The sequence below is a fragment of the Actinomadura sp. 3N407 genome (assembly GCF_052245875.1).
Taxonomy (GTDB): Bacteria; Actinomycetota; Actinomycetes; order Streptosporangiales; family Streptosporangiaceae; genus Spirillospora.
In genome coordinates, this window is record NZ_JBQQBP010000003.1 from 453,876 (window position 1) to 566,340 (window position 112,465).

The window sequence follows — 112,465 nt, forward strand, 5'->3', positions numbered from 1 at the left end:
GACGACGCAGGCGACGCCCTCGCCGGGCGCGATGCCGTCCGCGGAAGCGTCGAAGGCGGCGCAGCGGCCGGACGGGGACAGCGCGCCCGCCGAGGCGAGCAGCAGATAGTCCCCGATGCCGTTGCCCAGGTCGGCGCCGCCGCAGAGCACCATGTCGCTGGCGCCCGCGACAAGGTCCTTGCATGCGGCGTCGAGCGCGGCGAGGGACGCGGCGCCGGCGGCGTCCACGGTGCAGCCGGCGCCGCGGAGTCCGAGGGCACCGGCGATCCGTCCGGCGATCACGTTGGTGAGGACACCGGGGAGGGAGTCCTCGGTGGGGCGCGGGAGCCGCTCGTCCAGGGCGGCCGGGACCTCGCCGAGGTAGGACGGGAGTGTCGCGCGCACGCCGTAGGCGGTACCGAGGTCGCCGCCGCCCCCTGCGCCGAAGAACACCGACGTGCTGGAGCGGTCGAACGGCCGGTCGGCGTATCCGGCGTCCCGGAGCGCACGCGACGCGATCTCCAGGGCGAGGAGCTGGATCGGGTCGATGGCGCCCAGCGCGTGGGGCGGGATGCCGTGCGCGTGGGCGTCGAACGGGATGTCGGGGATGAAGCCGCCCCATTTGGACGGTGTCTTGTCTTCGGCGGACGGGTCGTAGTGGACCTCGGGGTCCCAGCGCGTGACCGCCGTGACGGAGTCCGCGCCCGCGACGATGTTCGCCCAGTAGCCGTCGGCGTCGCGGGCGCCCGGGAAGACGCAGCCGATGCCGATGATCGCGATGTCGGCCGGGCGCGCGGCGTCCGGCGCGGCGGGACGCGTCGCGGCGACGCCGACCTCGGCGGCGCGCGCGGCGAGAAAGGCGGTCGCACCCGCCGTGACCTGCTCGTGCAGGGCGGCGATGCCGGTCGTGGCCGAGCGCAGCGCCGCGACCTGGCCGAGCGTGTACAGGCCGTCGGCCCGCTGCTCGGCGACGTCGACCGGGTTGGCGCGGCGCAGGCCCTTGGCGGCGACCCGCAGGCGCGCGAGGTTCAGCTTCTCGAGACGGCGCCCCACCTCCTGCCGCGGTGTCCCGACCTGTTCCAGCTCACGGCGGGTCTCCGCGAACGTCTCCACGTACGGTGTGCGGGCGCAGCGGGTCACGTGCTCGGGGGACGACTCCAGCAGCGCCGTCCCGTCGCAGGTGAGCGCGGTCTCCTGGTAGCCCGGCAGGATCGCGCCCGTCGCGACCGCCTCGGACGTGAACAGGTACGCGGTGCCCATCACGACACGGACGTCGGCGCCCCGCTCCGCCAGCGGCCCCGCCAGAGCGGCCACCATCGCGGCGGACCGTTCGTCATGGATGCCGCCCGCGAACATCACCGACAGCTCGCCGGCGTCGACGCCGCACTCCATCAATCGTTCGACCTGCGCGTCCCAGAGCGGGAAGCTCGCGCGCGGCCCGACATGGCCGCCGCATTCCCGGCCCTCGAAGACGAACTTCCGCGCGCCCTCGTCCAGGAACCGTCCCAGCAGATCGGGCGACGGGACGTGCAGGTACGTCGCGATCCCGGCGGCCTCCAGCGGCTCGGCCTCCGCCGGGGACCCCCCGGCGATCAGCGCGTACGGGGGCCCGGCCGCGCGGACGGCGGCGAGCTGCGCCGCGCGGACGCCCGGCGGCGTGACCCCGGCGACGCCGACGCCCCAGGGCCGCCCGCCGAGCCGGTCTGCGGTCTCGCGCAGCAGCGTCCGCACCCGGTCGCCGTCCATCGCGGCGAGCGCGAGGAACGGCAGGCCGCCCTCCTGCGCGACCGCGCCCGCGAAGGCCGAACAGTCGCTCACCCGCGTCATCGGCCCCTGCACGACCGGATACACGCCGCCGGACGCGGCGCCATGCGGCGCCAGCGGCTCGGCCCGGACCGCGGCCCGCAGGTGCGCGGCGATCTCCCGGCGGATCGCCTGGACCACTCCCCCGGCGGTCTTGTGGCGGTCGGCGAGCGCCGCCGCGAGCGGCCCGTCCCGGACGATCCCGGTCCCGCCGCCGTCCATCGCCGCCAGCGCGGTCACGGCCTCGGCGGGCAGGTCCGTCTCCCGGACGAGCGCGAGCTGCACGTCGAGGACGACACCGGCCGCGCCGCCCGCCACCGCCGCCGCGGCCGAGTGCGGCCCGATGCCGCCCGCCGAGTACACCGGGACGTCCACGGACGGGTCCGCCGCCAGCCGCTGAAGCAGCACGAACGCGGTGAGGTCGCCGACCCGGCCGCCCGCCTCGCAGCCGCGCGCGATGAGGCCCACGTCGCCGGTGAACCCGCGGGCGACGGGGATGACGGCGGCGGCCTCGTCCGGTCCCGCGACCTCGACCAGGAGCCGGCGCCCGCGCGCGAACCCGGCGACGTCCAGCGAGTCGTCCGACCGCAGCGCCGGGGCGTCCACCAGGACGGTGTCGGCGGCGGCCGGGATCTCGGCCGGCCGGACGCGGCACCCGGCGGGGACGCGGACGCCGAACGGGCCCGCCCACCAGCGGCGCACGTCCGCGAGGGCGGCGAGCCCGGACGCCCGGTCGGCGCCGAGGTCGAGCACGCCCGTCCCGCCCGCGCGCGCGACGGCCACGGCGAGCTGGGGTGCGGGACGGCCGAACGGGGTGACCCCGATGATCTCGGTCCGGAGACGGTCCCCCGGCCCCCGCCCGTACTCGCCCGTGTCCGCCGCCATGCGCTGCCCCCCGACGTCCCGCCCGGCCCGGCCCCCCGGCCCGGCGCGGCTCGCAACAACGGTGCGCCACACTACGGTCGGCGACCCGCCCGTTACCGGGACGACACACCCGAGTGCGCGCCGATGGCGGCACCGCAAAGAAGTTTGGAACGTCCCTTGACGTGCCGGAGACCCTCGGAGGCCGGACGGGCGGGCCGGGAAGGCGGGTCAGACGGGGACGGTGGACCGGTGCGGGCGGATGCCGTGCCGGACGATGCCCTCGTCGAGCCAGCGGTCCAGATGCCGCCACGTGGTCGCCCTGGCCGAACGTCCGGTCAGCACGCCCAGGTGGCCGCCGGACGCGACCTCGAAGCGCACCTGCGGCGCCCCGCCCAGCAGCCGGACGAGGGGCAGGACGGCCCGGACCGGCGCGTGGGCGTCGCCGCGCCCCGCGATGGCCAGTACCGGCACGGCGACCCGGCCGAGATCCACCCGGCGGCCGCCGATTTCGACGGCGCCGCGCATCAGCGCGTTGTCCCGCAAAAGGGTCCGGTAAATCTGCCGTGCGGCACATCCCGGGTAGGCGGACATCGTATCCGTTAAATGATCGACGGCCTCGGCGTGCGCCAGCAAATCGGCGTTGTCGAGGTTGGCCAGCATCCTGCCGGGACGGAGAACGCATTTGTCTATTCCGGTGACCCGGCATGCCCGTTTCCCCAGTGGCCGGGGAAGGCCGCCGAACATCTGCCCCAGCATGTCCGCCTCCGCCCCGCGGGTGAGGCCGAGCAGCGTCCGCAGCGGCGCCGCGCGCCGCACCGCGTCCGCGTCGACCGGCGCGGCGATCACCGCGACGGACGCGATCGGCAGGCCCGGGCCGCCGGCGGCGGCCAGCAGCGAGCCGATGCCGCCGAGGCACCAGCCGACGAGCTGGACGGGCTGCCCGCCCGCGTCCCGGCTGACGGACCGGATCGCGCCCGGCAGCACGTCCCCGACCCACTCGTCGAGGCCCAGGTCACGGTCGCCGCACCGGACCGGCCCCTGGTCGAGCAGGTAGCTGCGCCGCCCGGCCCGGACGAGGTGCTCGGCGAGGCTGCATCCCCGGCGCAGGTCGTAGCAGCGCGCCGGCGCCGCCGGCGGCGGGACCAGCAGCACCGGCGGCCCCGCCGGGACCACCCCCTGCGGCGGCCGGTAGCGGCGCACCGACCGGTGCGGCCCGTCGTCGATCGTCTCCGCCGGCATCGGACGCAGATCGGCGACATGCCCGTACAGCGCCAGCTGGAGGAGATTGGACGTTGCGGCTCGCAGGCCTCGCGGGGAGTGGATCATTTCGTCATTATCCATCCGTGTTCGGCGGACACGCCGGGCGCGCATTGACCAAAGGCGGCCGTGCCTCCGTAACGGCCCGTTCAAGGCATTAGTACACTGGTCAGAGCCCGGCCGATATCTCCCACTGTGAATCCTTCGTTAATTCGGATTGACAGCGCGGAAATTCTGCGCGCGAGAGCCGCGCGGCCGCCATGCGGGAGACCACCGCGGAGGGCGCCGCGGGGATCGGCCGCGAGATGGAGGGCGCCGGGGACGCGATGAGATCCGGCACGCGTTCGTCACCGAGCGGGGCGACCCGGCCCGCTGTCGATCATCGTCTGCCGCGTCTGAACGGGGCGTCCCACGAGGACGGCCGCGACCCCGCCACCACGGCCGACAACAGCACCACCACGGCCGTCCCCCCGACCAGGTTGATACCGGACGTCACGAGCGCCGCGTCGAGCGGGCCCTTCAGCGTCAGCGGCAGGATCGTCAGCAGCGCCACCGCGATCCCGCCGATCCACGCGAAGGCCCGGACCGGACGCGCCGACGCCGCCAGCAGCAGATGCATCAGCGCGGTCGCCTGGATCGTCGCCGCCATCGCGCACAGCGCGTAACTCGCCGCGGCGGGCTCCGCGGCGGTGTGCTCGCCCGCGAACACCGGGACCTCCACACCGGCCATCGTGCGCAGCCCGAGGGCCCCGGCGAAGGCCAGGACGCCCGCCGCCAGTGCGGCGAACCCCCCGGTCCACCACAGCGGACGCAGCGGCGGGCCGGACCTGGCGGAGATCTCCTCGTGCAGCGCGACGAAGTCCTCGTACCGTTTCGGCGGGGCCTCCACCGGGCGCCGCCGCGCCGTGGAGGGACACCGGAACGATCGTTCCCAGGGCCGTGGCGCAGGGCGGCCGGCGTGCCTGCCGGGCAGGCCGCCGGAGTACCGCCCGAATGACGAATCGGGCATGTTCCCTCCCCCGGTGCGAACGTAGAAGTGCTACCCGGTGGCGAAGGGTGGAACTCCCCCAAGCTCACATTTTGCCGATGTTTGGCCGGGTTGCCCGGCCTGGCCGCCGGGGGGCCGAGGCGGCCGGCGATCGGGCGGTTGCCCGTCCCGGACGGGCGCAGGCCCGAAACGCGGCGGTCCCCGGGGAGACGGGCTCCCCGGGGACCGTGACCACGTCCGGTCAGACCTGGCCGGCCTTCTCCAGCGCCGCGCAGCAGGTGCCCGTGATCAGGCGGGCCACCACATACGGGTCGACGTTGGCGTTCGGGCGGCGGTCCTCGATGTAGCCCTGCTTGTCGACCTCGACCTGCCACGGGATCCGCACCGACGCCCCCCGGTCCGACACGCCGTAGCTGAACTCGCTCCACGGCGCCGTCTCGTGCATGCCGGTCAGCCGCCGCTCGATGTCGGCGCCGTAGCCCGCCACGTGCTCCTGCGCCTTCTCGGCGAGCGCCTCGCACGCCGTGATGATCGCGTCGTACCCCTCGCGCATCGCCTTGGTCGAGAAGTTCGTGTGCGCCCCCGCGCCGTTCCAGTCGCCCTCGACCGGCTTCGGGTCGAGGGTCGCGGAGACGTCGTGGTTCTCGGCGATGCGGTAGAGCAGCCACCGGGCGACCCACATGTGGTCACCGACCTCCAGCGGCCCCGCCGGGCCGATCTGGAACTCCCACTGGCCCGGCATGACCTCGGCGTTGATGCCCGAGAGCTTCAGGCCGGCGGCCAGGCACGCGTCCATGTGCGCTTCGACGATGTCGCGCCCGAACACCTCGTCGGCGCCCACACCGCAGTAGTAGAAGCCCTGCGGGGCCGGGTAGCCGCGCTCGGGGAAGCCCAGCGGCCGCCCGTCCTTGAAGAACGTGTACTCCTGCTCGATCCCGTACCAGGAGTCCTGCGCCTCGTACTGCTCGGCGACCGGACGCAGCTGGGCCCGCGTGTTGGTCTCGTGCGGCGTGCCGTCCACGAGGAACACCTCGCAGAGCACCAGCCTGTCGCCGCCGCCGCGGATGGGGTCGGGGCACGAGAACACCGGCTTGAGCACACAGTCGGAGCGGTCACCGGGCGCCTGGTTGGTGCTGGACCCGTCGAAGCCCCAGTCCGGCAGTTCGGCGCCGTCGGCCAGGATCCTCGTCTTCGACCGCAGCCGCGCGGTCGGCTCGGTGCCGTCGATCCAGATGTACTCGGCCTTGTAGCTCAAGGTGGGTCCCTTCGAGACGTGTCCCAGGACGCTCAACCTGCCAACTGGGCATTTCGGACCTGTTGCCCATTTGTGAACGCAATGTAAACCCCCACGCGGGCCGGGGCGAGCTCCCGTTGCGGTCCGGCCCGGACGTCAGTCAGCCCTGGCCGGATGCGGGCTGGTCGCCGAGGATCTGCGCGCGGACGCCGGCGAAGAACGCGACGAGGACTTCCACGCACTCCTCGATGTCGGGGTAACGGCCGTCGAGGTGGCCGATCGCCATCGCCTCCGTCAGGGACGTGACACCGTCGGCGACCATCTCCACCCGCAGCGCGCGTTCCGGCGTGTCCGCCGGGAGACCGGCGGCGACGAGGTCCTCGACCAGGTGGGCGCGGGTGGCGGCGGCGCGGCGGCGGGCGGCTTCGCCCAGCGGGGTGGCGCGGTCGAAACGGGCGCGGACGCTGAGCCGGAAGAACTCGGGGTGCGCGCACATCTTCTCGAGCGGGACGCGGAACGCGTCGCGGAGCCGCTCGGCGCTGCGGGGCGCGTCGCTGGAGCGCTGCCGGGCCTCCCGGATCACCGGTCCGACCTGCCGGGCGGCCTCCTCGCCGAGCGCTTCGAGCAGGTCCTGCATGTTGCGGAAGTGGACGTAGAACGTGGACTGGGCGATGCCCGCCCTGCGGCAGACGTTCCCCGTCGAAAGCCCCGCCTCGCCCTCGGTGTCGAGGATGCGCAGCGCGGCCCCGAGCAGCCGGCGCCGGGTCAGGTCCTTGGCCTCGCGCCGGCTCAGTGTCACATCGGGCATCGATCCCCCTGAACGGTCAACCCAACGATAGCCATACCGGCCTCTGAATCAACCATGGTTCCTGTACATGGCGCAGATATCGGCCGCTGTCAACCCATTGAAATTCGATTCGGTGATAGTACTATCGGCGAAAAGTCTGTGACCTCGGTCACGGAGAGGGGTTGTCGTGGGACTTGTGACGACACAGCGGCGCCGGCGGCGCGCGGCGGCCGCCGCCGCACTGGCTCTCACCACGTGCGCGGCGCTGGCGACGGCGTGCTCGGGCACCGGAACGTCCGGCACGGACTCCGGCCCGGAGGGAACGCCCGTACGAGGCGGAACCCTCGTCTACGGCCTCGGCGCGGACGCCAACGGCTTCAACCCGATCACCGACTCGTTCGCCGCGCAGACCTACGCGATGGCCGGCACCATCATCGAGACGCTCACCACCGTCGACGCCACCGGGCGGTGGCGCCCCCTGCTGGCCGAGTCCGTCGAGCCGAGCGAGAACGCCGCCCGATGGACGATCAAGCTCCGCGAGGGCGTCACGTTCTCCAACGAGCAACCCGTCGACGCCGAGATCGTCAAGGGCAACCTGGACGCGCAGAAGTCATCACCGCTGACGGCGGCGGTCCTCGCGCCGGTCCGTGAGATCAAGGTCGTCGACGCCAGAACCGTGCAGATCGACCTCATCAGCCCGTGGGTGAGCTTCCCCTACACGCTGGCCACCCAGATCGGCATGATCGTCCCGCAGCTGTCGCTCACCGACTCCGACAAGGCCGGCCGGGAGCCCGTCGGCACCGGGCCGTTCATGTTCCAGGGCTACACCCCCGACAACCGCTTCATCGTGAAGAAGAACCCGAACTACTGGCGTGACGGGCTGCCCTACCTCGACCGCGTCGAATTCCGGATCCTGCCGGACTTCCAGACCCGGGCGCAGACCCTGGAGTCGGGCGGCCTCACCGCCATGGCAACCCAGCGCGACAACGACATCGTCAAGTTCGGGAAGCTCGCCGAGCAGGGCGCGTACAAGCTGTACCGGGCCGCCGGCATGTCGGTCCCCGAGATGGCCTTCATGCTCAACACCGCCGCCGGCCCGACGAAGGACCTGCGGGTCCGGCAGGCGATGGCCCACGCCACCGACCGCGGCGCGTTCATCAAGACGCTGCGCTCCGGCCTCACCGAACCCGCCGACGGCCCCTGGTCACCGGACTCCGAGTGGTACGCCCCCGGCGGCTACCCCGCGTTCGACGTGAACAAGGCCAAGGCGCTGATCGCCGAATACGAGCGTGAGGAGGGGCCGGTCAGCATCGAACTGCTGAGCGTCCCCGACCAGTCGGCGATGCAGAACGCCGAACTCGTCCAGGACATGTGGAAGAAGGCCGGCATGGACGTCACCGTCCGCCAAGCCGACCAGGCCGACATCATCCAGCGCGCCCTCATGGGGAACTACAGCGCGATCGTCTGGGAGCAGTTCAACCGTCCCGACCCCGACGGCCCGTACTCCTACCTGCACTCCAGGTTCGCCCAGCCGGTCGGGTCCATCTCCATCAACATGAGCCGGATCAAGGACGAGCAGCTGAGCGCCGCCCTGGACGCCGGCCGCGCCGGCCCCGACGAGGCGGCGCGGAAGAAGGCGTACGCGACCGTGCAGAAGCGCCTCCGGGCGGTCCTGCCGTTCATCTGGGTCGACCACCTCTCGACCAACGCGGTGGTCACCAAGTCGAACGTGCACGGCCTGGCGCAGTACAAGCTGCCCGACGGGTCGACCGCCAAGCCGCTCATCGGCTCGCCGACGCACGGGTTCGGCCAGATCTGGATCGGCAGGTGACCGCCGATGGCCGCGATCGCGCTGCGGCGGGGCGCGCAACTGCTGCTCGTCCTGCTCGTCGTGACCCTGCTCGCCTTCTGGATGATCACGCTGCTGCCCGGCGACCCCGCCACGCAGATCCTCGGCTACTCCGGGGACCGGGCCGCGCTGACCGCGGTACGGCAGGACCTCGGCCTGGACGAACCGTTCTGGCGCCGCTACCTCGGCTGGCTGGGCGGCGTCGTCACCGGTGACCTCGGCACCTCCTACATCACCAGCACCCCCGTGAGCGAATCCCTCGCCCAGCGGCTGCCGGTCACCCTGGAGCTCCTGCTCCTCTCCCAGGTGATCTCGCTGGGCCTCGCGGTGCCCGCCGGCGCGGCGGCCGCCCGCCGCGCCGGCGGCCTCCTCGACCGGACGCTCACCACCGTGAGCTTCGGGCTGCTGTCCACCCCCGTGTTCGTGTCCGGCGTCGTCCTGATCATGGTCTTCGCGGTGCGGTGGCCGCTGCTCCCGGCCACCGGGTACACGCCCTTCACCGTGGACCCGGCCGGGAACCTCCGGTCGATGCTGCTCCCGGCGGTGACGCTCGCCGCCGCGCAACTCGCCGTCTACGCCCGGCTCCTGCGCTCCGACCTGATCGCGACCCTGCGGGAGGACTACATCACGCTCGCCCGTGCCCGGGGCCTGTCGCCCAGGCGCGTCCTGTGGCGGCACGCCCTGCGCCCGTCGGCGATCTCACTGGTCACCGTCGTCGGGCTCAACCTCGGAGCACTGATCGGAGGCGCGGTCATCATCGAGACCCTGTTCGGGCTGCCCGGCGTCGGCCGGCTCATCGTCGACTCGATCCTGTCCCGCGACTACCTGGTCGTCCAGGGCGGGGTGCTCGTCGTCGCCGTCGGCTACGTCCTGGTCAACTTCGGCATCGACCTGCTCTACGGAATTCTCGACCCGAGGATCCGCCATGCGTCCTGAAACCGTCCCGGGCAAGAAGCCGGACGACACACCGGCGAAACGGCGCGAGCGGCTCGGCTGGGGCTTCCGGCTCGCCGCCCTGTGGATCGTCCTCGTCGTCGCCGCGGCCCTCACCGCCGACCTGCTGCCCCTGCCGGACCACGACGCGACGCTCAGCGGCGACCCCCGGGCCGCGCCCGGCCTCGATCATCCGCTCGGCACCGACGGGCTCGGCCGCGACATGCTCAGCCGCGTCGTCCACGGCGCCCGCGTGTCGCTGGGCGTCGGCGTCGGCGCCGTCGTCCTCGGCCTGCTGATCGGCGGCCCGCTCGGCCTCCTCGCCGGCTACCGCCGCGGCCTGGCCGACCGGATCATCATGACGGGCAACGACATCATGCTCGCCTTCCCCGCGCTGGTCCTCGCGCTGGCGGTGGTGGCCTTCGCCGGCCCGAGCGTCCGCAACGTCCTGATCGTGCTCGGGCTGCTCGGGGTGCCCGCCTGGGTCCGGCTGATCCGCGGCGTGACGCTCTCCTTCGCCCGGCGCGAGTTCGTCACAGCCGCGCGTGCCCTGGGCGCCCGCGGCGCCACCGTGATGTGGCGGGAGATCGCCCCGAACGTCGTCCTGCCCGCCCTCTCCTACGCGTTCACCGTGATGGCCGTCGTCGTGATCGCCGAGGGCAGCCTGGCGTTCCTCGGCCTGTCGGTACGCCCGCCGACGCCCACCTGGGGCGGCATGATCAACGAGGGCCGCAGCACGCTGGACACGGCCGTGCACATCGTCCTCGTGCCGTCCGCCGTGATGTTCCTGACCGTCCTCGCGTTCAACCTCGTCGGCGACCGGCTCCAGGAACTCACCGGCTACCGGGAGAGCGGCCTGGAACCCGCACGCGCCCGCCGCCGGGCGGCCGCGCCGTCCACTCCGCCCGCCCCCCGGCCGGAAGGCACGCCGCCGCTGCTCGAAGTGACCGGCCTGCACACCGCCTTCCCCACGCCCCGCGGGACGCTCCGGGCCGTCGACGGGGTGTCGTTCACCCTCGAACGCGGACGCACCCTCGCCATCGTCGGCGAGTCGGGCAGCGGGAAGTCCGTGCTCATCCGCTCCATCCTCGGGCTCCTCCCGGACGCCGCCGCCCGCTCCGGACGGGTGCACCTCGCCGACCGGGACCTCACCGACGCCGGACCGGACGGCATGCGCGACGTCCTCGGCACACGCATGGCCACCGTCTTCCAGGACCCCATGACCGCCCTCAATCCGGTCCGCACGATCGGCACGCAGGTGACCGAACCGCTCCGCGTCCACCTGGGAATGAGCCGCGGGCGGGCACGCGAGACCGCCGAACGGCTGCTCGCCTCCGTCGGCATCCCCGAGCCGCGCCGCGTGCTGCGCGGCTACCCGCACCAGCTGTCCGGCGGCATGCGCCAGCGGATCACGATCGCGATGGCCCTGTCGTGCGACCCCGAGGTGCTCTTCGCCGACGAGCCCACCACCGCGCTCGACGTCACCGTCCAGAAACAGATCATGCGGCTCCTGCACCGGCAGCGCGACGAACGCGACATGGCGATGGTGCTGGTCAGCCACGACCTCACCGTGGTCGCCGAACACGCGGACGAGGTGATCGTCATGTACGCGGGCAAGATCGTCGAACAGGGCCCGGCCGAGGACGTGTTCACCGCCCCCCGCATGCGCTACACCGAGGCGCTCCTGCGCGCCGCCCCCGACCTCAACGCCCCGAGCCACACCAGGCTCACGGTCATCGACGGCCGCCCGCCCGACCTCGCCGCCCCGCCGGCCGGCTGCCGGTTCCACCCCCGCTGCCCGTTCGCCCGGGAGCGGTGCACGACAGAGGAACCGCCGCTGATGTCCGGCGGGGACCACCGGTCCCACGCCTGCTGGTACCCGGCGGACGGAACCGAGACGCGGCCGGCCGCCGCGGAGAGGAGCGTGCGGCATGGCGGGTAGCGGAACCGCGCACCTGCGCGACGACGACGAGATCCTCCGCGTCCAGGACCTCACGGTCACGTACCCGGCCGGGCGCCGCACCGTGCGCGCCGTGTCGGGCGTGAGCTTCGACGTGGCCAGGGGCGAGACCCTCGGCATCGTCGGCGAATCCGGCTGCGGCAAGTCGTCCGCCGCGCGGGCGATCATGCAACTGCCCCGTCCCGCCTCCGGATCGGTGCGCCTGGCCGGTCTGGAACTGACCGCCCTGCGCGGCGAGGCCCTCCGCCGGACCCGGCAGCGGCTCCAGATGATCTTCCAGGACCCGATCTCGTCGCTCAACCCCCGCCGCCGCGTACGCGACATCGTCGCCGAAGGCCCCCGCGTCTGGGGCACAGCGTCCCGGATCGACGAGGCCCTCGAAGCGGTCGGCCTCGACCCGGCCACCACCGCCGGGCGGCGCCCGCACGAGTTCTCCGGCGGCCAGTGCCAGCGCATCAGCATCGCCCGCGCCCTGGCCCTCGAACCCGAAGTGATCATCTGCGACGAGCCCGTGTCCGCCCTCGACGTCTCGGTGCAGGCGCAGATCCTCAACCTGCTCGAAGACCTCAAGGCCCGCTACGGGCTCACCCTCGTGTTCATCGCACACGACCTGGCGGTCATCAAGAACATCAGCGACCGCGTCCTGGTCATGTACCTCGGCAAGACTTGCGAACTCGCGGCCGGCGCGGACCTCGTCGACCGCCCCGCCCACCCGTACACCCGCGCGCTCCTGGCGTCCGTCCCCCGCGGCCCGCTCCGCCTCGCCCCGGACGAGGAGACCGGCACCGGCGAACCCCCCTCGCCCATGGCGCCCCCCAGCGGCTGCCGCTTCCGCACCCGCTGCCCCCGCGCCGACGCCCGCTGCGCGTCCGAGGAACCCCTCATGCGCCCGCTCGCCCCCGGCCACTGGGTCGCCTGCCACCACCCGGACCTCTGACCGCGTCTGCACGGTGCAGAACCCCTTCGGCCCCCTCCCGGAAAGCGCACTGACCGACCGTTGCCTCCGGCTCGTCACGACGCGGGGATGGGCACCTCGACGTCCGGCAGGTCGACCGGTTCGGGCTCGCGCCAGGCGCCGGACAGCAGGACGCTCAGGGTGAGCAGGTTCCAGCTCTGCCCGGGGCGGCGCGGCGGCACCTCGGCCAACCGCCGCTCCACCGCGCTGCGGTCCAGGATGGAGAACAGCTCGGGCGGCCCGTCCAGGATGTGCTCGCGGAACACCCCGGCCAGCTCCGGGCCGTACGACTTGCGCCAGTTGAACCCGGCGGCGCCCGTGCTCGGCGGGGTGGCGCGGCGCCGCCGGCCCCGCCAGTTGCGCAGCGAGCGGGCGCGTTCGAACCGCCAGCGCCTCCCGTCGAACGGCACGTCGCGCAACTGGGGCGCGAACGTCCCCATGACCAGCGCGACCGGCTCCTCGCTCAGCCGCCACCGCACGGGCAGCGCCAGCGCCGCGCGCACCACCCGGTTGTCGAGAAAGGGATGGTAGTAGGCCCAGTTCATGAGGGTCGCGGTGTGCGAGCCCGCCAACCAGCGGCCCGTCTTAAAGAACATGTGCAGCTTGTCGAGCACATCGATGCCGTCGCGCTCGTATCGGGCGGCCCACTGGTCGTAGTAGCGCTCGGCGTAGGCGTTGGCGTCCTCACTGAGAAACTCGCGCTGAGCCAGGAAGATGGTCCTGAGCCGACGGTGGACGCCGTCACGGGTCAGGTCGGGCTGATCGGTCAGGAAACCGCCGCGCAACCGCTCCCCGCCGGACCCGGAGCTGCGCGGCTCGGCGTCATAGGCCGCCCACCGGTTGACGCCCTCGTACGCGGAGTTCATGCCCTCGCACATGCGGACCAGGGCGTGGGCGCGCCGCAGCGGGTGCCGGACGACGACCGCACCGGACTTCTGCCTGTCGACCGTGACCTGGCACTCCACGCCCAGCGCCTCGGCCACCCGCTGCGCCAGCACCACGTCGGGACTGTCGGCGAGGCCGTGGGTGGCGCCGAAGAACGGGACCCCTGCGGCGTGGCACGCGGCGGCGATCAGGCGGCTGTCGCGTCCACCGGAGAGGGCCAGCCGCATCGGCCGAGCGTGCCGTTTGAACGGCTCAACGGCCGCCAGCAGCGCCTCGGCCAGCGGCTCCACCCGCTCGCGGGCCTCCTTGCGCCCGCGCGGCTCGGTCCCCTGTTCGGGCAGCGGCCGCGAGGCGACGGCGACGGCGCGGCCACGCCGCGCGACGAGCGTGGCCGCATTCGGAACCGCCTGCACACCCTCGAACGGCGTCTCGTCGGAGACGAAGAACCCGTGCCGCACCATCGACTGCAGCGCCATCAGGTCGTAGACGGGCGCCGGGCGGCTCAGCCCGGTCGCCGCAGCCCGTGCCGCCAGATGCGCCAGCAGGGCCCGGGACGCGGCGAACCGCAGACCGCCCCCCTCGGCGTGGTAGACGGGGCAGGCACGGGTGATGGACGTGGCGGCCTCGAAGCCGTCCGGCCCGGCGCGGAACACCGAGAAGCAGCCGCCGATGTCGTCCAGGTCGTCGCCGAGGGCGTCGGCGCCGAGCAGCAGGTCTGCGTCACCCTTGTCGCCCAGATAGCCGCAGTAGCTGAGGGCACGGTCACCGGAGGTGAGGATCGGCTCCGGGAACGGCGCCTCGCAGGGCTCGTTGGACCAGGCCAGCAGCGCCGTACCCCGGTCGGGCGAGATCCACTCGGCGGTACGCCAGCCGTCGGCGGGCGCGGGCACCGCCTCGGCGATGGCACGCCGGGCCGCCACCAGCACCGCGTGTGTGATCTGCTCTTTGGGCTGCCGCACGGTGACGGCCAGGCAAGCGCGCATGCGCGGCACCCAACCACCACCCGGCCAACACAGCATGAACACCGGACGACGTGAGCGCGCGCCCTCCAACGAACGGCCGAATCCGGCCAAGCACCGGGACCGGTGTCACGTGGACAGATGAGTTTGGCGAACGGGCATGGTCTACACGTTCAGACCACAATCCGTGAACTCCGGAGGAGCCCATGACCGCCAAGGCACTGCCGCCCGTCGTCGACACCGAGACCTGGCAACACCACCTCGCCGACTTGCGTGCCCGGGAGAAGGCCGCGACCCGGGAACTCGACGCGATCGCCGCCCAGCGCCGCCGAATGCCGATGGTCGAGATGCCCGAGTACACCCTGGAGGGCGAGGAAGGACCGACGCGGCTGGCCGACATCTTCGCCGGCAAGTCCCAACTGATCGTCTACAACCACATGTGGTTCCCCGGCGAGAAATGGCAGTGCCCGGGCTGCACGGGGTTCACGTCGCAGTACACACGGTTGGAGTTCCTGGAGGCCTACGACGCCAGGTTCGTCATCGTCACCCAGGGCCCGATCGATGAGGCCCTCGCGTACAAACGGCGGGTCGGGAACAAGATGACCTGGTACTCCACCGCGAACAGCCCGTTCGGCACCGACGTGGGCGCACCGCCCGGCGGCGGCTTCGCGGTGAACGTCTTCCTACGCGACGGCGACACCGTCTACCGCACCTGGCACACCAACGGCCGGGGCACCGAGCAGCTCAGCCACACCTTCCCGCTGATCGACCTACTGCCGTACGGGCGGCAGGAAGAGTGGCAGGACTCGCCCAACGGCTGGCCGCAGTCCCCCACCTACAGCCGATGGACCGGCTCCGAGGGAATCGCCGCGCTCTACGGCCCGGACGCGTGACCGCGGATCATGATCGTGCAGGGCCTGGGCCAAGGGGAGGCCGGCCGCAGACCCCGCGATCGCCGGCTCCCTGCGGTCGAGGGCGATCGGTGAGCTGACCCATCCCATGGTCGATCTTGGCCATTCCACCGACCCTCGGCTACCCGCGAAACGTCTGGGCCTTATCGCCCCGAACCTTAACCTTATCAAGTCGCGCAAATTGCCTTTTTTAGGTCGACCTCAGTTAGATGAGCGAATACGATCGAGGCTCCTGCACCATGCAGGTCGGCGACTGTAGTTTTGCCTGAAGCGATGGATATTGCTTGTGCTCCACCTTTCAGGGCGGCTTCTACGTCGCTTACTGTGTCGCCGATTATGTAGGTGGTTTCTCGGGTGTAGGTGTGGCCTGTGCGGGTTGCGGCTCGGTGTTGGGCTATGGGGACTAGGTTGGGGCGTACTGAGTCGTCGGTGCCGTAGGCGCCTATGTCTAGGTCTAGGTAGCGGGCTAGGTCGAAGGTTTCTAGTTTGGCGATGGCTGAGGGCTTGGGGTTGCCGGTTAGGCCGCTGCGGATCGCGGGGGCGCACTGGAACCTCGGTCACATCCTGATCGCGCAGAATGAGGCGGAGGCGGCCGAGGAAACGGCTGTCCATGCGATCGAGGAACTCAGGCCGCATCTCGATGACGGCGGCGACTGGGTGGCGATGTCGGGGGCGTTGTGGCTTGTGGCGTCGGTCGCTTCGGTGCGTCAGGGGGACGCGTGGGCGGCTCGGGATCGGCTGCGGGAACATGCGTTGCCGGCGGCCGAGTCGAATGGTGAGGGCAACGTGTTGTGGACGGTGTTCGGGCCGACGAACGTCCATCTCCATGCGATGAGTGTCGAGATGGAGGCGGGCGAATCGGCGGAGGGGCTGAGCATCGCCGATCGGATCGATGTGACCTCGTCGCCGTCGCTGGAGCGGCAGACCACGTTCTATCTGGTCGACCCGAACTGAGAGTTCGGGGTTGTGGGCTTGATTCGCTCTTAACGTCGTGGCGCGACGTTCCGAGAGCGGTCAAGGAGTCCCCACCTTTCAGAACACCACGGCGAACCCCTCGTCTGTCGAACCCTGCGTTTCGTGCGGCGGCCGGAAACGCAAGTTCGTCCTTCCCCGGCGGCGGCTGGTGATCGTGCCTGCTGATGCGGCGGCGGTCGCTGCGCCTGCGCGGGTTCCGGAGGTATGCCCGCGTTGCGCCGGTACCGGAATCGAGGCGGCGTGATGCAGTCGCGTGACGTGGAACTTGTGCTTCTGGGGTGAGCTGTATGTCGCGCTGGCCAAGCTCGGGGTAGACGTCCAGCTTCGGGACGCGATTCCGGGGCTCACCGTCCGCGTGTACCGGGAGGGTGACCGGCCGATTTCCGGCTACGTCGTCCTCCACGGATTCCACTTCACCTGGTGGCGCGTCGACAACAATCACCCGGCCACCGATGTGGCGGGCGCGGCCGAGCGGATCGTTGATTACCTGCGGTCTGATCTGTGGCGCGGTGCAGGCTCGTGAGTGCGGTGGTGAACGGGCGTGAGGTCGACGCTGCGGCGCTGTGCAAGGAGATCGAGCGGCGGTGTCCTGGCGTGATGGCGTGGTTCGGTACGCACACCTTCCGGTGGTGGGCGCTGATGTGGTGGGGATCGTGGCGGCTCGTGGAGGCGTCCACGCCCAAGGATCTGCTGACCGCTATCGAGTCGGCGCGGTCTCGACGTCCGGCCGGTTGGTAAAGCCGCGGGATCGGCGACGTGTGCCCCGTGGGGACGGTAGCTAGGCCGTCGCCGATCCCGCCTCCAACCTCGTGAGCTAGGCAACGGTGTGACAAGCGGGGGGCGTCGTGGCGGGCGAACCTCCGGGCGGGCCTGACACCCCGTCCGAGCCCGGCCTCATCTTCTGAACGCATTACAACCTCCCTCTGTCGGCCGCTAACGTGCGGCGCAACTTCCGCAAAGGTGCTCGACAAGGCCGAGCTGGTCGGTGCCGAGTGGGCGCTGCGGGAGATGAGGCACAGCTTCGTGTCGGTGCTGTCCGATCACGGCATCCCCATCGAGGACATCTCACGGCTGGTCGGCCACCGGAGCACGACGGTCACCGAGACCGTCTACCGGCTGCAGATCCGGCCGGTGATGGAGAAGGGCGCTACCACGATGCACGGCATCTTCGGCTAGGCCGGCGACGCAAGAGGTCAGGACCCGGAGTCCCTCAGTTAGTCACTCACAAGATCAAAGGCCATGGTCCGCGAGAGCGGACCATGGCCTTGACGTGGGTGGGCGCGGACGGTTTCGAACCGCCGACTCCTCGCTTGTAAGGCGAGTGCTCTACCCCTGAGCTACGCGCCCGCGTGCTCGTTGCCGGGAAAGCGTACCTGGTCGGGCCGGGCTACCGCGAAACGGTCAGGAGGCCGGGGGGCGGCGCCGTGGATGTGAGGGGCGTCTTCCTCAGATGAGGTGTCAGAGGTACCGGTTGAACCAGTCGGCTGCCTGGGTGGTGACCTCTTCCAGGGCTCCGGGCTCCTCGAAGAGGTGGGTGGCGCCTGAGATGACGTGGACTTCCGAGATGTCGAGGCTCTTTTTCGCCTGTTCGTTGAGGTGACGGACCTCGGGGGCGCGGCCGCCGACGATGAGGAGGACGGGGGCCCGTACGCGGGGGAGGGACGGGCCCGCCAGGTCGGGGCGTCCTCCGCGGGAGACGACGGCGGCGATCCGGGGGCGGGCCGCGGCGGCGGCCAGGGCCGCGGCGGCGCTGGTGCCGGCGCTGAACAGGCCGATGGGGAGGCCGGCCGTGTGGGGGGCGGATTCGAGGCCCTCCGTCAGCTGGTCGATCGCGCCGATGAGGCGGAGCGTCAGGAGTTCGATGTCGAAGCGGAGGGCGGCGGTCACGCGGTCGAGCTGGTCCTCGCGTTCGGTGAGCAGGTCGATGAGGAGCGTCCCGAGCCCGGCGGCGTTGAGGCCGTCGGCCACGGTGCGGTTGCGGGGGCCGCCGCCGCCGTGCGTGATCAGGACGACGCCGGTGGCGCCGTCCGGTATCGCGAGGTCGCCGGGCAGCTCGGCGTCCTCCAGTTTCAGTGTGATCACGTGTTCGGCGGTTCGGCGCTGATGTCGGCGAGGGCCGAGCGCTCGTCGCGCTGGACGGCGAGGTCGCCGATGGACACCATGCCGATCGGGCGGTCGCCGTCCACGACGGGGATGCGGCGGACGGCGTGCTGCCGCATCAGGCGGACGGCGGCGTCGGCGTCCTCCGCGGGCCCGACTGTGATCATGTTGGTGCTGCAGATCTCGGCGACGGTCGTGCCGGACATGTCCTTGTGGACGGCGACGGCGCGGACGACGATGTCGCGGTCGGTGACCAGGCCGCGGAGCCGTCCCTCGTGGACGACGAGGACGTCGCCGATGCCGTGCTGCCGCATGAGGTCCCCGACCTCGGCCAGGGAGGTGTCCGGGGACACCGCCACGGGCACCGGCGTCATCACTTCGTTCACCTTCTGGGCCATGAGCGAGCCTCCCCTCTCGGGGCCTCGCGTACCCAGCGCCCGCCGGGATATGTCTAGGACGGCGAGTCGGGCCCGTCCTGCTCGGCGAGGAAGCGTTCGAACTGGGCGCCGAGTTCGTCGGCGGTGGGCATGTCCGCCGATTCGGGGAGGAGGTCGTCGCGTTCGGCGGCCCCGGCGAACGCGTCGTACTGCTGTTCCAGGGCCCGGACGACCTTCTCCACCTCGTCGTTGCCGTCGACCTGCTCGGCGATGTCGGCGTCGGTGGCGGCGGCGGCCTCGCGGAGCCGTTCGACGGGCAGCGCGAGCCCCGTGGCGTCGGCGACGGCGTCGAGCGCGGCGACGGCGGCGGCAGGGTAGGCGGACTGGGCGAGGTAGTGCGGGACGTGCACGGCGAACCCGATGGCGTCGTGGCCCGCCTCACCGAGCCGCAGTTCGAGGAGCCCGGCGGCGCTGCCGGGGACCTGGACCTTGTCGAACCACGAGTTGCGGGTGATCAGCTCGGGCCGGGTGGCGTGCGAGGTGATGCCGACGGGACGGGTGTGCGGGACGCCCATGGGGATGCCGTGGAAGCCGACGACGAGCCCGACGCCGAGGCGCTTGACGAGGTCCAGGACGGCGGCGGTGAAGCCCTCCCAGAGCCGGTCGGGTTCGGGCCCCGACAGCATCAGGAACGGGCTGCCGGCGTCGTCGCGGAGCATCCGGACGACGAGTTCGGGCGTCTCGTAGGAGGCCCAGTGGTCGCGGTCGAACGTCATCGGCGGGCGGCGCGCCCGGTAGTCGATCAGCGAGTCGACGTCGAAACGGGCGATGACGCGGTGCTCCAGGGCCTCCAGGAGGTGCTCGCGGACGAGCTGCCCGGTGGATCCGGCGTCCACGAAGCCGTCGAGGCTGTGCAGCAGCACCGGACCCGTCATTTCCGGCAGGTCGGCGTCAAGCTCGTACAGATCCTCAGGGTTAAGCAACTTCTCCCCCACCTCTACATGTCGTCGGTCCCAACATTAGGACATGCGGAGGCTCATCCCCGGATCGGACGTGACGCCGGTCACCTGAAGACGCGGCTGGACAGGAAATCTTCGGGGTGAAGGGTGGTGAGATCTTCGCGGCCGACGTCGCCGCCCCGGGCGAGGAGGCGGTTGGCGTGGCGGAGGCGGGCGCGTTCGATGGCGTTGCGGACGGAGCGCGCGTTGGCGAAGCGGGGCTGGGCGCGGCGGCGGGACAGGTAGTCGCGGAAGACCGGCTCGGTTTCGGGGGCCAGGCCGTAGCCTTCGCGTTCCATCATCAGGCGGCCGATGGCCTCCAGTTCGTCCGGGTCGTAGTCGGGGAAGTCGATGTGGTGGGCGATGCGGGAGCTCATGCCCGGGTTGGACGCGAAGAAGGAGTCCATGCGGTCCTTGTAGCCGGCGAGCACGACGACGAGGTCGTCCCGCTGGTTCTCCATGACCTGGAGGAGGATCTCGATGGCCTCCTGCCCGTAGTCGCGTTCGTTCTCGGCGCGGTACAGGTAGTACGCCTCGTCGATGAACAGGACGCCGCCCATGGCCCTTTTGAGGACTTCCTTCGTCTTGGGGGCGGTGTGGCCGACGTACTGGCCGACGAGGTCGTCGCGGGTGACGGAGACGAGGTGGCCGCGGCGGATGTAGCCGAGGCGGTGCAGGAGTTCGGCGAGCCGCAGCGCGACGGACGTCTTGCCCGTCCCGGGGCTGCCGGTGAAGCACATGTGCAGGTTGGGACGCCCGGAGTCGATGCCGAAGCGGGCGCGGACGCGGTCGACGAGGAGGAGCGCGGCGATCTCCCGGATGCGGGTCTTGACGGGGGCGAGGCCGACGAGTTCGAGGTCGAGGGCGTCCAGGACGCTGTCGGCCTGGGAGTCGGCGCGTTCCTTGGCGAGGTCGACGCGGGCACCGGGAGGGAGCGGCTCCCCGGCGGGGGGAGAGAGGGAAGGGGCCGCCGGGGAGCCGTTCTGGCGCATCCCGAATCCGGGGCGTTCGCTCAACGTCCTGCCCCGTAGCGGTCGCCCTCGGGCCGGTCGAGGGCATAGGGGTGGAGGGTGTAGCGGATGCGCCGGTCGGACGTCTCCTCGCGGTCGAGCCGGAAGCCGGGTTCCTCCGCGGGGCGCTGGACGATGAACTGCAGGGCCGTCGTCTGCCTCCCGTAGGCGGCGTCGTAGGCGTTCAGGCGGATGTAGTGGTCCGGGTACGCCTTGCGGCATTCGTTGATCTCGTAGAGGACGCCGGCCGGGTCGGCGAGGTCGAACATCGGCAGGCCCCACATCTCCCAGTAGGAGTTGCGCGGGTGCGGGTCGTCGGTGAACTCGACCGAGCAGGGCCAGCCCTGGCCGAGGGCGTAGGCGACCTGCTTGGTGATCTCCTCGTCGGTCAGGTCGGGGAGGTGGGAGAAGGTTCCCTGGGTGATCCGCATCAGATGCTCACAGGTGTTTCGACGACGTCGGGGGTGTCGGTGGATTCGTAGGTGAAGGTGATGTCGCCCCAGGTGGACAGGGCGATGTCCAGTTCGCGGCTCTTCTTGGCGGCGGCGCGCAGGATGTCGGGGCCTTCGGCGAGGTAGTCGCGGCCCTCGTTCCGCGCCTTGATCATGGCCTCGAGCGCCACCCGGTTGGCGGTGGCGCCGGCGGCGATGCCCATCGGGTGGCCGATCGTCCCGCCGCCGAACTGCAGGATGGAGTCCTCGCCGAGGTAGTGCAGGAGCTGGTGCATCTGCCCGGCGTGGATGCCGCCGGACGCGACGGGCATCGTGCCGGGCATCGACGCCCATTCCTGGTCGAAGTAGAGGCCCTTCAGCGGGTCGGCGGCGACCTTGTCCAGGCGCAGGGTGTCGTAGTAGCCGCGGACGCTGTTCGGGTCGCCCTCCAGCTTCCCGACGACCGTCCCCGCGTGGATGTGGTCGACGCCCGCCAGCCGCATCCATTTGGCGATGACGCGGAAGTTGACGCCGTGGGATTTCTGCCGCGTGTACGTGGAGTGCCCGGCGCGGTGCAGGTGCAGCAGGACGCCGTTGGCGCGCGCCCACTTGGCCATCGACTGGATCGCCGTGTACCCGATGGTGAGGTCGATCATCACGATGACGCTGCCGAGTTCCTTGGCGAACTCCGCGCGCTCGTACATGTCCTCCATCGTCCCGGCGGTGACGTTGAGGTAGTGGCCCTTCACTTCGCCGGTGGCGGCCTGCGCCCGGTTCACGCCCTCCATGCAGTAGAGGAAGCGGTCGCGCCAGCGCATGAACGGCTGGGAGTTGATGTTCTCGTCGTCCTTGGTGAAGTCCAGGCCGCCGCGGCAGGCCTCGTACACGACGCGGCCGTAGTTGCGCGCCGACAGCCCGAGCTTGGGTTTGACGGTCGCGCCCAGCAGCGGACGGCCGAACTTGCCGAGGTACTCGCGTTCCATGACGATGCCGTGCGCGGGCCCCTGGAACGTCTTCACGTAGTGGGTGGGGATGCGCATGTCCTCAAGGCGCAGGGCCTTCAGCGCCTTGAACCCGAAGACGTTCCCGATGATGGACGACGTCAGGTTCGCGATCGACCCTTCCTCGAACAGGTCGAGGTCGTAGGCGATGTAGGCGATGAACTGCCCCTCCTGGCCGGGGACGGGCTCCACCTTGTAGCACTTGCCCTGGTAGTTCTCGTAGGACGTGAGCCTGTCGGTCCACACCACCGTCCAGGTGGCGGTGGACGACTCGCCCGCGACGGCCGCGCCGGCCTCCTCCGGCGGCACGCCCTGCTGCGGCGTGATCCGGAAGGCGGCGAGGATGTCGCTGTCCTTCGGCTGGTAGTCCGGACGCCAGTAGCCCATCTCCGCGTAGGGGATCACGCCCGCCGACCATCTGCCCGAGCTCATCGCCGCTCTCCTTCAGCCTGAAGCCTGGATGCGGGACGCGGCGACTCCCCCCGGTGAAGGACGGCATGTCCCAGGGGATCGGGTGAGGCGCCGCGTCCCGGCCACGTGGAACCGTGAACGGGTCGAGCTTCGCCCCCCGACAGTTGCGATGTCCATCAAGTGTTCTACGGTGACCATCAACCATTCGCTTGAGCAGGGAGGCCGGAGGTGACGGAGGCGCGGCTGCGGACGTTCGTCGCCCTCGCCGACACCGGGTCGGTGCGGGCGGCGGCGCGGCGGCTGTACGTGACGGAGTCGGCGGTGTCGGCGGCGGTCGCGGCGCTGACCCGGGACCTCGGCGTGCCGCTCGTCCGGAGGGAGGGGCGCGGGCTCGCGCTGACCGCCGCCGGGACCGTCTACGCCGGGTACGCGCGGCAGGTGCTCGGGCTGATGGAGGAGGGGCGGGCGGCGGCGCGCGGCGCGGCCGATCCGGGGCGCGGCCCGCTGCGGCTGGCGGCGGTGACGACGGCCGCCGACCAGATCCTCCCGGAGCTGCTCGCCTCGTTCCGGGCGCGCTGGCCCGACGTGGAGCTGACGCTGGAGGTGGGGCCGAGGCGCCAGGTGTGGAGCAGCCTCGCCGCGCACGAGGCCGATCTGGTGCTGGCGGGCCGTCCGCCGGGCGAGGCCGCCGCGACCGTGCTGGCGCGGCGTCCGAACGAGCTGGTCGTCGTGGGCGCGCCGGGCCTGGCGGACGGGTTCGCGCTGGCCGGCACGCCGTGGGTGATGCGCGAGCCCGGCTCGGGGACGCGGGCGAGCGCGGACGCCTACCTGGCGGAGCGGGACGTGTCGCCGCCCCGCCTCGTCCTCGGTTCGAACGGCGCGGTGATCGCGGGCGCGGCGGCGGGGCTGGGGGTCGCGCTGGTGTCGCGGGACGCGGTCGGGGCGGAGCTGGACGCGGGCCGCCTCGTCGTCGTCGACGCGCCGGGGATGCCGCTCGACCGGCCGTGGCACGCGGTCGCCGGGACGGCGCCGACCGCGACGACGCTGCTGTTCGTCCGGCATCTGCTGGACGCCCCGGGCTGGAGCGCCGCGGACGCTAGGGCAGGCTCCACAGCGACACCGACAGCAGGCCGAGGCTGACGGCGATCAGGATCATCGCGACGGTCCGTCCGCCTTCGTCGGCCGGCACGGTCTTCCTGCGGGTGACCAGAACCAGGAAGTGGACGAAGAAGCCCAGGGCGACGACGTCCATCGCCACGGCGAGCCCGGTCACGACCGCGTCCTCCTCGTCCTCATCCCAGCAACACTAGAGGAGTGCGGTCGCTCACATTGCCGTACCAGCGTGCATGATCGGCCGCAGACGCGACAGAATCAGGTTCGGATCCGTGAAAGGGGCTTCGATGACCGCCGACCGCCACTACGACGTCGTCCTGTTCGGCGCCACCGGCTTCACCGGCGCCCTGACCGCCGAGTATCTGGCCGAGCACGCCGAGCCCGGCACGCGCTGGGCCCTCGCCGGACGCAACCGGGGCAAGCTGACGGCCGTCCGTGACCGCCTGGCGAAGCTGAACCCGGCGTGCGCCGATCTGCCGCTGCTGCACGCGGACACCAACGACACCGCCTCGATCGAGGACATCGCGAATTCAGCACGGGTCGTCATCACCACGGTCGGCCCCTACGTCAAGTACGGCGAGCCGCTGGTCGCGGCGTGCGCGCGCGCCGGGACCGATTACGTCGACCTCACCGGCGAACCAACCTTCGTCGACCGGATGTACGTGAAGTACCACGACGCGGCCATGCGCAGCGGAGCCCGGATCGTGCACGCCTGCGGGTTCGACTCGATCCCCCACGACCTCGGCGCCTACTTCACGGTGAAGCAGCTTCCGGAGGGCGTCCCGATCCACGTCGAGGGATTCCTGCGCATCCGCGGGGACGCGTCCGGCGGCACCCTGCACTCGGCGATCGGCATCTTCGGCGACCCCGCCGGCATGATGCGCGCCGAGCGTGAGCGGCGCCGCGTGGAGGACCGGCCCGCCGGCCGCACGGTGCGCGTTTCGCGCCGCGCCACGCCGAAGGCCCGTGTCGGGGACGGCTGGACCCTGCCGCTGCCCACCATCGACCCGCAGATCGTCGTCCGTTCGGCGGCGGCGCTCGACCGCTACGGCCCGGACTTCTCCTACGGCCACTACATCGCCGTCAAGCGGCTGCACACCGCCGCCGGGATGGCGGCGGGCTCCGGCGCCCTGCTCGCCCTGTCCGCGCTCCCGCCGACACGCAACCTGCTGCTGCGGCTCCGCACGCCGGGCGAAGGCCCGTCGGAGGAGCAGCGCGCCGGGCACTGGTTCAGCGTGAAGTTCGTCGGCGAGGGCGGCGGCGAGCGCGTCGTCACCGAGGTCGCGGGCGGCGACCCCGGCTACGGCGAGACCGCCAAGATGCTCGCCGAGTCGGCGCTGTGCCTGGCCCACGACGACCTGCCGGAGACCGCCGGGCAGGTCACGACCGCGACCGCGATGGGCGACGCCCTGATCGACCGGCTGAACGGGGCGGGGATCGTCTTCCGGGTCCTCAGGACGGGCTGACCGCGCCCCGGCGGCGGCCCGGGATGGGGATGACGGCCTCCACGGTCGTCCCGGCCCCCGGCCTGCTCGTCACGGACACCCGCCCCCCGAGCAGCTCGGCGCGTTCCCGCATGCCGCGCAGCCCGTAGGAGTCGGGACGGCGGCCGCGGCCCCCCTGCGCGACCACGTCCCTGACCGCGAACCCGGTCCCGTCGTCGGTGACCTTCAGCCGGACGCGATCATGGGAGTGCTCCAGCAGCAGGTCGACGCACGTCGCGGACGCGTGCCGCAGGCAGTTGCCGACCGCCTCCTGCGCGATCCGGTACAGCGCGGTCTGCACATGGTCGGGCAGCGCGTCCTCCAGCTCGCCCTCGACGGTCACCGTCACGTCGAGCGGGCCGGACGGGCCGGGACCGTCCCCGGCCTCACGGGCGAGGGTGGCCAGGGCCGCCGACAGACCCAGATCGTCCAGGACGGGCGGCCGCAGCCCGCCGATCGCGGCGCGAGTCTCGGCTGCCGCCAGCTCGCACAGCCGCCGTGCCATCATGATCTGCGCCAGCCCCTCGGGATGGTGCTCGGGCAGGGCCCGCTCGGCCGCCGACAGGTGGAAGCCGAGGCTGGCGAGGCGCTGCGCGATGCCGTCGTGGATCTCCCGGCTGAGCCGTGACCGCTCGGCCTCCTGCGCCTCCACCGCCCGTTCGGCGAACCGCTCGGCGGCGTGCTCGCGCTCGCGCGCGGTGCGCAGCCGGCGGCACGAGGACAGCACCGGCGCGAACAGCCCGGCGAGCGCGGTGACGAGGACCAGATCCTCGGCCGGGGCCGGGCCTGCGGACCGGACGTCCACGACCGCGATCACGGTTCCCTCGCTGTGCACGGGGACCGCGGCGCCCCTTCCGTCCCGGTGCGGGCGTGCCCGGCCGTGCGCGGCGGCGCGTCCGACGTCTCCCTCCCCCAGCGGGACCGGCGGCCCCGACCATTCCAGGACGCGCTCGTCCTCGGCCAGGACGTACACGTCGCAGAACGTCAGCGCCCGCGCCGACCGGACGACGAGCCCGGCCAGCTCCTCGGCCATCCGGGGCAGCTCGCGGTCGGAGCAGGCCACGGCCACGATGCGGACGAGCAGGTCGTTCCCGCGTCCGGCGAGGAGCTCCAGCGGAGCCGTCACCGGAACAGTCCCTCGCGCAGAGCGACCGCTATCGCGGCGGACCGGTCGGTCACCTCCAGCTTGCGGTAGAGCGCGCGGAGGTGGCTCTTGACCGTCTCCTCGCTCAGCACGAGCCGCGCCGCGATCGCCTTGTTGGACAGGCCGCTCACCAGCAGCGACAGCACCTCGCTCTCGCGCTGCGTGAGACCGCGGTTGGCGCCCGGCCAGAACTCTCCGCGGGTCAGCCGGGCCGCGGTGACCGCCATCCGCCCGGCGAGCGTCGGGTCCACGACCGTCTCCCCCTGCGCGACCTCCTCCAGGCGGCGGACGAGTTCGGGGCCGTCCACCCGCTTGAGCAGGTACCCGCCCGCCCCGGCCCGCAGCGCCTCGAAGACGTACTGCTCGTCGTCGTACACCGACAGGAACACCACGCGCGCCTCCGGGACCCGCCCGGTGAGGAGGCGGCACAGGTCGAGGCCGCTCTCCGGGCCGAGCCGCACGTCGAGCAGGACGACGTCGGGGCGGAGCGTGGTGACCAGCCGGGCCGCCTCGTCTCCCGTCCCCGCCTGCCCCACGACGCGCACACGCCCGGAGAACCCGGCCAGCATCGCCTGAAGTCCGGCGAGGATCATTTCGTGGTCGTCGACCAGGACGACACGTACGGGGACACCCATTCCGGCACGATAACAACCAGAAGCTACTCACCAGTAGCTCAGGGGCGGAGGGAGCCTCCGCGGTTTCACCCCCGCTCTCCCCTGATTGGGGGACGAACCGCCCGCCGCACCGCCGTACTCTCCTAGACGAAAACTGAATTCCGCAGGACGGAGGAGCAGAAGGTGCCCCATCGGATCGTGCATATGCTCCGGGCGCGCGGGTCGGGCCGCCGCCCCGTCATGCTCGCCATCGCCGGGGACAGCGCGGCGGGCAAGACCACACTGACCAGGGGGCTTGTGCGGTGTCTTGGGGCCGACCGGATGACGGCGGTCTGCGTGGACGACTACCACCGCTACGACCGCGCCGAACGGGCCGGCAAGCCGTTCACGGCGCTGCACCCCGACTGCAACCACATCGACATCATGGAGCAGCACCTGCAACTCCTGTCGATGGGCGAACCGATCCTCAAACCCGTCTACGACCACGCCACAGGCGAGCTCGTCCGCCCCGAACTGGTCGAACCCCGCGACTTCGTGATCGTCGAGGGCCTGCTCCCCCTCCACACCCGGCTGGCACGCGCCTGCTTCGACATCACCGTCTACCTCGACCCGCCCGAGCCGCTGCGGCACTCCTGGAAGGTGCGCCGCGACTGCGACAAACGCGGCTACACCCCCGAGCAGGTCATGGCGGAACTCGACCGCCGCGAACCCGAGAGCGCCGCCTACATCCGCCCCCAGCGCAAGCACGCCGACATCGTCGTCCGCTTCGCCCCCGTCGCCGGACGGCTCGACCCGCCCGGCACCCCGCTGTCCGCCGAACTGCTCCTCCGCCCCACGATCGACCACCCCGAACTGGCGGACGTCCTCGACAGCGGCTCCGGCGACACCGAGACGGCCATGCACCTGCGCCTGCACCGCGACACCGACGGACGCCCCGTCGACGCCCTGCACGTCCACGGATACGTCTCCCCCGGGGAATCACAGGTCGTCAAGAAGGCCATCCTGGAACGCCTCGGCCCCCGCGCCGGCACGGCCCTGCCCGACCCCGGCGTCCTCGGCCACCTCGGCGACGCCGGCACCAGCGACCCCCTCGCCATCACCCAGCTGCTCCTGCTCTACCACCTGCTGGACGCCGACCACCGGCAGGCCGCCTAGAAACTCCGCGGGCGCGCGGGGAGGCCCCGGGGCTCTTGGACCTGTAGCCCCGGGCCGCGCGCCGGCGGCTGCCGGGAGGGCGCCCCCAGCGGGCGCGAGGGGCGCCCTCCCGGCCTCTGCTCAGAGCTCCTGCCACGGGATCTCCGGGCGGGCCGGCGCCACCACGGCGAGGGACTGGCCGCCCCGGATCCTCTCGTCCGGGGTGGAGGTGAGGCGGAAGTTCGCGTTGGGACGGTGCGACTCGCCGACCGCCAGGAGTGTGCTGCCCCGGCGCAGAAGGAAGATCGCGACGTCGACGCGGGACCGCTCGCCGACGTCTTCCGGGACGTCCACCCGGTACAGAGTGCCGTCGGTGTCGAGCGTGCTGGCCAGATTGTGGTAGATCGCGGCCACACCGGGGTTGCGGACCGAGACCGCGACCACGGCCGGGTCATCGATGTCGACCGTCTCGATGTCCGGGGTGATCAGGGTCAGCGCCTCCATGATCTCCACGCGGCGGTGGCCGTCGTGCAGGCCGGCCAGCAGGTGGACGGGCGGTTCGCCGTGCCGCCGCAGATAGGCCGCCACGCCGAGCATCACCCGGACGGTCTCGTCGTCGGTGCGCCCGACTACGACGGCGGCGCGGGCTTGCTCCAGGCATGCGCGTTCGTAGGCGGTCTCGTCGAACGCGACCACGTCGTAGAGGTCGGGATCGGGGTTCTCACCCGTCAGCTCCTCCGGCCAGAAGATCGTGACCACGGGCGTCTTGGCGAAATCGGGGTCGGCGCGCAGCTCGCCGATGATGGCGCGCAGGCCGTCCCGCTCGTAGCCGACGATCACGACGTGGCGCCGGTGGCTCAGCCGCGCCCGGCCGTTGGCCTTCATGGTCCTCCCCTTGGCCATCCACAGCGTCACCTCGGCGAACAGCATCAGGCCCGCGGTGAGCCCGGACGCGATGGCGATCATGCCGCCGATCCGCCCGCCGATCGTCGCCGGCGCCAGATCGCCGTAACCGGTGGTGGTGCCGCTGACGATGAAGTACCAGATGTACTCGTGCGGCTTCTTGATGTCGGCGCCGGGCTCCTCGAACACCGCGATCAGCAGCCAGCCGGTCAGGAAGGCGGCGAGGAGCACGAGTGCGGGCATCCGCATCGAACGCCCGGCGATCCGGTCGACCAGGCGCATCAGAACAAACGGCACCCGCGAAGAGTGGCAGCAGGAAAAAACCCACGTCAAGTAGCGGCGTATCCGGTCAGCTGGAGCGGAACGAGACCGGACGGTCGCCGCCATGGATCACGGCGAGGCCCCTCAGAGGGCCGGCCCCTTCTTCAGGACGCGGGTCAGCGCCGCGGCCACTTCCGCCGACAGGTCGCCGTCGGCGGAACCGCCCGGCGGAGCGCCCGAATGCACCAGGTCGGCCGGAACGGCGTCGCGGGTGTGGCCGCAGTCGCGGCACTCGACCTCGCCGAGGCGGCACACCAGCACGGCCGATCCGCAGCCCGAGCAGCGGTCGAGATCGTCCGCCCAGTCGCGGGCGGTCTGGCAGCCGGGGCAGATCAGCACCTGGCGGTCCGCCCGGACCCCGCGCTTCCACGGGCTCGCGCCCCGCACGGGGTCGGTCTGCCGCGCCCCGCATCGGTAGCAGGGCATCACACCTCCAGAGGTGCGGGGACCGGTTCCGGCCACCTGGCCGGAGCCCGGTCCGGTTCACTCAGAGCCCGGCGAGCGCCTTGCGGTACTCGTCGATGTCGCGTGCGTCCGGGATCGCGTTCACGACCTTCCAGCGGACCACGCCCTCGGTGTCGATGATGAAGGTTCCGCGCACGGCGAGCCCCTTACCCTCGTCGAACACGCCGTAACGCTGTGCCGTCCCGCCGTGCGGCCAGAAGTCCGACAGCAGCGGGAACCGGTACTTCTCCTGGTCGGCCCAGGCGCGCAGCGCGAACATGGAGTCGACCGAGACCGCGAGCACCTGCACGTCGTCGCCGCCCAGAGTGGGCAGCTCGTCCCGGATCTGGCACAGCTCGCCGGTGCAGACGCCGCTGAACGCCAAGGGATAGAACACCAGGACGACGTTCTTCTCACCACGGAAGTCCGACAGCTTCACCGGTGTACCGTGCTGGTCCTTCAGCTCGAAGTCCGGTGCGCCGTCGCCTACCTCAACCGCCAAAGTCACTCCCGCGATTCGTCCCCGCCCGTGGCGGGTCATGCCCCGTCCCCCACGGGCGTGAGGGACGGGACCAGTCTGTCACCCCGCATGGCCCGCGGACCGGTACCGGGGCTACTTGTGGACCTTGGGCGCGACCAGCCGCGTTCCCGACCACTCCTTGGCGGCGCTGACGCTGCTGGTCTGCGAGAGCCCGGCCGTCTGCGCGGCCTCGCCGATGTCGCTCGGCTCCACGTGCCCGTCCCTGCCCGCCTTGGGCGTCAGCAGCCAGATGTTGCCGCCGCCGGTGAGCGGGATCATCGCGTCGGTCAGGCCCTCGAACAGGTCGCCGTCCTCCTCGCGCCACCACAGCAGCACGATGTCGACCACGTCCTCGTAGTCCTCGTCGACCAGCTCGTTCCCCGTGACGGCCTCGACGGACTCGCGAAGCTCCTCGTCGACGTCGTCGTCATAGCCGATCTCCTGCACCACCTGGCCCGCCTTCAGGCCGAGCCGTTCGGCCAGGCTGCGCTCAGACTGCGCCTGACCCGCGGTCGCGCTCACGAAAGTCCTCCCATTGTCGTCAGTCCGCACGGTGCCGTGCTCATGTCTTCTCGGCCCCCTGGACGGGTGGCCCGCCCGCACCTGTGCGGTGTTTGCGGGACAGTCCACACAAGTGAGGGCCCCTAGCGCAAGTGTCTTCCCGGCTTTTGGTGGCCTCATTGGTCCGATTACGTAGATCGGCGTAACAGGGCCTCCACGGAGCGTGACAGGCGGCCGTCATCCCCGCACCCCTGTGCGGGGACGCCCCCGTACTCCCCGGCCCGCTTCGCTCATCCCGTGAGGAAGGACAACCGGATCTGGCGGTCCGGGTTGTCCACGTTGAGGTCGACCAGGGCCACCGACTGCCACGTCCCGAGCGCCAGTCTCCCGCCGACGACGGGAAGCGTCGCGAACGGCGGGACGAGCGCGGGCATCACGTGCGAGCGCCCGTGGCCCGGTGACCCGTGCGCGTGCCGCCAGCGGTCGTCCGCGGGAAGCAGGTCGCCGAGGGCCGCCAGGAGGTCGTCGTCGCTCCCGGCCCCCAGCTCGATGATCGCCACGCCGGCGGTGGCGTGCGGGACGAAGACGTGCAGCAGCCCGTCGCCGCCCGCCGACGCGGCGAACCGCTCGCACTCGGCGGTGATGTCGTGCACGGTCTCGCGCGCACCGGTCGCCACCCGGACCACGGTGCTCTCCATGATCCCGGATGTACCCGGTCTGCGGCCCCGGACGCCTCCGGGACCGCATCGATCCGCGCGTCAACGGGATATCTGCTCCTTGGGCTCGATGACCGCGTCCGGCCCCGGGTAGACCAGGGTCTCGTGGCCGTCGTCGAACCGGACCAGGAACGGCGGGCCGCCGTCCTCGCCCCGTACCTCGATGATCTCGCCCTGCCGGTCGGCCTGCCCCACGATGTTGCCGTGGACAAGCAGCCGGTCTCCGATCCGCCCGTGCATGGCTCCTCCGATCTCGTCGGGAAAATGGCTCTCTCCAGGGTGCGTACCCCGGTTGACCGGGGAGAATGGTTACCGGTTGGTAGAGATGCGTTAGGCGTCATAAACGACGACGATGGATCTCGAGACGAGCGACGAACAGTCTGCCGGGGACCGGTGGCCACCCGCGGGCGGCCCCCCGGTCTCACCCGCAAAGACGTAAGGACAGAGGGGACCCCGTGGCTTCCGGACGTCAACGCTTTTCGATCATCAGCGACGGCCTGCCGAGCCAGCTGCCCGACATCAACCCGGACGAGACCCGGGAGTGGCTGGAGTCGCTGGACACGGTCATCAAGACCGCGGGCCGCGGCAGGGCACGGTATGTGATGCTCCGGCTCCTGGAAAGGGCCCGGGAGCTTCAGGTCGGGGTGCCCGGCCTGCGCAGCACCGACTTCATCAACACGATCCCGCCGGAGTCGGAGCCCTGGTTCCCCGGCGACGAGCACGTGGAACGGCGCATCCGCGCCTACATCCGCTGGAACGCCGCGATCATGGTGTCGCGTGCGAACCGGCCCGAGATCGGCGTCGGCGGCCACATCGCCACCTACGCCTCCGCCGCCTCGCTGTACGAGATCGGCTTCAACCACTTCTTCCGCGGCAAGGACCACGGCGAGTCGGGCGACCAGGTCTTCATCCAGGGGCACGCGTCGCCGGGCATCTACGCCCGCGCCTACCTGGAGGGGCGGCTGCCCGAGGACAAGCTCGACGGGTTCCGCCAGGAGCACTCGCACCCGGGCGGCGGCCTCTCGTCCTACCCGCACCCGCGGCTCATGCCGGACTTCTGGGAGTTCCCCACCGTGTCCATGGGCCTGACCGGGATCAACTCGGTGTACCAGGCGCGGTTCAACCGCTACCTGTACAACCGGAAGATCAAGGACACGTCCCGCTCGCACGTGTGGGCGTTCCTCGGCGACGGCGAGATGGCCGAGCCCGAGTCGCTCGGCGCGATCGGCCTGGCCGCCCGCGAGGAACTCGACAACCTGACCTTCGTCGTCAACTGCAACCTCCAGCAGCTCGACGGCCCCGTCCGCGGCAACGGCAAGATCATCCAGGAGCTGGAGTCGTTCTTCCGCGGCGCCGGCTGGAACGTCATCAAGGTCATCTGGGGCCGCGACTGGGACCCGCTGCTCGCGCAGGACGTCGACGGCGTGCTGGTCAACCAGATGAACACCACCCCCGACGGGCAGTTCCAGACGTTCACCGTCGAGTCCGGCGAGTACATCCGGGAGAAGTTCTTCGGCGCCGACCCGCGGCTGCGCAGGATCGTCCAGCACCTGTCGGACGACGAGCTGCGCAAGCTGTCGCGCGGCGGGCACGACTACCGCAAGGTGTACGCGGCGTTCAAGGCGGCCCGCGAGCACGTCGGGCAGCCGACCGTGATCCTCGCGCACACCATCAAGGGCTGGACGCTCGGCTCCGACTTCGAGGCCCGCAACGCCACCCACCAGATGAAGAAGCTCACCAAGGCGGAGCTGAAGGAGTTCCGGGACCGCCTCTACCTGGACATCCCGGACTCGGCGCTCGAGGCGCCGCTCCCGCCCTACTACCACCCGGGCGAGGACTCCGACGAGATCCAATACATGCGCGAGCGCCGCGCCGCCCTCGGCGGGTTCCTGCCGAAACGGGTCGTGCGGGCCAAGCCGCTCAAGCTGCCCGGCGACCCCGTCTACAGCGAGCTGAAGAAGGGCTCCGGCAAGCAGAACGTCGCGACGACGATGGCGTTCGTCCGGCTGCTCAAGGACCTGATCAAGGACGAGAACATCGGCGCCCGGTTCGTGCCGATCGCCCCGGACGAGTACCGCACGTTCGGCATGGACTCGCTGTTCCCCACGTCCAAGATCTACTCTCCGCACGGGCAGACCTACGACGCGGTGGACCGCAAGCTCCTGCTGTCGTACAAGGAGTCCGAGAGCGGACAGATGCTGCACGAGGGCATCAGCGAGGCCGGGTCGATGGCGTCCGCGATCGCCGCGGGCACCACGTACGCCACGCACGGCGAGCACATGATCCCGGTGTACATCTTCTACTCGATGTTCGGGTTCCAGCGGACCGGCGACCAGATGTGGGCGCTCGGCGACCAGATGGGCCGCGGGTTCCTCCTCGGCGCCACCGCCGGCCGCACCACCCTCACCGGTGAGGGCCTCCAGCACGCCGACGGCCACTCCCCGCTGCTCGCGGCGTCGAACCCCGCGTGCGTCCACTACGACCCGACGTGGGCGTTCGAGCTGGCCCACATCGTCCAGGACGCGCTGAGCCGCATGTACGGCTCGTCCGACGAGCATCCGTCCGGCGAGGACGTCTTCTACTACCTGACCGTCTACAACGAGCCGTACCAGCAGCCCGTCGAGCCCGACGACGTTGACGTCGACGGCCTCCTCAAGGGCCTGTACCGGTTCAAGACCGCACCGGACGTCACGTCCGGGAACGGCGGGGCGCCGCGGGCACAGATCCTGGCGTCCGGTGTCGGCGGCCGGTGGGCGCTGGAGGCGCAGCGGCTGCTCGCCGAGGACTGGGGCGTCGCCGCCGACGTGTGGTCGGCGACCTCGTGGAACGAGCTGGCCCGCGAGGCCCGCGCGTGCGACGAGTGGAACCTGCTGAACCCCGACGCCGAGCAGCGCGTCCCGTACGTCACCCGGAGGCTCGACAACGTCGCCGGGCCGATCGTCGCGGTATCGGACTTCACCCGCGCCGTACCCGACCAGATCGCCCCGTGGGTGCACGCGGACTTCAGCTCCCTCGGCACCGACGGCTTCGGGTTCTCCGACACCCGCGCCGCCGCCCGCCGGTTCTTCCACGTGGACGCCGCGTCGCTCGTCCTCGCGGTGCTGACCCGGCTCGCCCGGCACGGCGAGATCAAGCCGGAGACGCTGCAGCAGGCGATCCAGCGCTACCGGCTGGACGCCGAGGTCAGCGACGTCTTCGCCAACGGCGTCGGCAGCGCGGAGAGCAACACCGGCGGCGAAAGCTGAGGTGATTGCGGAGGTGTAGGCCGCAATCACCGGTTCCCGGCATGGCGAAGGGGCCCCGAGCGAGCGCTCGGGGCCCCTTCGCGTGCCCGGGTCAGGGCGCGGGCGGCTTGAAGACGCCGAAGCGGTTGCCGGCCGGGTCCTCCAGGTAGGCGAACGCAAGGCCGTTGCCCGTGGTCACGGTGGGCATCGCGACCTTGCCGCCGTGCTTCTCCGTCTCGGCGCAGGCCGCGTCGACGTCCTCGACCAGCACCAGGAACATCGCGTGGTTGCGGGACGCGTCGGGCTCGTAGGAGATGCCGCCGCCCGGGACGTCGGACCCGGGGTAGCTGACCAGGTCGTAGCCGTCGCCGTCGGGGTCGATCGCGAACTTCCAGCCGAACATGTCGCCGTAGAAGCGGCGGGCCTCCTCCGGTGCGTCGGTACCGACCTGGAACCACGCGACGGTGTTGAACGCGGGGACTGTCATGGCCCTCTCCTCTGCCTTCTCAAATGGGACGGCACCAGCATGGGAGGGGCACGCGACAACCCTGTGTCGGGATTTACGGGGTTTCTCGGAGGGATCTGGTTTCTCAGACGAATTCGAGCGGGCGGACGACGTAGTCGGACGGGGCGGTGGTCGTCAGGTCGTCGAAGCTGCGTTCCGGGGCGGCCTCGTCCAGCAGCGCGGCGCGGCGGACCCGGTCGATGCGGAAGACGCGGGCCTCGCCGCGCAGGCGGCACCAGCCGATCAGGTACCAGCGCAGCGAGACGGCGGTGAACGCGACCGGTTCGACGTCGCGTTCGGTCTCGCTGCCGACCGCGTCGACGTAGCCGAGCCGGACGACGCGGCGCGCGGACACCGCCTCCTCCAGGACGGCGGGCACCGAGGCGGGCTCGTCCGCGTCCGGCGGCGTCAGGATGCGGACGCGTTCGGCCAGTTCGCGGGCCGAGGCGCTGTCGGCCCCCGACATCGCCGCGACGATCTTGTGGAGGGCGGTGCGGGCGGACCGGGAGAACGGCGAGCCGCCCGCCCCGGCCAGGGTGATGGCGACCGCGACGGCCTCGGCGGGGGTGAAGTTCAGCGGCGGCAGCGTGCGGCTCTTGTCGAGGGTGTAGCCGCCGCCCCGGCCCACGTCCGCGAAGATCGGCACTCCCGCCTGCTGGAGGGCGCCGATGTCGCGTTCGATCGTCCGGACGCTCACCTCGTACCGCGCGGCCAGCTCGCGCGCGCTGACCCGGCGCGGCACGCGGGCGCGCAGTTCCTCCACCAGGGCGTACAAGCGGTCGGTGCGGTTCACCCGACGACCGTACGTCCCGCCTCCGACATTCCCGGGCCGCGGCCGGGCGGGCTCACAGGCCGCGGAGGAACCCGATCACGGCCTCGTTGACCTCGGCCGGGCGTTCCTGCTGCGTCCAGTGGCCGCAACCGGACAGCCAGACGGTGTCGCGGAGGTTCGGCACGAAGTCGGTCATGGAGTCGATCGCGCCGCGCGCGCCGACCGCGACGATGTCGCGGTCACCGGCGATGTACAGCGCGGGCGGGCCGATCGGGGCGCGGTGCCAGGCGGCGGTCAGCTCCCAGTTGCGGTCGAGGTTGCGGTACCAGTTGACCGGTCCGGTGAAGCCGCTGCCGGCGTACTCCTCGACGTAGGCGGCGATGTCGGCGTCGGTGAGCCACCCGGGCAGCTTCTCGGGGTCCGGGAGGACGTCGAGGATCCCGCCGCCGCCGGGCGCGATCAGCGGCGGGCACGGGCCGTCGCCGGACATCCCGTACAGCATGCGGCGGAACGTGCCGGCCCGGTCGCGGTCGAAGGCCGCCTCCGGGACGTCCGGCTCCTGGAAGCGGACCATGTAGAAGCCGTCGCCGAACAGGCGGCGCATGGACTCGACGGGCGGGGTGCTGCCGCGCGGACGGTGCGGGACCGACATCCCGATCACCCCGCGCACCTTGTCAGGGCGCATCTGCGCGGTGGCCCACGCGACGGGTGCGCCCCAGTCGTGTCCGGCGACGACGGCGCGGTCCGCGCCGAGGGCGTCGATGAGCCCGATCACGTCCCCCGCCAGGTGCAGGATCGTGTACTGGCCGGCGTCCGCGGGACCGCCCGTCCGGGCGTACCCGCGCTGGTCGGGGGCGACGGCGTGGTAGCCGGCCTCGGCGAGCGCGGTGAGCTGGTGGCGCCAGGAGTACCAGCACTCCGGGAAGCCGTGCAGGAGCAGCACGAGCGGGCCCTCGCCCGCCTCGGCGACGTGCATGCGCGGCCCGCTCTTCAGCTGGACGAAGCGATGCGTGATCTCGGTCATCGAGACCCCTCCCGGCTTGGGCGGACCGTGCGTGCCCCAACCGTAGCCCCACGGAATCTCGTTCGGGACGCGGGATGCGGAACTCAGGGTGAATACGCCCTGGCCATACCGTCCGCCATCGGATTGTGTGGTCGCGCCACATGGGAGCCCGGAGCCGCGCTTCATAGGTTCTGCGCATGACGAGCGTGACGCCGCGGCCGGCCGCGGGCACTTCGGGGACGCTGGATCTGTCGGGCCGGCGCGCCCTTGTCACCGGCGGCGCGGGCGGCATCGGCCGCGCGTGCGCGCGGCGGCTGGCGGCGGCGGGCGCCAGGGTGGTGGTGGCCGACATCGACGGGGAGGCGGCGGAGCGGACGGCGGCCGAGATCGGCGGGATCCCGCTGCTCGCCGACCTGGCCGACACCGAGGCGCTCGGGGGGCTGGCGACCGGCGTCGACATCCTGGTCAACAACGCGGGCATCCAGCATGTGGCCCCGGTCCACGACTTCCCGCCCGAGACGTTCGCGCGGATCATGCGGCTGATGGTGGAGGCCCCGTTCCGTCTCGTCCGGGACGCGCTGCCAGGCATGTACGAGCGGGGCTGGGGACGCGTCGTCAACATCTCGTCCGTCCATGGGCTGCGCGCGTCGCCGTTCAAGGCCGCTTATGTGACCGCCAAACACGGTCTGGAGGGGCTGTCCAAGGTGATCGCGCTGGAAGGAGCCCCGCACGGCGTGACGTCCAACTGCGTCAACCCCGCGTATGTCCGGACCCCACTGGTGGAGCGGCAGATCGCCGACCAGGCGCGCGCACACGGAATGCCGCCGGACGAGGTCATCGAGCGCGTCATGCTTGAACATGCGGCAGTGAAACGGCTGATCGAGCCGGACGAAGTAGCGGAACTCGTCGCGTATCTGTGCTCGCCGCCCGCGTCGATGATGACCGGCGCGTCTCTCGGCCTCGACGGCGGCTGGACGGCGCACTGACAATGGCCCGTATGACCTGCGGCGTCTTCCTCGAACTCCTGGCCCGTGAGGCCTCACCGGTCGAGTTCGAGGGTCCCCTCGTCCAGGCGCGGGCCGAGGGCGCGCCGCCCGCCGTCCTGGCGGAACTGGAGACGGCCAAGGTGGCGGCGCTGCGGGTCCGGGCGGTGATGCGGCGGCACGCCCGGCGGGAGGCCGAGCTGGAGGCGCTGTTCGACACCGCCGGCGACCTCGCGGGGCTCCGCGACCTGGACGCCGTGCTGGAGGCGATCACCCGCCGCGCCCGGCGGCTCCTGAACGCCGACATCGCCTACCTGACGCTGAACGACGACGAACGCGGCGAGACCTACATGCGGGTCACGGACGGCTCGGTGTCGGCGGCGTTCCGGAGGCTGAGGCTGCCGATGGGCACCGGGCTCGTCGGCCTGGTCGCGCAGACCGCGATGCCCTACACCAGCGCGCACTATCTCGGGGACGAGCAGTTCCAGCATCGCGGTTTCATCGACGACGCGGTCGCCGAGGAGGGCATCGTCGCGATCCTGGGCGTCCCCATGCGGCTGGGCAGCCGCGTGATCGGCGTTCTGACCGCCGCGCACCGCAGCGAGCGCCCGTTCGAACCGGAGGAGGTGGCGCTGCTCGGGTCGCTGGCCGCGCACGCCGCGGTGGCGATCGACAACGCCCGGCTTCTGGAGGAGACCCGCACCGCGTTGGAGGAGCTGAGCGCGGCCAACGAGGAGGTCAAGGCGCGCAGTGCGGCCGTCGAGAGAGCGGCGCGCGCGCACGACCGCATGACCGCCGTGGTCGTTCGCGGTGGCGGCGTGGAAGACGTCGGCGCCGTCGTGACCGAGTTGCTGGGCGGCACCCTGCACGTCCTGGACGCCGATGGCCGCCAGCTCGCCACGACGGGCGCCGTGTCGGCTCCGCTCAGCGCCGACGAACTCGTCGGGGTCTCGGCATCGGCGCACTCCGCACGCGCGCAAGGCCGGACGGTCAGGCGCGGCGATCTGTGGATCGCGTCCGTGTCCACGGGCGACGAGATGCTGGGGACGCTGGTTCTGCGCACGGCGGACGAGCTGTCCAACGCCGACCAGCGGATCCTGGAACCGGCCGCGCTCGTCACCGCGCTGCTGCTGCTGTTCCGGCGGAGTGTGACCGAGGCCGAAGGCCGGGTGCGCGGGGAGCTCCTCGACGACCTGCTCTCCGGCCGCCAGGCCGGGGTGGAGTCGCTCACGGCCCGCGCGCGGCGCGTGAACGTCGACCTGAGCACCCCCCATGTGGTGCTGTGCGCGAAGTACGGGCCGCAGGAGTTCCGGCAGCGGGCCGCGTTCTGGGCGTCGTCCTACGCGGCCGTGGAGCGCGGACTGGCCGCCTCCCGCGCCGAGGAGATCGTCCTGCTGCTGCCGGGCGACCGCCCGGGAGAGGCGGCCCGCCGGGTCGCCAAGGAGCTGGGCGCCTCCCTCGGCGGCCCCGCCACGATCGGCGCCGCCGGCCCGGTGCTCGGGCCGGCCGATGTCGCGTCCGCCCACCGGGAGGCGCAGCGCTGCGCGGACGCCCTGCGGTCCCTCGGACGCCTCGGCGACGGAGCCGACGCGACCGAACTCGGCTTCGTCGGCCTGCTCATCGGGGACGACCGGGACGTGCCGGGCTTCCTCTCCAGCGCTCTCGGTTCCGTCCTCGACTACGACGAGCGGCGCGGCACGGCGCTCGTCCAGACGTTGGAGGCCTACTTCGGGAGCGGTGGCAGCCTGTCGAGGACGGCAGGGCTCCTGCACATCCACGTCAACACCGTCAGCCAGCGCCTGGACCGCATCGGCCGCCTCCTCGGCGAGGACTGGCAGACCCCCGAACGCGCCCTGGAACTCCAGCTGGCCCTCCGCCTCCACCGCCTGTCCCGTTGACGCGATGGAGGAGCGGGGTCCCCGCTCCTCCATCGCGTCAATGTGTTCAGACCGGGGCACCGATCTTGCTGTCGGTGGTTTCGGAAGTGGTGGGGTCGCGGTTCGCGCGGGCGGCGATCAGGTCGCGGGCGGTGCCCCAGAGACCGCGGCGGAACAGCAGGACGACGAGGATGAAGATGGAGCCGGTGATGATCCCGGTCTCCTCGAACCCGGCCGTGGCCAGATAGTCGTGCAGCTGCACGACGAGGGCCGCGCCGATGGCGCCGCCCCACAGGGTGCCGATGCCGCCGAGGACGACCATCATCACGGCCTGCCCGGAGGTCGTCCAGTAGACGCCCTGCAGGGACGCGAAGCCGTGGCTGATGGTGAACACACCGCCGGCGAGGCCGGACAGGCCCGCCGAAAGGACGAACGCGAGCAGCTTGTACCGGTCGATGCTGTATCCGAGTGCCCGCGCCCTGGCCGGGTTGTCGCGGATGGACATCAGCACTCGTCCGAACGGGGAACGGACGATCCGCCACGCGGCGAACAGTCCGGCCAGGATGAAGGGGAGCCCCGCGTAGTAGAAGAAGAACGGGTCGGACAGGTCCAGCCCGAACAGCTCCTTGGGGATGCCTTGCAGGCCGTTCTCCCCACCGGTCGCGTCCCGCCACTGGTTGGCGACGAAGTAGACCATCTGGGCGAAGGCCAGGGTGACCATCGCGAAGTAGATGCCGCGCAGCCGGACGGACAGGAAACCGATCGGAACGGCGAGAACGGCCGCGAAGACCGCTCCGCCCAGTACGGCGACGGGGAACGGCAGACCGGAGTGCAGCGCGATCAGTCCGGTGACGTACGCGGAACCGCCCCAGAAGGCGGCGTGCCCGAACGACAGCAGCCCGGTGAAGCCGAGCAGCAGGTCGACGGCGGCGGCGAACAGCGCCCAGCAGACGATGTCCATGGCGACCGGCGGGTAGACGAACCAGGGCAGGCCGAGCGCCACCAGCAGCCCGGCGGTCAGCAGGAACGGCCGTCCGGCCAGTTTGGAGAGGATCACTGCGTCTCCTCGACGATCACGGCGCCGGTGGTCACGGAGGGGGTCATATCGTCGCCTCCTCGCGGCCGAACAGGCCGGCGGGGCGCCACAGCAGCACGGCGGCCATCATGATGAACACCAGGGTCTGCGAGAGCGACGGGACGTAGTAGTTGCCGAGCGCCGACACGAGCCCGACCGCGAACCCGGCGGCGACCGACCCGAACACCGAGCCGAGGCCGCCGATCACCACCACGGCGAACACCGTGATGATCAGGTCGGAGCCCATCAGCGGGTTGACCGCCCGCATCGGCGCGGCGAGGACGCCGGCGAACCCGGCCAGCGCGACACCGAACCCGAAGACGGGCGTCACCCAGCGGGCGACGTCGATGCCGAGTGCGCGGGTCAGCTCGGGCCGCTCGGTGGACGCCCGGACGATCATGCCGACGCGGGTCCGGGTGAGCACCACCCACACCGTCCCGCACACCACCAAGGACAACGCGAGCACGAACACCTGGTAGGCCGGGTACGTGAACAGGCCCAGGTCGATCGAGCCGCGCAGCGCGGACGGACGCGGGTACGGCTGCGACTGCACGCCGTACTGCCGCTTGACCAGGTCCTGCAGGATCAGCGCGAGGCCGAAGGTGAACAGGAAGTTGTAGAGCGGGTCCAGGGGCGCCAGGCGGTGGATGAACAGCCGTTCCAGCGCCACGCCCACCACCCCCAGCACGACGGGGACGAGCGGCAGCGCGAGCCAGAAGCTCACGCCGAACGAGTCGAGCAGCACGTAGGAGCCGAACGCGCCGAGCATGTAGAACGCTCCGTGCGCGAAGTTGACCACGTGCAGCATCCCGAAGATGACGGACAGGCCGAGGGCGAGCAGGGCGTAGAACGCCCCGCCCACCAGGCCGTTGAACGCCTGCTGAAGCACGTCGCGGCCCGCCTCAGAGCTTGCAGGCCGGGTCGGGCTGCTGGAACGCCTCGGCCGCCGGGATCGTCTTGACGATCTTCTCGTAGTCCCACGGCTCCTTGACCTCGCTGGACGGCTTCACCTCGGCGATGTAGGCGTCGTGGGTGAGGAGATGGTCCGCGGCCCGGACGGTGCCGGTGGAGGTGAAGATGTCGTCGACCTTGTGGCCTTCGAGCTGCTCGACCACGTCGTCGGACTTGTCGGTGCCGCCGCGCTGCACGGCCTCCAGGTACTGCAGCGCCGCCGAGTAGTCGGCCGCGTGGACGGCTGTCGGCCGCGTCCCCGTCTTGGCCTTGAACTTGTCGGCCCACGCGCGGTTGCCCTCGTCGGCGTTCCAGTACCAGAAGTCGGTGAAGCGCGTCCCCGCCAGGGCGTCCGGGGTGAGGGAGTGGATGTCGGTCAGGAACATCAGCCCCACCGCGAGGTCCACGCCCTTGTCGCGCAGCTTGTACTCGTTGTACTGCTTCACCAGGTTGACCAGGTCACCGCCCGCCTGCATGGCGCCGAGCACCTGCGGCTTGGGGTCGAGGTTCGGTGCCTTCAGCAGGAACGTGGAGAAGTTGTCGTTCGGGAACGGCGTCGGGTCGCTCTTCACCACCGTGCCGCCGGCCGCCTTCACGGCCTCCCCGAAGGTCTTCTCCATGTCCTGCCCGAACGCGTAGTCCGGGTAGACGATGTACCAGTTCTTGGCGCCGTCCTGGGTCACTCCGGTGCCGGTGCCGTGGGCCAGCATGTAGCTGTTGTAGCCGTAGTGGAAGGTGTACTTGTTGCACTGCTCGCCTTCCAGCTCCGTCGTGGCGGCGCCGACGTCGATGAACACCTTCTTCTTCGTCTTGGCGACGTTGGCGACGGCGAGCGCGGCCGACGAGGTCGGCACGTCCACGATCAGGTCGGCCTGCCGCCGGTCGTAGAGCTCCTGCGCCTTGGAGTTGGCGATCTCGGGCTTGTTCTGGTGGTCGGCGGAGATGACCTCGATCTCGTCGGTCACGGCCTTGTCGCCGTACTTGGCCTTGAAGTCGGCGACGGCCATCTTCACCGCCTCGACGGCGTTCTTGCCCGACAGGTCGGCGTACACGCCCGACTGGTCGGTCAGCACCGCGAGGACGACCTTGTCGTCGCTGATCTTGCCGCCGCCCCCGCCGGGCCCGCCCCCGCAGGCGGCCAGCATCACTCCGGCGGTCGCGAGCGCGGCCGAACGTCCGAGAAGTCTCATCAGGGCTCTCCTAGATTCCGAGGTACTGCAGGAGTTCGTTCTCGCGGGCGAGGACCTCGTCGTTGTCCATGGACTCGACGATCCGGCCCTCGGCGAGCAGGTGGTGGCGGTCGGCGACGGTGGCGGCGAAGTGCACGTTCTGCTCGATGAGCAGGACGGTGACCCCGGCGGCCTTGACCTCGCGGAGGATGTCGCCGATCTGGGCGATGATCAGGGGCGACAGGCCCTCGGTGGGCTCGTCGCACAGCAGCAGCCGGGCCCCCGTCCGCAGCACCCGGGCCAGCGCGAGCATCTGCTGCTCGCCGCCCGACAACCTCGTCCCGGGGAACCTGCGCCGCTCACGCAGCTTCGGGAACGTCTCGTACACCCGCTCCAGCGGCCACGGGTCCTTCCCCGTGACCGGCGGCAACGTGAGGTTCTCCTCCACCGACAGCGTGGCGAAGACGCCGCGGTCGTCCGGGACGTAGCCAAGGCCGCGACGGCTGCGTTTGTGCGGGCTCAGTGCGGTGATGTCCTCGTCCAGGAACCGCACCGTCCCGGACACTCCTTGGTGGAGCCCCATCAGGCTGCGCAGCAGAGTGGTCTTGCCGGCCCCGTTGCGTCCGACGAGAGTGACGATTTCGCCTTCGCCCACCTGCAGCGACACATCACGCAGGGCCTGCGCCTCGCCGTACCAGGCGGACAGTCCGTCAACGCTCAGCATTGGAGTCTCCGAGGTAAGCGGTGACGACTCGGGGGTCGTGACGGATCTCGGCGTAGGGGCCTTCGACCAGGACCTGTCCGTGCTGAAGCACCGTGACCTGGTCGGCGAGGCTGGAGACGACGCTCATGTTGTGCTCGACCAGCACCACGGTGCGGCCCTCCTTCACCCGCTGGATGAGCGCGACGGTGCGGTCGACGTCCTCCACGCCCATGCCGGCGGTCGGCTCGTCGAGCAGCAGCACCTTCGGGTCGAGCGCGAGGGCCAGAGCCAGTTCGAGCGCCCGTTTGCGCCCGTACGCCAGGGAGCCCGCGGGAATCTCGCCGTGCCCGCCCAGGCCGACCTGCTCGAGCAGTTCGGCCGCGCGGCCGGAGAAGCGTCCGAGCGCGCCGTCCGAGCGCCAGAACCGCCAGCCGAGCCCGGTACGTCCCGCCAGGGCCAGTTCGACGTGCTGCCTGGGCGTCAGCTCGGCGAACAGGCTCGTGATCTGGAACGACCTGGCGAGCCCGAGCCGCGCGATCCGTTCCGGTCTCCGCCCGGCCAGCTCATGATCGCCGAGCCGGACGCTGCCCGCCGTCGGCTTCAGGAACCCGGTGAGCAGGTTGAACAGCGTGGTCTTGCCGGCACCGTTCGGGCCCACCAGCGCGTGGACGGAGCCCTCGGCGACATCGAGGTCCACGCCGTCGACGGCCCTGAAGCCGCGGAACTCCCTGACCAGCCCGCGCGCCGCCAGAACCGGGCCCTTCGGGACGGGGTCGCCCATTCGCCCTCCTAGCGCTCGTCTAAGGTGACCCGAGCCACACTCGGGCCGCCGTGACCGGGAACGCTAGGTGGCACCCGAACACCGGACCATGTGAGCGGCACCCACATTGCGACCGCTGAACACGGGCGTGACCCACATCACCAGCAGGTCGCGACCACGGGCACATGCCGGGCGTCACCGATATGTGGACCGCGCACGTGGCCGCGACCGCAACGTCGCCGAACCATGCCGCCCGCACCGCCCAGGGACCGCCAAGAAGACCGCGGCCCACCACGACAGGACATTCCCAGCGGACGCCCCCCACGGCGACCATCCACTGGAGAACCACCATGAATGCAGAAGGCACTCGAACGGCCTGGAGGCATTCATTTACCGCAGGCTCGTCCTCGGCGGACACCCGCCCTACGGCGCCGGAGGCCCGCCCATCCACAAGGCACACCGAAAGCCAGGCCTGGCCCACGGCTCAGAAACTCCTCAGGCCATTCCATGACCAGAGCGGCCGGGTACTCACCCCGGCGAATGGCGGCGGCTCAGAGGTCGAGGTCGCCGCGTTTTACGCGGGTGAGGAAGGCGGCGAACTCCTCGTTGCCGAACCGGAACACGGGCCCGCGGGGGGCCTTGGAGTCGCGGACGAGGATCCCGGGGTCACCCGGGAGAGCGGCGGCGAGCTCGACACAGTCATCGCCGGCACTGCTACGGGTGCTCTTGCGCCACGAAACGGCGGCACCACTAGACGTCGTCGTCATTCAGGGATAGTCGCTTCTACTAGAAATCTTCCGCGATGCGGGAGATCAGTTCACGAGATTCTGCTTCATTCAGCGCGAGGCCGCAGATATTCTCGAATGCACTGGAATATTTGAATACCTGGCCCTCGTTTTCGACGATGAGGCTACCAGCCATCTGTTCGATGTACACGATCTCCGGATACTCCGGTTCCCGGAACCTCAGAAGGTTGAAGTCGGTCAGTCCCCGGGGGTAGCCGCGCTCCAGCGGAATGACGTGGATATGCACATTCGGCAGGGTTCCCACGTCCAGGAGATGGTCCAGCTGGCCGCGCATCACCCCGACGTCCGCGATGCGCCGGCGGAGCACGCCCTCGTCCAGGACGACGACGAGTTCGATCGCGTCGAACGAGCGGAGGCGGGCCTGCCGCTTCAGCCGGATCTCCACGAGCCGGTCGATCTCGCCGGGCGGCAGCGCGGGAATGGCGGAGCTGACGGTGGCCCGGGCGTAGTCGGGCGTCTGCAGCAGCCCGTGAATGATCGCGATGCTGTAGCAGTGCATCGCCTGGGCGTCGGCCTCCAGGCCGATGAAGGCGGCGTACCGTTCCCCCAGGGTGCCGCTGTAGGTCTCCCACCAGCCACGTTCGCGGGCCGCGCGCGCCAGTCTGATGTAGCGCTCGGCGGCCTCCTTGTCCACCCCGTAGAACTCCAGGAGCCGGTGCAGGTCGGGGACGGTGATCAAGGTGTAGGCGGTCTCGATCCGGGAGACCTTGGCCATCGACCAGTTCAGCCCCGCCGCGACCTGGTCGATCGTCACGTCCGCGCGTGTGCGCAGGCCGCGGAGTTCGCGGGCGAGCTGCCGCGCCCGCACCGATGGCGACTGCCGGCCGGCCATCCCACCCTCCCCGAAAGATCTCGTGCACTGATGCACGAAATTCTACATGCAAACTTGCATCCACGCGGAAGAGGACGGAAGATGCTGGAAGGGGGAGCTCGGTCACGGCCACGAGGGAAAGCAGAGGTGCCATGCCGGCTGGGGTAACACGATCGCCGGGTTCCGACTCGGGGTAGCGCATGAGCAGCGCAGCGACGAACTTCACAGGGACGGGCCCATCGGACACGCCGTTCACCGTACCGCTGACCGACCGGCTGACGTATCACTTTCTCATCGCCGTCGACATCGAGGGTTTCAGCAGGCTGAGCGCTGCGCAGCAGAAGCGGATGCAACTGGATCTGCACGCGGTCCTGGAGACCGCGGCGGCCGCGGCGGGCCTCGACCGGGACGGCTGGCTGCGGCAGGTCGGCGGCGACGGCGAGATGGCGATCCTGCCTTCGGAGACCGACGGGCTGCGCGTCCTCGTCCGCTATCCGCGCGAGCTGGCCGCCGCGATCGCGGAGGTCAACCGGAAACGGACACCGCCGATCAGGCTGCGGGTGTCCATGCACCACGGGCCCCTGTCCGGCGGGCTGTTCGGCGCGGTCGGACGGGCGCCGATCGTCGTCGCCCGGCTCCTGGATTCGCAGGAGCTCCGGGACGAACTACGCGGAAATCCCGGCCGTGACATGGCCCTGATCGTGTCGTCCTCCCTCTACGAGGACCTCGTCGAGACGGAGTTCGACGGGCTGGACCCGAAGGAGTTCCACCCGGTGGAGATCACCGCAAAGGGTGCCGTCTTCCCCGCGTACATCCATCGCGAGACCCGCTGAGGAGCTCACGGCCCCGAGCGCGTCCAGGCGACCAGGTCTGCGGCCGGAAGGGTGTTGACGACCTGGGACGCGGGGACGGCGCAGCGGGCGGCCCGTTCACAGCCGAACGGCTGCCAGTCGAGCTGGCCGGGGGCGTGGGCGTCGGAGTCGATGGAGAAGCGGCAGCCCGCCTCGACGGCGAGGCGGAGGAGGTGTTTGGGCGGGTCGAGGCGTTCCGGCCGGGAGTTGATCTCGACGGCGACGTCGTAGGCGGCGCAGGCGTCGAAGACGAGGGCGGCGTCGAACTCCGATTCGGGCCGCAGCCCGCCGCGTTTGCCGCCGGCTTTGACGATGCGTCCGGTGCAGTGGCCGAGGACGTTCACACGGGGATTCGCGATCGCCGTCACCATGCGTTTGGTCATGGCGACGCGGTCCATGCGGAGTTTCGAATGGACGCTGGCGACGACGACGTCCAGCCGGTCGAGGAGGGCGGGCTCCTGGTCGAGGGTCCCGTCCTCCAGGATGTCGACCTCGATGCCGGTGAGGATGCGGAACGGGGAGAGTTCCTCATTGAGTTCGGCCACGACGTCGAGCTGGCGGCGGAGGCGGTCGGCGGACAGGCCGTTGGCGACCTTGAGGCGCGGCGAATGGTCGGTCAGGGCGAGGTACTCGTGGCCGAGTGAGCGGGCCGTTTCGGCCATCTCCCGGATCGGGGAGCCGCCGTCCGACCAGTCGCTGTGGGTGTGCAGGTCGCCCTTCAGCGCGGAGCGCAGGGCGGCGGTGGCCTCGTCCAGCGGCTCCCCTTCGGTGGCCTCCAGGCGGCGCAGGTAGACGGGCGTCTCGCCGCGCAGCGCCTCCTCGATCACCAGGGCGGTGACCTTGCCGATGCCGGGGAGGGCGGTCAGCGAGCCTTCGCGGGCGCGAGCGGCCAGTTCCTCCGAGGGCGTTTGCCCGGCGAGGTCGGCGGCGGCGCGGAACGCCCGCACGCGGTAGGTCGGCTCATGTGCGCGCTCCAGCAGGAACGCGATGCGGCGCAGCGCTTCGACGGGCTCCACGCACCGCACCGTACCCGGGTATGACGGACGTGTCCCACCACGGTGTCATCCCGAGGTGGTCGTCCAGTCTCTAGCCTGGTCGTCATGGCCGGGGACGAGTCCGAGGACGAGCCGAACCTCCTGCGCACCGCGCTGCGGAACGGGGTTCTGGCCGCCGCGGTGACCGGACGGGCCGAGCCCGCGCCGCCGCTCGACCGGCCCTGGCCGGCGGGGCTGCGGTGGACCCGGTTCCTCGGCGTCGGGCGGCTGCCGTTCGGGCTGGTGACGAACCTTTTCTGGCTCGTCCTCACCGCCCTGATCATCGGCGGGACGAACTCCACGCTGCAGGAGCCCGTGCGCTCCGACGCGGCGGGCTACCCGGGGGACGGCACCGCCCTGCTGATCGCGGTCATCCTGACCGCGCCGCTGGCCCTGCGCGACCGGCATCCGCTGGCCGCCTGGCGGATGAGCTTCGCGGCGATGGCGGTGGTCGCCCTGAGCCCGTGGCCGCCGGGCATCGAGTACACCGAGGGCGGGGCCTTCGCCGCGCTCATGTGCGTCTACACGGTGACGGTGCGCTGCTCGCGGGACATCACGCTGGGCGTCGCGATCCTCTCGTTCGCCGGTGTGTGGATCAAGGACGCGGACACGGCGCCCGGGGCGTCGGTGCTGCTCCTGCTGCCGCTGGCGGTGGGCTACGCCGTCCGGCTCCGGCGGACGTCCCGCCGGCAGCTGGCCGAGCAGGAACGGCGGCACCAGGACGCCGAGGCCGTGCTGACCGAGCGGCAGCGCATCGCGCGGGAGATGCACGACGTCGTCGCCCACCACATGTCGATGATCGCGATCCAGGCGGAGGCGGCGCCCTACAAGGTCGAGGCGGTGCCGGACGAGACGCGCCGCGACCTCGCCGAGATCCGCGCGACGGCGCTGGACGCGCTGACCGAGATGCGCCGCATCCTGGGCGTCCTGCGTTCCGAGGACGGCGCCGACACCGCCCCGCAGCCGAGCCTGGACCGGCTGGACGAGCTGATCGGCAACGCGCGGGCGGCGGGCCTGCAGGTGGAGATGCTCCTGGACGGCGACCTCGCCGGGCTCCCGCCGGGCGTGGGGCTCACCGCGTTCCGGATCCTGCAGGAGGCGCTGAGCAACGCGATGCGGCACGCGCCGGGCTCGCGGGTGCACGTCGAGGTGTCCCGCGACGACGCAATAGTGTGGCTCGGCGTCGTCAACGGCCCGCCCGCCGACGGACAGGCGCCCGGACCGCCGCTGCCGGGCGGCGGCCACGGGCTGGTCGGGATGCGGGAGCGGGCCGCCGCGCTCGGCGGCGAGCTGACCGCCCGGCCGACGCCAGAGGGAGGATTCGCCGTGACCGCCAACCTGCCGGAGAAGACGCGGGACCGGTCGTGACGATACGGGTCGTGATCGTCGACGATCAGGGCATGGTGCGCGCCGGGTTCGGCGTGCTGCTGAACGCCCAGCCCGACATCGAGGTCGTCGGCGAGGCCGTCAACGGCGAGGAGGGCCTGCGCCGCGTCGCCGAACTGCGTCCCGAGGTGGTGCTGATGGACGTCCGGATGCCGGTGATGGACGGGCTGGAGGCGACCCGCCGGATCCTCGGGGGCACCGACGGCGACGCACCGAAGATCCTCATGCTCACCACGTTCGGCCTGGACGACTACGTCTACGAGGCGCTGCGGGCGGGGGCCAGCGGGTTCCTGCTGAAGGACGCGTCCGCGACGGAGTTGGCGGACGCGGTGCGGGTCGTGGCGGCGGGCGACGCGCTGCTGTCACCGTCGATCACCCGGCGGCTCATCGCGGAGTTCTCCCGGCTCGGCGGGCGGAGGGCGCCGTCCCGCAAGCGGCTGGACGAGCTGACGGAGCGGGAGACCGAGGTGCTGACGCTGGTGGCGCGGGGGCTGTCCAACGGCGAGATCGCCGGGGAGCTCGTCGTCGCCGAACAGACCGTCAAGACGCATTTCGGGCGGATCCTGATGAAGCTCGGGCTGCGTGACCGGCCGCAGGCGATCGTCTACGCCTACGAGGTGGGGCTGGTCCGTCCCGGCGACTGATACTCAGGTCGCATCCGTGGCACCGGGGTCGTATCGCGCAGGACCACACCGCCGGTTGTTCCGCGTTACGGCGTCCGGTTTCTAGCTTCCTGGTCAGTGCTTCAACTCACTGACCAGGAGGACGTCTCGGATGCCCAGCGTTCGCAAGGCCGTGGCCGTCGTCTCGGTCCTGGCGGCGGCCGGCTCGACGACCGCGTCGGCGCGGAACGCCGAGGTGTACGCCGCCCCGGGCCCGGCGCCGGAACTGTCGGCGGCCACCCTTGACGCCCGTTTCCAGGCCACCCGGCGGGACATCGCGCGGGCCCTGGCCACCGCGGAACGCTTTCGCGACGACGACCGGACGCGCACCCTGTCGGCGTTCCTCGCCGGGGACCGGCGCTTCCTGTCCTTCGACCCGCGAGGCGACGGACGGGCCGTCGAAGTCATCGGCGACCTACGGCACGCCGACCGGATCGCGGTCGTCGTGCCCGGCGCGGACAACACGCTGACCAACTACAACGATCCCAAGTTCGTCGGCGGCGACAGCCGCGCGCTCTACCGGGAGGCCCGCGCCCACGCACCCGGTGCGCGGCTCGCCGTGATCGCCTGGCTCGGTTACGACTCGCCTTCCATGCTGAGCACCGACATCCTGACGGCCGACCGCGCCGAGGACGGTGCGCGCGGTCTCGAACGTCTCCTCACCGGCGTCCACCGCGTGAACGGGCACGCGCGGCTCGCGCTCCTCTGCCACAGCTACGGCTCGGTGGTGTGCGGCAAGGCCGCGCGGCCGCTCGCGTCCCTGCCGGTGGACGAGATCGCCCTGTACGGCAGCCCCGGCACCACGGCGGACGACGCCGCCGACCTCGGCACGTCCGCCCATGTCTGGGCGGGCCGCGCGAAGGGCGACTGGACGCGGTACGTCCCGAACTTCCGCTTCGCCGGTCTGGGGCTCGGCGTGGACCCCGTCTCGTCCGGCTTCGGCGCCCTGCGCTTCGACGCCGGAACGGGCCCGCACAGCGGCTACCTGAAGCCCGGCTCCCTCGCGCTCCGCAACCTCGCCCTGATCGCCCTCGGCCGCGACGCGGAGGTCACCCGTGCTTGAGACCGGAACAAGGCCGGCCGCCCCCGGCACCGCCCCGCGGGCCGGACGCGACCCGGCCATCGACGCCCTGCGCGCCTTCGCGATCCTCGGCGTCGTGCTCGGCCACTGGCTGGTCACCGCGTTCGTCGCGGACGGTTCCGGCGGGGAGCTGCGGGTCACCAGCCCGCTGCGGACGATGCCGGAGCTGGCCCCGATCTCCTGGGTGCTGCAAACACTCGCCGTGTTCTTCCTGGTGGGCGGGTACTCCGCGGCGAAGGGCCTGCGCCCCGGCGAGCCGTGGGGGGCCGGTCTGCGGCAACGCCTGGTCCGCTTCGCGCGGCCCCTGCCCGTCCTCCTGGCCGCATGGTTCCCCGCCGCGGCCGCCCTGTCCTGGGCCGGGCTCTCGCCGGACACCCTGCGCACACTGATCGAACTGGTGCTCAGCCCGCTGTGGTTCCTGGCCGTCTACGTCGTCCTGACAGCGGCGACCCCGGTGGTCACGGCCGTCTGGAACCGGCTCGGCCTCTGGGGCGCCGCCCTCCTCGTCGCCGCGACCGCCGCGATCGACCTCGGCCGCTTCGCCCTCGACACGCCCGGGTGGACGGGCTGGGCCACCGTCCTCACCGGCTGGCTCGTGCCGTTCTACCTCGGCGTCGGCTGGGCGGACGGGGCGCTCGGCTCGCGCCGGGCCGGGTTCGCCCTGCTGGCCGGGGGCGGCGCGGCGACCGCGCTGCTGATCCTGTTCGCGGGGTATCCGGCGAGCATGGTCGGCGTGCCGGGCGCGGCGGTGTCCAACCTCAGCCCGCCCACACTGGCGGCGGTCGCCTTCGGCCTCGCCCAGACCGGCCTGGCCCTGCTGCTCCACGGGCCGCTGACCCGCTGGACGGGACACGCCCGGACACGCTCGCTGGTCTCCGCGGCCAACCGCTCCGCCATGACGATCTTCCTGTGGCACCAGACGGCGCTGCTGACCGTCACCGTGGGAACGCTGCTCGCGTTCGGTAGCCTGCCAGGGTTGCACACCGCACCCGACCGGCCCGCATGGATCGCGGAACGGCTGCCCTGGCTGGCGGTCTGCGCCGGCGCGCTCGCCGCGATCCGGCCCCTGGTCCACGGATTCGAACGCCCGCGCCGCCCGTCCGTGACGCGGACCGCACCACGAACATGATCCCGGGCTCGTACGTCTCATGAAGAGTCCCCCGCGGCCGGGCACCCGCCGCGACCGGCCAGACGATCTTGGATGGTAGAAAGACGAGGATGCCGCCGCCACGCAAGACGACCTCGCCGCGCGCCCGACGGCTCCGAAGGGTCCTGGCCTGCGCCGTCTCCATCTCGGGCGTGATGCTGACGACCGCCGGGACCGGTCACGCCGACCCCTACGCCCCGCCCGTCGCCGTCCCCGAGATGGCGCCCTCGACACTGGACGTCCGGTACACCGCCGAACGCCGGTCCATCGAGAGGGCGCTCGAAACGGCACAGGAGATAGGCGACGCGGACCGCATGCGGGCGCTCGGCGCGTTCCTCCGGCCGGGACGCCGCTTCCTCTACTTCGACCCGCGCGGCGGCGGACGGGCCATCGAGGTCATCGGCGACCTCACCAGGGCACGGCGGGTCGCGATACTCGTCCCCGGCGCCGACACCACACTGGCGGCCTTCGACGAGCGCGGCGACAAACCGTGGTCGACCCCGGGCGGAGGGGCACGCGCCGTCTACGCGCAGGCCGTCTCCGAGTCACCGCATCCGGACCTGGCCGTCGTGGCGTGGCTCGGATACGCGGCGCCCAGAACGTTCAGCAGCGACGTCCTCACGGGAGAGCGGGCCGAAGAGGGAGCCGTGCAGTTGCGGCGCTTCCTGAAGGGCGTGCACAAGGTCAACCCGCGCGCCGGGGTCGGCCTGCTCTGCCACAGCTACGGTTCAGTGGTCTGCGGCCGCGCGGCACTGGACGGCCCAGCCGGGCCCGCCTGGCGGCAGGTCACGGACATCGCCCTCTACGGCAGTCCCGGCACGACGGCATGGTCGGCCTCGAACCTGAGCGGCACCGCGCGCATCTGGGCGGGTCGGGGAGCGTCCGACTGGACGGAGGACGTCCCGCACGTCCGCATCCTCGGCCTCGGTCTCGGCCCCGACCCGGTCTCGTCCTCGTTCGGCGCCCGGGTCTTCGACTCCGGAACCGGCGGCCACAGCGACTACCTCGAACCGGGGTCGACGTCGCTGCGAAATCTCACCGGCATCGCGCTCGGGGAGGTCTCCGATGTCACTCCCGGCTGACACCGGTTACTTACTTTGGGACGGTTCACCGGCGGGGTGGTGGCACTCTGGGGTTGTGGACACCGCGAGCGAGGCCGAGATCCGGGATCAGACCACCCAGCGCCTGGAGAAGGCGATGGGGACGTTCGGCACCGCGGCCCTGAACAGCATGGAGGAGCATCTTCCCTGGTTCCGGCGCATGCCCGCCGACCAGCGCTCCTGGATCGGTCTCGTCGCCCAGGCCGGCATCGCGGCGTTCGTCGAATGGTTCAAGAACAACGAGCAGACCCGGCCGGCCATCGCCGGTGAGGTGTTCGGCACCGCGCCGCGCGAGCTGCTCCGCGCCATCAAGCTCCATCACACGATCGACATGATCCGCGTCATCATCGACGTGGTGGAGACCCGGCTGAGCGAGCTGGCGGCGCCCGGCGGGGAGGCCCAGCTACGCGAGGCCATCCTGCGTTACACCCGGGACGTGGCGTTCGGCGCCGCCCAGGTGTACGCGCGCGCCGCCGAGACACGCGCCGCCTGGGACGCGCGGCTGGAGGCCCTCGTCGTCAACGCGGTGCTGCGCGGCGAGGTCGACGACGGCATGCACTCCTGGGCCGCCGCCCTCGGCTGGACGTCCAAGCCCGTCACCGTCATCGCCGGGTTCACGCCGGAGGACGAAGAACCCGAGGTCACCATCGACCAGATGCAGCTGGCCGCGCGCCGCGCGCGCGCCGACGTCCTGGCAGGAGTCCAAGGGCGCCGGGTCATCGTCATCGTGGGCGGCGACACCGACCCCTTGGAGGCGGCGCGTCCCATCGCCGCCAAGTGCGGTCCGGGTCCGGTCGTCGTCGGCCCCCAGGTCGGCGACCTGTACGACTCCACCCGCTCCGCGCAGGCCGCCGTGGCGGGGCTCCGCGCCGCCGCCGGCTGGCCGGACGCGCCCCGTCCCGTCCAGGCGACGGAGCTGCTGCCCGAACGCGCGCTGGACGGCGACGACGAAGCGCGCCGCCACCTGGTGGAGAACGTCTACAACCCGATGCTCGCCGCGGGCGCACCGCTCCTCGACACGCTCACCACCTACCTGGAACAGGGCTCGTCGCTGGAGGCCACCGCGCGCCTCCTGTTCGTCCACCCCAACACGGTCCGCTACCGCCTCCGCCGCGTCACCGAACTGACCGGCCTGGCCCCCACCGACGGCCGCAACGCCTTCACCCTCCGCATCGCCCTGGTCCTGGGCCGCTTCCAAACCCGCTGGTAAGCGCGAGCTTGTAGGTGTCGTACAAAGCGCCTCGACCAAAGTTCGTGCTGATCCGCATCGTGGACAGAGGGGCCTTACGGGCAGGCTGGTCGCTGTGATTCTCCTCGCATCGCCCGGCCAGGGCGCCCAAACCCCCGGCTTTCTGCAGCCATGGCTTGAGATACCCGGAGTCGCCGACCGTCTCGCCTGGTGGTCGGCCGTCACCGGGCTCGACCTGGTCCGGTACGGGACGGAGGCCGACGCCGAGGAGATCCGGGACACCGCCGTCGCCCAGCCGCTGCTGGTCGCCGCCGCGCTCGCCGCCTACGAGGTCCTCTACGAAGACCGGGTGCCGGACGCCGTCGCCGGGCACAGCGTCGGGGAGCTCGCCGCCGCCGCGATCGCCGGGGTGCTGAGCCCCGAGGCCGCGCTGGTCCTCGTCCGGGAGCGGGGGCGGGCGATGGCCGAAGCCGCCGCCGTCACCGAGACCGGGATGACCGCCGTGCTCGGCGGCGACACCGACGAGGTCCTCGCCTCCATCGACAAGCACGGGCTCACCCCCGCCAACGTCAACGGCGCCGGGCAGATCGTCGCCGCCGGGACGATGGACCGCCTCGCCGAGTTCGCGAACGAGCCGCCCGCCAAGGCGCGGCTCCGTGCGCTGTCGGTCGCCGGGGCGTTCCACACCGAGCACATGGCGCCCGCCGTCGACGCGCTCCGCCGCCTCGCGCCCGGCGCGCCCGTCGCCGACCCGCGGACGACACTGCTGCAGAACCGCGACGGCGCCGTCGTCGAGTCCGGGACCGGCTTCGTGGAGCGGCTCGTCGAGCAGGTCAGCGCGCCCGTCCGCTGGGACGCCTGCATGGACGCCATGCGGGAGCTCGGCATCACCGCGATCATCGAGCTGCCGCCCGCCGGGACGCTGACCGGGCTCGCCCGGCGCGAGCTGAAGGGAATCGACCTCGTCGCCCTCAAGACCCCCGGGGACCTGGACAAGGCCCGCGAGCTGATCAGTGCGGACGCGGCATGAGCGCGCTGAGCATCCCCGCGGCGACGCCCGGCGCCCGCATCCTGGCCTTCGGCGACTACCGGCCCGCCCGGATCGTCACCAACGACGAGATCGCGCAGACCGTCGACACCGACGACGAGTGGATCCGCAGCCGCGTCGGCATCGCCGAGCGCCGCATCGCCGGCGACGACGAGGGCATCGTCGAGCTGGGCGTGCACGCGGGCGGCAAGGCCCTGGCGGGCAGCGGCCTCGCCCCGTCCGACATCGACCTCGTGATCCTGGCGACGTGCTCGGCGGAGTCGCCGATGCCGGGCCACGCCCCGCAGGTCGCGCACCGCCTCGGCATCGACGCGCCGGGCGCGTTCGACATCAACGCCGCCTGCGCCGGCTTCTGCTACGCCCTCGCCACCGCGAGCGCCGCGGTGCAGGCCGGCAGCGCGCGCAACGTGCTCGTCGTCGGCTCGGAGAAGATGTCCCAGTGGATCGACTGGACCGACCGCTCCACCTGCATCATCTTCGCGGACGGGGCGGGCGCGGCGGTCGTGACCGGCAGCGACTCCCCCGGCATCGGCCCGGTCGTGTGGGGCAGCGCCGGCGACAAGTACGACAAGATCATCATCGAGGACCGGCACTCGTTCATCCGGCAGGAGGGGCAGGCCGTGTTCCGCTGGGCGACCACGGCCATCGCCCCCGTCGCGGCCGAGGCCTGCGAACGCGCCGGGATCAAGCCGGCGGACCTCGTCGCCGTCGTCCCGCACCAGGCCAACCTGCGGATCATCGAGGCGATCGCCCGCAAGGTGAAGGCCACCAACGCCGTCGTGGCCGACGACATCGTCCAGTCCGGCAACACCTCGGGGGCCTCCATACCGCTGGCCCTGTCCCGCATGATCGAACGCGGCGACGTGCCGTCCGGCGCCCCGGCCCTGCTGGTCGGGTTCGGCGCCGGACTGTCCTACGCTGCCCAAGTCATCCAGATCCCGTAGGCCGTCACGCCTGCTCGCAGGCTCTGGACCAACCCACCGAAGGAGAACGCAGAACCATGGCAGTCGCCACCGAACAGCAGATCCTGGACGGCCTCGCCGAGATCATCGACGACATCGTCGGCATCGACAAGTCCGAGGTGACCCCGGACAAGAACTTCATCGACGACCTCGACATCGACTCGCTGTCGATGGTGGAGATCGCCGTGGCCGCGCAGGACCAGTTCGGCGTCGAGATCCCCGACGACGAGCTGCGCAACCTGAAGACGGTCAAGGACGTCATCAACTTCGTCCAGAACCTCCAGACCTCGACCAAGAGCTAAGACGCGGGGACGGCGCGTCGCCGCACCGGCCGGTCCGGGCGGCGGCGCGCCCGGCCCTTTCCCCCCACAGTCCGCAAGGAGCACCTGCCATGAGCAAGAGCCAGACCAGAGTCGTCGTGACGGGTCTCGGTGCAACGACCCCACTCGGCGGAGACGTGCCGTCGACCTGGTCCGCCCTGCTCGCCGGAGAGTCCGGGGTCCGCAACCTGGAATGGGAGGGCGTCGAGGACCTGCCGGTCCGGTTCGCCGCGACGCTGAAGGTCGACCCGTCCGAGGTCATGCCGAAGCAGACGCTGCGCCGGCTCGACCGCAACCAGTCGATCGCGCTGATCGCCGCCCGCGAGGCGTGGACGAACGCCGGGTTCGCCCCGCCCGCCTCGCGCAAGACCAAGAAGCCGGAGGAGCAGTCCGGTGTCGAGGGCGGCTTCGCCGTGGACGGTGAGCGTCTCGGCGTCGTGTTCTCCAGCGGCATCGGGGGCCTGCACACCGCGCTCAACAGCTACGACGTCTTCCGGGAGAAGGGCTGGTCGCGCGTCTCGCCCTTCACCGTCCCGATGCTGATGCCGAACGGCGCCTCCGGGCACGTCGGCATCGAGTTCGGCGCGATGGCCGGCTCCCACGCCCTGGTCAGCGCCTGCGCGTCCAGCGGCGAGGCCGTCGGCTACGCCATCGACATGATCCGCGCGGGCCGCGCCGACGTGGTGATCTGCGGCGGCACCGAGTCGTGCATCCACCCACTGCAGATGGCCTCGTTCGGCGCCATGCGCGCGATGTCGACCCGCAACGAGGAGCCGGAGCGCGCGTCCCGGCCCTACGACAAGAACCGCGACGGGTTCGTGCTCGGCGAGGGCGCCGCCGTCCTGATCCTGGAGTCGGAGGAGCACGCCCGCGCCCGCGGCGCGCAGATCAACGGCATCGCGGCCGGCTGCGGGTACTCCGGCGACGCCTACGACATCGTGCTGCCCGACCCGAGCGGTTCCGGGCAGGCCAAGGCGATGCAGCGCGCCCTCAAGGACGCCGGACTGGACGCCGCCGACATCGTGCACATCAACGCGCACGCCACCTCGACGCCCGCGGGCGACGTCGCGGAACTCGCCTCCATCAAGGCGGGGCTCGGCGAGGACGCCGCCGCCCAGGTGGTCGTCACCGCCACCAAGTCGATGACCGGGCACCTGCTCGGCGGCGCCGGCGCGCTGGAGTCGCTGTTCACGGTCCTCGCGCTGAAGGAGGGGCTCATCCCGTTCGTCGCCAACCTGGAGGACGTCGACGACGACGTCGACCTGGACATCGTGCGCGACGAGCCGCGCAAGATCCCGGGCGGTCCCGCCGCGGCGCTCAACAACTCGTTCGGGTTCGGCGGCCACAACGTGTCGGTCGCCTTCCAGCGCTGTGTCTAACTGCAGTTCCCTTGGCGTCGGGCCCTGGGGGCCCTCCTTCGGCGGGCCCTGCGGTGCGATCGCTGCATCGCTCCGGCTCGCCTAGCGGCTCGCTGCGCGATCAGGTTTCTCGCTTCACTCGAAACCTGCCTTCGGACGCGATCGCGACTGTTCAGGTTGTTGCGGGGCTGCGGTGTGGGCTGGGGCTAGGGCGTATGGGAGAGACGGCGACCGCACGCGACCACCGAAGTATGGGCCCCAGGGCCCGACGCCGAGGGAACTGCAAAACTACACAGCGGCATGGAGCCAGCGGACGGGGGCGCCGTCGCCGGCCCGGCGGAAGGGCTCCAGCTCGTTGTCCCACGGCGTGCCGAGGAGACGCTCCAGCTCGTTCTCCAGGGTGATCTTGCCGACGGCGGCGTTCGCCATGACGGAGCGGAGCCGGTCCTCGGGGATCATGATGTCGCCGCTGGCCCCGATGACGCCGGTGAACACCCCCAGGGACGGGGTGAAGCTGAAGCGGACGCCGTCGCTGCCGGGTGTGGGGTCCTCGGTGGCCTCGAAGCGCACCAGCTTCCAATTTCGCAGCGCCGAGGTGATGCCCGCGGCGGTGCCGGGGCTGCCCTCCCAATGCAACTCGGCGCGCAGCGTTCCCGGCGCGGCCGCCTGATCTGCCCATTCAAGGGAAACGGGCACACCGAGAACACCTGCGGCGGCCCACTCGATGTGCGGGCTCAGCGCAGGCGGCGCGGAGTGGACGTAGAAGACGCCACGTGCGGTCACCGGACCTCCTGGATCTGTACCGAGGCTCGTCTTCCCCTACGGCCTCGTACGTCCCAAGTCGGCGTCCGCGTCCCTCATTGTGCATCATCGGCACGTGTCGCACCACCGTGAGTTCGGCGTTTATTGAACGCTTGACCGCAGTATGCGCAACATTCACGGGCGCTGCCGGACAAGGTTAGCCCGTGCCGGGCCACCGGGAGGCGGAAGCGCGCAACGCGGTGAGGCCGCGTCCGGCCGCGGTTTCCCGTGCCGTCGTCCATCACTCCGCGTGTGCGTTCCGGCACTATGAGTGCACAGGTCATGATGCGGTGAGAGTGAGGGCCGATGTTCGATCAGCAGGCGCGGCTGGAGCGGGTCCTGGCGCGGCATCCGGACGCGGTGGTGGTGGAGCCGGTGCCGGGACGTCCGGCGCTGATCCGCCGGAACGAGATCCTGGTCGCCGGGCGGGACGCCGGCGCCGCCGAGACTCTGGTGCGGCGCTGGTGCGACTCGCGTCACGACGAACGCGCCGTCACGCGGCTGCGGCTGCGTCCCGCGGCGAAGGTGGACGTGTGCGAACTCGCCGCGCAGCTGAGCACGGACGGGCCGGGCACGGGCGGGCCTGGCACGAGCGGGCGGCGTCGCCGGCTCGGCGTGTCGCCGAACCATCTCGTCCACGGGCAGCCGATGTGGTGGAGCGGGCCCGCGGACCTGCCGCGTCCCGCCGCGCCCGTGCCCGCACCGGAGGCCGCCGCGGCGCGCAGGGACGTGACGGTCGCGATCCTGGACACCGGCCTGTCGCCGCATCCGTGGTACGAGGACGCCGAGTGGTACCGGGAGCAGCGCGACGAGGTCCGGGAGGTCCTGGACGCCGACCTGGACTTCGAACTGGACGCGCAGGCCGGGCACGGCACGTTCGTCGCGGGCGTGGTGCTCAGGCACGCGCCCACCGCCCGGCTGCGGGCCCGGCGCGTCATCGGCGGCGACGGGGTCGGCGACGAACTGGACGTGATCCGGGCGCTGGAGTGGCTGGCGGAGTGGGGTCGGGCCGACGTCCTCAACATCTCGCTCGGCTGCCACACCTACGACGACCGTCCCTCACCGGTGCTGGCGCGCGCAGTCGCCGCGCTCGGCCGCCGGACGGTCGTCGTGGCGTGTGCGGGGAACGCGGCCGGGGACCGGCCCTTCTGGCCCGCCGCGATGAAGCCGGTGATCGGTGTCGCGGCCCTGGACGGCGGTGACCGGGCCTGGTTCTCCAACTACGGCTGGTGGGTGGACGCCTGCGCGGAGGGCGTGGACGTGACCAGCGCGTTCGTGCGGTTCGACGGGACGCGGCCGCCCGTGGACGGCATCGATCCCGACCGCTTCGACGGCTTCGCGACGTGGAGCGGGACGTCGTTCGCCGCGCCCGTGGTGGCGGGGCGGATCGCCGGGCTCGCGGCGGCGGAGGGCCTCGACGCGGTCGACGCGGCGGACCGCGTCCTCGATCCGGTGGCGCACCCCGCCCTCCCGGGCCTCGGCGTCCTCGTCGGGTCCGGGAACGGCGCGATCGCTAAGCGTTGATTTCCAACACAGAGTCACCTGTGCATGCCATAGAGTCAACGCCAGCGGGGGGCCTCGGGAGGAGACTTCGGTGGCCCATTGGGACGATGGCACGGATGAGCTGGTGGTCCGGGCACGCGACGGCGACGGTGCCGCGTGGGCCCGGCTTGTCGAGCGGCACAGCGGGCTGCTGTGGTCGATCGCCCGCTCGCACGGGCTGAACGACGCCGATTCCGGTGACGTGGTGCAGACGACGTGGCTGCGGCTGGTGGAGCGGATCGACGGGCTGCGCGATCCGTCCGCGACGGGTTGCTGGCTGGCGACGACCGCGCGGCGCGAGAGCCTGCGCCTGGTGCGCCGGCGGGGACGCGACCTGCCTGTCGTGCCGGCGCCGCGCGCACCGGAGCCGCGGGCACCGGAGCCGGGACCCGACCGGGTAGTGCTGGGACGCGAGCGCCTGGGCCGGGTCGGTGCGGCGCTGGAGTCGCTTCCGCGGCGCTGCCGGACGCTGCTGCGGCTGTTCGCGCTCGCGTCGAGTCAGGCCGAACTGGCCGCCGCCCTCGGGATTCCCGTCGGCAGCGTCGCGCCGACCCGGGCGCGCTGCCTGGACGCGCTGCGGAGGCTCGTCCGGTGAACGACGACGAGTTGATGGCGGGCGTCCGCCACGCGTTCGACGTCCTCGATCCCGTTCCGGAGAGCGTTCTGGCCGCGGCGCGCGCGGCGATCGCGTGGCGGACGCCGTCCGCGGTGCTGGCCGAGCCGGCGCAGGACCGGCCCGCGCGGACGGCGGCCGGGGTCCGCGGCGGGACGGGCCGCGTGCTGACCTTCACGTGCCCCGGGTCGACGGTGGAGATCGAGGTGTCGGAGAACGGCCGTGAACGCGAGATCAACGGCCGGCTCGTCCCGTCGTCGTCCGGCCTCGTCCAGGTGCGGCACCGGGACCTGCCGCCGGACGGGATCACCACGCGTGCGGAGTCCGCCGGGCTCTTCTGCGTGCCGGGCGTGCCGGAGGGCCTGGTGAGCCTCGTGTTCCGGCTGGACGACGGCACGACCATCGTCACGAGCTGGATCCGCCTGTGACGGGGCCGGGCGAGCGCGCGCTCCTCCGGCTGACGGCGATGGACCCGGCGGCCGCCTTCGCGCGAGCGCTGGCCCTGCTCGACCAGGGCGGCGGGGTGCTCGCGCTGCGGGTCGCCGGGCTGGCCGCCAAGGAGCTGGGGCGGCTGGACGAGGGGATCGCGTTCCTCCACCGGGCCTTGGAGGCGGCCGGCGACGCCGATGACGCGTACTCGGCGGCGCAGGTGCGGATGAACCTCGTCGGCCTGCTCACGGCACGCGGTGACGTCCCTGGGGCGCTCGCTCACGCGCATGGGGCGGAGATCGTCCTGCAGGGGCCGGACGCAGACCGTCTGGCCGCCAACAAGGCGTGCGCTTTGGCGAGGGCCGGGCGGCTGGACGAAGCGCGTGAGGTCGCCGCGCAAGCCCTTCCTCGCCTACGAGAGGGGCATGATCCGGCTGTGCTCAACGGCCTGCTCACCAACCTTGGGCTAGCACTGGCGTTCCGTGGCGATTTCGAGGGCGCGGAGACGGCTTTGGCTGAGGCGGCCGCCGTCGGTGAGGCCGCCGGGTTGCGTCACCAGACTGCGATGTCCAAGGGAAATCTCGCTTTCGCAGTGTCGCGACGTGGGGACGTCCCGCGCGCGCTCCGGCTCTTCGCCGAGGCCGAACCCCACCTGACCGGTGAACGTCTGGCGCAATGCCGGTTCGACCAGGCGGAGACCCTCATCATGGCGGGACTGCCGGGTGAGGCCCGTCCCATCCTCATCGCGGCCCTCGACGCCGCCACGGTGAACGGCTACGGATGCGACATCGCGGACGGGTTCCTCCTTCTCGCCCACGCCGAACTGTCCGACGGGAACCCCGAGCGGTGCACGGACGCGGCCGAACGAGCGCGCGCCATGTTCGCCGAACAGGAACGCCCGGGATGGATGCTTCTGGCCGAGCACGTGTTGCTCAGGGCACGGTGGGCGTCCGGTGAACGTTCGGCCGTCCTGCTCCGCTCGGCGGAGGCCACGGCCGAGCGGCTGGAAGGCGGCGGCTGGGCCGACGCCGCCGACGAGGCCCGTATCGTCGCCGCGCGCGTGGCGCTGGCGCTGGGGAGGCCCGCCGGCCACCTGCTCTCGCCGGTCGGGTGTCCGCGCGGCTCTGCGTCCGCCCAGATCGCCGCCTGGCACGCCGTCGCCCTCGAACGCGCCGCTCGCGCCGACCACGGGGGCGCGGTAGACGCGGTCAGGGCCGGGCTCCAGGTGACCGAAGACCACGCAGAGGCGCTCGGTGCGCTGGACCTGCGGGCCCGCGCGATGGGATTCGCCACCGAGCTGTCCGAACTCGGCCTCGGCCTGGCGCGCTCGGCACCGGAACTGCTCGCCGTCGAGGAACGGCGGCGGGCGATCGCGCGTCCGGCCCGGGTCCGTCCTCCCCGGGACTCCGAGCGGGCCGCGGCGCTGACCACGCTGCGCGCCCTCAGCGTCGAGCACACCGCGGGCATGGCCCGCGGCGACGTCCCGCCGGCGCTGTCGGAGGACATGGCGAACCTGGAGGCGGTGGTCCGCGCACGGACGCGGCGCCGCCCGTCGGGGGCGTCCCCGCCGCGCTCCCCCGGCACCACCGAGATCGCCGCCGCGCTCGGCGACCGCGCCCTCATCGAGGTGGTCTCGATCGGGTCCGAGCTGCACGCGGTGACCGTCGCCGGCGGCCGGGTCCGCCGCCATCACCTCGGGACGTGCGGCGACGCCGTCCGGGAGACCGGCCTGATCCGCTTCGCCGTCCGCCGCCTCGCCGCCGACGACGACCCGGAGGCGCTCTCCGCTCTCACCGGCGCCGCCAGGCGGCTCGACCGGCAGCTGCTCGACCCGCTGAGACGCGACCTCGGCGACCGGGAACTCGTCATCGCCCCCACCGGCGCGCTGCACAGTCTCCCCTGGGCGGTGCTCCCGTCCCTGGCCGGACGTCCGTTCACGGTCGTTCCGTCCGCCGACGCCTGGCTGCACGCCCGCGAACCCGGCCGCACCGATGGGCATGTCGTCCTCGTGGCGGGGCCCGGCCTCCACCACGCCGAACATGAGGTCGCCGCCCTGCGACGCCTCCACCCGCGAGCGATCGTCCTAGACGGCCCCGACGCACGCGCGGAACCGGTCAGGGACGCCCTGGACGGCGCCCTCATCGCCCACATCGCCGCCCACGGCGAGTTCCGGGAGGGCAACCCGCTGTTCTCGCGGATGCGTCTCGCCGACGGTCCGCTGATCGTCCACGACCTGGACGAGCTGACCGTCCCGCCAGGCATGATCGTCCTGTCGGCGTGCGACATCGGCCGCGCCGGCGAAGGCGACGCCGTGCTCGGCATGGCGGGCGCTCTGCTCGCCCTCGGCACCACCACGGTCATCGCCAGCGTCACGCCGGTCCGTGACGCGGCGACCCCGGAGTTCATGTCCGCCTTCCACACCGCGGTGGCCGGCGGCCACGCCCCGGCGCACGCCCTCGCGGCGGTCCCGCGCACCCCGGGAGTGGCCGGCTTCCTGTGCCTGGGCGCCGGCTGACACCTGCCGGAGACGGCCGGCCGGTCGCCCGGTCAGCCGTCTCCGGTGGCGACCGGGTTGGACGGGTCCCTCACCCAGTCGGACCAGGACCCCACGTAGAGGGCGGCGGGGATGCCGGCGAGGTTGAGCGCGAGGATCTCGTGCGCGGCCGTCACCCCGGATCCGCAGTACGCGCCGACGTCGAGGGCGTCCGTGGCGCCGAGCTTGGCGAAACGCTCGCGCAGCAGGTCGGAGGGCAGGAACCGGCCGTCCACGCCGACGTTGCCGGACGTGGGGGCGTTGCGGGCGCCCGGGATGTGCCCGGCGACGGGATCGACGGGCTCCTGGTCGCCGCGGTACCGCTCGGCGGCGCGGGCGTCGAGGAGGACACCGGCCGTGGCCAGTTCGGCGGCGCCCTCGGCGTCCAGGACGGGCAGGCGGCCCGGGTCGGCGATGAAGTCGCCCGGTTTCATGTCGGGTTCGACCGTGCTCACCGGGCGGCCCGCCTCCGTCCAGGCGCGGTAGCCGCCGTCCAGGACACGGACCCGCTGATGGCCGAAGTACCGCAGGGACCACCACACGCGCGCCGCGGACATGGAGTCGGCGTCGTCGTAGACCACGACGAGGCTGTCCTCCGAGACGCCGGCGCGGCGCATGGCCGACTCGAAGGCGACGGGTTCGGGGAGGGGATGACGGCCTCCTGGCCCGGGCGGTCCGGCCACGTCGCGGTCGAGGTCGACGAAGACGGCGCCGGGCAGGTGCCCCTTGCGGTAGGACTCGATCCCCGGGGGGCCCGCCAGATGCCATCGGACGTCCAGCAGGACCACGGGCGTCTGCCGCCGGAGCAGCCGGTCCAACGCGGGCACTTCGATGAGAGGGTGCACATCGCCAGTTTGACCGTCGGCGCCCGGATTAGGGAGGGGCGAACCCGGGTTCATCTCACATCCCCCCTGGCTCGTCCCATGTCACGCGATGTCAGGACCGGGTCGTGCTCAGCAGCGGTACGAGCTGCTCGGCGGGGACGAGAGAGCCGTGCATGCCGACCATCCGGTTCAGCCACGGTTCCCGCTCGGACGCAACGATCGCGAGGTCGGCGTGCGGGACCGCGACCACGTCGCCGATGCGTTCCAGCATCCCGGGGCCGACCGGGCCGAACCAGCCGCCCTCCACGGCCGCCTTGCGCGGGACCACCCACGCCCGGTCGCCCAGCAGGGCCGTCCAGGCGGCGAGCACGTCCCCTTCGGCACCGGGCTCGCTGTAGACGTAGCGGGCACGTGCGTCCCCACCGAGAAGGGCCACGCCCTCCTGCAACTCGGGAACCGTATCGACGTCGACACGCTCCGTGGGGTCGACCATGCCGTGGTCGGCCGTCACGTAAAGCGCCGACCCGGGAGGCAGGACGGCCGCGATCTGCTGGACGAGGACGTCCACGAACCGCAGCTGGTGCCGCCAGTCATGGGAGCCGACACCGAAACGGTGGCCGGTCGCGTCCAGGTCGGCGTGGTACGCGGTGACGTATGAGCGGTCGCCGCGCCGCAGCGCCACTTCGATCCGCCCGACGATCTGGCCGAGGCTCTCGGCGCTCAGATAACGGGCGCCACGGGTGGTGGCGCGGCTGAGACCGGACCCGCGGTACTGCCGCAGCGAGACGTACCCGGCCTCGACGCCGTCCGCCGCCGCCCGCTCGTACACGGTCGGGACGGGCTGGAACGTGTCCGGATCGGCGTCCTCGTCCTTCCACAGCAGGCAGTTGAGCAGCCTGCCGGTGGCCGGAACCGCCATCTGCAGGCCGAGCAGCCCGTGCGCGCCCGGCGGGGCGCCCGTCCCCAGCGAACCCAGGCTGGTGACCGTCGTCGCCGGGAACCCGGCCGTGATCGGGCCGCCGTCCATCGCGTTCAGGAACGGCGCCTCGTCCGGGTGGGCCTTGAGCTGCTCCCAGCCGAGACCGTCGACCAGCAGGACGCAGGCGCGCGGCAGCGCGGGCAGATCCAGGACGTCGACGGCGTCCGGGACGCCCAGCGACGCCAGCACCGACAACGGAAGATCGGCGAGCGAGCCCGCCCCGTACCGGGGGACGGGAGGCTCCATGCTCACGGCCGTCACCCGGTCACCGGGCCGTCGCCGCGGACAGCTCCTCGGCGAACGCCAGCACCTGGCCGACCGCATCGCCGCCGTCGGCGGCCTCGCTGACCCGCAGCGAAAGGTCGTCGGCCGTGACGCTGCCCGTGTATCCGTGGTCGGCCTCGCAGTTCTCGTCGCCGCACGTCGCGGGTTCGAGATCGATGTGGGCGATGGCGCCCCAGCCGATGGTCAGCACGACCTCCGTCGGCGGCACCCCCGGCACGTACGACGCCGGGTCCGGGACGACGCGCGTCACCGCGACCGACTGGACGCGTTCCAGCTTGACGGCCTCGGTGGTCGTCGACGCGTGCGGACGGGCCATGCCCTCTCCGGGCGGGTGCTCGTCGGTGTGGCACACCAGCAGCCGTTTCGCCGACAGGACGAGCACGGTCACATGCCGCCGCACCTCCATCGCGGGGTCGAACGTCGCCTCATGGTGGACCACGTAGGCGACGACGGGCTCGTCCCCGACTGCCGACTCGACCGCGTCCGCGACCAGGGCCGGGTAGTAACCGCTGCGCTCGATCGCCGTGCGCAGACCGCTCACCGTCGCTCGGGTTTCCCTCATGGCCCCCATCCTGCCCTGTTCAGGGCCGGACGTGCACATGACGATCCCGCACACGGTCTTTCACGCGGTCGCGGGGACGGAATCGGCCGCAGGGTACGGGGCCGGCGTGAGGGTACGAGACCGGCATGGACGAGAAGCCGCTTCCGACTCCGCGACCGGTCCCGCCGCCCACACCGGATCCGGCGCCCGCGCCCGAACCGCTGGTGCCGCCCACCGATCCGCCGCCCGGCCCGTCTCCGGGACCGGCGCCGCAGCCGCCGGGCCCCGTCCCGCCGGGGCCGTCGCCCGAACCCGTCCCGCCCGGCCCGCCGCCGGAACCCGTCCCGCCCGGCCCGGCACCCGAGCCGAGCCCTCCCGCGCCCGACCCGGACCCGGTTCCGCCCGGCCCTGAACCCGACCCCGTCCCGCCCACCCCGGAGCCCGGCCCGCCGAACCCGCCCGGCCCGCCCAGGTGACGGGCGTCAGGACAGGCGGCGCGGCCCCATTTCGGGACGCGGCCCCCGCGGGCGCTCCAAGGTCAGCGCCACCTGCCGCACCGTGACGCCGGACGCGTCCGCGACCACGGGGTTGAGTTCCAGGCGCGCCACCTCGGGCAGGTCGTAGCCGAGGCGGGACGCGCGCAGCAGCAGTTCCTCCAGGGCCGTCAGGTTCACCGGCTCCGCGCCGCGGTGGCCGAGCAGCAGCGGCGCCGTCCGGATGGCGCGGATCATCTCCGCCGCGTCCACGTCCGCGAGCGGCGACAGCCGGTAGGCGCGGTCGTCCAGCAGGGCGGCGGTCTCGTCGGCGATGCCGAACGACACCAGCGCGCCGAACGAATGGTCCTCCCTGATCACGATGCGGGTCGGCACCCCGTCCGCGTCCCCGCCCCCGACGATCTCGATGCCGTAGCAGGACAGCAGCTCCGCCGCCTGCTTCGGCGTGGCCTCCACCGGGCCGCCCGCGCCGCCCGCGCCGCCCGCGCCGCCCGCGCCGAGCCACTCGGCGACCAGTTCCCGCGCCCGGTCGCGGTCGACGCCGTCCAACTCCGGCGTGTGCCCCGCGGGACGCTGCCGCCACTGCGCGTACCGGATGACGTAGGCCAGCGCCCGGACGGCGTCCTCCGGCGAGGCGTAGGACGGCACCGAACCCTCCGCGGCCATCCCGTCCGGCCCGGTGACGCGCAGGTCGGCGGGCATGCCCTCGGTGCCCAGATAGGTCGCCACGATCGGCTTCGCGCTCCCGGCGGCCAGCCGGAGGATCTTCTCGGGGACGCGCATGTCGTAACCCCCGATCGTCGGGGGCGTGAACAGCGCCACCACCGCGTCGACGGTGTCGTCCGCCAGCGCCGAGGCGAGCGCCGCCTCGTAGTCGTCGGCGTCCGCGCGCGGGCCGAGGTCGATGCGGGGCCTGACCTCCAGGCCGAGCGCCACCGCCTCGTCCTGCGCCAGCAGCCCCAGCGAGTTGGAGTTGTCGATGACCGCGACGCGGTCGCCGGCCGGAAGCGGCTGGTAGGCCAGCAGCTGCGCCACGTCGAACAGCTCCGACAGGTCCTCCACCCGGATCACGCCGGCCTGCTCGAACAGCGCGCTGACCGCATGGTCGGGCAGACTCAGGGCGCGCGCCGCGTGGCCGAGCGGGACGCCCTGCGTGCTGCGGCCGCTCTTGACCGCCACGATCGGCTTGCGGCGGCCGAGCCTGCGGGCCAGCCGGGCGAACTTGCGGGGATTGCCGAGCGACTCCAGGTACAGAAGGACGGCCTTGGTCGCCGGGTCCTCCTCCCAGTACTGCATGAGGTCGTTGCCCGACACGTCCGCCCGGTTCCCCGCGGAGACGAACGTGGACAGGCCGAGGCCGCGTTCGGCCGTCCGCTGCAGGATCGCGATCCCGAGCGCCCCGGATTGGGAGAAGAAGCCCACCGGCCCCCGTCCCGGCATCGTCGGCGCCAGGGTCGCGTTCAGCCGCACGTCCGTGTCGGTGTTGGCGATGCCGAGGCAGTTGGGCCCGACGACACGCATCCCGTAGGCGCGCGCGAGCCGCACCAGTTCCTCCTGCCGGGCACGGCCCTCATCGCCGATCTCGCCGAAACCCGACGACACGACGATCAAACCCCGAACACCCTTGCCCGCGCACTCCTCCACGACCTCGTGGACGGCGTCGGCCCGGACGGCGACGACCGCGAGATCCACATCGTCCGGGATCTCCAGGACGGACGCATACGCCCGCACCCCCGCCACGGCGACCGCCGTCGGATGCACCGGGTACACGGGCCCGCTGAAATCCCCGGCCAGCAGGTTGCGCAGCACGGTCTGCCCGACGCTGTGCTCGGCCCGGCTCGCGCCGATCACCGCCACCGAACGCGGGAACAGCAGCCGCTGGATCGACCGCGACTCCGCCCGGTGCTCGCGGGCCGTCATGACCTCCAGCGACGTGTCGGTCGGCTCCAGGTCCAGGACGAGCTCGATCACGCCCTCCTCGAACCGCTGCTCCGCCCGGTACCCCGCCTCCCGGAAGACCCTCGTCATCCGGCGGTTGTCGGGCAGGACGCTCGCCACGAACCGGCGCACGCCCCGCTCCCGCGCCGCCGCCGCGATGTGCTCCAGCAGCACCGGCCCGAGGCCGCGCCCCTGATGCGCGTCCTCCACGAGGAACGCGACCTCCGCCGTCTCCGGCCGGTCGCTCAGCAGGTCATAGCGGACGACCGCCACCATCACCTCCCCGATCGTGGCGATCAGCGCGACCCGCCGGTCATGATCGACGGTGGTGAAGTGCTCGACGTCACGGTCCGACAGGCGCGGGCGCGGCGAGAAGAACCGGTAGTAGATCGACTCCGGGGACAGCCGCGCGTGGAAGTCGCGCAGCAAACCGCCGTCACGGGGCCGGATGGGCCGCAGATGGGCCGTCCCGCCGTCGCTGAGGACGACGTCGGCCTCCCACTGATCCGGGTAACGCTCGGTCACGTACCCGAGGGTAAGGCACGGGCGCGCGGACGCCCGCTCCAGGGAAAATCGGGCTTCCTCACTTTCGCTGCGCGTTCGAGACCTATTCGGGGCTCAAGAGCTGTTACGGTCGTCCACACGCCCTGAATTGCCGCTCGCGCGGGCCGTGTTAATCGAGGTGATGACTCCATGACGCGCGTGGTCGTGGTCGGCGATCTTATGACAGACACCGTGGCGCGTGCCGCCTACCCCTTGGCCAAGGGGAGCGACACGCCGGCCGCCGTGACGATCCACGGAGGCGGCTCGGGCGCCAACGTGGCCGCCTGGCTCGCCGTGGAGGGGATCGACGTGGCCTTCGTCGGCCGCCGCGGCTCCGACATCGCGGGCCGGAACCGGGACATGGAACTCATGGGGTACGGCGTCGACGCCCGCCTCGTGATGGACGGCGACCGTCCCACCGGCACCTGTGTGGTGATGGTCACCCACAAGGGCGACCGGACGATGCTGTCCGATCCGGGCGCCAACGGCGCGCTCCTCCCCGAGGACATCGAGCGCTGCAAGGACCTCTTCTCGCAGGGCACCCACCTGCACCTGTCCGGCTACGCCCTGATCAACGAGGGGTCCCGGAAGGCCGCCATCCACACCCTGGACCTCGCCCGCAAGGCGCAGATGTCGGTCTCGGTGGACGGCGGCTCGTCCTCCCCCATCAAGCGGATGGGCGCCGAGCCCTTCCTCGAATGGACGCAGGGCGCCCGCCTCCTCATCGTCAACGCCAAAGAGGCCGAGATCCTCACCGGCCGCGACACGCCCGAGCAGGCCGCCAAGGTGCTCACCGCCTGGTACCCGCAGGTCGTCATCAAGAGCGGCGCCGACGGCGCCCTCTGGTACACCAACGGCCGCCCCGAACCCGTCACCGTGGCCGCCGAACCCGTCGAGAAGATCGCCGACGGCACCGGCGCCGGCGACGCCTTCGTCGCGGGCTTCCTGCCGCCCTGGCTGGACGGCAAGCAGCCCGCCGACGCCCTCACCGCCGGCTGCCGGCTGGCCGCCCGCGCCATGCAGCACCTGGGCGCCCGCCCCACCCTCGACGTGGTCGACAACCAGATCAAGTAGAGCGGTGCCGTAGGGCTCAGGCGACCGGGCTGTAGGTCCGCACGTCCTCCCTCACGGCCGCCCACAGGCGGTTGAGGGGATGGCCCGCGTCGTAGCGTTCCAGGTCGGCGCGGCGGACGAAGGCGCCGGTCATGAGTTCGGCCTTCGGTTCCATGTCGTCGTGGAGGCCGATGGCGCGCAGCGGGACGGCGTCCGGGTCGTCCTGGGCGGCCATGCCGCGGCCGATCGAACCGGTGACGATCATGCAGCCGCGGACGAAGCCGGAGCGCAGCAGGGACAGGCCGTAGTGCACGTCGTCGATGTCGGCGACCACGGTGAGACGGTCGCGGAAGTTGGTGCCGTACCAGGTGGCGAGCAGATCGGCGACGAGACCGGCGGGCGGCACGACCAGCGGGACGCCGGCGAGGCGGCTCGTCTCGACCGGCGTGTCAGGGAGTTCGGACACCGGCAGGTTGGTGAGCAGCAGGGCCTGCCCGCGGGCGTACTCGATGACCTCGTACTCCTTGAATCGCAGATCGCCCTCCGGGGTGCTGACGATGCTGCCGCAGATGAGGTCGACCTGGCGGGTCTCCAGGCGTGACCACAGGTCCTTGGTGCGGACGTGGGCGACCTTGAACTCCACCTCCCGCTGCCGGAACTCCTCCGACACGCGGTTCCAGGCCCGGGAGACGATCGGGAGGGTGAATTCGGTGGTGCCGACGGTGAGCATCCTGCCGAGGCGGCGCCGGCTCCAGTGAATGGACTCCAGCCATTTCCCGAACGTCTTGCGCGCCAGTTCGACCGTGGTCTCGCCCGTCGGGGTGAACAGGAAATCCTTGCCGCGGCCCTGGCGGACGGTCAGGACCTCGCCGCAGAGCGCCTGGCTGTTGCGGTTCAGGGTGTCGAGCTGCTTCTGGACGCTGGACTGCTCACGGCCGAGGACGCGGGCGGCCCTCAGCGCGGACCCCGTCTCGTGCACCACCAGGAGCGTCCGCAGCTGGTCGAACGTCATGTCCAGCAGCCCGGACGGGCACTCCAGGAGCGCGTCGAAGGTCGGTGACACGGAGAGCGACATTACTACCGTCCCGTCAAATGGCCGATTGGTCAGCTGGGCGGGAAATGATGACATTTCCCGCTGAACTTATCTCAAGATGTACTTCCAAACAACTGGACAGAGTTTTCTAACCTCTAGAACACTTCCCGTGCGAGCCACTCCCCCGCCGCCGTCATCCGTCCCAGCAAGGACGGCGGCGCTCCCGGGCGTGCCCCGGCGGTGCCGGCCGCCGGGGCCGCCGCCCGGCGACCCCGACTCCCGCTCGCCGCGGCACTTCTCCGCCGCGGCGCCGGGGCCGGACGCCGGCCCGTGCGCGGGGCCGCGCGCACGGGCCGGCCCGATCGTCCCGCCCGCGCCCACGGGGGCGCGCGGGCGCCGGACGATCCTGTGTTCGTCACAGGACCGGTCACGTCGCTCGCCTGGCGGCTGGCGCGTGACCGGTCCTGTGCGAGCGCGGCATCGCTTCGCGAGCCGGCCGGTGAGGCTCGCCTCCGGCTTCGCCTCACCGGCCGGGTAACGCGCTCGCGCGGTGACTCAGGCCGCTGCCACGACCTAGTTGGGGGTGGCGAGGGTCAGGGGGAGGACTTGGCCGGCGCCGGACTGTTTCAGGAGGCGGGTGGCCACGGTCATCGTCCAGCCGGTCTCCACGCGGTCGTCGACCAGGAGGAGGGGACCCGGGTTCTCGGGGAGGGCCGCGGCCAGGTCGGCGGAGACCGTCAGGGTGTGCCAGACGGAGCGGAGGCGCTGGGCGCTGTTGTGGCGGCGCGGGACGGGCTCGCCGATCGGCGTGAGCTCCCCCAGGTAGGGCAGGCGGCCGATCTCGGCGATGCGGTGGCCGAAGGTGCCGACCAGGCGCGGGCGGGAGCGGGAGCCGATCGTGACGACGCCGGTGGGGCGGGCGGGCCAGGTCCAGGCGGCGAGGACCTTGACGACGGCGTCGACCAGGTCGGCGGGGACGTCGGAGTCGTCGGCGGCGAACAGGTCGCGCAGGCGGTTGCCCCAGCCGATGTCGGTGAGGCGGCCCAGGGCGCGGCCGGTCTCGGCCTGAAGGTCGGGCTTGATGCGGCCGGAGACGCCCAGGTCGTCCTTGACGCCGGTGGGCCACATCCGGCGGGGTGCTATGTCGACGCCTGGGCGCTGGAGGCGGTCGCGGGCCCGGGTCGCGCTCTCCCGGCTGACGTCGGCCGTCCAGTGGCGGCCCGTGCAGTTGTCGCAGCGGCCGCAGGGGGCGGCGGCGGGGTCGTCCAGCTGGCGCCGCAGGTACTCCTCCCGGCAGGCGGGTGTCGAGATGTAGTCGAGCATCGCCTGCTGTTCGCGGCGGCGTTCGGCGGTGACGCGTTCGTAGCGTTCGCGGTCGTAGGACCAGGGCCGCCCCGTGGCCGTCCAGCCGCCCTTGACTCGGCGGGCGGCGCCGTCCACGTCGAGGACCTTGAGCATCATTTCGAGGCGGGCGCGGTTGAGGTCGACCAGGGGTTCCAGGGCACCGGTGGAGAGGGGGCGGCCGGCGGTCTCCAGGACGTCGAGGGTGTCGCGGACGACGGGTTCCGGTGGGAACGCGAGGCTGGCGAAGTAGGCCCAGATGTCGCGGTCCTCCCGGCCGGGCAGGAGGATCACCTCCGCGCGGTCGACCCCGCGACCGGCGCGCCCGATCTGCTGGTAGTAGGCGACCGGGGACTGCGGGGCGCCCACATGGACGATGAAACCGAGATCGGGCTTGTCGAAGCCCATGCCGAGGGCGCTGGTGGCGACGAGGGCCTTGAGCTTGTTGTCCTGCAGGTCCTGTTCTGCCTGGAGGCGCTCGGCCTGCTCGGTCTGGCCCGAGTAGGCGGCGACCTCGTGGCCGCGGTCGCGCAGATGCCCGGTGATCTCGTGGGCGGCGGCGACGGTGAGCGTGTAGATGATCCCCGAGCCGGGGAGGTCGGCGAGGTGCTCGGCCAGCCAGGCGATGCGCTGCTCGGCGGTGGGGAGCGCGACGACGGCGAGGTGGAGCGACTCGCGTTCGAGGGCGCCGCGCAGGACGAGGGCGTCGTCGCCGGCGAGCTGCTCGGCGACGTCCTGGGTGACGCGGGCGTTGGCGGTCGCGGTGGTGGCGAGCACCGGGATCCCGGGCGGCAGCTCGGCGAGCAGGGTGCGCAGCCGCCGGTAGTCGGGGCGGAAGTCGTGGCCCCAGTCGGAGATGCAGTGCGCCTCGTCGACGACGACGAGCCCGGCCCCGGCGGCGAGCTTGGGCAGGACCAGGTCGCGGAAGTCGGGGTTGTTGAGCCGTTCGGGGCTGACGAGGAGGACGTCGACCGCGCCCTCCTCGACCTCGGCGAAGATCCGCTCCCAGTCGCCGGTGTTGGACGAGTTGATCGTGCGGGCGTTGATGCCCGCGCGGCCGGCGGCCTCGATCTGGTTGCGCATCAGCGCCAGCAGCGGCGAGACGATCACGGTGGGGCCCGCGCCGCGCTCGCGGAGCAGCCGGGTCGCCACGAAGTAGACGGCGGACTTGCCCCAGCCCGTGCGCTGGACGACCAGGGCGCGGCGCCGCTCGACGACGAGGGCGCGGATCGCCGTCCACTGGTCGTCGCGGAGCCGCGCGTGGTCGCCCGCGAGGGCGCGCAGGCAGCGCTCGGCCTCGTCCCGCAGTCCGTCTGAAGTGCTCATGCGTCCTTGGTACCAGCGGTTTGGAAGGCAACGCACCAGAATCGCGTTCTGTGGACGGCGGGACGCGGCGGTTGGGCACACGGGGGCCGCGGGTAGCCTGCCAGTCAAGATCGGTTCAATTGCGAAGGGGCACATGCGGGGGATGGGCGCGGCGGAGCGCGTGCTGGGGCCGGCTGCGGCCGAACGGCTGCGGGAGTCGAACGCGGGGCAACGCCTGCGGCGGACGTGGCAGGTCCTGATGGACGGCGTCCCGCCGGAACCGCCTGAGGAAGAGCCCGGCGAGGCCGTCGACCCGCGGGTGATCGATCTCGTCCTGCGCGTCGGTGAGCTCCTGCTGGCCAGCGGCGAGACGACCGAGCGGGTGAACGAGGCGATGCTCGGACTGGCCGTCGCCTACGAGCTGCCCCGCTGCGAGGTCCAGGTCACGCTGACCAGCATCCTGGTGTCGGCCCATCCGGGGAGGGGCGTGCCGCCGATGACGGGCACGCGGGCCATCCGGCGCCGTACCCCCGCCTACTGGCGGCTCACCGCGCTACACCAACTCGTCCAGGACGCGTCCATCGGCATGCTGGAGGTGGAAGAGGCCCACAAGAGGCTCGCGGAGATAAAGAGGGGCCGCGCCCCTTACCCCGCCTGGCTGCTGGTCGTGTCACTGGGCCTCATCAGCGCCTCGGGAAGTGTGCTGGCCGGCGGTGGACCGATCGTGGCGGTCACCGCGCTCGGCGCCACCCTCGTCGGCGAGCGCACCGGCGCCGTCCTGGCACGCCGCGGCATCGCGGAGTTCTTCCAGCTGGCGGTCGCCGCCGCGATCGGCGCCGCGGCCGCGGCGGTGGTGGTGTCGGTGGGCAACCCGGGGCAGGCCGCCGCGATCGTCACGGGCGCGATCCTGGCGCTGCTGCCGGGACGGCCGCTGGTCGCCAGCATCCAGGACGGCATCACCGGCGACCTCGTCAGCGCCGGGGCGCGGGTGCTGGAGGTCTTCTTCATCGTCGCGGCGCTCGTCGCGGGGCTCGGCGCCGTCGTGTACATCGCGGTCAGCCTGGGCGCGCCGATCGACGTCAGCCACCTGCCCACGGCGCCGGCGAGACTGGAGCCGGTCGCGGTCATCGCCGCCGCCGCGATCTCGCTCACCTTCGCGGTGTCCCTGGCCGCGCCACGGGACGTTCTGGTCGCCGCGGCCCTGGGCGGCGGGCTGATCTGGGTGCTGTACGTCCTGGTGCGGGGATGGAGTGTTCCGCCCGTTCTGGCGGCGGCCATTGCGGCCACCGTCGTGGGTGTGGCGGCGAACTGGCTCGCCCGGCGGCGCGGGAATCCCGTCATGCCCTACGTGGTCCCGGCCATCGGTCCCCTTCTGCCGGGGACGGCGCTCTACCGGGGCATGGTGGAGCTCAACACCGGGTCACCGGAGGCGGGTGTGCTCAGCCTCATCGGCGCTGTGTCCGTGGCCCTCGCGCTGGGCGCCGGCGTCAACCTCGGTGGTGAGTTCATCCGGGCGTTCCAGCATGTCGGGTTGAGCGCGTCGGGACGCTGGGCCCGTCCCGCGGCCCGCCGCACCCGCGGCTTCTAGCACGGGCCGTTCTGTCGGTACTCGTCTTTCGGTACTCGTTTCGTCGGTGCTCGTTTTGTCGGTGCTCGTTTTGTCGGTGGCGGACGTTACCTTCGCCGCATGTACCGACAGGGAGACATCCTGATCCTGCCCGTGCCCGAGGAGGCGGTGCCGCGGTCCGTGCGCGACCTGCCGCCGGCCCCGCGGGACGGCCGGGGGCGCATGGTCCTCGCGCTCGGCGAGGCCACGGGGCACGCGCACGCGCTGGCCGCGCCCGGGTCGCTGCTGCGCGTCCCCGATCCGCTCACCCCCGACCACCTGCATCTGCCGTCCGGCGGGCGGCTGGTCCACGAGGAGCACGCGGCGATCTCGCTGCCCAAGGGCTGGTACCGGGTGATCCGCCAGCGCGAGTACGTGCCCGGCGCCGTCCGCGTCGTGGCCGACTGAGGGGGTCGCGATGCTCACAGGGACTACGCGCGAATCCCACTTCGTGGTCGCCGACTGGCAGGCGGTGGCGTTCAGCACCGGCTCAGCCGACCGTGACCGGGCCGAGGCGGGCGTCGCCGCCGCCTACGCGGCCGCGGGCCTGAACGCCCCCGAACGGTACGTGTGGATGCCCTCCCCCGCACGCGGGGCCGTCGCGGCGGCCGTCCTGAACAGGCGCGGCGACGCCGGCACGAGCGTCCTGCACGAGGTGAGGACGCGTCCGTGGGAGGCGGAACGCACCGCGGCCTGCTCCGAACAGGGGCCGGAGCAGTGGCCGCGGGTGTGGGCCGAGACGGGCGGCCTGCTGTGGAACCAGGTGCAGGCACTCGTCACGCGCGTGCGCGGCGCCATCGGTGACCTGGCGGCGGACGGGCCGGAGCCGTCACCGCGGGCGGAGGCGGCCGCGTCCGTGCTGCGGGGCGCGACGCTCGACGCGGTCCTCGGCCAGCATGACGCGCCGTGGCTGGCGCTGTTCGAAACGCTCGGGCGGCTGGACGGCCCGCTCGCCGGTCTCGCGGAGGTGGCCCGTTCCGCCGGCTGGTGGTGGCCGTACGAGCGGCTGGTGGTCCTGTCGGAACGCCCGAGCGACCTGCATCGTGACGAGCCGGGGCGGCTGCACCGCGGCGACGGCCCGGCCCTCGCCTACACGGACGGTTTCGCGTTGCACGCATGGCGCGGCATGCCGATCCCGCCCGATTTCGTCGAATCCCTGACCGACCTGACAGCCGACCGCATCACGTCGGAAGAGAACGCCGAGCTGCGCCGGGTGATGCTGGAGATCTTCGGTTACGACCGCTATCTGGCCGAGACCGGTGCGCATCCCCTGCATCAGGACGAGACCGGTGTCCTGTGGTCGATCGACCTGCCCGGCGACGAACCCTTCGTCATGGTGGAGGTGGTCAATTCGACACCCGAACCGGACGGCACGCGCCGCACCTACTATCTGCGCGTCCCGCCCAACACCCGCACGGCGCGCGCGGGCGTCGCCTGGACTTTCGGCGTGGACGAGGCCGACTACCACCCCGAGAAACAGACCTGAGCCTGTGGACGGCCGGTTCATCCCGGCCCGGCGGGTGTCCCTTGGTCGCACTTCCCCAGTCACCAAGGGTCGCCCGCCCGCTCCCGCCTTCAGGGGGTCGCCGTCTGCGCCCAGGTGACCTTTCCGTCGACGGTGGAGCGCCACCCCCAGGAATGTGACAGCGCGCCGACGAGCATGAGGCCACGGCCGCCTTCGGCCTGGAGGTCCACGATGGGCACGGTCGGCCCGTCCGGGTTGTCGTCCCACACCTCGACCATGGCGGTCTTGTCGTCGGGCAGGTAGATGACGAGCGTGATGGTGTTCGCGTGGCGGATCGCGTTGGTGACCAGCTCACTGGTGATGAGTTCGAGGTCGCCGTTGACGTCCTGGCGGTCCCAGCCCTCCAGGGCAGCGCGCACGGAGTCACGCGCAGCGCGCACGGCCGCGTCGACCGGTTCGAGCGCGAGGACGAAATGGGGTCGCTGTCGATGGTCCACGAAACCGCCTAAAGTTCACCGGCTAACGTAAGCATGCGCTCTCTGGGACGGTCGTGCACGGCATCCGGACTCAATGCCGTTTCCGGTTCGCGCCGGAGCCACCGGCGATTTCCCTCTCCGTTCGCCCGGGGCCGCCGGATCACGCACGGCCGAGCAGGGCCGGAATGCGTTCGAGGACGCCTCCCGCGAACGTGCCGTAGAGGCCCAGTGGCTCAAGGTGGACATAGCCGATGTGGCAGTCGCATGTGTCGAGGGGGCAAGGGCGCGGCGCGAGGGCGTCCCTGAACGAGCCGTCGTAGAGGTTGCCCAGTACCGCCGGGACGAAATGGCAGCGGCGCACCGTGCCGTCTCCGTCGACGGACACGGCGGTCTCGCCCGTGCGGCACGCGAGGCCGCGGCTGGGGTGCGGGTGCCGGCTGACGGGGAACAGGGGGTCGATGGCGGTCCAGGAGGCGGCCTCGGCGTCGTCGTACACGCGTCCTTCGGCGGCGTTGACCCACAGGTACGTCCCGGCGGGCAGGGCGGCGCGGAGGCGGCGGGCCGCGTCGAGGTGTTCGGGCTGCCCGACGATCCCGACGCTGAACCGCACCCCGCGTGCCGCCAGGTCGCGGCATTTGCCGAGGAACCGCTCGTAGGGCACCTGCCCGGGGTGGTAGGTAGCCCACAGCGCCAGGCGGGAGAGGTCGGCGCCGGACGTCCACGACACGCGGTGGCTCAGGTTGGTCTGGATGGCGACGCGGTCGACGTGGGGGAGGTGGCTCAGGTCGGTGAGGGCGCGCCTGTACCAAGACCGGACGAGCCCCTCACCCCACGGCGTGAACAGGACGGAGACACGGTCGTCCTGGCGGGAGACCCATTCTGTGAAGCGTTCCAGCGCGGCCCGGTCGGCGCGGAGTTGTTCCGGCGTGTCGCGGCGCTTCGCGAACGGGCAGTACGGGCAGTCGTAGTCGCAACTGGCGAGCGGCCCCCGGTAGAGGATCGTCAGGTGCTCCATCACCGCGCCTCATAGGAGGCCATCAGCGTCTGGACGCGAGGGGAGAACAGCGCGGGGCCGATGGCGTCGGAGTAGGCGAGCCCTTCCGGAGTCAGCCGCAGGGCGCTGTCGGACGTCTCCAGCCATCCACGGTCGTGGAACGGCTTGAGGTCGGCGGGGAGGTCGTCGAGCGGGTCGGTGCCGAAGCGCGCGCGGTAGTCGTTCCGGTCGAGCCCGGACGCTTGCAGGAGCGATTGGACGAGATGCCGTCGGCGGCGTTCGTCGTCGTCCATCGTGAAGCCCACACGCGCGGTCGTGAAGCCGTCCTCACGCACATAGTCGTCGATGATGGATCGCACCTGGCTCACCCCGACGGCGTACTCGAACGAGTAGTGCAGGCGGGACGTGTAGGAGCGGGCTCCGCAGCCCAGGCCGACCATGCCGTCGGTCTGGCAGCAGTACTCGGTGCCGTTGGCCGTGTCGCCGGGTAGGCGGAACATCCGCATCGACACTTGCTCGTAGCCCTCGGACAGGAGATGGTCCCGGCCGATCCCGTAGAGGGTGAGGCGCTGGTCGTCCCAGTCTTGGGCGCGGCGTCCGAGGCCGGTCAGCGGACGGACGTAGAGGGGATACAGGTAGATCTCCTCCGGGCACCACGCGAGAGCGGCGTTCAGGGAGTGCATCCATGTCGCGGGTGTCTGGCCGTCGATGCCGTAGATGAGGTCGATGTTGAGGGTCGGGAAGCCCACGGCACGGATGCGGTCCAGCGCCGCCTCGACTTCGACGCGTTTCTGGGGTCGGGCGGCCGCGCGTGCCTCTTCGTCCAGGAAGCTCTGCACGCCGATGGAGATCCTGGTCGTTCCGTGTTCGGCGAGGACGGTCAGACGGTCGGTGGTGGCCGTCGCCGGTGAGGTCTCCACGCCCAGCGTTGTCGCGCCGAAGCCCGGGAACCGTCCGGCGATGCCGCAGAGCCGTTCCAGTTCGGGTGCGGTGAGATAGGTCGGGGTGCCGCCGCCGAATGCCGAAGTGGCGAACGAGGCGTCGCCGCCGAGCGCGTCCAGGACGGCCGTGGCCTGCCGGTCGAGCGCGTCCAGGTAGGCGCCGGTCAGCTCTTCGGGGGCGCCAGTGCGGGTGAACAGGTTGCAGAAGCCGCACCGCGTCTCGCAGAACGGCACGTGGAGGTAGAGGAAGAGCGTGTCGACCGCCTCCCCCGCCCACACGTCGCGCAACTGTGGTGCCGGGTCCAGCGGCCGGTAGGCGGTCTTGTGCGGGTAGGCGTACACGTACCCCTGGTAGGGCGTCATGACAGAACGAACTCCCCATACGGAACGGTCCACACGACCTCGTGGCCGATGCGGTGCCCGGTGTGGCCGTCCTCCCCATACGCCGTGCCGTGGTCGGAGCAGACGATGACGAAGCAGGGACGGCGCATCAGGTCGAACAGCCGGCCGATGTGGGTGTCGACGTACCGGAGTGCGGCGGCGTGGCTGTCGCGCGTGTCCCCGTGCGAGGGCGCCGCACCGTCCAGGTAGAACCAGTTGGGCTGGTGCAGGGACGCAACGTTCAAAAGCAGGAACAGGCGCCGCCCGGCAGGCAGCCGCGCCATGATCTCGGCGACGAGGTCGATCTGGTTGGGCAGCGACTCCGGGTCGGTCACTCCGAACTCGCGCTCCCAGTGGCTCTCGGCGAACAGCGACGGAAGCGCGGATCCGAGCGGCGTCAGCTTGTTGAAGAACCCGACACCCCCCACGCAGACCGTGTGGTATCCGGCGGCGGCGAGCCCGGACGGCAGGTCGGCTGCGTCGAACGTCCACGTCCCGCCGGCGGTCGTCTCGCTGCCGGGGAACGTCCCGGCGAAGGGCCGTGGATGCGGCCCGGGGGACGCCGGCGTCGGCAGGAACCCCGCCAGCATCGCGGCGTGCGCGGCGTAGGTGAAGCTGCCCGGCGTGTGGCGGCGTTCCCACCGGCCCTCTGGAAGCAGCCCGGCAAGGTTGGGCGTCTCCCCCGCCGCGGCCAGTTCGGCGGCCACGTCGTAGCGGAGCGTGTCGAGCGTCACCAGCAGCAGATCATGGCTGCCGATGACCTCGTTCATGTCGCGCACGCACCGCTCCCCGCGAGGGCCGCTCCGACCTGGGCGGTGTAGGTGTCGACGCCTTCGGCGGGGCCGCCGGGCAGGCCGGTGAGGCCGGGCAGCAGGTCACCGAACGCGTTCACCTCGGCGACCGCGAACCGCTTCAGCCCCATGCAGACGAGCAGGTCGACACCGACCATCGGACTGCCCGGGAAACAGGCGGCGGCCCGCGCGCACACGTCGAGCGCCCGTTCCCAGCCGTCCTCGCCGAGCGCGCGTTGCACCGCGCCCAGGTCTCCCCTGGCACCGCCCAGATGCAAGTTCGTCATGGGATGGCGGCTCGTCCGGACGACCGCGTGCGTGGGTTCGCCGCCGATGACGACGACGCGCAGGTCGAACGCCCGACCGCCGGCCGTGGCCTTCGGCAGCCACCGTTCCACGTGCAGGCCGTCCGGCGCGAGCGCGTCGATGAGCGCCGCGACCTCGTCCTCGGTCTCGTACGCGCGGACGCGCAGCGAGTTGAACAGGCCGTCCGGCGTCGTCGCCGCCGACGTGACGGCCCTCACCCGGCGGGCGGCGGTCTGCAGCGCGACGACTCCCGAAGCGGACGAGCCGTGCGCCGGCTTGACGAAGACCCTCCGCTCCCCCGCCTCGTCCATCCGCGAACGAAGCGCCGCATAACCATCGACACCCGGCAGAGCGGGCGGGACGGGGACGCCCGCCGCCAGCATCCGGGCATGCGAGAGCCGCTTGTCGAACATGATCCCGATCTCCTCGACATCGCCGAGGAGGCGCGCCCCGGAGGCCGAAGCCGCCGCCGCCAAGCGTCGCAGCGCCGCCGTGAACGCCCGGTGCCAGCGGGCGCCGCCGCCCACGCGGGCCGGGTCGCCGGGGCCGCGCAGCAGCATGTCGGCTTCGGGGTCCTCGCCCGGCGAGTCGATCCGGAGCAGTTCCCCTGACCCGAGAGCGATCTCGGCACCGCGCAGCACGTCCGTCCAGGCGATGAGCCGGGGCTCGGGCAGCCCGGACGACCGGCAGGCCGCCGCGAACAGCCCGGGCCGCCGGTCACCGGGTGTCCCGACCACGGCGAACGTCATTCCGGCACCACCGGGTTCAACGGGCCGTCTTCCGGCTCGCCCCGTTTCCCGCGCGGCTCGCGAAGATCATTCGGCCACCGCGACGCAGCGCCGGCCGTCGTCACGGACGTCCTCTTCGCTCGGGTCGACGGCGGCGCCGCGGTCTCGGTGTCACTCCGTCACCGCCGCGTAGAACCAGTCGTCGTCCGGCGCTTCCTGCTCGTCCAGGTCGACCTCGACCCCGGGAAGCGATGCCTTCACCCGCCCGATCATCGCGTCGGACAGGAAATGGTGGTGCAGGTCGAGCCTGCGCAGGTGGGTGAGCGGCTGACCGGACAGCAGCGCCTCCGCGCCCCGGTCGGTGAGGGTGCCCATGGCCAGGCTCAGCGACTCCAGCCGGGCCACGACCGGTGCGCCCGCGACCGCCGCCGCGATCTCGTCCTGGATCTCGGAGTCCTCCAGGCCGAGATGACGCAGCGCGGGCAGCCGCTCCCCGGACAGGATCGGCGCGAGGTCGGCGACGGTCGCGTCGCCGCCGTAGTCCTCCACCCCGAGCCACAGGTCGAGGTGCTCCAGCTCCGGCAGCTCGCTCGCCGCCACCGCCCCGACGACCCCCGCCGGAAGCCCGCCCGACTCGAACCGCAGCACCTTCAGGCGCTCGCTCTTGATCGGTTCGAGCACGAGACCTCCCGCACCGCGGATCTCGAACCGCTCCAGGCCGGGGAACGCGGCGAACAGAGGCGAGATGTCGGAATGCTCGATCCAGGAGATCTCCGACTCCTCGCCGGTGATGTCGCCGAAGAACAGGGACCTGAGCTTCGGGAAGGACGCGGCCGCCTCCGTCAGAAGCGCCACCGGATCGGCGACGTTGTCCTCGTAGGAGGCGCCCCAGTAGCCGATGACCAGCGCCGTGATCTCAGTGGTGTCGACCGTCTGCAGGAACCGCGCGAAGACGTCGGTGAACGGCTCGGCCTCGAAGCACGTCCCGACGTACCAGGCGGCCTCCCCCGCCCGCGGGCGTTCGTCGTCCGGCCCGGTCTCCTCGTTGAACCTGAACACCGGCAGACCGGCGTACTCGTCAAGATGCTGATGAACGCCCATGGGTCCCCTTCGTGAGCCTGTAGGAACAGAGTCTTATCAGGATCGAAGGACAGAACAGGGGCGATTCGCGATCACCACGGGCGCCGCCGCACACCGGTCAGGCCGGGGGCGCCGGTCACCGAAGGTGTTGTCGCGGGCACCGGTGCCGACATGCGCTGACCTGGTCAGGGAGCCTTGTAACGGCCAGGTGACGGACGCATGGCAAAGCATCGACGGAGGTATCTCAGACGGGTGAAACCAGACGAGCCGGACCTCTAGAGTGAATCGAACTCGGGGCCTTCTTGCGGGAGGGCCCTTTGCCCTGCCTGCACGATCAGAGGTCCCCGAACATGAACGACCACGAGGTGCACGAGGAGTGCCTGCGGCTCCTCCAGGACGGGATGCCCGTCCCCGCTCCCGCCGCCTTCGAGCAGGGACGCGACTTCCTCCCGCTGGGGCTCGACATGGACGGCGACGTCGCCGTTGTAACGTTCCTACACCAGTGGGACGAAACCGCCTCGGCGTTCATCGAGGGCTGGACGTTCCACCGCCGCGACGGCGAGTGGAGGGAGCTGGGCGGCGCGGGCGGCTCGGCCCCCGACGAGCCCCTCGCCCGGCGCTCGTCCGGCGAGATGGGGCGTCACCTGCTGAAGTACGGGTCGGGCCGGACGGTCCGCAACTCCAACCGGCTGCTGCCGTGGGGCGCCAAGTGGGTGAACGAGGCGCGGCTGCGGGCGTCGGCGGAGGTCACCCGGATCCGGGTCGGCAAGCGGCTCCTGGACGTCCCCGCGCACGGGCACGTCGCCGTGGTGTGGGGCGCACGGCGGGGACCGGTCATCGAGGCGCTCGCCGCGGACGGTTCGGTGCTGGACGCCCTGGACCTCGACCGCCCGGCCGTCCCGGCACGGCCACAGCGAGCCGATATTTGACCGTTCGTTCTGGAACGGTCTATCGTCCCACATATGGCACGGACGAAGGAGTTCGACCCGGACACCGCGCTGCAGCGTGCGCTGGAGCTGTTCTGGGAGCGGGGGTACGAGGCGACCTCCATGGCCGATCTGGTGGCGCGTCTCGGGGTCGCCCGCGCCAGCATCTACGCGACGTTCGGCGGCAAGCACGAGCTGTACATGAAGGCCCTCGAACGCTATCTCCAGACCACCGACCCGAAGATCGCCGAGGCGCTGTCGCAACCCGGGCCCGTCCTGCCGGCGGTGCGGGCGCTGATCGGGTGCTATGCCGCGGAAGCGGCGCATGACCGGCCGCGACGCGGCTGCATGGTGGTCAACACCGCGGTCGAGCTCGCCCCCGGGGACGCCGAGGCCGCACGCCTGGTGGAGGCGAGCTGGGGGTTCCTGGAGGCGTCCCTCACCTCCGCGCTGACACGGGCCCGAGCACAGGGCGAGCTGACCCCGGACAAGGACCCGCGGGCACTGGCGCGCCTCCTGCTCGTCCTCTTCCAGGGCATGCGGGTCCTGGGCCGCGGCCCCGCCGACGACAACCGGCTCCAGGACGCCGCGCGCCAGGTCCTGGCCCTCTTCGACTGACCGTTCTCGCCCCGCCCGCCCGGCGGGGCTCTTTACGGTCAAAATTCAAGAACGATCGATCTAGATAGACAGAGAACTAAGGGGAGACGCACCATGATGTTCGACGGCAGGATCGCCCTCATCACCGGCGGTGCGGGCGGCATCGGCCGCGCCACCGCGCACGCCCTCGCGCGCGAAGGCGCCACGGTCGTCCTCGCCGGACGAGACCTCACCGCGCTGGCCGACGCCGTCAAGGAGATCGGCTCCGGCAGAGCCGACCACGTCGCCGCCGACGTCACCGACGCCTCGTCCGCCGCCCAGATGGTCGAGACGGTGGTGGCGCGCCACGGCGGCCTCCACGTCGCCGTCAACAACGCCGGGGTGCTCGGCGCGGTCGGGCCCGTCGCCGACATCGACGCCGGCGCCTGGGACGAGGTCCTCGCGGTCAACCTGACCGGCGTGTTCCTGTCGATGAAGCACGAGATCGCCCACATGCGCGGCCACGGCGGCGGGACGATCGTCAACGTCTCGTCCAACATCGGCACGCACGGCCGCCGTCCCGCCCTGGCGGCGTACGCGGCGTCCAAGGCCGGGGTCGGCGTCCTGACGCGCACCGCCGCCCTCGACCACATCGCCGACGGCGTCCGCATCAACGCCGTCAGCCCGGGGGCCAGCGACACGCCGATGTCGCTCCTGCCCGGCGAGAGCAGGGAGGACCGCGCGGAACGGATGCGCACCGCGGCCCCGTCCGGGCGTGTGGCGGAGACGTCCGAGGTCGCCGCGGGCATCCTCTGGCTGGCCTCGGACGCCGCGTCCCACGTGGCGGGCCACGACCTGGTCATCGACTGCGCCGCCACCGCCTGACGACGCTTTTCGGGTCGATCCACCGGGCAGACTCAGTCCATGGCCCTCACGCCCGACTACGACTCCGACCCTGAGCGCTTCCGCCTCGCCAGCAGGGTCACCCGGAAGTACCTGATCGGGGCGCGGAGCCTGCACGACCACGTCGCCTCGAAGCTGCTGACCGCGGGGGCGTCCCGCGTCCTGGACATCGGCTGCGGGGAGGGCGCCCTCAGCGACGCCCTCCCCCACCCGCCGCCGTTCCGGCTGGTGGGGCTGGACGCGTCCGCCATCCTCCTGCGCGCCCATCCGGGGCCGCGCGTGCAGGCCGACGCGACGCGGCTGCCGTTCCGGGACGGGACGTTCGACGCCGCCGTGGCCGTCAACATGCTCTACCACCTGGACGATCCCCGGCCCGCGCTCCGCGAGGCCCGCCGCGTCCTGGCCCCCGGCGGCCTGCTGCTCGCCTCGGCGATCTGCCGGAACGACAGCCCGGAACTGGCGCCCGTCTGGCGTCCCGAGCCCACCACGTTCGACGCCGAGGAGGCCCCCGACCGCGTCTGCGAGGTCTTCGGTGAGGTCGAGGTGGAACGCTGGGACGCGCCGCTGATCACGCTCCCCGACCGCGACGCCGTCCGCGACTACCTGATCGCCCGCCACATGCCCCGCGCCCGGGCCGCCGAGGCCGCCGGCCACCTCCGCACACCCCTGCCCGTCACGAAACGCGGCAGCCTCGTCCTGGCCCGCCGCTAGAACCACCCGCGGTCGCGGGCGGCCCGGGCGGCGGCGTGGCGGTTGTCGGCGCCGAGCTTGGTGACGGCGGACGACAGGTAGTTGCGGACGGTCCCCTCCGACAGGCCCAGGCCGCGGGCGATGCGTGACACGGGCGCGCCGTCGGCGGCGGCGCGCAGCGTGTCGAGTTCGCGTGGGGTGAGGGGGCACTCCTCGGCGGCGAGGGCGTCGGCGGCCAGTTGCGGGTCGATGTACCGGGCGCCGGCGGCGACCTGCCGGATGACCTGGGCGAGCCGCGCGCCGGGCGCGTCCTTGCCGAGGAAGCCGCGGACGCCGGCGGCCATCGCGCGGCGCAGGTTGCCGGGACGGCCGTGCGCGGTCACGATCACGATGCGGCAGCCGGGCAGGTCGCGGGAGAGCCGTTCGGCGGCGGCGAGGCCGTCCAGCCCGGGCATGTCGATGTCGAGGACGGCCACGTCCGGTTCGAGCGCGAGGGCGCGGTCGACGGCCTCGTCGCCGCGGCCGACGTCGGCGGCGACCTCGATGCCGTCCTCGGTCTCCAGCAGCAGGACGAGCGCCTCCCTGATCAGCAGGTGGTCGTCGGCCAGCAGCACGCGGATCATGCCTCTCCCTCCGCCGGGACGGGCGTCGCGGGGACGGCGGCCGTCACCCGGAACGTCCCGTCACCGGCCGGGCCGGCCGCGAACACGCCGCCGGCCGCGGTGATCCGCTCGGCGAGGCCCGCGAGGCCGCTGCCGGCGTCCCCGGCGGTGCGGCGCCCGGCGCCGTCGTTGACGATCTCCACATGGACGTGGCCGGCGTCCGCCCGGACGCTGATCTCGCACCAGGTGGCGCTGGAGTGGCGCAGCACGTTGGTGGCGGCCTCGCGGGCGACCCAGCCGAGCGGCTCGTGGACGTGGGCGGGCAGCGCCGGCGAGACCTCGGGGCGCTCGCAGCGGAGCCCGGCGGCGCGCAGCACGGCCGACATGCCGTCCAGTTCGGTGCGCAGGGACGTGGCCCGATAGCCGCGCACGACCTCGCGCACGTCCCGGACCGCGTCCCGCGCCATCGTCTGGATCTCGGTCAGCTCCTTGCGGACCCGCCCGTCGTCGCGTTCCAGGAACCGTTCGGCGACCTCGGCGCGCAGCGCGACCGCCTGGAGGCTGTGGCCGAGGACGTCGTGCAGGTCGCGGGCGAAGCGGAGCCGCTCCTCCCCCACCGCGGACCGGGCCAGCTCGGCGCGGGCCTCCCGGAGTTCCTGGACGACGTGGAACAGCCACACCGTGACGTATCCGGAGAAGGCGGCGAGCGGTATGGCCGTCACCTCGTACAGGACGGTCAGCGCGGGCAGCCCCAGGATCACGCCGTAGACGGGGGTCAGGGCGGTCGCCGCCGCCGTCGCCGCGACCGCCTCGCGTACGGGCAGGACGACGGCGATCAGCCCGGCCGGGACGAGGAGCGCGTTGCCCCAGCCCTGGCCGGTGCCGAGCAGTGGCGGCATCGCCCAGCAGATCAGCACGATCGCGGCGAGCCCGAACCGGTGCCCGGGTGCGGTGCGGCGCATCAGGTTCTGCCACAGCAGCCGGCCGTACAGGGCGAACGCGGCGGCGACGCCGGTGAGGGCGAGGATCAGCAGCCCGGCGTCCTGCCGGTTGAACACCTCGTACCAGAGTGCGGGCAGCAGGAGCCCGGACAGCGTCATCATCGTCATTCCCACGAGGATCGCGGCGATGACGGTGGGGCGCGGGATGCTGGGCTGCACGCGCTCAGCGTATGCGGCCGTCAAGGGGGGCGCGCGGCGGTCAGGCGGCGCGGAGGCGGGCGGCGCCGCCGCCGGTGCCGTCGCCTTGAACCTGCAGGCGTCCCTCGTCCAGGACCCCGACGCGGTCGGCCCGGCACGCCTCCCGCGGGTCGCGGGTCGTGAGCACGACGCTGACCCCGTGCGCCGCCGGCATCGGCAGGACGGACCACACCTCGCGGGCGGCCGCCTCGTCGAGCCCGGCGGTGGGCTCGTCGAGGAAGAGCACGTCCGACCGTCCGACGAGGGCGAGCGCCAGGTCGAGCATGCGCCGCCGTCCCGCCGTCAGCCGCTCGAACGGAACGTCGGCGAGGTCCGTGAGGCGGGCGAGCCGCAGCGCGTCGTCGCGGGAGAGCGGGTCGAGGGTCCAGCGCCGCCACGTGTCGACGATCTCGGCGACGGTCAGGCCCGGGAACAGGCCGCCGTCGCGCCAGACGGCCCCGGCCCGCGTCGTCTCCCGGTCGGTGTAGGGGTCGGCGCCGCGGAGACGGACCGACCCGCCGGTCGGGCGCCGCAGGCCCGCGAGGATCTCCAGCAGGGTCGTCTTGCCCGACCCGTAGCGGCCGAGCAGCGCGTAGACCTCCCCTTCGGCCACGGTGAACGAGACGTTCCGCACGGCCTCGTTCAGATACAGGTCGCGTACCTCGATCACGGGTGCCCTCATGACGTCCATGCTCGCCGCGCCCGGCGCGGACGTGCAGTCACAGGCATCAGGAAACGATCGTGAGGATCACAGGGGCGACCCATGACGAATGTCATGCTTCGGCGATCGCCCACCCGGCCGGGGGAACGGTGACGCCTTCGGCGGAGAAGGCCGCCTCACCGGCCACGCACGTCCAGTCGGCGTCGGGCAGGTCCACTTTGGCGGGCTCGTCGTCCAGGTTCAGGACGACCGCGAGCCGCTCTGTGCCGTGCCCCACCGTGTAGGAGAGTGCCGTATTGGTCAGAGTGTCCACTGTGGTTTGGGCGTGGACAAGCCATGGATGGCGTCGTCTAAGGCCGATGAGCTCTTGATGAAGTCTGTGATGGTGCTCGCCATGGCCGGGCGTCTCGCCGGGGCGATCCGGGAAGGCCGGCCGTATGGCGTCGTCGCCGCCCTCCCGTTCCTCCTTGACGCCTCGGAAGCCGAACTCGTCCCCGGCGTAGACGGACGGGATGCCGCCGATGGTCAGCAGGACGACGAGGGCATGGGCCGTCTGCCGCCCGTCGTCCAGGCGGCTCGCTATGCGGGTCACGTCATGGTTGCCCAGGAACGTCTGCGGCGTGAACGTTTCGAGCATCTCGTCGTGCCGGCCGAGGGCATGGGCCAGTTCGAAGAAGTTGTGATCGTTCAGGGAGCTCCAGATCGCCTTCCAGAGCTCGTACTGGGTGACCGAGTCGAATCCGGTCTGTTCCACCACGTCCGGGTAGTCGCCGTGGATGACCTCACCGACGAACCAGGCATTGGGGAAGCGCGCGCGGACGCGGTCCAGGACCGTCCTCCAGAACTCCGGTGGGACGGCGTAGGCGGCATCGAGACGCCAGCCGTCGATGCCGCGCTCCAGCCAGTGGGTCATGACCTCGGAGACGTAGTCGGCGACCTCGGGTTCGGCGTGGTTCAGCGTGACGAGACGGTCGTGGCCTTCGAACGTGTGCAGCTCACGATGGAACCACTTCCTGTACGGGGACTTCTCGCCCTTGGCGGCGACATCGGCGAACGGCGGGAAGCTTCGTCCGACATGGTTGAAGACACCGTCGAACAGGACACGGACTCCCTTCTGCGACGCCTCTTCGATGAGCCGCTGCAGGTCGTCCTCGCCACCGAGCCTGGGATCGACGCGGTAGTGATCGACGGTGTCGTAGCCATGGGTTTCGGACGCGAACACCGGCCCGAGCGCGAGCCCGTTGCAGCCGAGCCCGACGAGATGGTCGAGCCACCCGTTGAGCCGCCCCAGACGAGGCTCCGGGGACGCCCCGTCCGGGACCGCCCCGACGAAACCGAGGGGATAGACATGCCACCAGATGGCGTGATCGGACCAGCGCATGCGCCTTCACCTACCCGGAATGCGCGCGGCTACGGTCACGTGCGCACAAGCGTCTCCGGATGCAGCTCCCCCGGCCGGGTGATCCCCGCGAGGACCATGGTCAGTTCCAGCTCCGCCTGGAGGCAGCGCAGGACATGCTGGACGCCCGCCTGGCCGCCCAGCGCCAGCCCATACGCGTACGGGCGCGCCACCAGCACCGCCTTGGCGCCGAGCGCGAGGGCCTTGGCGATGTCCGACCCCGTGCGGATCCCGCTGTCGAAGAGCACGGTCGCCTGGTCGCGGACGGCGTCGACCACGCCGGGCAGCGCGTCCAACGAGGCGACGGCCCCGTCCACCTGGCGTCCGCCATGGTTGGACACGATGACGCCGTCCATGCCGGCGTCAACGGCCTGACGAGCGTCGTCGGGGTGCTGGATGCCCTTGAGCGCGATGGGCCCGTCCCAGTGCTCCCGCAGGAAGATAAGGTCGTCCCAGGTCAGGCGGGGGTTACCGAAGTTCGCGACCCAGTGCAGGATCGCCATGTCACGGTTGGCGTCGGTGACGGGCCCGCCGACCGCCTTCTGGAAGACCGGGTCGCTGAAATAGTTGGCGACCCCGATACCGCGCAGGAACGGCAGATACGCCTGGTCGAGGTCGCGTGGACGCCACGCCAGCGTGAACGTGTCCAAAGTGACGACGAGAGCCGTGTACCCCGCCGCCTTGGCCCGCCGCAGGAAGCTGACGGCCAGATCGCGGTCCTTCGGCCAGTACAGCTGGTACCAGCGGGGCCCGTCGCCGTTCGCCTCCGCCACGTCCTCGATGTTGTACGAGGACGCCGTGCTCAGCACCATCGGGAGCCCCTCGGCCGCCGCCGCCCGCGCGACGGCCAGCTCGCCTTCCGGATGGAAGATCGACTGGACGCCGATGGGCGCGAGCAGGATCGGGGACGGCATCGCGGTACCCAGAACGTCCACCGAAAGGTCGCGGTCGGCCACGTCCCTGAGCATCCTCGGCACGATCCGCCACCGCTCGAACGCCTCCCGGTTCGCCCGCGCGGTCGACTCGCTGCCCGCCGACCCCGCCACATACCCGAACGCCTGCGCCGACAGCGACCGCTCGGCGAGCCCTTCCAGCTTCGTCAGGTCCGTGGGAAGCGCAGGGAGAACATCGCCGAGCCCCTGCAGATAGATCGAGTTCTGGTGGTCGGCCAGCGCACTCAAGGGAACCTCCGCCTGCGGGGATCGATACCACCGTCCGCCGGCCCCCCACCCGCCACCATCCAAATGACGAACTTCGTTCGGCCGGCGTTGCTCACTCTGCCAGGTCCGCCGAGGTGACGGAACGACATCGATCCGCCATGTCGGGCGCCACACCGGGTGGGGCGGGCACAAGTTGTCCCCGGGACCGGCCACAATGTGGAGCATGGCACGACGCGGATCCCCAGCCCCTCCACCGCCGGACTTCGAAGAGAACATCGTCGACGTCGATGTCTCCGAGGAGATGCGCGGCAGTTTCCTTGAGTACGCCTACTCGGTCATCTACCAGCGGGCGCTTCCCGACGCGCGCGACGGGCTGAAGCCCGTCCAGCGCCGGATCCTGTACTCGATGAACGATATGGGGCTCCGCCCCGACCGCGGGCACGTCAAATGCGCCCGCGTCGTCGGCGAGGTCATGGGCAAGCTGCACCCGCACGGCGACAGCGCCATCTACGACGCGATGGTGCGGATGGCGCAGTCGTGGGCGATGCGGATGCCGCTCGTCGACGGGCACGGCAACTTCGGCTCGCTCGGCGGCGACGACCTGCCCGCCGCCATGCGGTACACCGAGGCACGGCTGTCCCGCGAGGCGATGCTCATGGTCGCCTCCATCGACGAGGACACCGTCGACTTCCGCCCCAACTACGACGGGCAGGAGACCGAGCCGGAGGTCCTGCCCGCCGCGTTCCCGAACCTGCTGGTCAACGGCGCGTCCGGGATCGCGGTCGGGATGGCCACGAACATGGCGCCGCACAACCTCGGCGAGGTCATCGCCGCGGCCCGGCACCTGATCGACCACCCCGACGCGTCCCTCGACGACCTGATGCGCTTCGTCCCCGGGCCCGACCTGCCCACCGGCGGCAAGATCGTCGGCCTGGACGGCATCCGGGACGCCTACGAACGGGGCCGGGGCACGTTCCGCACCCGCGCCACCACGTCCATCGAGAACGTCACCGCCCGCCGCAAGGGCATCATCGTCAGCGAACTCCCCTACGCCGTCGGCCCCGAGCGCGTCAAAGCCAAGATCAAGGAACTGGTCAACGCCAAGAAGATCCAGGGGATCTCCGACCTGAAGGACCTCACCGACCGCAACGTCGGCCTCCGCCTGGTCATCGAGATCAAGAACGGCTTCAACCCCGAGGCCGTCCTGGCCGACCTCTACCGGCTCACCCCGATGGAGGAGACGTTCGGCATCAACAACGTCGCCCTCGTCGACGGCCAGCCCCGCACCCTCGGCCTCCGCGACATGCTGCAGGTCTACGTCGACCACCGCATCGACGTCGTCCGCCGCCGCTCGATGTTCCGCCGCAAGAAGCGCGAGGACCGCCTGCACCTCGTGGACGGCCTCCTCGTCGCCCTCCTCAACATCGACGAGGTCATTCAGGTCATCCGGCAGAGCGACGACGCCGCCCAGGCCAAGCAGCGCCTGATGCAGATCTTCGAGCTCTCCGAGATCCAGGCGCAGTACATCCTGGACACCCCCCTCCGCCGCCTCACCCGCTACGACCGGCTGGAGCTGGAGAAGGAGAAGGAGCAGCTCGCCAAGGAGATCGCCAAGCTGACCGCGATCCTCGAATCGGAGAAGAAGCTCCGCGGCGTCGTCTCCAAGGAACTCGGCGAGGTCGCCAAGGAGTTCACCACCCCGCGCCGGACGATCCTCCTCGAGTCCTCGGGCCACACCGCCACCACGGCCGTCCCCCTCGAAGTGGCGGACGACCCCTGCACGGTGCTGCTCTCGTCGACCGGCCTCATGGCCCGCACCCACGACGCGTCCCCGCTCCCGGACAGCGGCCCCCGCGCGAATCACGACGTGCTGACCTCGGTCGTCCCCGCCACGGCCCGGGGCCAGGTGGGCGCGGTGACGTCCCTGGGCCGGATGATCCGCATCGAGGTCATCGACCTGCCGACGCTGCCCCCCACGTCCACGCCCCCGTCCCTGGCGGGCGGCGCCCCGGTCGCCGAGTACGTCGACCTCGAACCGGACGAGACGATCGTGGCCATAGCCGCCGTCTCCGAGGAGGGCGGCGGCCTGGTCCTGGGCACGGCCCAGGGCGTGGTCAAACGGGTCGTCCCCGACTTCCCGGCCAACCGCGAAGAGTTCGAAGTCATCACCCTCAAGGACGACGACCGCGTCATCGGTGCCGTCCAGCTGCTCTCCGAAGACCAGCACGTCGTCTTCATCACCACCGACGCGCAGCTCCTGCACTTCGCCGCCTCCGTCGTCCGCCCCCAGGGCCGCGCCGCCGGCGGGATGGCGGGCATCAAACTCGCCCCGGACGCCCGCGCCCTGTGGTTCGGCGCCATCGACCCGACCCGCGAGGCCCGCGTGATCACGATCTCCGGGTCGTCCTCGGCCCTCCCCGGCACCCAGACCGGCGCGATCAAACTCGCCGACTTCGCCGATTTCCCGTCCAAGGGCCGCGCAACGGGCGGTGTCCGCGCCCACCGCTTCCTCAAGGGCGAGGACGTCCTCCTCCAAGCCTGGGCGGCCCCGACACCCCTGCGCGCCTCGGCCGCCAACGGCAAACCGGCCATGCTCAACGTCAGCATGGGCCGCCGGGACGGTTCCGGCGAAAAACTCGACAAGCCCATCGTCTCCATCAGCGGCCCCATAGGCGAGCCCCCGGAAGAGGACACAACCGAAGAATGATCAAAGGTCCCGGGCCGCACTCCGCGTCCCGGGACCAACTCACCACTCCCCGGCCAACCCCGGCCAATCGTCCTATCCCGTATTTCCCACGGTTGACCCGGCCAGATGACCGCCAGATGATTTGCCCCTACTTAGGGGGAAATCATGCGACACCTCGTCCTGGCCATTGCGGCGATAAGCACATTACTCACCCTCGGCGCTTGCGCTGAGCAGGCCGAACCGGCGGCTGCCAATGCAACGGCGAGCACGACACCTTCCACGGCGAGCGCACCTCCCACGACCAGCGCGGCACCCACGCCCACCCCGTCGGTCGAACAACGCACGGTCACGGAAACGCGCAAGATCCCGTACAAGACGTCAAGGGTGAACGACCCCACCCTTGCCCAGGGCACCACAAAGGTGAAGAAGCGCGGCGTCGCAGGCGTCAAGACCCTCACCTACGAGGTCACCTACACCGAGGGCGAGGAAACGGACCGGAAGCTGTCGCGTGAGGTGGTCACGAGGAAACCGGTCACCCGGATCATCGCGGTCGGCACCAAACAGGCCCGGCAGTGCGACCCGAACTACAGCGGCGCCTGCGTGCCCATCGCCAGCGACGTCGACTGCGCAGGCGGAAGCGGCAATGGCCCCGCCTACGTACAGGGCCCCGTCCGCGTGGTCGGCTCCGATATCTACGATCTGGACAGAGACGGCGACGGCACCGCCTGCGATAGCTGACCGTCGCTGAGGCCCCGGGTTCGGGCCGGCGACCGGCCGGGGCCTTGCTCGCGCCTGGCCGTCTTCGGCGTGGCACCCGCCACCAATGGCACCGCCTACGGCTCACCCATGCCACCGCGCAGCTGTACGAGCGAACCCGGCGCGAGGGTGAATTGTTGACTGCCGCCCGCCTGAATCTCCATCTTGCCGCTAAGAAGTGACCCGCTCGCTCCTTGGTCTCGGCCGCCGTGGACATGGTCGCATGACGCCTTCAAGGCGGCGGAAGCATGAAATTGCGGTCAGGCGAGAAACGACTCTGACGACTCGGCCACGGCTTTCGGACGGGCGGAAGCACGGCCGGTGGGCCGCGCGCCGGCGTCGTGGCGCGACCCGATCAGGGCCAGGACGCCGATGCCGATCAGGGACGGGCCGCCTCCGACGGGTTCCAGCACCGAGATCGGGATTCCGATCGCCAGCAGGATCCAGCCGGCCTCCACCGGAACCCTTCCCGTGACGAGCACGGCCCTCCTCACCAGCAGGCCCAGGCCAAGGAGTGCGACACCACCGACCATGAACCATTCGGCGGACATACGTGCCTTGTCGCCGGTGGCCGAGTTCCACACACCGTCGGACACCATGCCGCGCCAATGCGAACCATCGACGACCACGCCCAGCGTCAGGTGCGCGACGGCGACGAAGAGAATGAGGCGCGGGACCCACCGGCACACGGCGGGGACATCCCGAGGCGCAGAGTCCGTCATGACGTTTCCTCTTCTCCGGCTCCCGTAAGGGGCTGTGCGCCCACGAGGGCCGAGCCGACGGCGATGATGCGGTGGAACGGGGTGGGGCAGCGGTACTTCATCAGGGTCTCCATCTCGTACTGAGCGCGTCCCTCTGGAGCGGTGTCCATGGGTTTCACGATGCGGCCTTTCCCGCGTCCAATGGCCGGAACAGCAGTTCGTAGATGTCGCGGATCTCCTCGCCGGGCACTGGCGGCATCAGATGCGCGCCTCCGATCACGACCAGGTAGAGCAGCTTGGCCATCCGATCCGGTGCCGCGTAACCGGCCTGGCCGCACAGATCCCGCAGATATCGGATGCGGGTGGCGTCCACCCGCTCCTGCATGGCCGCCGCCTCCGGGTCCTGCTTCGCCCAGGCCCGGATCCCGATCTCCAACTGCGGATCGTCGTCGCTGGTGGCCTCCGCCGCGAGGCGGTCGAGCTTCCCCCGCGCCGACTGGTCCTCGCCGTTTTCCACCACGTCGATGATCGCCGTGGTGTGCCGCTCCTCATAGTGGGCCAGCAGCCGCGTCCGGAACTTCGGCATCGACCCGAAGTGATGGTAGAAGGCGCCTTTGGACATCCCCATCCGCTCGCACATCCGGTCCAGCGTCACCGCCGGTGCGCCCTGCTCGGCCAGCAGCGCCAGGCCCTCTTCGAGCCACGCTCCCGCGGCCGTGTCGCTCATCGCGCACCTCCATAACAAAACGTTTGGTATGGAGTCTAGCGGATCGACGCGGCGGCGATCGTCCAGGGCCCCCGGAGGCATGGCGCCAGTCCGGCGGACCTCACCTGACCGGCACCAGCAGCAGGGCGTCACGCGGCCGGGCCGCCTCCACCACGGCGCGGCGAGCCGGCTTCGTGCACGCCACGGGCGTCCGGCACCGCCGTCGTCTACTGGACGACGGCCTTGTTGAAGGTCGGTGGGGCTCCCAGGGTTTCGCGGTGGGAGTGGGGGCTGGTGCCGTCGATGTCCCGGACGCCCAGCTCCTCGCCCAGCTCGGCCCCGATGAGGACTTGGCCGCTTCGCTTCATCAGGTCCGGGTCGCGGGCGAGGGCGTCGATCAGACGGCCGGTGAACTCCGGGGACTCCGCGCCTGCGGCGAAGGACTTGTAGCGGTCGGGCGCGCCTTCGAACAGGGCCTTGGTTCGTTCGGTTTTCAGGAGGCCCATCCACAGGGAGATGACGGCTACGTTGTGGGGCCTGAAATCTACGGCCATGTCGTGGGCCAGCTTGTCCACGGCGGCCTTGCCCGCGCCGTAGGCGGGGCCGTGCATGTAGCAGCGGCCGCCGAACGACGAGGTGTTGACGACCAGGCCGGCGCTGTTCCTGATGAGGAGCGGGGCCGCGTAGTAGCTGGCCACGTATGCCGAGCGCATTCCCACGTCGAACATGCTCTGGAGTCCCAGCGACTTTTCCCAGAAAGGCCCCTTCCGGGCCAGGTCCGGGGGAATTGTGAACGCGTTGTTCACGAGGACGTCCAGCGCGCCATGCTCACGTTCGACCTGCTGGAACAGGGCCGCAACCTGTTCGTCCCGGGAGTGGTCGCATATCACCGGGATCCCGGTGCCACCGCGCTCGTTGATCTCCTCCGCCGTGTCGAGAACCGTGCCCGGGAGGTCGCTTTCACGGGAGGAGCGTGTGCGGCCGGTCACGTACACCGTCGTACCGGCCTCGCCCAGGGCCAGTGCTATGCCCTTTCCGGCGCCGCGGCTGGCACCGGTGACCACCGCCACCCGGTCTTCGGTCAGGCCCATCCGCTCTCCCCGAGAAACTCCAGCATCGCCGCCGTGGTCTCGCCGGGCTTCTCCATCTGCATCATGTGACCTGCGTTCTTGATCATCCGTACTGCGCGCACGTCAGCGTGGTGCTCCGCCAGTCGGCTCACCGGATCGGTGCCGTGCCAGCCCTCCAGGTCGGCGTCCTGCTCGCTCCCGAGGAAGAAGTACGGTACGGGGTTCTTCTTCCCTCCGTAGGACTTGCGGTACTCCCAGGAGAGGTCCATGGCCCTGTACCAGTTCAGGCCGCCTGTGAAGCCGCTGTGGCTGTAGCCGGCCACATAGAACTCCAGGTCCGTTGCGGTCAGCCACGTCCAAGGAAGAGGTGGTGTCTCTGGGAGGGCATCGATATAGGACGTGCCCGGGGGGCGGCGCCATACGTCGAGATAGTGGTAGTCGCTGGAGAGTGCGTAGAACACCTTGCGCAGGAACTCGCGTGGAGCTGCGGCAAGGTCGCGATCCGCGACGCCGGGCTCGTTGAAGTAGTGGATGTGGTTGAAGTGCTTCTCGGCCTGCCGGGCGGCGAGTGTCAGCGGAGATTCCCTGCTCGGTGTGAAGAACGGGTTCTCCAGAGCGATGATCGCCGCGACGCGTTCCGGGTGGTGGTGCGCGAGGTCGTACGCTGAGAAGAGGCCGAAGTCCAGGCCGCTGAAGACCGCCTTCTCCTCGCCGAGGTGGTCCAGCAGACCGGTGAGATCGGCCACGATCCGGTCTACGTTGTACTCCCGGTGATCCGCCGGGCCGGTGGTCTGGCCCATGCCGCGCATGTCGGGTGCCACGACGCGGAAGCCGGCGTCGGCGATCGGGCCGATCTGGTGGCGCCAGCTGAACCAGATGTGCGGGAATCCGTGGAGGAGGACGACGAGCGGCCCTTCTCCCTCCTCCACATAGTGAACGTCGAGACCATTGATCTTCGCGTACCGATGACTCCAGTTGGCCACGCCGCGGTCCCTTCGGTTCGGGAAGCCGACCATCCGCCTCGACTGTGCAGGACGTCGCGCGGCGCCGGCACCATGTCGTCTCGGTGAGCGGGAACTACGTTTCGATGTCGTCCGGGCCCCAGTGGGCCTCCATGCGGACGATCTCGCCGCCGGGGCCGAAGGTCATGACGTCGATGGCGCGGATGCGCATGCCGGGGACGTCGACGGTGAAGGCCATGGCGGCCCGGTCGCCGTGGGAGCCGCGGATGGGGGCGTCGAGGGCGAGCTTGGCTCCGCCGGCGATGGCGTTGGTGTAGAACTCCTCGATCGCGGCGCGGCCGGTGATCGGGGGGTTGCCGACCGGGTCCTCGATGACGGCGTCGTCGGCGTAGAGCGCGACCACGGCCTGCGCGTCGCCGGCGTTGAAGGCGTCGATGTAGGTCTGCAGCGCCTGCTTCATGTGATCCTGGGTCGGCATGGACGAAGCCTAGCAAGCGATCGCTTGGTCTAGTGATGCGTGATGATGGACCCATGGCGATCGCATCGTTCATGGTTCCGCTCGGTTCACCGGTTCCCGCGTTCAGGCTTCCGTCCGTCGAGGGCGAGACCGTGTCGGACGGGGACTTCGCAGAGGCGTCCGCATTGCTGGTGGTGTTCTTGTCCAATCACTGCCCGTACGTACGGCGCATCGAGCACGGTATCGGCGCCCTCACCGAGGAGTATGCGGGTAAGGGGCTCGCGACCGTCGCCGTGTGCAGCAATGACGTCACCAACTATCCCGACGATGGTGCCGGCCATCTGCGGGAGCAGGCCAAGCGGGCGGGGTTCGGGTTCCCGTATCTCGTCGACGAGTCTCAGGAGACGGCTCGGGCCTTCAAGGCCGCCTGCACCCCGGACTTCTTCCTGTACGACCGGGAACGCAAGCTCGCGTACCGGGGAGAGTTCGACGGGGCCCGTCCCGGCAACGACGTGCCGTCCGACGGAACCTCACTGAGGGCGGCGCTGGACCTGGTGCTCGCGGGCGGCGGCGTCCCCGAACCCCACGCTCCGAGCCTCGGCTGCGGGATCAAATGGAGGCCCGGAAATGAGCCGGTGTAATTACAGCACCTGTAATCACACCGCTTGAACAACACCGGCCGAGTTACGCCAGAGTGGTTCGCCCACGCTGACGGCGCTCAGCCGGCCAGGCCGTGCCTGAACGCGTAGGTGACGGCCTGGGCCCGGTCGCGGAGGTTCGCCTTGGCGAACAGGTTGTTGATGTGCGTCTTGACGGTCGCCTCGGAGATGAACAGGTCACCGGCGATCTCGGTGTTGGAGCGTCCCTGCGCGATCAGCGCGAGCACCTCGGCCTCGCGGCGCGTGAGGCCGTCGGGCAGGGCGCCGGGGACGGGACGGCGAGGACGCTCGTCCGCCGCGACCGCCTCGACCAGGCGTCGCTGGACGCCGGGGTCGAGCTGAGCCGCTCCCCCGCGGACGGCGTCGACGGCGCGGGCGATCTCGTCGGCGCCGGCGTCCTTGGTGAGGTAGCCGCGGGCCCCGGCGCGCAGCGCGGCGAAGATCGACTCGTCGTCGGCGTAGGTGGTGAGGACGACGACCTCGACGTCCGGGTGGGCCTGCTTGATCCGGCGCGTCGCCTCCACGCCGTCCACGCGCGGCATCCGCAGATCCATCAGGACGACGTCGGGGCTCAGTTCGGCGACCATCGCCACGGCCTGCTCGCCGTCCCCGCACGATCCGGCCACATCGAGGCCGGGCAGCAGTTCGAGCAGGAGCACCAGGCCTTCACGCACCACGGTCTGGTCATCGACGACCAGGATCCTCGTCTTCTCGCTCACGGCGTCCCGTCTTCCGTCACACCGGCACTCTGAGGGACACACGGAATCCCTTGCCGTCCGGCCCGGTCATCAGGGTGCCATCGATCAGCTCGGCGCGTTCCCGCATCCCCACCAGGCCGTACCCGCCGCCGTCCGATCCCGCGGCGGTCTCCGTGCTGCCGCTGTCGGTCACTTCGAGTTCCACCTTGTCGCTGAGGTAGCGCAGGGTCACGTGTGCGCGCGCGCCGGGAGCGTGTTTGCGGACATTGGTGAGCGCCTCCTGCGTTGTGCGGACGACGGCGAGCCCCGCCTGGGGCGACAGTTCGCGCGGTACACCCGTCACCTGAACGTCGCAGGGGCGGCCGGTGCTCGCGTAGAACTCCTCGGCCAGCTCGGCGATGACCTCCTTGGGTTCCGGGATCTCACCGCGCAGCGTGGCCAGCGCCCGTCTGGTCTCCTCCAGGCCCGAGCGGGCGAGGCTCCGCGCGCGCTCCACCCGGTCCAGGGCTTGCACACGGTCGCCGTCCCGGGACAGCAGGAGCCTCGCACCCTCCAGGTGGACGATCTGCGCCGACAGCGAATGGGCTAGGATGTCGTGGATCTCCCGCGCGAGGTGGGACCGTTCGGCGAGCACGGCGTTGGCGGCCTCCGCGCGGCGGGTCGCCTCCTGCGCGGCGACGCCCTGCCGGCTCGCCGCGGCGCCCAGGGTGACGCCCATGAAGGCGACCAGCAGCCCGAGGTCGGCGCCGTCGTCCCGGAACACTTCTCCGAGGACGGCCACCGCGACGATCGTCACAGCGCTCGCCGCGATGCCCCAGGTCAGCGGAAGCCTGCTGAACAGCGCCCAGAGAGCGATCATGGCGGTGACGAATCCCGCGCCGAAGTCGGGCTCGATCCCGTAGAACGCCACCGAGGCCGCCACGGCGCCCGCCAGCAGGAAGATCGATGCCGCCCGCCACCGTGACTCCTTCTTCCGGCCGACGCGCATGCCTCCGGCCAGAAAAACGATCATGACGACGTTCAGGAGGGTGATGCCCAGGCCGAGTCCGTGCAGCGCCGGCGGATCCTCGGAGTCGAAGAGGGCGCGCACGTAGGCGAACAGCGCCCACGCCAGCAGGACGCCGACGACGACCGCCGTGGCGTACCGCTCCACGAGCGACGTGCGGCTGCACTTCACGGTACGACGCCAACCGCTGCGGTACCGATCGGTCTCCCCGCCGACGACCCGACGACCGGCCTCCGCACGACCAGGTTCCGGAGGGCGGGGTTCCGCACGACCAGGTTTTGGACGGCCACCGACATGCTGGGGAAACACGGGCGAGCGGTCGTCGCGCAAGTGACGCCCACCATCGCGGCGGCGAGCAATGCGTTGTCCGGCGGGTTCATGGTGACCGACGCTACGCTCCGGTGACCTCGCACGGATCGGCGTCAGGCTGGAGTTCCGCTCTCCACCGCAGGGTGGACGCGCCACGTCCGCGCGCGTCCACCGTGCGGACGGACTACACGTCGATGCGTTCGGCGTCGAGTTCCGAGGCGCCGGCGGTGATGAACGCGCGGCGCGGGGCCACGTCGCTGCCCATCAGCAGGTCGAAGACCTTCGCGGCCTCGTCGGCGTCCTCGATGCGGATGCGGCGCAGGATGCGGTACCGCGGGTCCATGGTGGTCTCCGCGAGCTGATCGGCGTCCATCTCACCGAGGCCCTTGTAGCGCTGGATGGGCTCCTTCCAGCGCTGGCCCTTGCGCTCGAACTCCACGAGCTTGCGGGTGAGCTCCCCGTCGCTGTAGCAGTAGACGTACTTGTCCTGGCCCTTCTTCGGCTTGATCAGCTCGATGCGGTGCAGCGGCGGGACGGCCGTGTAGACCCGTCCCTCCTCCAGCATCGGACGCATGTAGCGGTACAGCAGCGTCAGCAGCAGGGTGCGGATGTGGGAGCCGTCGACGTCCGCGTCCGCCATCAGGATGATCCGCCCGTAGCGGGACGCGTCGATGTCGAAGGTGCGGCCCGAGCCGGCGCCGATCACCTGGATGATCGCGGCGCACTCGGCGTTCTTGAGCATGTCGGCGACGGACGCCTTCTGCACGTTCAGGATCTTGCCGCGGATCGGCAGCAGCGCCTGGAACTCGGAGTTGCGGGCCAGCTTCGCGGTGCCGAGGGCCGAGTCGCCCTCGACGATGAACAGCTCGCTGCGGTCGTCGGCGGTGCGGCAGTCGACGAGCTTGGCCGGGAGGGCGGAGTTCTCCAGGGCGTTCTTGCGGCGCTGGTTGTCGCGCTGGGTGCGGGCGGCGATGCGGGTCTTGGCCGCGCCGACGACCTTCTCCAGGACGGCCCGCAACGGCTGCTTCTGGCCGCGCGGCGGATTCTCGAAGATCGCCCGCAGCTCGCGCATGACGACCTGGGAGACGATGCGGGTGGCCGCGGAGGTGCCGAGGACCTCCTTGGTCTGGCCCTCGAACTGCGGCTCGGGAAGCCGGACCGTCACCACGGCGGTGAGGCCCTCCAGCACGTCCTCCTTGAGGACGTCCTCGTCGCCGTTCTTCAGCAGCTTGGTGGCACGGAGCTGCTCGTTGACGACCTTCAGCACGGCGCGGTCGAAGCCCCGCACGTGCGTGCCGCCCTTCGGGGTGGCGATCACGTTGACGAACGACTTGGTGATGGTGTCGTAGCCGGTGCCCCAGCGCAGCGCGATGTCGACCTCGAGGTCGCGTTCCACGTCGGTGGGCGTCAGGTGGCCCTGGTCGTCCAGCACGGGGACGGTCTCGGTGAAGTGGCCGCGGCCCCGCAGCCGCAGCACGTCGACGAGCGGGGCGTCCTTGGCCAGGTAGGTGCAGAACTCGCCGATGCCGCCGTCGAACCGGAACGTCTCGTCCAGGACCTCCTCGCCGCGCTCGTCGCGGACGTCGATGGTGAGGCCGGGGATGAGGAACGCGGTCTGGCGCATCCGGTCCAGGACGAGGGACTGCTCGACCGTGGCGTCCTTCAGGAAGATCTGCAGGTCGGGCCAGAAGCGGACCCGGGTGCCCGTGACCTTCTTGGCGACCTTGCGGACCTGCCGGACGCCGGACTTCTTCTTGAACCGGGCGTTCGGGCGGCCGTCGTCGGCGAACTCGCCGGGCAGGCCGCGCCGGAAGCTGATCGCGTGGGTGTGCCCGTCGCGGTCGACCTCCACGTCCAGGCGGGCGGACAGCGCGTTGACGACGGACGCGCCGACGCCGTGCAGGCCCCCGGACGCCGTGTAGGACACCCCGCCGAACTTGCCGCCCGCGTGCAGCCGGGTCATGACCAGCTCGACGCCGGGAAGGCCCGTCTTGGGCTCCAGGTCGACCGGGATGCCGCGGCCGTTGTCGGCCACCTCGAAGGACCCGTCGGCGTGCAACAGCACGCTGATGTGGGTGCAGTAGCCGGCGAGCGCCTCGTCGACGCAGTTGTCGACGATCTCCCACAGGCAGTGTGCGAGGCCCCGGTTGTCGGTCGACCCGACGTACATGCCGGGTCGCTTGCGCACGGCCTCCAGGCCCTCCAGCACCGAAAGGTGCCGGGCGGAGTAGCCGTGCGGGTCTTCGGTTGTCGCTTCGGCGGTCGCAGCGGTCAACGTGCGTGTGCTCCTCGGGGGTAGGACGGTCGGCAGCAGGGTACCCCCGGCCACCGACAATCCACCGGCAGGCTCGCCGCCGCCGACGTTGCGGCACGTCTGCGCGGCGGACCCGGACGGTTGGCCAGGTTACCCCGCTCCCGGGCCGCCCGGCCCCCGACTTCTGGACCCGAACGTCCACCTTCGGGTGGGTGTGCCCGGCATTAGCCCCACCTATCGTCCTCCGCATGGCGCAAACGATCGAGGTCACGGGCCTCCGCAAACGATACGGGGACGTCCGGGCCGTGGACGGGGTGACGTTCGAAGTCGAGGAGGGCGAGTTCTTCGGGATCCTCGGCCCGAACGGCGCGGGGAAGACGACGACGCTGGAGATCATTGAGGGGCTGCGGGAGGCCGACGAGGGGGACGTGTCGGTGCTCGGGATGTCGCCGTGGCCGCGGAACCCCCGGTTGCTGCCGCGGATCGGCGTCCAGTTGCAGGCGTCGTCGTTCTTCGAGCGGCTGACCACGCGCGAGCAGCTGCGGACGTTCGGCTCGCTCTACGGCGTCCCTTCCAAGAGGGCCGACGCGATGATGGAGCTGGTCGGGCTGGACGACAAGGCCGACGTCCGGGTCGAGAAGCTCTCGGGCGGCCAGGCGCAGCGCCTGTCCATCGCGTGCGCGCTCGTGCACGGCCCGGAGCTCCTGTTCCTGGACGAGCCGACCGCCGCGCTGGATCCGCAGGCGCGCCGCAACCTCTGGGACGTCCTGCGCGAGATCAGCACGGAGGGGCGCACGATCGTCCTGACCACGCACTACATGGACGAGGCGGAGATTCTCTGCGACCGCGTCGCCATCATGGACGCGGGCGAGATCCTGCGGCTCGGCCCGCCGGCCGTGCTGGTGCGCGGCCTGGACGCCCCGGCCAGGATCAGCGTGGCCAGCGGCATCCTGGCGGCCGAGGACGCGCGGCTTCTGCCGGGCGCGGACGAAACCGTCGACGACGGCGTCTCCCTGACCATCTCCACCCGCGACCCGTCGGCCGTGGTCGCGGCCATGGCGGCCAAGGACGCGCTCGACGGTGTCCAGATCCGCGGCGCCACCCTTGAGGACGTCTTCCTGGAAGTCACCGGACGGGAGTACAGGGCGTGAGCACGTACCAGAGTTTCAAGAGCCTGTCCCGGGCCATGTACCTGGGCTTCCAGCGGGACCGGACCGCGTTGTTCTTCACCGTCGTGTTCCCCCTGATGTTCCTGGTCATCTTCGGCGGGATCTTCAGCGATCAGACGACGTCCAAGGTGGAGGTGCTGACGATCGGCAAGGTGCCGGTGCTGGACAAGGCCATCGCCCGGGGCGGAGACGAGCTCGGAGAGGTCATGAAGGTCACCAAGGCGTCCGACCGGGCCGACGCCCTGCGCAAGGTGGAGAAGGGCGATGTGCACGGCGCCGTGGAGCAGCGCGGCAGTGAGCTGGTCGTCCACTACTCCGCGGCGGACCAGGTCAAGTCGGGGACGGTGCGGGGGCTGATGGACTCGATCGTCCAGTCGGCGAACCAGGCTGTCACCGGCAGGCCGCCCGCCTACACGCTGTCCACCGAGCGGGTGGAGGACGATTCGCTCAAGGCCATCCAGTTCTTCACGCCCGCCCTGCTGGGCTGGGCTCTGGCGTCGGCGGCCGTCTTCGGGGCGTCCCAGACGCTCGTGACATGGCGGACCAAGGGCATCCTGCGCCGCCTCCAGCTCTCCCCCGCGCCGCTGCCCACCGTGTTCGCCGCGCGGGTCGCGGTCAGCGTCGCCGTCGCTCTCGTGCAGTTCGCGTTGTTCGTGCTGGTGGCGCAGCTTCCGATGTTCGGGCTCCAACTGGAGGGCGCCTGGTGGATGGCCATCCCGCTGCTGATCGCGGGCGTCCTCGCCTTCCTGTCGATCGGAATGATCATCGGTGCGTGGGCCAGGTCCCAGGAGACGGCGAACGCGGTGACGCAGCTCATCGTCCTGCCCATGGCGTTCCTGGGCGGCTCGTTCTTCCCGCTGGAGGAGACACCGGGCTGGATGCAGACGCTGTCGTACATCTTCCCGCTGCGGTACCTGAACGAGGGCATGCTCAATGTGATGAGCCGCGGCCTCGGGCCGACCTCGGCATTCGCCGAAATCGGCATCCTGGCGGGCGTCGCGGCCGTCGGCGCGTTGATCGCCTTGCGCCTGTTCCGATGGGAGGCCGCCTAATGTGACCTCGGTCACCAATTGGGCCATTCTGCTGTGGGCGTACGAAGAACCAGGTTGGGAACGCCAGCGTCGGGTTAGATGTTGTCCTAAGTACCGACCCCGAGCATGAGGAAGGTGCCGTGACTGGAGCCCTTGCCCCAACCAAGCCGCTGACCGTCGCCGACCGATGCGACCGCTGCGGCGCCCAGGCCTACGTCCGTGCTGTCCTTGTAGGCGGCGGCGACCTTCTGTTCTGCGCCCACCACGGGCGCAAGTACTCAGAGGCGCTCCGCTCTAACGGGGCGGACATTCAGGACGAGACCGACCGGCTCACTGAAACCCCGGCGATCGCTCCGTCCGAGGAGCGTTAAACCTCCATATAGCAGGAGCCCTGAACGGCGGTCACCGGAGACGGTGGCCGCCGTTCACATTCCGCCCCTTCGGCTCTCAAGGGAGCCAATGGGACATGACTTCATAGGGTGATCAATTAATCGCCCTCCGTGATCAACGGGTGACACGGGTCACCATTTCGCCTCGGCTCCCACGTGCCGGTGACATTCTTCACCTCGATGGTGATACCTCCTGGGCCTCCTGGGCCAGGACGGAGCCGGCGCGTTCGGTGACCCCGCCGACATGGCGAGGCGGACAGCCGCCAATATCCTGGGTGGACGGCGCGGGCCATGCCGCGGCGCCCGGCACGTCGAGGGTCGGCTCCGGGCACCGTGCCAGCACTCGCACCGCGTCGCCGCCCCGGCGGCACCCAAGCCCAAGCACTCGCACCGCTTCCAGGTGCCGCGCCATCGAGGGGGATCGTGCACATCCTGCTGCCACCGTCGGAGAAGAAGGCCGCCGACTGGGACGGTCCGCCCCTCGACCTGACCTCGCTGAGCTTCCCGGGGCTCAATCCAGTGCGCGAGCGCGTCCTGGCGGCCTTGCAGCGGGCGTGCCGCCGGGACGACGCGCCAAGCGTCCTCGGCCTGCCGAAGGGGCAGACCGAAGAGGCGCTGGCCCGGAACAGAGCGCTGCGGGAAGCCCCCGCGCTGCCCGTCGCGCGGCTCTACACCGGCGTCCTCTACGACAATCTGGACCTCCCCGGGCTGGACGCAGCGGCCGCCGCCGAGCAGATCATCGTCTTCTCGGGGCTGTGGGGCGCGCTGAGGCTCACCGACCGCGTCCCGCCTTACCGGCTGGCCATGGCGGTGTCGCTGCCGCCTCGCGGCCGTCTGGGGGCGTTGTGGCGGCCGGCGATGCGGGATGCGCTGCGGCTGGACGGCGACCTGATCGTCGACATGCGTTCCGGGCCGTACGCGTCCGTCTGGAAGGCACCCCGGCCGGCCGTGGCAGTCCGGGTGTTCCGGGAACGAACCGCCTGCGGCGTCCCCCCGGGGGTGGCGGGGCGCGGCCACCGGGGTGAAACACAGCGGACCGTGGTCAGTCACATGGCGAAGGCGACCCGCGGGCAGATCGCACACGACCTGCTCAAGGCGGGCACCGCACCGCGCACCCCGGACGAGCTTCTGAAGACCGTCGCCGACCTCGGCCACACCGTGGAGCTGAACGGCACGAACCTCGACGTCATCCTGCGCGACTGAAACCGACCGCCAGCGAGGCGTGTAAGGCGTCCGCCCCCGGAAAGGGGCCCACCAAAGAACAGGGCCCCGCACATGGGCGGGACCCTGATTCGCAGGTCGGTCTCCGGTGGGCGGAGAACCCGATCAGTCGAGGTAGTCGCGCAGGACCTGGGACCGGGACGGGTGACGCAGCTTCGACATGGTCTTGGACTCGATCTGGCGGATGCGCTCACGGGTCACCCCGTAAACCTTGCCGATCTCGTCCAGGGTCTTCGGCTGGCCGTCGGTTAGGCCGAACCGCATCGACACCACGCCCGCCTCGCGCTCGCTGAGCGTGTCCAGGACGGAGTGGAGCTGCTCCTGCAAAAGCGTGAAGCTGACCGCGTCGGCCGGGACGATGGCCTCGGAGTCCTCGATGAGGTCACCGAACTCGCTGTCGCCGTCCTCACCGAGCGGGGTGTGCAGCGAAATCGGCTCACGGCCGTACTTCTGGACCTCGACGACCTTCTCAGGGGTCATGTCGAGTTCCTTGGCCAGCTCCTCCGGGGTGGGCTCGCGGCCCAGGTCCTGGAGCATCTGCCGCTGCACCCGCGCCAGCTTGTTGATGACCTCGACCATGTGCACCGGTATGCGGATGGTGCGGGCCTGGTCTGCCATCGCGCGCGTTATGGCCTGCCGGATCCACCAGGTGGCGTACGTGGAGAACTTGTAGCCCTTGGTGTAGTCGAACTTCTCGACCGCGCGGATCAGGCCGAGGTTGCCCTCCTGGATCAGGTCCAGGAACAGCATCCCGCGTCCGGTGTAGCGCTTGGCCAGCGACACGACCAGCCGCAGGTTCGCCTCCAGCAGGTGGTTCTTCGCGCGGCGGCCGTCCTCGGCGATCCACTCGAAGTCCTCGTTGTCCTCCTCGGACATCGCGGTACCGTCGGCGGCGAGGCGCTCCTCGGCGAAGAGTCCCGCCTCGATGCGCTTGGCGAGCTCCACCTCCTGCTCGGCGTTCAGCAGGGGGACCTTGCCGATCTGCTTGAGGTAGTCCTTGACCGGGTCGGCGGTGGCTCCGGCGGCCGCGATCTGCTGCGCGGGCGCGTCCTCGTCGTCGTCGCCGAGGGTGAAGCCCTCCTCCTCGGCGGTGGGCGCGGCGCCCTCCGCGGCCTGCTTGCCCGCGGGGACCACCTTCGGCGCGGGAGCGGCCGGGGCCTCCTCGTCCTCGCTGTCGGGCGCCACCTCGGCCACGGCGGCCGTGTCGTCCTCCAGCTCGACGTCCAGGACGGTCAGATCCTCGTCGAGGTCGACGTCCACCTCGTCGACCTCGGGGTCGTCGCCCGCCTTCTCGGCGGGCTTGACCGGGGCCGCCTCGGCGGCCTGCACCGCGCCCTTCTTGGCGGGCGCGGCCTTCTTGGACTTGGCGCCCTTGGCGGGCGCGGCCTTCTTCGGCGCGGGCTTGGCCGCGGCCGCGGGCTTCGGGGCGGCCGGGCGCGGCTCGGCGACGGCCTCCTCGGGAGCCGCGTCGTCGCCGACGACGGCGGTCACCGTGTCGGGCTGCTCCTTGGCCGCCGCGGCGGTCCTGGGCCTGCGCGCCGGCGGCGTCCCGCGCTTACGCGGACGCTTGGGCGCCGCGGAGTCGGCAGCGCTCACCATGACGGTCACACCCTCCTTGCTGAGGCTCCGCAGAATGCTGGAGGCCTTCGACACGGGGATGTCGGCCTCCTCGAACGTACGTCGTACGTCGTCGGCTTCGAGGTAACCCTGGGACCGTCCACGCTCGATCAGTTGCGCGATGACGTGATCGTGCAGATCTGACGCTTTCGAGGTCGAGCTAGCAGGCGACACAAATACCTCTCGAACGAACGTGTGGCTTGGTTGACCCAAGTGCCCTGACGGGCCCGGCCTCACACTGGGTGGGACCACACACAGAGGACCTCCCGGTGCGGGACCGCAGCGTACCCGCTATCTCTGGGTCAAGCATTCTGGCACTGCTGCGCATTCCGCCTGTGAAGTCCTACCCGGTAACTCTCCACCTTAGAGGGCGCGGGGCGGTCCTTCGTACGTGCCAGGCCGTCTTCGTGCCGTCTCCGGCGGACCTCACACGAGTTTGGGCGGGACGTGCAGGGCAAGCACGGTCACATCGTCTACCTGCTCATACCCGGCAAGCATCCGATCGACCAGGAAGTCGACGAGTCTCTCGGGATCTCCTACCACTTCAGGTGGGGCGTCCGCCGCCACGGCGACAAGCTCCTCAAGCCCGGCGTCCACCCCACGCCTACGGTTCTCCACAAGTCCATCGGAATAGAACACCACAGTGTTGCCGGTCTCGATGGAAAAACTTGTCTGCTGCCGCTGGCTCGGCCAGCCGAGCGGCGTCCCCGGCTCCCGCGTGCTGACCCTCGCAGGCGTGTCCGGCGAGATCAGCAGGGGTGGCGGGTGGCCCGCGTTGCTGAACTCGCCCTGCCCGGTCTCCGGGTCGATGACCGCGTAGGCGACCGTGGTGAACTGCTCCTCGTCCTCGGTGGCGCTGAACAGCCGGTCGAGGCCGGCCAGGACGGCGGCGGGACGCGGATCGTTCAGCGCGAGGGCGCGCAGGGCGTTGCGGACGCGTCCCATTCCGGCCGCGGCGAGGACGCCCTTGCCCATGACGTCTCCGACGGCCACGGCGAGGCGGTCGTCGGCCAGGCGGAACACGTCGTACCAGTCGCCGCCGACCTGGACGTGACGGGTCGCCGGGTTGTAGCGGGCCGCCAGCACCATGCCGGGGAGCTGCGGAAGATCGCTCGGCAGGAGGCTTCGCTGGAGCTCCTCGGCGGTCTTGTGCTCACGCTCGAACAGCAGGGCCCGTTCCACGGCCAGAGCGCACTGGCCGGCGAGCGCCTCAAGGAAGACCCGCTCCTCCTCGGTGATCTCCCTGGGGCGGGTGAACGAGAAGCGGAGCGCACCGATCGGGGCGCCCGCCGCCAGGAGCGGAAGACCCACCCAGGCGCGTTCTTCGGTGTGCTGGGCGAACAGATCCTTCTCGCCGTGGCCCAGCTGCAGGCGCAGACTGTCGGGATGCTCGGCCAGGAACGGACGGCTCTCGCGCACCGCAACCGACATCACGGTCTGATCACTGACCTTGATGTCGTCGCGGGAGACGGAACCGACCTCGCCTTCGGCGCCCGGCTGAGACGGCGCCACGATGCTGAGGCGCAGCTTGTCGTCGTCCAGGAGCGCCACTGCGGAGTAGTCGGCACCGATGGCCGACCGTCCCACTTCGGTGATGACCTGGACGACCTGGGAGACGGTCAGGGCCTCGGCCAGCATCGAGGTCGCCTGCTGGAGGCGCGCGGTGCGCAGCGCGGCCGCCGACAGCTGCTCAGTCAGCCGCCCGCGCATCTCCTCGGCCTCGCGCTGCCCGGTGACGTCGGTGTTGGCGCCGACCCACTCGATGACCGCGTCGCCCTGCCAGATGGGCACGGCCCGCACGTCGAAGTGCCGGTAGGTGCCGCTCTTGGTGCGGATCCTGTAGTTGGTCTCGAAGACCCGGTTCTCCTCGACGCATTCGCGCCAGGCGGCCTCGATGCGGGGACGGTCCTCGGGGTGCACCACCGACAGCCAGCCGCCGACCGCGTAGTCGTCCGGCGTCTGGCCGGTGATCGCACGCCATTCTGGCGCGTCGTCGATCACGCCGCCCGCCGGGGCGGCGACCCACACGACCTGGGCGCTGGCCTCCACGAGCGAGCGGTAGCGCTGCTCCTTGCGGCGGATGACCTCCTCGGCCCTGCGCCGCTCGGTCACGTCCAGCGCGGTCAGGACGACACCCAGATGCTCACCGTCGCCGTCCCTGGCGGGCAGCCACGTGCAGGCCAGAATCCGCTCCTCGAGCGCCGTGGCCACTCCCGCGGTGTCGCCGGGAGCTCCAGCCGGAGCGGGCGGGGCGGAAGGACCGGGCGGACCGGCCGGCTCACCGGGCGGGACGACCAGATCGAAGTCGGTCAGCGGGCGGTCTTCGGCGATCACCTTGTGCAGGGCCGTCTCGAACGCCGTCGCCAGCGCCTCGGGCAGCACCTCGGAAGGCCTGCCCCGCTGCAGATCACGCACAGGGACGCCCAGAAGCGCCGCGAGGGCGTCATTCGCCCTGCGGCAACGCAGATCACGGTCGAAGAACGCCAGCCCACCGGGGGCTTCCGTCAGCAATGTCGCGTACAGCGCGGCGTCGGACGCATCCATGGGCTGCCCCTCCACCCCTGAGACGCGAGGATGCGGAACGGACGTCTCGGTGCTCATGGACAACACCTCCGCCCCAGAGGGTCCCGTACCGCGCGGCTAGTTTTCATCACTATGAGTGAATGGGAGCAGGCTAGCGCTCCCGCCTCCATCACAACACCGGTCGGAGTCAGGTACTCATCATCCCGATGGTTCGTCGCGTACGGAAGCCCTGATGAACATCCTCGTTCCCTTCGGCTCCAGACGAACCCGTCGGATTCGGACACCATCGCTGAGGACGCGGGAGGCGGTCCGCCAGGACGGCGAGTAGGAGATGCTACGGCGCACGCGCACCACACGGCGTCAACTCGGCTCCTTCGGAGTGTTGGCCGTTTCCGCCCAGGGACGACCCCTGGAACCCCGTTGCGAGCCGGTCGATCCCCACGCCACGGTTTCGGTGGGTTATGACCGTGCAGGTCGGTGCCATGTCGCTGCGGTCGCCCGGCTCGGCGGGCATGGGCCCTCCGCTCGCTGCCCTCGCTCCACGCGTGGGTCGCGACTCTCTACTTGGTCCCCTTGGCGGCGGTCTTTTGTTCCTGTTTGAAAGCTCGCACCTTCGCCAGGGACTCGGGACCGGTGATATCGGCTACGGAGCGGTGTGAGCCTTCTTCGCCATAGGCGCCGGCAGCCTCGCGCCAGCCTTCCGGCCGGATTCCGTACTGCTTGCCTAGGAGCGCCAGGAAAATCTGTGCCTTCTGCTTGCCGAAGCCGGGCAGGCCGTGCAGGCGCTTGAACAGTT

Annotated in this window: 109 protein-coding genes and 1 tRNA gene (2 of these 110 only partly in view); 46 read left to right on the forward strand and 64 right to left on the reverse strand. The window is 71.4% G+C overall.

Annotated elements, in window-relative coordinates; translation table 11 throughout:
• From ACTWPP_RS09830 to ACTWPP_RS09850, 5 genes are all read right to left on the reverse strand, one after another.
• A protein-coding gene (locus ACTWPP_RS09830) for an SDR family NAD(P)-dependent oxidoreductase (protein WP_443103837.1) crosses the window boundary here: on the reverse strand, positions 1–2,667 show its start. 4,023 nt of this gene lie to the left of the window's left edge; the window shows 2,667 of its 6,690 coding nt (coding positions 1–2,667); it begins with the start codon at positions 2,665–2,667; its stop codon lies off the left edge, out of view.
• Between the two features lie 207 nt (positions 2,668–2,874).
• Positions 2,875–3,972: an alpha/beta hydrolase gene (locus tag ACTWPP_RS09835; RefSeq protein ID WP_443103838.1), complete on the reverse strand. Its 1,098-nt coding sequence runs from the start codon at positions 3,970–3,972 to the stop codon at positions 2,875–2,877.
• Between the two features lie 310 nt (positions 3,973–4,282).
• On the reverse strand, positions 4,283–4,912 hold the full coding sequence (locus ACTWPP_RS09840) for a hypothetical protein (protein WP_443103839.1): 630 nt from the start codon (positions 4,910–4,912) through the stop codon (positions 4,283–4,285).
• 220 nt (positions 4,913–5,132) lie between these two features.
• Positions 5,133–6,146 (reverse strand): glutamine synthetase, encoded by a 1,014-nt coding sequence (gene glnII / locus ACTWPP_RS09845; protein ID WP_443103840.1) that lies wholly within the window; start codon positions 6,144–6,146, stop codon positions 5,133–5,135.
• A 139-nt stretch (positions 6,147–6,285) separates the two neighbouring features.
• On the reverse strand, positions 6,286–6,933 hold the full coding sequence (locus ACTWPP_RS09850; RefSeq protein WP_443103841.1) for a TetR/AcrR family transcriptional regulator: 648 nt from the start codon (positions 6,931–6,933) through the stop codon (positions 6,286–6,288).
• Between the two features lie 166 nt (positions 6,934–7,099).
• Between ACTWPP_RS09850 and ACTWPP_RS09855 the strand changes: the two genes are divergently transcribed.
• Genes ACTWPP_RS09855 through ACTWPP_RS09870 form a run of 4 tightly spaced genes read left to right on the forward strand, consistent with a single transcriptional unit; the run spans position 7,100 to position 12,591 of the window.
• Complete coding sequence (locus ACTWPP_RS09855; protein ID WP_443103842.1) at positions 7,100–8,743, forward strand: ABC transporter substrate-binding protein; 1,644 nt, start codon at positions 7,100–7,102, stop codon at positions 8,741–8,743.
• A 6-nt stretch (positions 8,744–8,749) separates the two neighbouring features.
• Positions 8,750–9,697 (forward strand): ABC transporter permease, encoded by a 948-nt coding sequence (locus ACTWPP_RS09860; RefSeq protein WP_443103843.1) that lies wholly within the window; start codon positions 8,750–8,752, stop codon positions 9,695–9,697.
• Positions 9,687–11,636 carry a dipeptide/oligopeptide/nickel ABC transporter permease/ATP-binding protein gene (locus ACTWPP_RS09865; RefSeq protein WP_443103844.1) on the forward strand — a complete coding sequence of 650 codons (1,950 nt, stop codon included), beginning with the start codon at positions 9,687–9,689 and terminating at the stop codon, positions 11,634–11,636. The genes ACTWPP_RS09860 and ACTWPP_RS09865 overlap by 11 nt, the downstream gene beginning before the upstream one ends.
• Positions 11,626–12,591 (forward strand): ABC transporter ATP-binding protein, encoded by a 966-nt coding sequence (locus ACTWPP_RS09870; RefSeq protein ID WP_443103845.1) that lies wholly within the window; start codon positions 11,626–11,628, stop codon positions 12,589–12,591. Before ACTWPP_RS09865 ends, ACTWPP_RS09870 begins: the two co-directional genes overlap by 11 nt.
• Positions 12,592–12,665: 74 nt before the next feature.
• On the opposite strand, the gene ACTWPP_RS09875 is transcribed toward ACTWPP_RS09870, so the two are convergent.
• Positions 12,666–14,477 (reverse strand): asparagine synthase-related protein, encoded by a 1,812-nt coding sequence (locus ACTWPP_RS09875; RefSeq protein ID WP_443103846.1) that lies wholly within the window; start codon positions 14,475–14,477, stop codon positions 12,666–12,668.
• 182 nt (positions 14,478–14,659) lie between these two features.
• On the opposite strand from ACTWPP_RS09875, the gene ACTWPP_RS09880 reads away from it, so the two are divergent.
• Positions 14,660–15,346 carry a DUF899 domain-containing protein gene (locus ACTWPP_RS09880; RefSeq protein WP_443103847.1) on the forward strand — a complete coding sequence of 229 codons (687 nt, stop codon included), beginning with the start codon at positions 14,660–14,662 and terminating at the stop codon, positions 15,344–15,346.
• A gap of 185 nt (positions 15,347–15,531) precedes the next feature.
• On the opposite strand, the gene ACTWPP_RS09885 is transcribed toward ACTWPP_RS09880, so the two are convergent.
• Positions 15,532–15,897, reverse strand: coding sequence for an HAD hydrolase-like protein (locus tag ACTWPP_RS09885; protein WP_443104005.1), 366 nt, complete (start codon positions 15,895–15,897; stop codon positions 15,532–15,534).
• Between ACTWPP_RS09885 and ACTWPP_RS09890 the strand changes: the two genes are divergently transcribed.
• The 4 genes from ACTWPP_RS09890 to ACTWPP_RS09905 all read left to right on the forward strand — a co-directional run bounded on the left by ACTWPP_RS09890 (position 15,857) and on the right by ACTWPP_RS09905 (position 17,515).
• A complete protein-coding gene (locus ACTWPP_RS09890) occupies positions 15,857–16,318 on the forward strand; it encodes a hypothetical protein (protein ID WP_443103848.1) in 462 nt (153 codons plus the stop codon). The two genes, ACTWPP_RS09885 and ACTWPP_RS09890, sit on opposite strands and share 41 nt — an antisense overlap.
• Before the next feature lie 274 nt (positions 16,319–16,592).
• Entirely contained in the window at positions 16,593–16,862 is a 270-nt protein-coding gene (locus ACTWPP_RS09895) for a hypothetical protein (protein ID WP_443103849.1), read from the forward strand.
• Complete coding sequence (locus tag ACTWPP_RS09900; RefSeq protein WP_443103850.1) at positions 16,859–17,077, forward strand: hypothetical protein; 219 nt, start codon at positions 16,859–16,861, stop codon at positions 17,075–17,077. Before ACTWPP_RS09895 ends, ACTWPP_RS09900 begins: the two co-directional genes overlap by 4 nt.
• A 222-nt stretch (positions 17,078–17,299) precedes the next feature.
• Positions 17,300–17,515, forward strand: coding sequence for a tyrosine-type recombinase/integrase (locus ACTWPP_RS09905; protein ID WP_443103851.1), 216 nt, complete (start codon positions 17,300–17,302; stop codon positions 17,513–17,515).
• A gap of 99 nt (positions 17,516–17,614) precedes the next feature.
• Here ACTWPP_RS09905 and ACTWPP_RS09910 read toward each other — a convergent pair.
• The 7 genes from ACTWPP_RS09910 to ACTWPP_RS09940 all read right to left on the reverse strand — a co-directional run bounded on the left by ACTWPP_RS09910 (position 17,615) and on the right by ACTWPP_RS09940 (position 22,688).
• A tRNA-Val gene (locus ACTWPP_RS09910) sits at positions 17,615–17,686 on the reverse strand.
• Positions 17,687–17,797: 111 nt separating this feature from the next.
• The gene (locus tag ACTWPP_RS09915) at positions 17,798–18,421 is read right to left on the reverse strand and encodes a dienelactone hydrolase family protein (RefSeq protein WP_443103852.1); all 624 of its coding nucleotides are present in this window, start codon (positions 18,419–18,421) and stop codon (positions 17,798–17,800) included.
• Positions 18,418–18,837, reverse strand: a complete 420-nt coding sequence (locus ACTWPP_RS09920; protein ID WP_443103853.1) for a CBS domain-containing protein — start codon at positions 18,835–18,837, stop codon at positions 18,418–18,420. Before ACTWPP_RS09920 ends, ACTWPP_RS09915 begins: the two co-directional genes overlap by 4 nt.
• 53 nt (positions 18,838–18,890) lie before the next feature.
• Positions 18,891–19,799 carry a PAC2 family protein gene (locus tag ACTWPP_RS09925; RefSeq protein WP_443103854.1) on the reverse strand — a complete coding sequence of 303 codons (909 nt, stop codon included), beginning with the start codon at positions 19,797–19,799 and terminating at the stop codon, positions 18,891–18,893.
• Positions 19,800–19,879: 80 nt separating this feature from the next.
• On the reverse strand, positions 19,880–20,830 hold the full coding sequence (gene cbbX / locus ACTWPP_RS09930) for a CbbX protein (protein ID WP_443103855.1): 951 nt from the start codon (positions 20,828–20,830) through the stop codon (positions 19,880–19,882).
• Positions 20,827–21,255, reverse strand: a complete 429-nt coding sequence (locus ACTWPP_RS09935) for a ribulose bisphosphate carboxylase small subunit (protein WP_443103856.1) — start codon at positions 21,253–21,255, stop codon at positions 20,827–20,829. The genes cbbX and ACTWPP_RS09935 overlap by 4 nt, the downstream gene beginning before the upstream one ends.
• On the reverse strand, positions 21,255–22,688 hold the full coding sequence (locus ACTWPP_RS09940; RefSeq protein WP_443103857.1) for a form I ribulose bisphosphate carboxylase large subunit: 1,434 nt from the start codon (positions 22,686–22,688) through the stop codon (positions 21,255–21,257). The genes ACTWPP_RS09935 and ACTWPP_RS09940 overlap by 1 nt, the downstream gene beginning before the upstream one ends.
• A 207-nt stretch (positions 22,689–22,895) precedes the next feature.
• Here ACTWPP_RS09940 and ACTWPP_RS09945 point away from each other — a divergent pair, with 207 nt between their 5' ends.
• Complete coding sequence (locus ACTWPP_RS09945; RefSeq protein WP_443103858.1) at positions 22,896–23,807, forward strand: LysR substrate-binding domain-containing protein; 912 nt, start codon at positions 22,896–22,898, stop codon at positions 23,805–23,807.
• On the opposite strand, the gene ACTWPP_RS09950 is transcribed toward ACTWPP_RS09945, so the two are convergent.
• Positions 23,764–23,940 (reverse strand): hypothetical protein, encoded by a 177-nt coding sequence (locus ACTWPP_RS09950; RefSeq protein WP_443103859.1) that lies wholly within the window; start codon positions 23,938–23,940, stop codon positions 23,764–23,766. The two genes, ACTWPP_RS09945 and ACTWPP_RS09950, sit on opposite strands and share 44 nt — an antisense overlap.
• A gap of 127 nt (positions 23,941–24,067) precedes the next feature.
• On the opposite strand from ACTWPP_RS09950, the gene ACTWPP_RS09955 reads away from it, so the two are divergent.
• On the forward strand, positions 24,068–25,246 hold the full coding sequence (locus ACTWPP_RS09955) for a saccharopine dehydrogenase family protein (protein WP_443103860.1): 1,179 nt from the start codon (positions 24,068–24,070) through the stop codon (positions 25,244–25,246).
• Here ACTWPP_RS09955 and ACTWPP_RS09960 read toward each other — a convergent pair.
• On the reverse strand, positions 25,233–26,390 hold the full coding sequence (locus ACTWPP_RS09960) for a GAF domain-containing sensor histidine kinase (protein WP_443103861.1): 1,158 nt from the start codon (positions 26,388–26,390) through the stop codon (positions 25,233–25,235). The genes ACTWPP_RS09955 and ACTWPP_RS09960 overlap by 14 nt on opposite strands.
• The gene (locus ACTWPP_RS09965; RefSeq protein ID WP_443103862.1) at positions 26,387–27,043 is read right to left on the reverse strand and encodes a response regulator; all 657 of its coding nucleotides are present in this window, start codon (positions 27,041–27,043) and stop codon (positions 26,387–26,389) included. The genes ACTWPP_RS09960 and ACTWPP_RS09965 overlap by 4 nt, the downstream gene beginning before the upstream one ends.
• A 162-nt stretch (positions 27,044–27,205) precedes the next feature.
• Between ACTWPP_RS09965 and ACTWPP_RS09970 the strand changes: the two genes are divergently transcribed.
• Positions 27,206–28,177, forward strand: a complete 972-nt coding sequence (locus ACTWPP_RS09970) for a phosphoribulokinase (protein WP_443103863.1) — start codon at positions 27,206–27,208, stop codon at positions 28,175–28,177.
• A 120-nt stretch (positions 28,178–28,297) separates the two neighbouring features.
• On the opposite strand, the gene ACTWPP_RS09975 is transcribed toward ACTWPP_RS09970, so the two are convergent.
• The 6 genes from ACTWPP_RS09975 to ACTWPP_RS10000 form a co-directional block, all read right to left on the reverse strand.
• Positions 28,298–29,356 (reverse strand): ion channel, encoded by a 1,059-nt coding sequence (locus ACTWPP_RS09975; protein ID WP_443103864.1) that lies wholly within the window; start codon positions 29,354–29,356, stop codon positions 28,298–28,300.
• 108 nt (positions 29,357–29,464) lie between these two features.
• Positions 29,465–29,806: a hypothetical protein gene (locus ACTWPP_RS09980; RefSeq protein WP_443103865.1), complete on the reverse strand. Its 342-nt coding sequence runs from the start codon at positions 29,804–29,806 to the stop codon at positions 29,465–29,467.
• 61 nt (positions 29,807–29,867) lie between these two features.
• On the reverse strand, positions 29,868–30,326 hold the full coding sequence (locus tag ACTWPP_RS09985; protein ID WP_443103866.1) for a peroxiredoxin: 459 nt from the start codon (positions 30,324–30,326) through the stop codon (positions 29,868–29,870).
• Between the two features lie 111 nt (positions 30,327–30,437).
• Positions 30,438–30,866 (reverse strand): DUF3052 domain-containing protein, encoded by a 429-nt coding sequence (locus ACTWPP_RS09990; RefSeq protein ID WP_443103867.1) that lies wholly within the window; start codon positions 30,864–30,866, stop codon positions 30,438–30,440.
• A gap of 269 nt (positions 30,867–31,135) precedes the next feature.
• Positions 31,136–31,543: a YjbQ family protein gene (locus ACTWPP_RS09995; RefSeq protein WP_443103868.1), complete on the reverse strand. Its 408-nt coding sequence runs from the start codon at positions 31,541–31,543 to the stop codon at positions 31,136–31,138.
• Between the two features lie 60 nt (positions 31,544–31,603).
• Positions 31,604–31,801, reverse strand: coding sequence for a DUF1918 domain-containing protein (locus tag ACTWPP_RS10000; RefSeq protein ID WP_443103869.1), 198 nt, complete (start codon positions 31,799–31,801; stop codon positions 31,604–31,606).
• A gap of 215 nt (positions 31,802–32,016) precedes the next feature.
• On the opposite strand from ACTWPP_RS10000, the gene aceE reads away from it, so the two are divergent.
• On the forward strand, positions 32,017–34,806 hold the full coding sequence (aceE, locus tag ACTWPP_RS10005) for a pyruvate dehydrogenase (acetyl-transferring), homodimeric type (RefSeq protein WP_443103870.1): 2,790 nt from the start codon (positions 32,017–32,019) through the stop codon (positions 34,804–34,806).
• Between the two features lie 91 nt (positions 34,807–34,897).
• Here aceE and ACTWPP_RS10010 read toward each other — a convergent pair whose 3' ends face one another.
• The 3 genes from ACTWPP_RS10010 to ACTWPP_RS10020 form a co-directional block, all read right to left on the reverse strand.
• On the reverse strand, positions 34,898–35,272 hold the full coding sequence (locus tag ACTWPP_RS10010; protein WP_443103871.1) for a VOC family protein: 375 nt from the start codon (positions 35,270–35,272) through the stop codon (positions 34,898–34,900).
• Between the two features lie 103 nt (positions 35,273–35,375).
• Positions 35,376–36,083 carry a helix-turn-helix transcriptional regulator gene (locus ACTWPP_RS10015; RefSeq protein WP_443103872.1) on the reverse strand — a complete coding sequence of 236 codons (708 nt, stop codon included), beginning with the start codon at positions 36,081–36,083 and terminating at the stop codon, positions 35,376–35,378.
• A gap of 52 nt (positions 36,084–36,135) precedes the next feature.
• A complete protein-coding gene (locus tag ACTWPP_RS10020) occupies positions 36,136–37,086 on the reverse strand; it encodes an alpha/beta fold hydrolase (RefSeq protein ID WP_443103873.1) in 951 nt (316 codons plus the stop codon).
• Between the two features lie 176 nt (positions 37,087–37,262).
• On the opposite strand from ACTWPP_RS10020, the gene ACTWPP_RS10025 reads away from it, so the two are divergent.
• Both ACTWPP_RS10025 and ACTWPP_RS10030 read left to right on the forward strand, forming a co-directional pair.
• Complete coding sequence (locus ACTWPP_RS10025) at positions 37,263–38,051, forward strand: 3-hydroxybutyrate dehydrogenase (protein WP_443103874.1); 789 nt, start codon at positions 37,263–37,265, stop codon at positions 38,049–38,051.
• Positions 38,052–38,062: 11 nt separating this feature from the next.
• Entirely contained in the window at positions 38,063–39,946 is a 1,884-nt protein-coding gene (locus ACTWPP_RS10030) for a helix-turn-helix domain-containing protein (RefSeq protein ID WP_443103875.1), read from the forward strand.
• A 46-nt stretch (positions 39,947–39,992) separates the two neighbouring features.
• Here the strand turns inward: ACTWPP_RS10030 and ACTWPP_RS10035 are convergent, their stop codons facing one another.
• The 7 genes from ACTWPP_RS10035 to ACTWPP_RS10065 all read right to left on the reverse strand — a co-directional run bounded on the left by ACTWPP_RS10035 (position 39,993) and on the right by ACTWPP_RS10065 (position 46,221).
• Entirely contained in the window at positions 39,993–40,982 is a 990-nt protein-coding gene (locus tag ACTWPP_RS10035; protein WP_443103876.1) for a branched-chain amino acid ABC transporter permease, read from the reverse strand.
• Between the two features lie 43 nt (positions 40,983–41,025).
• A complete protein-coding gene (locus ACTWPP_RS10040; RefSeq protein ID WP_443103877.1) occupies positions 41,026–41,889 on the reverse strand; it encodes a branched-chain amino acid ABC transporter permease in 864 nt (287 codons plus the stop codon).
• A 13-nt stretch (positions 41,890–41,902) separates the two neighbouring features.
• Positions 41,903–43,141: an ABC transporter substrate-binding protein gene (locus ACTWPP_RS10045; RefSeq protein WP_443103878.1), complete on the reverse strand. Its 1,239-nt coding sequence runs from the start codon at positions 43,139–43,141 to the stop codon at positions 41,903–41,905.
• 10 nt (positions 43,142–43,151) lie between these two features.
• Entirely contained in the window at positions 43,152–43,844 is a 693-nt protein-coding gene (locus ACTWPP_RS10050; protein ID WP_443103879.1) for an ABC transporter ATP-binding protein, read from the reverse strand.
• Positions 43,831–44,604, reverse strand: a complete 774-nt coding sequence (locus ACTWPP_RS10055; RefSeq protein WP_443103880.1) for an ABC transporter ATP-binding protein — start codon at positions 44,602–44,604, stop codon at positions 43,831–43,833. The genes ACTWPP_RS10050 and ACTWPP_RS10055 overlap by 14 nt, the downstream gene beginning before the upstream one ends.
• A gap of 530 nt (positions 44,605–45,134) precedes the next feature.
• Positions 45,135–45,350: a DUF397 domain-containing protein gene (locus tag ACTWPP_RS10060; RefSeq protein ID WP_443103881.1), complete on the reverse strand. Its 216-nt coding sequence runs from the start codon at positions 45,348–45,350 to the stop codon at positions 45,135–45,137.
• 19 nt (positions 45,351–45,369) lie between these two features.
• A complete protein-coding gene (locus ACTWPP_RS10065; RefSeq protein WP_443103882.1) occupies positions 45,370–46,221 on the reverse strand; it encodes a helix-turn-helix domain-containing protein in 852 nt (283 codons plus the stop codon).
• 179 nt (positions 46,222–46,400) lie between these two features.
• On the opposite strand from ACTWPP_RS10065, the gene ACTWPP_RS10070 reads away from it, so the two are divergent.
• Positions 46,401–47,033 carry a hypothetical protein gene (locus tag ACTWPP_RS10070; RefSeq protein ID WP_443103883.1) on the forward strand — a complete coding sequence of 211 codons (633 nt, stop codon included), beginning with the start codon at positions 46,401–46,403 and terminating at the stop codon, positions 47,031–47,033.
• A 5-nt stretch (positions 47,034–47,038) separates the two neighbouring features.
• Here the strand turns inward: ACTWPP_RS10070 and ACTWPP_RS10075 are convergent, their stop codons facing one another.
• Positions 47,039–48,067, reverse strand: a complete 1,029-nt coding sequence (locus ACTWPP_RS10075) for a PHP domain-containing protein (RefSeq protein ID WP_443103884.1) — start codon at positions 48,065–48,067, stop codon at positions 47,039–47,041.
• Between the two features lie 84 nt (positions 48,068–48,151).
• On the opposite strand from ACTWPP_RS10075, the gene ACTWPP_RS10080 reads away from it, so the two are divergent.
• From ACTWPP_RS10080 to ACTWPP_RS10125, 10 genes are all read left to right on the forward strand, one after another.
• A complete protein-coding gene (locus ACTWPP_RS10080; protein WP_443103885.1) occupies positions 48,152–49,453 on the forward strand; it encodes a sensor histidine kinase in 1,302 nt (433 codons plus the stop codon).
• The gene (locus ACTWPP_RS10085; protein WP_443103886.1) at positions 49,450–50,115 is read left to right on the forward strand and encodes a response regulator; all 666 of its coding nucleotides are present in this window, start codon (positions 49,450–49,452) and stop codon (positions 50,113–50,115) included. Before ACTWPP_RS10080 ends, ACTWPP_RS10085 begins: the two co-directional genes overlap by 4 nt.
• A gap of 130 nt (positions 50,116–50,245) precedes the next feature.
• On the forward strand, positions 50,246–51,196 hold the full coding sequence (locus tag ACTWPP_RS10090) for an alpha/beta hydrolase (protein WP_443103887.1): 951 nt from the start codon (positions 50,246–50,248) through the stop codon (positions 51,194–51,196).
• Positions 51,189–52,343, forward strand: coding sequence for an acyltransferase family protein (locus ACTWPP_RS10095; protein ID WP_443103888.1), 1,155 nt, complete (start codon positions 51,189–51,191; stop codon positions 52,341–52,343). Before ACTWPP_RS10090 ends, ACTWPP_RS10095 begins: the two co-directional genes overlap by 8 nt.
• A gap of 89 nt (positions 52,344–52,432) precedes the next feature.
• The gene (locus tag ACTWPP_RS10100) at positions 52,433–53,443 is read left to right on the forward strand and encodes an alpha/beta hydrolase (protein ID WP_443103889.1); all 1,011 of its coding nucleotides are present in this window, start codon (positions 52,433–52,435) and stop codon (positions 53,441–53,443) included.
• A gap of 55 nt (positions 53,444–53,498) precedes the next feature.
• Positions 53,499–54,671, forward strand: coding sequence for a PucR family transcriptional regulator (locus ACTWPP_RS10105; RefSeq protein WP_443103890.1), 1,173 nt, complete (start codon positions 53,499–53,501; stop codon positions 54,669–54,671).
• A gap of 94 nt (positions 54,672–54,765) precedes the next feature.
• The gene (locus tag ACTWPP_RS10110; protein ID WP_443103891.1) at positions 54,766–55,680 is read left to right on the forward strand and encodes an ACP S-malonyltransferase; all 915 of its coding nucleotides are present in this window, start codon (positions 54,766–54,768) and stop codon (positions 55,678–55,680) included.
• Complete coding sequence (locus tag ACTWPP_RS10115) at positions 55,677–56,642, forward strand: beta-ketoacyl-ACP synthase III (RefSeq protein WP_443103892.1); 966 nt, start codon at positions 55,677–55,679, stop codon at positions 56,640–56,642. Before ACTWPP_RS10110 ends, ACTWPP_RS10115 begins: the two co-directional genes overlap by 4 nt.
• A 56-nt stretch (positions 56,643–56,698) precedes the next feature.
• Positions 56,699–56,962 (forward strand): acyl carrier protein, encoded by a 264-nt coding sequence (locus ACTWPP_RS10120; protein WP_443103893.1) that lies wholly within the window; start codon positions 56,699–56,701, stop codon positions 56,960–56,962.
• Positions 56,963–57,051: 89 nt separating this feature from the next.
• On the forward strand, positions 57,052–58,359 hold the full coding sequence (locus ACTWPP_RS10125; RefSeq protein ID WP_443103894.1) for a beta-ketoacyl-[acyl-carrier-protein] synthase family protein: 1,308 nt from the start codon (positions 57,052–57,054) through the stop codon (positions 58,357–58,359).
• Between the two features lie 267 nt (positions 58,360–58,626).
• On the opposite strand, the gene ACTWPP_RS10130 is transcribed toward ACTWPP_RS10125, so the two are convergent.
• Entirely contained in the window at positions 58,627–59,121 is a 495-nt protein-coding gene (locus ACTWPP_RS10130) for a DUF3145 domain-containing protein (protein ID WP_443103895.1), read from the reverse strand.
• A 324-nt stretch (positions 59,122–59,445) separates the two neighbouring features.
• Here ACTWPP_RS10130 and ACTWPP_RS10135 point away from each other — a divergent pair, with 324 nt between their 5' ends.
• The 4 genes from ACTWPP_RS10135 to ACTWPP_RS10150 all read left to right on the forward strand — a co-directional run bounded on the left by ACTWPP_RS10135 (position 59,446) and on the right by ACTWPP_RS10150 (position 64,238).
• Entirely contained in the window at positions 59,446–60,663 is a 1,218-nt protein-coding gene (locus tag ACTWPP_RS10135) for a S8 family peptidase (RefSeq protein ID WP_443103896.1), read from the forward strand.
• Between the two features lie 70 nt (positions 60,664–60,733).
• Positions 60,734–61,276, forward strand: coding sequence for an RNA polymerase sigma factor (locus ACTWPP_RS10140; RefSeq protein ID WP_443103897.1), 543 nt, complete (start codon positions 60,734–60,736; stop codon positions 61,274–61,276).
• Positions 61,273–61,722 carry a hypothetical protein gene (locus ACTWPP_RS10145; protein WP_443103898.1) on the forward strand — a complete coding sequence of 150 codons (450 nt, stop codon included), beginning with the start codon at positions 61,273–61,275 and terminating at the stop codon, positions 61,720–61,722. Before ACTWPP_RS10140 ends, ACTWPP_RS10145 begins: the two co-directional genes overlap by 4 nt.
• The gene (locus ACTWPP_RS10150) at positions 61,719–64,238 is read left to right on the forward strand and encodes a CHAT domain-containing protein (RefSeq protein WP_443103899.1); all 2,520 of its coding nucleotides are present in this window, start codon (positions 61,719–61,721) and stop codon (positions 64,236–64,238) included. Before ACTWPP_RS10145 ends, ACTWPP_RS10150 begins: the two co-directional genes overlap by 4 nt.
• A 32-nt stretch (positions 64,239–64,270) precedes the next feature.
• Here the strand turns inward: ACTWPP_RS10150 and ACTWPP_RS10155 are convergent, their stop codons facing one another.
• The 3 genes from ACTWPP_RS10155 to ACTWPP_RS10165 all read right to left on the reverse strand — a co-directional run bounded on the left by ACTWPP_RS10155 (position 64,271) and on the right by ACTWPP_RS10165 (position 66,906).
• A complete protein-coding gene (locus ACTWPP_RS10155; RefSeq protein ID WP_443103900.1) occupies positions 64,271–65,101 on the reverse strand; it encodes a sulfurtransferase in 831 nt (276 codons plus the stop codon).
• A 91-nt stretch (positions 65,102–65,192) separates the two neighbouring features.
• Positions 65,193–66,305, reverse strand: a complete 1,113-nt coding sequence (locus ACTWPP_RS10160; RefSeq protein WP_443104006.1) for an alkaline phosphatase family protein — start codon at positions 66,303–66,305, stop codon at positions 65,193–65,195.
• A gap of 19 nt (positions 66,306–66,324) precedes the next feature.
• Positions 66,325–66,906, reverse strand: coding sequence for a DUF5998 family protein (locus ACTWPP_RS10165; protein WP_443103901.1), 582 nt, complete (start codon positions 66,904–66,906; stop codon positions 66,325–66,327).
• Between the two features lie 125 nt (positions 66,907–67,031).
• On the opposite strand from ACTWPP_RS10165, the gene ACTWPP_RS10170 reads away from it, so the two are divergent.
• Positions 67,032–67,361, forward strand: coding sequence for a hypothetical protein (locus ACTWPP_RS10170; RefSeq protein WP_443103902.1), 330 nt, complete (start codon positions 67,032–67,034; stop codon positions 67,359–67,361).
• 6 nt (positions 67,362–67,367) lie between these two features.
• Here the strand turns inward: ACTWPP_RS10170 and ACTWPP_RS10175 are convergent, their stop codons facing one another.
• Positions 67,368–69,842, reverse strand: coding sequence for a bifunctional acetate--CoA ligase family protein/GNAT family N-acetyltransferase (locus ACTWPP_RS10175; protein WP_443103903.1), 2,475 nt, complete (start codon positions 69,840–69,842; stop codon positions 67,368–67,370).
• Between the two features lie 168 nt (positions 69,843–70,010).
• On the opposite strand from ACTWPP_RS10175, the gene ACTWPP_RS10180 reads away from it, so the two are divergent.
• Entirely contained in the window at positions 70,011–70,934 is a 924-nt protein-coding gene (locus tag ACTWPP_RS10180; RefSeq protein ID WP_443103904.1) for a carbohydrate kinase family protein, read from the forward strand.
• Between the two features lie 16 nt (positions 70,935–70,950).
• Here ACTWPP_RS10180 and ACTWPP_RS10185 read toward each other — a convergent pair whose 3' ends face one another.
• Together ACTWPP_RS10185 and ACTWPP_RS10190 are read right to left on the reverse strand one after the other, a co-directional pair.
• A complete protein-coding gene (locus ACTWPP_RS10185; protein ID WP_443103905.1) occupies positions 70,951–71,976 on the reverse strand; it encodes a LysR family transcriptional regulator in 1,026 nt (341 codons plus the stop codon).
• A gap of 543 nt (positions 71,977–72,519) precedes the next feature.
• Positions 72,520–74,613 carry a RecQ family ATP-dependent DNA helicase gene (locus tag ACTWPP_RS10190; RefSeq protein WP_443103906.1) on the reverse strand — a complete coding sequence of 698 codons (2,094 nt, stop codon included), beginning with the start codon at positions 74,611–74,613 and terminating at the stop codon, positions 72,520–72,522.
• A gap of 238 nt (positions 74,614–74,851) precedes the next feature.
• On the opposite strand from ACTWPP_RS10190, the gene ACTWPP_RS10195 reads away from it, so the two are divergent.
• The 3 genes from ACTWPP_RS10195 to ACTWPP_RS10205 all read left to right on the forward strand — a co-directional run bounded on the left by ACTWPP_RS10195 (position 74,852) and on the right by ACTWPP_RS10205 (position 77,684).
• The gene (locus tag ACTWPP_RS10195) at positions 74,852–76,180 is read left to right on the forward strand and encodes a threonine/serine ThrE exporter family protein (protein ID WP_443104007.1); all 1,329 of its coding nucleotides are present in this window, start codon (positions 74,852–74,854) and stop codon (positions 76,178–76,180) included.
• A 99-nt stretch (positions 76,181–76,279) separates the two neighbouring features.
• On the forward strand, positions 76,280–76,606 hold the full coding sequence (locus ACTWPP_RS10200) for a hypothetical protein (protein ID WP_443103907.1): 327 nt from the start codon (positions 76,280–76,282) through the stop codon (positions 76,604–76,606).
• Positions 76,607–76,616: 10 nt separating this feature from the next.
• The gene (locus ACTWPP_RS10205; RefSeq protein WP_443103908.1) at positions 76,617–77,684 is read left to right on the forward strand and encodes a DUF6745 domain-containing protein; all 1,068 of its coding nucleotides are present in this window, start codon (positions 76,617–76,619) and stop codon (positions 77,682–77,684) included.
• An 89-nt stretch (positions 77,685–77,773) separates the two neighbouring features.
• Here the strand turns inward: ACTWPP_RS10205 and ACTWPP_RS10210 are convergent, their stop codons facing one another.
• The 6 genes from ACTWPP_RS10210 to ACTWPP_RS10235 form a co-directional block, all read right to left on the reverse strand.
• Entirely contained in the window at positions 77,774–78,160 is a 387-nt protein-coding gene (locus tag ACTWPP_RS10210; protein WP_443103909.1) for an ATP-binding protein, read from the reverse strand.
• A 139-nt stretch (positions 78,161–78,299) separates the two neighbouring features.
• The gene (locus ACTWPP_RS10215) at positions 78,300–79,154 is read right to left on the reverse strand and encodes an STM4011 family radical SAM protein (protein WP_443103910.1); all 855 of its coding nucleotides are present in this window, start codon (positions 79,152–79,154) and stop codon (positions 78,300–78,302) included.
• Complete coding sequence (locus ACTWPP_RS10220) at positions 79,154–80,437, reverse strand: STM4012 family radical SAM protein (RefSeq protein ID WP_443103911.1); 1,284 nt, start codon at positions 80,435–80,437, stop codon at positions 79,154–79,156. The genes ACTWPP_RS10215 and ACTWPP_RS10220 overlap by 1 nt, the downstream gene beginning before the upstream one ends.
• Positions 80,434–81,225 carry an STM4013/SEN3800 family hydrolase gene (locus ACTWPP_RS10225; protein ID WP_443104008.1) on the reverse strand — a complete coding sequence of 264 codons (792 nt, stop codon included), beginning with the start codon at positions 81,223–81,225 and terminating at the stop codon, positions 80,434–80,436. Before ACTWPP_RS10225 ends, ACTWPP_RS10220 begins: the two co-directional genes overlap by 4 nt.
• A complete protein-coding gene (locus tag ACTWPP_RS10230) occupies positions 81,222–82,301 on the reverse strand; it encodes an STM4014 family protein (RefSeq protein ID WP_443103912.1) in 1,080 nt (359 codons plus the stop codon). Before ACTWPP_RS10230 ends, ACTWPP_RS10225 begins: the two co-directional genes overlap by 4 nt.
• A 150-nt stretch (positions 82,302–82,451) precedes the next feature.
• Positions 82,452–83,381: an STM4015 family protein gene (locus ACTWPP_RS10235; protein ID WP_443103913.1), complete on the reverse strand. Its 930-nt coding sequence runs from the start codon at positions 83,379–83,381 to the stop codon at positions 82,452–82,454.
• A gap of 329 nt (positions 83,382–83,710) precedes the next feature.
• On the opposite strand from ACTWPP_RS10235, the gene ACTWPP_RS10240 reads away from it, so the two are divergent.
• The 4 genes from ACTWPP_RS10240 to ACTWPP_RS10255 all read left to right on the forward strand — a co-directional run bounded on the left by ACTWPP_RS10240 (position 83,711) and on the right by ACTWPP_RS10255 (position 86,476).
• Positions 83,711–84,289: a hypothetical protein gene (locus tag ACTWPP_RS10240; RefSeq protein WP_443103914.1), complete on the forward strand. Its 579-nt coding sequence runs from the start codon at positions 83,711–83,713 to the stop codon at positions 84,287–84,289.
• Between the two features lie 33 nt (positions 84,290–84,322).
• The gene (locus ACTWPP_RS10245) at positions 84,323–84,904 is read left to right on the forward strand and encodes a TetR/AcrR family transcriptional regulator (protein WP_443103915.1); all 582 of its coding nucleotides are present in this window, start codon (positions 84,323–84,325) and stop codon (positions 84,902–84,904) included.
• 93 nt (positions 84,905–84,997) lie between these two features.
• Complete coding sequence (locus tag ACTWPP_RS10250; protein WP_443103916.1) at positions 84,998–85,747, forward strand: SDR family NAD(P)-dependent oxidoreductase; 750 nt, start codon at positions 84,998–85,000, stop codon at positions 85,745–85,747.
• A 39-nt stretch (positions 85,748–85,786) separates the two neighbouring features.
• Positions 85,787–86,476: a class I SAM-dependent methyltransferase gene (locus ACTWPP_RS10255; protein ID WP_443103917.1), complete on the forward strand. Its 690-nt coding sequence runs from the start codon at positions 85,787–85,789 to the stop codon at positions 86,474–86,476.
• Here ACTWPP_RS10255 and ACTWPP_RS10260 read toward each other — a convergent pair.
• From ACTWPP_RS10260 to ACTWPP_RS10280, 5 genes are all read right to left on the reverse strand, one after another.
• On the reverse strand, positions 86,473–87,078 hold the full coding sequence (locus ACTWPP_RS10260; protein WP_443103918.1) for a response regulator transcription factor: 606 nt from the start codon (positions 87,076–87,078) through the stop codon (positions 86,473–86,475). The two genes, ACTWPP_RS10255 and ACTWPP_RS10260, sit on opposite strands and share 4 nt — an antisense overlap.
• Positions 87,075–88,217: a sensor histidine kinase gene (locus ACTWPP_RS10265; protein ID WP_443103919.1), complete on the reverse strand. Its 1,143-nt coding sequence runs from the start codon at positions 88,215–88,217 to the stop codon at positions 87,075–87,077. Before ACTWPP_RS10265 ends, ACTWPP_RS10260 begins: the two co-directional genes overlap by 4 nt.
• 40 nt (positions 88,218–88,257) lie before the next feature.
• The gene (locus ACTWPP_RS10270) at positions 88,258–88,917 is read right to left on the reverse strand and encodes an ATP-binding cassette domain-containing protein (protein ID WP_443103920.1); all 660 of its coding nucleotides are present in this window, start codon (positions 88,915–88,917) and stop codon (positions 88,258–88,260) included.
• Positions 88,918–89,008: 91 nt separating this feature from the next.
• Positions 89,009–90,277, reverse strand: a complete 1,269-nt coding sequence (locus ACTWPP_RS10275; protein WP_443103921.1) for an alpha-amylase family glycosyl hydrolase — start codon at positions 90,275–90,277, stop codon at positions 89,009–89,011.
• A 35-nt stretch (positions 90,278–90,312) separates the two neighbouring features.
• A complete protein-coding gene (locus tag ACTWPP_RS10280) occupies positions 90,313–91,476 on the reverse strand; it encodes a lactate 2-monooxygenase (RefSeq protein ID WP_443103922.1) in 1,164 nt (387 codons plus the stop codon).
• Positions 91,477–91,678: 202 nt separating this feature from the next.
• On the opposite strand from ACTWPP_RS10280, the gene ACTWPP_RS10285 reads away from it, so the two are divergent.
• Both ACTWPP_RS10285 and ACTWPP_RS10290 read left to right on the forward strand, forming a co-directional pair.
• Positions 91,679–94,162 carry a DNA gyrase/topoisomerase IV subunit A gene (locus ACTWPP_RS10285; RefSeq protein WP_443103923.1) on the forward strand — a complete coding sequence of 828 codons (2,484 nt, stop codon included), beginning with the start codon at positions 91,679–91,681 and terminating at the stop codon, positions 94,160–94,162.
• A 144-nt stretch (positions 94,163–94,306) separates the two neighbouring features.
• Positions 94,307–94,879 (forward strand): G5 domain-containing protein, encoded by a 573-nt coding sequence (locus ACTWPP_RS10290; RefSeq protein ID WP_443103924.1) that lies wholly within the window; start codon positions 94,307–94,309, stop codon positions 94,877–94,879.
• A 278-nt stretch (positions 94,880–95,157) separates the two neighbouring features.
• Here ACTWPP_RS10290 and ACTWPP_RS10295 read toward each other — a convergent pair whose 3' ends face one another.
• The 6 genes from ACTWPP_RS10295 to ACTWPP_RS10320 all read right to left on the reverse strand — a co-directional run bounded on the left by ACTWPP_RS10295 (position 95,158) and on the right by ACTWPP_RS10320 (position 98,814).
• Complete coding sequence (locus ACTWPP_RS10295) at positions 95,158–95,619, reverse strand: DUF6463 family protein (protein WP_443103925.1); 462 nt, start codon at positions 95,617–95,619, stop codon at positions 95,158–95,160.
• Positions 95,616–95,768, reverse strand: coding sequence for a hypothetical protein (locus tag ACTWPP_RS10300; protein WP_443103926.1), 153 nt, complete (start codon positions 95,766–95,768; stop codon positions 95,616–95,618). The genes ACTWPP_RS10295 and ACTWPP_RS10300 overlap by 4 nt, the downstream gene beginning before the upstream one ends.
• Positions 95,769–95,773: 5 nt before the next feature.
• Positions 95,774–96,325 (reverse strand): TetR/AcrR family transcriptional regulator, encoded by a 552-nt coding sequence (locus ACTWPP_RS10305; protein ID WP_443103927.1) that lies wholly within the window; start codon positions 96,323–96,325, stop codon positions 95,774–95,776.
• A 206-nt stretch (positions 96,326–96,531) separates the two neighbouring features.
• Complete coding sequence (locus ACTWPP_RS10310; RefSeq protein WP_443103928.1) at positions 96,532–97,395, reverse strand: SDR family NAD(P)-dependent oxidoreductase; 864 nt, start codon at positions 97,393–97,395, stop codon at positions 96,532–96,534.
• Positions 97,386–98,357 carry an alpha/beta fold hydrolase gene (locus ACTWPP_RS10315; protein WP_443103929.1) on the reverse strand — a complete coding sequence of 324 codons (972 nt, stop codon included), beginning with the start codon at positions 98,355–98,357 and terminating at the stop codon, positions 97,386–97,388. Before ACTWPP_RS10315 ends, ACTWPP_RS10310 begins: the two co-directional genes overlap by 10 nt.
• 94 nt (positions 98,358–98,451) lie before the next feature.
• Positions 98,452–98,814 (reverse strand): nuclear transport factor 2 family protein, encoded by a 363-nt coding sequence (locus ACTWPP_RS10320; protein WP_443103930.1) that lies wholly within the window; start codon positions 98,812–98,814, stop codon positions 98,452–98,454.
• 53 nt (positions 98,815–98,867) lie between these two features.
• Between ACTWPP_RS10320 and ACTWPP_RS10325 the strand changes: the two genes are divergently transcribed.
• Positions 98,868–99,434 (forward strand): thioredoxin family protein, encoded by a 567-nt coding sequence (locus ACTWPP_RS10325; RefSeq protein ID WP_443103931.1) that lies wholly within the window; start codon positions 98,868–98,870, stop codon positions 99,432–99,434.
• Between the two features lie 77 nt (positions 99,435–99,511).
• Here the strand turns inward: ACTWPP_RS10325 and ACTWPP_RS10330 are convergent, their stop codons facing one another.
• The 3 genes from ACTWPP_RS10330 to ACTWPP_RS10340 all read right to left on the reverse strand — a co-directional run bounded on the left by ACTWPP_RS10330 (position 99,512) and on the right by ACTWPP_RS10340 (position 103,740).
• Positions 99,512–100,171 carry a response regulator gene (locus ACTWPP_RS10330; protein ID WP_443103932.1) on the reverse strand — a complete coding sequence of 220 codons (660 nt, stop codon included), beginning with the start codon at positions 100,169–100,171 and terminating at the stop codon, positions 99,512–99,514.
• A gap of 16 nt (positions 100,172–100,187) precedes the next feature.
• Positions 100,188–101,327: a sensor histidine kinase gene (locus ACTWPP_RS10335; protein ID WP_443103933.1), complete on the reverse strand. Its 1,140-nt coding sequence runs from the start codon at positions 101,325–101,327 to the stop codon at positions 100,188–100,190.
• A 322-nt stretch (positions 101,328–101,649) separates the two neighbouring features.
• On the reverse strand, positions 101,650–103,740 hold the full coding sequence (locus ACTWPP_RS10340; protein WP_443103934.1) for a DNA gyrase/topoisomerase IV subunit B: 2,091 nt from the start codon (positions 103,738–103,740) through the stop codon (positions 101,650–101,652).
• Positions 103,741–103,967: 227 nt separating this feature from the next.
• Here ACTWPP_RS10340 and ACTWPP_RS10345 point away from each other — a divergent pair, with 227 nt between their 5' ends.
• From ACTWPP_RS10345 to ACTWPP_RS10360, 4 genes are all read left to right on the forward strand, one after another.
• Positions 103,968–104,870, forward strand: coding sequence for an ABC transporter ATP-binding protein (locus ACTWPP_RS10345; RefSeq protein WP_443103935.1), 903 nt, complete (start codon positions 103,968–103,970; stop codon positions 104,868–104,870).
• Complete coding sequence (locus ACTWPP_RS10350) at positions 104,867–105,940, forward strand: ABC transporter permease (RefSeq protein ID WP_443103936.1); 1,074 nt, start codon at positions 104,867–104,869, stop codon at positions 105,938–105,940. Before ACTWPP_RS10345 ends, ACTWPP_RS10350 begins: the two co-directional genes overlap by 4 nt.
• 119 nt (positions 105,941–106,059) lie before the next feature.
• Complete coding sequence (locus ACTWPP_RS10355) at positions 106,060–106,290, forward strand: DUF7455 domain-containing protein (protein ID WP_443103937.1); 231 nt, start codon at positions 106,060–106,062, stop codon at positions 106,288–106,290.
• A 441-nt stretch (positions 106,291–106,731) separates the two neighbouring features.
• The gene (locus ACTWPP_RS10360) at positions 106,732–107,511 is read left to right on the forward strand and encodes a YaaA family protein (RefSeq protein ID WP_443103938.1); all 780 of its coding nucleotides are present in this window, start codon (positions 106,732–106,734) and stop codon (positions 107,509–107,511) included.
• A gap of 123 nt (positions 107,512–107,634) precedes the next feature.
• Here ACTWPP_RS10360 and ACTWPP_RS10365 read toward each other — a convergent pair whose 3' ends face one another.
• From ACTWPP_RS10365 to ACTWPP_RS10375, 3 genes are all read right to left on the reverse strand, one after another.
• Entirely contained in the window at positions 107,635–109,260 is a 1,626-nt protein-coding gene (locus ACTWPP_RS10365; RefSeq protein ID WP_443104009.1) for an RNA polymerase sigma factor, read from the reverse strand.
• A gap of 312 nt (positions 109,261–109,572) precedes the next feature.
• On the reverse strand, positions 109,573–111,690 hold the full coding sequence (locus ACTWPP_RS10370; RefSeq protein WP_443103939.1) for a SpoIIE family protein phosphatase: 2,118 nt from the start codon (positions 111,688–111,690) through the stop codon (positions 109,573–109,575).
• Positions 111,691–112,229: 539 nt separating this feature from the next.
• A protein-coding gene (locus ACTWPP_RS10375; RefSeq protein WP_443103940.1) for an HhH-GPD-type base excision DNA repair protein crosses the window boundary here: on the reverse strand, positions 112,230–112,465 show its end. Its footprint extends 346 nt past the window's final position; 236 of the gene's 582 nt are visible here — the last part of the coding sequence; the start codon falls outside the window, past its right edge; the stop codon is at positions 112,230–112,232.

Excerpts from the sequence above, each read along its gene's own strand:
- ACTWPP_RS10180 (WP_443103904.1), top strand. The coding sequence starts at position 70,011 with ATGACGCGCGTGGTCGTGGTCGGCGATCTTATGACAGACACCGTGGCG.
- ACTWPP_RS09940 (WP_443103857.1), bottom strand. The coding sequence starts at position 22,688 with ATGAGCTCGGGCAGATGGTCGGCGGGCGTGATCCCCTACGCGGAGATG.
- ACTWPP_RS10190 (WP_443103906.1), bottom strand. The coding sequence starts at position 74,613 with ATGAGCACTTCAGACGGACTGCGGGACGAGGCCGAGCGCTGCCTGCGC.
- ACTWPP_RS09865 (WP_443103844.1), top strand. The coding sequence starts at position 9,687 with ATGCGTCCTGAAACCGTCCCGGGCAAGAAGCCGGACGACACACCGGCG.
- ACTWPP_RS09840 (WP_443103839.1), bottom strand. The coding sequence starts at position 4,912 with ATGCCCGATTCGTCATTCGGGCGGTACTCCGGCGGCCTGCCCGGCAGG.
- ACTWPP_RS10300 (WP_443103926.1), bottom strand. The coding sequence starts at position 95,768 with ATGGACACCGCTCCAGAGGGACGCGCTCAGTACGAGATGGAGACCCTG.
- ACTWPP_RS10270 (WP_443103920.1), bottom strand. The coding sequence starts at position 88,917 with ATGAGGGCACCCGTGATCGAGGTACGCGACCTGTATCTGAACGAGGCC.
- ACTWPP_RS10065 (WP_443103882.1), bottom strand. The coding sequence starts at position 46,221 with ATGGCCGGCCGGCAGTCGCCATCGGTGCGGGCGCGGCAGCTCGCCCGC.
- ACTWPP_RS10055 (WP_443103880.1), bottom strand. The coding sequence starts at position 44,604 with ATGGGCGACCCCGTCCCGAAGGGCCCGGTTCTGGCGGCGCGCGGGCTG.
- ACTWPP_RS10295 (WP_443103925.1), bottom strand. The coding sequence starts at position 95,619 with ATGACGGACTCTGCGCCTCGGGATGTCCCCGCCGTGTGCCGGTGGGTC.
- ACTWPP_RS10030 (WP_443103875.1), top strand. The coding sequence starts at position 38,063 with ATGACCTGCGGCGTCTTCCTCGAACTCCTGGCCCGTGAGGCCTCACCG.
- ACTWPP_RS10050 (WP_443103879.1), bottom strand. The coding sequence starts at position 43,844 with ATGCTGAGCGTTGACGGACTGTCCGCCTGGTACGGCGAGGCGCAGGCC.
- ACTWPP_RS10320 (WP_443103930.1), bottom strand. The coding sequence starts at position 98,814 with ATGCCGACCCAGGATCACATGAAGCAGGCGCTGCAGACCTACATCGAC.
- ACTWPP_RS10120 (WP_443103893.1), top strand. The coding sequence starts at position 56,699 with ATGGCAGTCGCCACCGAACAGCAGATCCTGGACGGCCTCGCCGAGATC.
- ACTWPP_RS09835 (WP_443103838.1), bottom strand. The coding sequence starts at position 3,972 with ATGATCCACTCCCCGCGAGGCCTGCGAGCCGCAACGTCCAATCTCCTC.
- ACTWPP_RS09875 (WP_443103846.1), bottom strand. The coding sequence starts at position 14,477 with ATGCGCGCTTGCCTGGCCGTCACCGTGCGGCAGCCCAAAGAGCAGATC.
- ACTWPP_RS09955 (WP_443103860.1), top strand. The coding sequence starts at position 24,068 with ATGACCGCCGACCGCCACTACGACGTCGTCCTGTTCGGCGCCACCGGC.
- ACTWPP_RS10010 (WP_443103871.1), bottom strand. The coding sequence starts at position 35,272 with ATGACAGTCCCCGCGTTCAACACCGTCGCGTGGTTCCAGGTCGGTACC.
- ACTWPP_RS09870 (WP_443103845.1), top strand. The coding sequence starts at position 11,626 with ATGGCGGGTAGCGGAACCGCGCACCTGCGCGACGACGACGAGATCCTC.
- ACTWPP_RS10345 (WP_443103935.1), top strand. The coding sequence starts at position 103,968 with ATGGCGCAAACGATCGAGGTCACGGGCCTCCGCAAACGATACGGGGAC.
- ACTWPP_RS10285 (WP_443103923.1), top strand. The coding sequence starts at position 91,679 with ATGGCACGACGCGGATCCCCAGCCCCTCCACCGCCGGACTTCGAAGAG.
- ACTWPP_RS10165 (WP_443103901.1), bottom strand. The coding sequence starts at position 66,906 with ATGAGGGAAACCCGAGCGACGGTGAGCGGTCTGCGCACGGCGATCGAG.
- ACTWPP_RS10020 (WP_443103873.1), bottom strand. The coding sequence starts at position 37,086 with ATGACCGAGATCACGCATCGCTTCGTCCAGCTGAAGAGCGGGCCGCGC.
- ACTWPP_RS10160 (WP_443104006.1), bottom strand. The coding sequence starts at position 66,305 with ATGGAGCCTCCCGTCCCCCGGTACGGGGCGGGCTCGCTCGCCGATCTT.
- ACTWPP_RS09995 (WP_443103868.1), bottom strand. The coding sequence starts at position 31,543 with ATGGAGAGCACCGTGGTCCGGGTGGCGACCGGTGCGCGCGAGACCGTG.
- ACTWPP_RS10000 (WP_443103869.1), bottom strand. The coding sequence starts at position 31,801 with ATGCACGGGCGGATCGGAGACCGGCTGCTTGTCCACGGCAACATCGTG.
- ACTWPP_RS10090 (WP_443103887.1), top strand. The coding sequence starts at position 50,246 with ATGCCCAGCGTTCGCAAGGCCGTGGCCGTCGTCTCGGTCCTGGCGGCG.
- ACTWPP_RS10170 (WP_443103902.1), top strand. The coding sequence starts at position 67,032 with ATGGACGAGAAGCCGCTTCCGACTCCGCGACCGGTCCCGCCGCCCACA.
- ACTWPP_RS10125 (WP_443103894.1), top strand. The coding sequence starts at position 57,052 with ATGAGCAAGAGCCAGACCAGAGTCGTCGTGACGGGTCTCGGTGCAACG.
- ACTWPP_RS10215 (WP_443103910.1), bottom strand. The coding sequence starts at position 79,154 with ATGGAGCACCTGACGATCCTCTACCGGGGGCCGCTCGCCAGTTGCGAC.
- ACTWPP_RS10290 (WP_443103924.1), top strand. The coding sequence starts at position 94,307 with ATGCGACACCTCGTCCTGGCCATTGCGGCGATAAGCACATTACTCACC.
- ACTWPP_RS10225 (WP_443104008.1), bottom strand. The coding sequence starts at position 81,225 with ATGAACGAGGTCATCGGCAGCCATGATCTGCTGCTGGTGACGCTCGAC.
- ACTWPP_RS10195 (WP_443104007.1), top strand. The coding sequence starts at position 74,852 with ATGGACGGCGTCCCGCCGGAACCGCCTGAGGAAGAGCCCGGCGAGGCC.
- ACTWPP_RS10100 (WP_443103889.1), top strand. The coding sequence starts at position 52,433 with ATGCCGCCGCCACGCAAGACGACCTCGCCGCGCGCCCGACGGCTCCGA.
- ACTWPP_RS10325 (WP_443103931.1), top strand. The coding sequence starts at position 98,868 with ATGGCGATCGCATCGTTCATGGTTCCGCTCGGTTCACCGGTTCCCGCG.
- ACTWPP_RS10060 (WP_443103881.1), bottom strand. The coding sequence starts at position 45,350 with ATGACGACGACGTCTAGTGGTGCCGCCGTTTCGTGGCGCAAGAGCACC.
- ACTWPP_RS09965 (WP_443103862.1), bottom strand. The coding sequence starts at position 27,043 with ATGGGTGTCCCCGTACGTGTCGTCCTGGTCGACGACCACGAAATGATC.
- ACTWPP_RS10045 (WP_443103878.1), bottom strand. The coding sequence starts at position 43,141 with ATGAGACTTCTCGGACGTTCGGCCGCGCTCGCGACCGCCGGAGTGATG.
- ACTWPP_RS10230 (WP_443103912.1), bottom strand. The coding sequence starts at position 82,301 with ATGACGTTCGCCGTGGTCGGGACACCCGGTGACCGGCGGCCCGGGCTG.
- ACTWPP_RS09850 (WP_443103841.1), bottom strand. The coding sequence starts at position 6,933 with ATGCCCGATGTGACACTGAGCCGGCGCGAGGCCAAGGACCTGACCCGG.
- ACTWPP_RS10080 (WP_443103885.1), top strand. The coding sequence starts at position 48,152 with ATGGCCGGGGACGAGTCCGAGGACGAGCCGAACCTCCTGCGCACCGCG.
- ACTWPP_RS10025 (WP_443103874.1), top strand. The coding sequence starts at position 37,263 with ATGACGAGCGTGACGCCGCGGCCGGCCGCGGGCACTTCGGGGACGCTG.
- ACTWPP_RS10255 (WP_443103917.1), top strand. The coding sequence starts at position 85,787 with ATGGCCCTCACGCCCGACTACGACTCCGACCCTGAGCGCTTCCGCCTC.
- ACTWPP_RS10370 (WP_443103939.1), bottom strand. The coding sequence starts at position 111,690 with ATGGATGCGTCCGACGCCGCGCTGTACGCGACATTGCTGACGGAAGCC.
- ACTWPP_RS10220 (WP_443103911.1), bottom strand. The coding sequence starts at position 80,437 with ATGACGCCCTACCAGGGGTACGTGTACGCCTACCCGCACAAGACCGCC.
- ACTWPP_RS09860 (WP_443103843.1), top strand. The coding sequence starts at position 8,750 with ATGGCCGCGATCGCGCTGCGGCGGGGCGCGCAACTGCTGCTCGTCCTG.
- ACTWPP_RS09880 (WP_443103847.1), top strand. The coding sequence starts at position 14,660 with ATGACCGCCAAGGCACTGCCGCCCGTCGTCGACACCGAGACCTGGCAA.
- ACTWPP_RS10205 (WP_443103908.1), top strand. The coding sequence starts at position 76,617 with ATGCTCACAGGGACTACGCGCGAATCCCACTTCGTGGTCGCCGACTGG.
- ACTWPP_RS10200 (WP_443103907.1), top strand. The coding sequence starts at position 76,280 with ATGTACCGACAGGGAGACATCCTGATCCTGCCCGTGCCCGAGGAGGCG.
- ACTWPP_RS10275 (WP_443103921.1), bottom strand. The coding sequence starts at position 90,277 with ATGCGCTGGTCCGATCACGCCATCTGGTGGCATGTCTATCCCCTCGGT.
- ACTWPP_RS09890 (WP_443103848.1), top strand. The coding sequence starts at position 15,857 with ATGGCTGAGGGCTTGGGGTTGCCGGTTAGGCCGCTGCGGATCGCGGGG.
- ACTWPP_RS10235 (WP_443103913.1), bottom strand. The coding sequence starts at position 83,381 with ATGGGCGTTCATCAGCATCTTGACGAGTACGCCGGTCTGCCGGTGTTC.
- ACTWPP_RS10115 (WP_443103892.1), top strand. The coding sequence starts at position 55,677 with ATGAGCGCGCTGAGCATCCCCGCGGCGACGCCCGGCGCCCGCATCCTG.
- ACTWPP_RS10250 (WP_443103916.1), top strand. The coding sequence starts at position 84,998 with ATGATGTTCGACGGCAGGATCGCCCTCATCACCGGCGGTGCGGGCGGC.
- ACTWPP_RS10310 (WP_443103928.1), bottom strand. The coding sequence starts at position 97,395 with ATGGGCCTGACCGAAGACCGGGTGGCGGTGGTCACCGGTGCCAGCCGC.
- ACTWPP_RS10240 (WP_443103914.1), top strand. The coding sequence starts at position 83,711 with ATGAACGACCACGAGGTGCACGAGGAGTGCCTGCGGCTCCTCCAGGAC.
- ACTWPP_RS10070 (WP_443103883.1), top strand. The coding sequence starts at position 46,401 with ATGAGCAGCGCAGCGACGAACTTCACAGGGACGGGCCCATCGGACACG.
- ACTWPP_RS10305 (WP_443103927.1), bottom strand. The coding sequence starts at position 96,325 with ATGAGCGACACGGCCGCGGGAGCGTGGCTCGAAGAGGGCCTGGCGCTG.
- ACTWPP_RS09980 (WP_443103865.1), bottom strand. The coding sequence starts at position 29,806 with ATGCCCTGCTACCGATGCGGGGCGCGGCAGACCGACCCCGTGCGGGGC.
- ACTWPP_RS10260 (WP_443103918.1), bottom strand. The coding sequence starts at position 87,078 with ATGATCCGCGTGCTGCTGGCCGACGACCACCTGCTGATCAGGGAGGCG.
- ACTWPP_RS09920 (WP_443103853.1), bottom strand. The coding sequence starts at position 18,837 with ATGGCCCAGAAGGTGAACGAAGTGATGACGCCGGTGCCCGTGGCGGTG.
- ACTWPP_RS10245 (WP_443103915.1), top strand. The coding sequence starts at position 84,323 with ATGGCACGGACGAAGGAGTTCGACCCGGACACCGCGCTGCAGCGTGCG.
- ACTWPP_RS10135 (WP_443103896.1), top strand. The coding sequence starts at position 59,446 with ATGTTCGATCAGCAGGCGCGGCTGGAGCGGGTCCTGGCGCGGCATCCG.
- ACTWPP_RS09935 (WP_443103856.1), bottom strand. The coding sequence starts at position 21,255 with ATGCGGATCACCCAGGGAACCTTCTCCCACCTCCCCGACCTGACCGAC.